General features: G+C 43.1%; 102 protein-coding genes and 2 tRNA genes (1 of these 104 running past the window's edge). 51 read left to right on the top strand and 53 right to left on the bottom strand.

Features of this window, described 5'->3' with window-relative positions; all coding sequences use genetic code 11:
- From G496_RS0104980 to G496_RS0104950, 7 genes are all read right to left on the bottom strand, one after another.
- On the bottom strand, positions 1 to 421 hold the 5' portion of the coding sequence (locus G496_RS0104980; RefSeq protein ID WP_027178314.1) for a motility protein A. 341 nt of this gene lie to the left of the window's left edge; 421 of the gene's 762 nt are visible here — the first part of the coding sequence; it begins with the start codon at positions 419 to 421; its stop codon lies off the left edge, out of view.
- Positions 422 to 462: 41 nt separating this feature from the next.
- Positions 463 to 1164: a YggS family pyridoxal phosphate-dependent enzyme gene (locus G496_RS0104975; protein ID WP_027178313.1), complete on the bottom strand. Its 702-nt coding sequence runs from the start codon at positions 1162 to 1164 to the stop codon at positions 463 to 465.
- A gap of 94 nt (positions 1165 to 1258) precedes the next feature.
- Entirely contained in the window at positions 1259 to 2179 is a 921-nt protein-coding gene (era, locus tag G496_RS0104970; protein WP_425411664.1) for a GTPase Era, read from the bottom strand.
- 171 nt (positions 2180 to 2350) lie between these two features.
- Complete coding sequence (gene topA, locus G496_RS0104965) at positions 2351 to 4747, bottom strand: type I DNA topoisomerase (protein WP_027178311.1); 2397 nt, start codon at positions 4745 to 4747, stop codon at positions 2351 to 2353.
- Between the two features lie 113 nt (positions 4748 to 4860).
- Positions 4861 to 5163, bottom strand: a complete 303-nt coding sequence (locus tag G496_RS0104960) for an Hpt domain-containing protein (RefSeq protein WP_027178310.1) — start codon at positions 5161 to 5163, stop codon at positions 4861 to 4863.
- A 244-nt stretch (positions 5164 to 5407) separates the two neighbouring features.
- Positions 5408 to 7057 (bottom strand): AMP-binding protein, encoded by a 1650-nt coding sequence (locus G496_RS0104955; RefSeq protein ID WP_027178309.1) that lies wholly within the window; start codon positions 7055 to 7057, stop codon positions 5408 to 5410.
- A gap of 126 nt (positions 7058 to 7183) precedes the next feature.
- On the bottom strand, positions 7184 to 7744 hold the full coding sequence (locus tag G496_RS0104950) for a helix-turn-helix domain-containing protein (protein ID WP_027178308.1): 561 nt from the start codon (positions 7742 to 7744) through the stop codon (positions 7184 to 7186).
- 480 nt (positions 7745 to 8224) lie between these two features.
- Here G496_RS0104950 and G496_RS18870 point away from each other — a divergent pair, with 480 nt between their 5' ends.
- On the top strand, positions 8225 to 8989 hold the full coding sequence (locus G496_RS18870; protein WP_034632423.1) for a tetratricopeptide repeat protein: 765 nt from the start codon (positions 8225 to 8227) through the stop codon (positions 8987 to 8989).
- Here the strand turns inward: G496_RS18870 and G496_RS0104940 are convergent, their stop codons facing one another.
- The 7 genes from G496_RS0104940 to hisS form a co-directional block, all read right to left on the bottom strand.
- Positions 8990 to 10279: a transcription antitermination factor NusB gene (locus G496_RS0104940; protein WP_027178307.1), complete on the bottom strand. Its 1290-nt coding sequence runs from the start codon at positions 10277 to 10279 to the stop codon at positions 8990 to 8992.
- Positions 10280 to 10302: 23 nt separating this feature from the next.
- Positions 10303 to 11124 carry a DUF116 domain-containing protein gene (locus G496_RS18865; RefSeq protein WP_034632421.1) on the bottom strand — a complete coding sequence of 274 codons (822 nt, stop codon included), beginning with the start codon at positions 11122 to 11124 and terminating at the stop codon, positions 10303 to 10305.
- A 77-nt stretch (positions 11125 to 11201) separates the two neighbouring features.
- Entirely contained in the window at positions 11202 to 12185 is a 984-nt protein-coding gene (gene fmt, locus G496_RS0104930; protein ID WP_027178306.1) for a methionyl-tRNA formyltransferase, read from the bottom strand.
- A complete protein-coding gene (def, locus tag G496_RS0104925; protein WP_027178305.1) occupies positions 12167 to 12670 on the bottom strand; it encodes a peptide deformylase in 504 nt (167 codons plus the stop codon). The genes fmt and def overlap by 19 nt, the downstream gene beginning before the upstream one ends.
- Positions 12671 to 12833: 163 nt before the next feature.
- Positions 12834 to 14654, bottom strand: coding sequence for an aspartate--tRNA ligase (gene aspS, locus G496_RS0104920; RefSeq protein ID WP_027178304.1), 1821 nt, complete (start codon positions 14652 to 14654; stop codon positions 12834 to 12836).
- Positions 14655 to 14880: 226 nt separating this feature from the next.
- Positions 14881 to 14957: transfer RNA gene (locus tag G496_RS0104915), tRNA-Trp, on the bottom strand.
- Between the two features lie 9 nt (positions 14958 to 14966).
- A complete protein-coding gene (gene hisS, locus G496_RS0104910; protein ID WP_027178303.1) occupies positions 14967 to 16193 on the bottom strand; it encodes a histidine--tRNA ligase in 1227 nt (408 codons plus the stop codon).
- A gap of 268 nt (positions 16194 to 16461) precedes the next feature.
- Here hisS and G496_RS0104905 point away from each other — a divergent pair, with 268 nt between their 5' ends.
- The 5 genes from G496_RS0104905 (at position 16462) to G496_RS0104885 (ending at position 22581) form a co-directional block, all read left to right on the top strand.
- Complete coding sequence (locus G496_RS0104905) at positions 16462 to 16932, top strand: DUF2628 domain-containing protein (protein ID WP_027178302.1); 471 nt, start codon at positions 16462 to 16464, stop codon at positions 16930 to 16932.
- 15 nt (positions 16933 to 16947) lie between these two features.
- Positions 16948 to 17496 carry a DUF2628 domain-containing protein gene (locus G496_RS20445; RefSeq protein ID WP_027178301.1) on the top strand — a complete coding sequence of 183 codons (549 nt, stop codon included), beginning with the start codon at positions 16948 to 16950 and terminating at the stop codon, positions 17494 to 17496.
- Between the two features lie 173 nt (positions 17497 to 17669).
- A complete protein-coding gene (locus tag G496_RS0104895) occupies positions 17670 to 20360 on the top strand; it encodes a bifunctional acetate--CoA ligase family protein/GNAT family N-acetyltransferase (protein WP_027178300.1) in 2691 nt (896 codons plus the stop codon).
- Positions 20361 to 20479: 119 nt separating this feature from the next.
- Positions 20480 to 21859, top strand: a complete 1380-nt coding sequence (locus tag G496_RS0104890; protein ID WP_027178299.1) for an SLC13 family permease — start codon at positions 20480 to 20482, stop codon at positions 21857 to 21859.
- A 53-nt stretch (positions 21860 to 21912) separates the two neighbouring features.
- Entirely contained in the window at positions 21913 to 22581 is a 669-nt protein-coding gene (locus G496_RS0104885; RefSeq protein WP_027178298.1) for a metalloregulator ArsR/SmtB family transcription factor, read from the top strand.
- On the opposite strand, the gene G496_RS20440 is transcribed toward G496_RS0104885, so the two are convergent.
- From G496_RS20440 to G496_RS0104870, 3 genes are all read right to left on the bottom strand, one after another.
- Entirely contained in the window at positions 22578 to 23690 is a 1113-nt protein-coding gene (locus G496_RS20440; protein WP_051294838.1) for a sensor histidine kinase, read from the bottom strand. The genes G496_RS0104885 and G496_RS20440 overlap by 4 nt on opposite strands.
- 41 nt (positions 23691 to 23731) lie before the next feature.
- On the bottom strand, positions 23732 to 25102 hold the full coding sequence (gene nhaA, locus G496_RS0104875; RefSeq protein ID WP_027178297.1) for a Na+/H+ antiporter NhaA: 1371 nt from the start codon (positions 25100 to 25102) through the stop codon (positions 23732 to 23734).
- Between the two features lie 219 nt (positions 25103 to 25321).
- Positions 25322 to 25708: a hypothetical protein gene (locus G496_RS0104870; RefSeq protein ID WP_027178296.1), complete on the bottom strand. Its 387-nt coding sequence runs from the start codon at positions 25706 to 25708 to the stop codon at positions 25322 to 25324.
- 169 nt (positions 25709 to 25877) lie between these two features.
- Here G496_RS0104870 and G496_RS0104865 point away from each other — a divergent pair, with 169 nt between their 5' ends.
- The 3 genes from G496_RS0104865 (at position 25878) to hisG (ending at position 27841) form a co-directional block, all read left to right on the top strand.
- Positions 25878 to 26315, top strand: coding sequence for a Fur family transcriptional regulator (locus G496_RS0104865; RefSeq protein WP_027178295.1), 438 nt, complete (start codon positions 25878 to 25880; stop codon positions 26313 to 26315).
- A 276-nt stretch (positions 26316 to 26591) separates the two neighbouring features.
- Positions 26592 to 26966, top strand: a complete 375-nt coding sequence (gene hisI, locus G496_RS0104860; RefSeq protein WP_027178294.1) for a phosphoribosyl-AMP cyclohydrolase — start codon at positions 26592 to 26594, stop codon at positions 26964 to 26966.
- Complete coding sequence (gene hisG / locus G496_RS0104855; protein WP_027178293.1) at positions 26966 to 27841, top strand: ATP phosphoribosyltransferase; 876 nt, start codon at positions 26966 to 26968, stop codon at positions 27839 to 27841. The genes hisI and hisG overlap by 1 nt, the downstream gene beginning before the upstream one ends.
- A gap of 23 nt (positions 27842 to 27864) precedes the next feature.
- Here the strand turns inward: hisG and G496_RS21060 are convergent, their stop codons facing one another.
- The 3 genes from G496_RS21060 to G496_RS0104840 all read right to left on the bottom strand — a co-directional run bounded on the left by G496_RS21060 (position 27865) and on the right by G496_RS0104840 (position 30941).
- On the bottom strand, positions 27865 to 28056 hold the full coding sequence (locus tag G496_RS21060; RefSeq protein ID WP_027178292.1) for a hypothetical protein: 192 nt from the start codon (positions 28054 to 28056) through the stop codon (positions 27865 to 27867).
- A gap of 196 nt (positions 28057 to 28252) precedes the next feature.
- Positions 28253 to 29596 carry a glutamine synthetase family protein gene (locus G496_RS0104845; protein WP_027178291.1) on the bottom strand — a complete coding sequence of 448 codons (1344 nt, stop codon included), beginning with the start codon at positions 29594 to 29596 and terminating at the stop codon, positions 28253 to 28255.
- 406 nt (positions 29597 to 30002) lie between these two features.
- Positions 30003 to 30941 carry a MerR family transcriptional regulator gene (locus G496_RS0104840; protein WP_027178290.1) on the bottom strand — a complete coding sequence of 313 codons (939 nt, stop codon included), beginning with the start codon at positions 30939 to 30941 and terminating at the stop codon, positions 30003 to 30005.
- 396 nt (positions 30942 to 31337) lie between these two features.
- Between G496_RS0104840 and hpnA the strand changes: the two genes are divergently transcribed.
- Positions 31338 to 32327, top strand: coding sequence for a hopanoid-associated sugar epimerase (hpnA, locus tag G496_RS0104835; protein WP_027178289.1), 990 nt, complete (start codon positions 31338 to 31340; stop codon positions 32325 to 32327).
- A 148-nt stretch (positions 32328 to 32475) separates the two neighbouring features.
- Positions 32476 to 33546 carry an ion channel gene (locus G496_RS0104830; RefSeq protein WP_027178288.1) on the top strand — a complete coding sequence of 357 codons (1071 nt, stop codon included), beginning with the start codon at positions 32476 to 32478 and terminating at the stop codon, positions 33544 to 33546.
- 83 nt (positions 33547 to 33629) lie between these two features.
- On the opposite strand, the gene G496_RS0104825 is transcribed toward G496_RS0104830, so the two are convergent.
- On the bottom strand, positions 33630 to 34772 hold the full coding sequence (locus tag G496_RS0104825; RefSeq protein ID WP_027178287.1) for a geranylgeranyl reductase family protein: 1143 nt from the start codon (positions 34770 to 34772) through the stop codon (positions 33630 to 33632).
- Positions 34773 to 34888: 116 nt separating this feature from the next.
- Here G496_RS0104825 and G496_RS0104820 point away from each other — a divergent pair, with 116 nt between their 5' ends.
- Together G496_RS0104820 and G496_RS0104815 are read left to right on the top strand one after the other, a co-directional pair.
- Positions 34889 to 35563 (top strand): HAD family hydrolase, encoded by a 675-nt coding sequence (locus G496_RS0104820; RefSeq protein ID WP_027178286.1) that lies wholly within the window; start codon positions 34889 to 34891, stop codon positions 35561 to 35563.
- A gap of 137 nt (positions 35564 to 35700) precedes the next feature.
- Positions 35701 to 36654, top strand: a complete 954-nt coding sequence (locus G496_RS0104815; protein ID WP_027178285.1) for a cation diffusion facilitator family transporter — start codon at positions 35701 to 35703, stop codon at positions 36652 to 36654.
- A gap of 61 nt (positions 36655 to 36715) precedes the next feature.
- On the opposite strand, the gene G496_RS0104810 is transcribed toward G496_RS0104815, so the two are convergent.
- A complete protein-coding gene (locus tag G496_RS0104810; protein ID WP_027178284.1) occupies positions 36716 to 37228 on the bottom strand; it encodes a nitroreductase family protein in 513 nt (170 codons plus the stop codon).
- Positions 37229 to 37512: 284 nt separating this feature from the next.
- Here G496_RS0104810 and G496_RS0104805 point away from each other — a divergent pair, with 284 nt between their 5' ends.
- The 3 genes from G496_RS0104805 (at position 37513) to G496_RS0104795 (ending at position 42912) form a co-directional block, all read left to right on the top strand.
- Positions 37513 to 37782: a hypothetical protein gene (locus tag G496_RS0104805; protein WP_027178283.1), complete on the top strand. Its 270-nt coding sequence runs from the start codon at positions 37513 to 37515 to the stop codon at positions 37780 to 37782.
- Between the two features lie 219 nt (positions 37783 to 38001).
- Positions 38002 to 40815 (top strand): DEAD/DEAH box helicase, encoded by a 2814-nt coding sequence (locus tag G496_RS0104800; protein WP_084407490.1) that lies wholly within the window; start codon positions 38002 to 38004, stop codon positions 40813 to 40815.
- A gap of 285 nt (positions 40816 to 41100) precedes the next feature.
- Positions 41101 to 42912, top strand: a complete 1812-nt coding sequence (locus tag G496_RS0104795) for a methyl-accepting chemotaxis protein (protein ID WP_027178281.1) — start codon at positions 41101 to 41103, stop codon at positions 42910 to 42912.
- An 85-nt stretch (positions 42913 to 42997) separates the two neighbouring features.
- Here the strand turns inward: G496_RS0104795 and G496_RS0104790 are convergent, their stop codons facing one another.
- On the bottom strand, positions 42998 to 44170 hold the full coding sequence (locus G496_RS0104790) for a homocysteine biosynthesis protein (RefSeq protein WP_027178280.1): 1173 nt from the start codon (positions 44168 to 44170) through the stop codon (positions 42998 to 43000).
- A 239-nt stretch (positions 44171 to 44409) separates the two neighbouring features.
- On the opposite strand from G496_RS0104790, the gene G496_RS0104785 reads away from it, so the two are divergent.
- The 5 genes from G496_RS0104785 (at position 44410) to G496_RS0104765 (ending at position 52873) form a co-directional block, all read left to right on the top strand.
- Positions 44410 to 45720, top strand: a complete 1311-nt coding sequence (locus G496_RS0104785; protein WP_027178279.1) for a DnaA ATPase domain-containing protein — start codon at positions 44410 to 44412, stop codon at positions 45718 to 45720.
- 134 nt (positions 45721 to 45854) lie between these two features.
- A complete protein-coding gene (gene dnaN, locus G496_RS0104780; protein ID WP_027178278.1) occupies positions 45855 to 47018 on the top strand; it encodes a DNA polymerase III subunit beta in 1164 nt (387 codons plus the stop codon).
- Entirely contained in the window at positions 47018 to 49405 is a 2388-nt protein-coding gene (gyrB, locus tag G496_RS0104775) for a DNA topoisomerase (ATP-hydrolyzing) subunit B (RefSeq protein WP_027178277.1), read from the top strand. Before dnaN ends, gyrB begins: the two co-directional genes overlap by 1 nt.
- A gap of 223 nt (positions 49406 to 49628) precedes the next feature.
- Positions 49629 to 52076, top strand: a complete 2448-nt coding sequence (gene gyrA / locus G496_RS0104770; RefSeq protein ID WP_027178276.1) for a DNA gyrase subunit A — start codon at positions 49629 to 49631, stop codon at positions 52074 to 52076.
- A 2-nt stretch (positions 52077 to 52078) separates the two neighbouring features.
- Positions 52079 to 52873 (top strand): tetratricopeptide repeat protein, encoded by a 795-nt coding sequence (locus tag G496_RS0104765; protein WP_027178275.1) that lies wholly within the window; start codon positions 52079 to 52081, stop codon positions 52871 to 52873.
- 95 nt (positions 52874 to 52968) lie between these two features.
- On the opposite strand, the gene G496_RS0104760 is transcribed toward G496_RS0104765, so the two are convergent.
- The 4 genes from G496_RS0104760 to G496_RS0104745 all read right to left on the bottom strand — a co-directional run bounded on the left by G496_RS0104760 (position 52969) and on the right by G496_RS0104745 (position 58413).
- On the bottom strand, positions 52969 to 54342 hold the full coding sequence (locus G496_RS0104760) for a sigma-54-dependent transcriptional regulator (protein ID WP_027178274.1): 1374 nt from the start codon (positions 54340 to 54342) through the stop codon (positions 52969 to 52971).
- 18 nt (positions 54343 to 54360) lie between these two features.
- Entirely contained in the window at positions 54361 to 55794 is a 1434-nt protein-coding gene (locus tag G496_RS0104755) for a sensor histidine kinase (RefSeq protein ID WP_027178273.1), read from the bottom strand.
- Between the two features lie 3 nt (positions 55795 to 55797).
- A complete protein-coding gene (locus G496_RS0104750) occupies positions 55798 to 57141 on the bottom strand; it encodes a hypothetical protein (protein ID WP_027178272.1) in 1344 nt (447 codons plus the stop codon).
- Positions 57142 to 57237: 96 nt separating this feature from the next.
- Entirely contained in the window at positions 57238 to 58413 is a 1176-nt protein-coding gene (locus tag G496_RS0104745; protein ID WP_027178271.1) for a pyridoxal phosphate-dependent aminotransferase, read from the bottom strand.
- A gap of 468 nt (positions 58414 to 58881) precedes the next feature.
- On the opposite strand from G496_RS0104745, the gene G496_RS0104740 reads away from it, so the two are divergent.
- From G496_RS0104740 to ilvD, 4 genes are all read left to right on the top strand, one after another.
- Positions 58882 to 59229, top strand: coding sequence for a hypothetical protein (locus G496_RS0104740; protein ID WP_034632415.1), 348 nt, complete (start codon positions 58882 to 58884; stop codon positions 59227 to 59229).
- Between the two features lie 23 nt (positions 59230 to 59252).
- The gene (ftsE, locus tag G496_RS0104735; protein ID WP_027178269.1) at positions 59253 to 59936 is read left to right on the top strand and encodes a cell division ATP-binding protein FtsE; all 684 of its coding nucleotides are present in this window, start codon (positions 59253 to 59255) and stop codon (positions 59934 to 59936) included.
- Positions 59937 to 60812: a cell division protein FtsX gene (locus tag G496_RS0104730; RefSeq protein WP_027178268.1), complete on the top strand. Its 876-nt coding sequence runs from the start codon at positions 59937 to 59939 to the stop codon at positions 60810 to 60812. It begins immediately after the preceding gene.
- Between the two features lie 262 nt (positions 60813 to 61074).
- Positions 61075 to 62742, top strand: coding sequence for a dihydroxy-acid dehydratase (gene ilvD / locus G496_RS0104725; RefSeq protein ID WP_027178267.1), 1668 nt, complete (start codon positions 61075 to 61077; stop codon positions 62740 to 62742).
- Between the two features lie 64 nt (positions 62743 to 62806).
- On the opposite strand, the gene G496_RS20435 is transcribed toward ilvD, so the two are convergent.
- From G496_RS20435 to G496_RS0104705, 3 genes are all read right to left on the bottom strand, one after another.
- A complete protein-coding gene (locus G496_RS20435; protein WP_051294837.1) occupies positions 62807 to 64999 on the bottom strand; it encodes a response regulator in 2193 nt (730 codons plus the stop codon).
- A 776-nt stretch (positions 65000 to 65775) separates the two neighbouring features.
- Positions 65776 to 65871, bottom strand: coding sequence for a MetS family NSS transporter small subunit (locus tag G496_RS21055; RefSeq protein WP_156900593.1), 96 nt, complete (start codon positions 65869 to 65871; stop codon positions 65776 to 65778).
- A 3-nt stretch (positions 65872 to 65874) separates the two neighbouring features.
- Positions 65875 to 67377, bottom strand: a complete 1503-nt coding sequence (locus tag G496_RS0104705; protein ID WP_027178266.1) for a sodium-dependent transporter — start codon at positions 67375 to 67377, stop codon at positions 65875 to 65877.
- Between the two features lie 931 nt (positions 67378 to 68308).
- Here G496_RS0104705 and hmcA point away from each other — a divergent pair.
- The 13 genes from hmcA (at position 68309) to G496_RS0104640 (ending at position 81845) form a co-directional block, all read left to right on the top strand.
- Complete coding sequence (gene hmcA / locus G496_RS0104700; protein WP_027178265.1) at positions 68309 to 69967, top strand: sulfate respiration complex hexadecaheme cytochrome HmcA; 1659 nt, start codon at positions 68309 to 68311, stop codon at positions 69965 to 69967.
- A 26-nt stretch (positions 69968 to 69993) separates the two neighbouring features.
- The gene (gene hmcB / locus G496_RS0104695; protein ID WP_027178264.1) at positions 69994 to 71064 is read left to right on the top strand and encodes a sulfate respiration complex iron-sulfur protein HmcB; all 1071 of its coding nucleotides are present in this window, start codon (positions 69994 to 69996) and stop codon (positions 71062 to 71064) included.
- Positions 71064 to 72236 (top strand): sulfate respiration complex protein HmcC, encoded by a 1173-nt coding sequence (hmcC, locus tag G496_RS0104690; protein ID WP_027178263.1) that lies wholly within the window; start codon positions 71064 to 71066, stop codon positions 72234 to 72236. The genes hmcB and hmcC overlap by 1 nt, the downstream gene beginning before the upstream one ends.
- A 21-nt stretch (positions 72237 to 72257) precedes the next feature.
- Positions 72258 to 72389: a sulfate respiration complex protein HmcD gene (gene hmcD / locus G496_RS0104685; RefSeq protein ID WP_027178262.1), complete on the top strand. Its 132-nt coding sequence runs from the start codon at positions 72258 to 72260 to the stop codon at positions 72387 to 72389.
- Positions 72390 to 72421: 32 nt separating this feature from the next.
- Complete coding sequence (hmcE, locus tag G496_RS0104680; RefSeq protein ID WP_027178261.1) at positions 72422 to 73099, top strand: sulfate respiration complex protein HmcE; 678 nt, start codon at positions 72422 to 72424, stop codon at positions 73097 to 73099.
- 38 nt (positions 73100 to 73137) lie between these two features.
- On the top strand, positions 73138 to 74532 hold the full coding sequence (hmcF, locus tag G496_RS0104675) for a sulfate respiration complex iron-sulfur protein HmcF (RefSeq protein WP_027178260.1): 1395 nt from the start codon (positions 73138 to 73140) through the stop codon (positions 74530 to 74532).
- A 51-nt stretch (positions 74533 to 74583) separates the two neighbouring features.
- On the top strand, positions 74584 to 75477 hold the full coding sequence (locus G496_RS0104670) for a universal stress protein (protein WP_027178259.1): 894 nt from the start codon (positions 74584 to 74586) through the stop codon (positions 75475 to 75477).
- Between the two features lie 90 nt (positions 75478 to 75567).
- Positions 75568 to 75921: a DVU0259 family response regulator domain-containing protein gene (gene divK, locus G496_RS0104665; RefSeq protein WP_027178258.1), complete on the top strand. Its 354-nt coding sequence runs from the start codon at positions 75568 to 75570 to the stop codon at positions 75919 to 75921.
- Between the two features lie 140 nt (positions 75922 to 76061).
- Entirely contained in the window at positions 76062 to 76421 is a 360-nt protein-coding gene (gene divK, locus G496_RS0104660; RefSeq protein ID WP_027178257.1) for a DVU0259 family response regulator domain-containing protein, read from the top strand.
- A 57-nt stretch (positions 76422 to 76478) separates the two neighbouring features.
- Positions 76479 to 78392 carry a response regulator gene (locus G496_RS0104655; protein WP_027178256.1) on the top strand — a complete coding sequence of 638 codons (1914 nt, stop codon included), beginning with the start codon at positions 76479 to 76481 and terminating at the stop codon, positions 78390 to 78392.
- Positions 78393 to 78518: 126 nt separating this feature from the next.
- Positions 78519 to 78962 carry an RrF2 family transcriptional regulator gene (locus tag G496_RS0104650; RefSeq protein WP_027178255.1) on the top strand — a complete coding sequence of 148 codons (444 nt, stop codon included), beginning with the start codon at positions 78519 to 78521 and terminating at the stop codon, positions 78960 to 78962.
- 41 nt (positions 78963 to 79003) lie between these two features.
- Positions 79004 to 81271: a PAS domain S-box protein gene (locus G496_RS0104645; RefSeq protein WP_027178254.1), complete on the top strand. Its 2268-nt coding sequence runs from the start codon at positions 79004 to 79006 to the stop codon at positions 81269 to 81271.
- A gap of 193 nt (positions 81272 to 81464) precedes the next feature.
- Positions 81465 to 81845 carry a hypothetical protein gene (locus G496_RS0104640; RefSeq protein WP_027178253.1) on the top strand — a complete coding sequence of 127 codons (381 nt, stop codon included), beginning with the start codon at positions 81465 to 81467 and terminating at the stop codon, positions 81843 to 81845.
- A gap of 134 nt (positions 81846 to 81979) precedes the next feature.
- Here G496_RS0104640 and G496_RS0104635 read toward each other — a convergent pair whose 3' ends face one another.
- On the bottom strand, positions 81980 to 82330 hold the full coding sequence (locus tag G496_RS0104635; RefSeq protein ID WP_027178252.1) for a DUF805 domain-containing protein: 351 nt from the start codon (positions 82328 to 82330) through the stop codon (positions 81980 to 81982).
- Between the two features lie 160 nt (positions 82331 to 82490).
- On the opposite strand from G496_RS0104635, the gene G496_RS0104630 reads away from it, so the two are divergent.
- Positions 82491 to 82832: a hypothetical protein gene (locus tag G496_RS0104630; RefSeq protein WP_027178251.1), complete on the top strand. Its 342-nt coding sequence runs from the start codon at positions 82491 to 82493 to the stop codon at positions 82830 to 82832.
- A 44-nt stretch (positions 82833 to 82876) separates the two neighbouring features.
- Complete coding sequence (locus G496_RS0104625; RefSeq protein ID WP_027178250.1) at positions 82877 to 83302, top strand: PaaI family thioesterase; 426 nt, start codon at positions 82877 to 82879, stop codon at positions 83300 to 83302.
- A gap of 15 nt (positions 83303 to 83317) precedes the next feature.
- On the opposite strand, the gene G496_RS0104620 is transcribed toward G496_RS0104625, so the two are convergent.
- The 9 genes from G496_RS0104620 to G496_RS0104580 form a co-directional block, all read right to left on the bottom strand.
- The gene (locus G496_RS0104620; RefSeq protein ID WP_425411663.1) at positions 83318 to 83854 is read right to left on the bottom strand and encodes an ABC transporter ATP-binding protein; all 537 of its coding nucleotides are present in this window, start codon (positions 83852 to 83854) and stop codon (positions 83318 to 83320) included.
- Positions 83855 to 83909: 55 nt separating this feature from the next.
- Complete coding sequence (locus tag G496_RS0104615) at positions 83910 to 84833, bottom strand: ATP-binding cassette domain-containing protein (RefSeq protein ID WP_027178248.1); 924 nt, start codon at positions 84831 to 84833, stop codon at positions 83910 to 83912.
- A 12-nt stretch (positions 84834 to 84845) separates the two neighbouring features.
- On the bottom strand, positions 84846 to 85676 hold the full coding sequence (locus G496_RS0104610) for an ABC transporter permease (protein WP_027178247.1): 831 nt from the start codon (positions 85674 to 85676) through the stop codon (positions 84846 to 84848).
- Complete coding sequence (locus G496_RS0104605) at positions 85676 to 86752, bottom strand: ABC transporter permease (protein WP_084407489.1); 1077 nt, start codon at positions 86750 to 86752, stop codon at positions 85676 to 85678. The genes G496_RS0104610 and G496_RS0104605 overlap by 1 nt, the downstream gene beginning before the upstream one ends.
- A complete protein-coding gene (locus G496_RS0104600; protein WP_027178245.1) occupies positions 86743 to 88338 on the bottom strand; it encodes an ABC transporter substrate-binding protein in 1596 nt (531 codons plus the stop codon). The genes G496_RS0104605 and G496_RS0104600 overlap by 10 nt, the downstream gene beginning before the upstream one ends.
- A gap of 602 nt (positions 88339 to 88940) precedes the next feature.
- Positions 88941 to 89016 (bottom strand) — tRNA-Phe (locus G496_RS0104595).
- A 57-nt stretch (positions 89017 to 89073) separates the two neighbouring features.
- Entirely contained in the window at positions 89074 to 90852 is a 1779-nt protein-coding gene (locus tag G496_RS0104590) for an aldehyde ferredoxin oxidoreductase N-terminal domain-containing protein (protein ID WP_027178244.1), read from the bottom strand.
- Entirely contained in the window at positions 90849 to 91283 is a 435-nt protein-coding gene (locus G496_RS0104585; RefSeq protein ID WP_027178243.1) for a 4Fe-4S dicluster domain-containing protein, read from the bottom strand. The genes G496_RS0104590 and G496_RS0104585 overlap by 4 nt, the downstream gene beginning before the upstream one ends.
- A 204-nt stretch (positions 91284 to 91487) precedes the next feature.
- Positions 91488 to 92411, bottom strand: a complete 924-nt coding sequence (locus G496_RS0104580) for an ACP S-malonyltransferase (RefSeq protein ID WP_027178242.1) — start codon at positions 92409 to 92411, stop codon at positions 91488 to 91490.
- A gap of 348 nt (positions 92412 to 92759) precedes the next feature.
- On the opposite strand from G496_RS0104580, the gene G496_RS0104575 reads away from it, so the two are divergent.
- From G496_RS0104575 to G496_RS0104560, 4 genes are all read left to right on the top strand, one after another.
- Entirely contained in the window at positions 92760 to 93317 is a 558-nt protein-coding gene (locus tag G496_RS0104575) for a GAF domain-containing protein (RefSeq protein WP_027178241.1), read from the top strand.
- 20 nt (positions 93318 to 93337) lie between these two features.
- Positions 93338 to 94357 (top strand): type I glyceraldehyde-3-phosphate dehydrogenase, encoded by a 1020-nt coding sequence (gene gap / locus G496_RS0104570; RefSeq protein ID WP_027178240.1) that lies wholly within the window; start codon positions 93338 to 93340, stop codon positions 94355 to 94357.
- Between the two features lie 232 nt (positions 94358 to 94589).
- The gene (locus G496_RS0104565; protein WP_051294836.1) at positions 94590 to 95039 is read left to right on the top strand and encodes a MarR family winged helix-turn-helix transcriptional regulator; all 450 of its coding nucleotides are present in this window, start codon (positions 94590 to 94592) and stop codon (positions 95037 to 95039) included.
- A 2-nt stretch (positions 95040 to 95041) separates the two neighbouring features.
- The gene (locus tag G496_RS0104560) at positions 95042 to 96451 is read left to right on the top strand and encodes an MFS transporter (RefSeq protein ID WP_027178238.1); all 1410 of its coding nucleotides are present in this window, start codon (positions 95042 to 95044) and stop codon (positions 96449 to 96451) included.
- 93 nt (positions 96452 to 96544) lie between these two features.
- On the opposite strand, the gene G496_RS0104555 is transcribed toward G496_RS0104560, so the two are convergent.
- Together G496_RS0104555 and G496_RS0104550 are read right to left on the bottom strand one after the other, a co-directional pair.
- Positions 96545 to 97033 carry a YchJ family protein gene (locus tag G496_RS0104555; protein ID WP_027178237.1) on the bottom strand — a complete coding sequence of 163 codons (489 nt, stop codon included), beginning with the start codon at positions 97031 to 97033 and terminating at the stop codon, positions 96545 to 96547.
- A 17-nt stretch (positions 97034 to 97050) separates the two neighbouring features.
- Positions 97051 to 97410: a NifB/NifX family molybdenum-iron cluster-binding protein gene (locus G496_RS0104550; RefSeq protein ID WP_027178236.1), complete on the bottom strand. Its 360-nt coding sequence runs from the start codon at positions 97408 to 97410 to the stop codon at positions 97051 to 97053.
- 76 nt (positions 97411 to 97486) lie between these two features.
- Here G496_RS0104550 and arfB point away from each other — a divergent pair, with 76 nt between their 5' ends.
- Positions 97487 to 97903, top strand: coding sequence for an alternative ribosome rescue aminoacyl-tRNA hydrolase ArfB (gene arfB / locus G496_RS0104545; RefSeq protein ID WP_027178235.1), 417 nt, complete (start codon positions 97487 to 97489; stop codon positions 97901 to 97903).
- Between the two features lie 87 nt (positions 97904 to 97990).
- On the opposite strand, the gene G496_RS0104540 is transcribed toward arfB, so the two are convergent.
- The 4 genes from G496_RS0104540 to G496_RS0104525 form a co-directional block, all read right to left on the bottom strand.
- Positions 97991 to 98356, bottom strand: a complete 366-nt coding sequence (locus G496_RS0104540) for an Hsp20/alpha crystallin family protein (protein WP_027178234.1) — start codon at positions 98354 to 98356, stop codon at positions 97991 to 97993.
- A gap of 12 nt (positions 98357 to 98368) precedes the next feature.
- Positions 98369 to 98782, bottom strand: a complete 414-nt coding sequence (locus G496_RS0104535) for an Hsp20/alpha crystallin family protein (protein WP_027178233.1) — start codon at positions 98780 to 98782, stop codon at positions 98369 to 98371.
- 176 nt (positions 98783 to 98958) lie between these two features.
- Positions 98959 to 99387 (bottom strand): FKBP-type peptidyl-prolyl cis-trans isomerase, encoded by a 429-nt coding sequence (locus tag G496_RS0104530; protein ID WP_027178232.1) that lies wholly within the window; start codon positions 99385 to 99387, stop codon positions 98959 to 98961.
- A 58-nt stretch (positions 99388 to 99445) separates the two neighbouring features.
- Positions 99446 to 99637 (bottom strand): Trm112 family protein, encoded by a 192-nt coding sequence (locus G496_RS0104525; RefSeq protein ID WP_027178231.1) that lies wholly within the window; start codon positions 99635 to 99637, stop codon positions 99446 to 99448.
- A gap of 130 nt (positions 99638 to 99767) precedes the next feature.
- Between G496_RS0104525 and G496_RS0104520 the strand changes: the two genes are divergently transcribed.
- The 3 genes from G496_RS0104520 to G496_RS0104510 all read left to right on the top strand — a co-directional run bounded on the left by G496_RS0104520 (position 99768) and on the right by G496_RS0104510 (position 102724).
- Complete coding sequence (locus G496_RS0104520; RefSeq protein WP_027178230.1) at positions 99768 to 100631, top strand: PHP domain-containing protein; 864 nt, start codon at positions 99768 to 99770, stop codon at positions 100629 to 100631.
- A 14-nt stretch (positions 100632 to 100645) separates the two neighbouring features.
- Complete coding sequence (locus G496_RS0104515) at positions 100646 to 101881, top strand: peptidase U32 family protein (RefSeq protein ID WP_027178229.1); 1236 nt, start codon at positions 100646 to 100648, stop codon at positions 101879 to 101881.
- Positions 101882 to 102046: 165 nt separating this feature from the next.
- Positions 102047 to 102724, top strand: a complete 678-nt coding sequence (locus G496_RS0104510) for a CBS and ACT domain-containing protein (protein ID WP_027178228.1) — start codon at positions 102047 to 102049, stop codon at positions 102722 to 102724.
- Between the two features lie 81 nt (positions 102725 to 102805).
- Here G496_RS0104510 and G496_RS0104505 read toward each other — a convergent pair whose 3' ends face one another.
- The 3 genes from G496_RS0104505 to G496_RS0104495 are packed head-to-tail and all read right to left on the bottom strand — an operon-like array spanning position 102806 to position 106552.
- On the bottom strand, positions 102806 to 103483 hold the full coding sequence (locus G496_RS0104505) for a DUF47 domain-containing protein (RefSeq protein WP_027178227.1): 678 nt from the start codon (positions 103481 to 103483) through the stop codon (positions 102806 to 102808).
- Between the two features lie 29 nt (positions 103484 to 103512).
- Positions 103513 to 104751 (bottom strand): inorganic phosphate transporter, encoded by a 1239-nt coding sequence (locus G496_RS0104500; RefSeq protein ID WP_027178226.1) that lies wholly within the window; start codon positions 104749 to 104751, stop codon positions 103513 to 103515.
- Between the two features lie 31 nt (positions 104752 to 104782).
- A complete protein-coding gene (locus tag G496_RS0104495; protein WP_027178225.1) occupies positions 104783 to 106552 on the bottom strand; it encodes an ATP-binding protein in 1770 nt (589 codons plus the stop codon).
- Between the two features lie 428 nt (positions 106553 to 106980).
- On the opposite strand from G496_RS0104495, the gene G496_RS0104490 reads away from it, so the two are divergent.
- Positions 106981 to 107229, top strand: coding sequence for a phage regulatory CII family protein (locus tag G496_RS0104490; protein WP_027178224.1), 249 nt, complete (start codon positions 106981 to 106983; stop codon positions 107227 to 107229).
- 98 nt (positions 107230 to 107327) lie between these two features.
- On the opposite strand, the gene G496_RS0104485 is transcribed toward G496_RS0104490, so the two are convergent.
- The gene (locus G496_RS0104485) at positions 107328 to 110006 is read right to left on the bottom strand and encodes a tetratricopeptide repeat protein (protein WP_027178223.1); all 2679 of its coding nucleotides are present in this window, start codon (positions 110004 to 110006) and stop codon (positions 107328 to 107330) included.
- Positions 110007 to 110563: 557 nt separating this feature from the next.
- On the opposite strand from G496_RS0104485, the gene rlmN reads away from it, so the two are divergent.
- Complete coding sequence (rlmN, locus tag G496_RS0104480; protein WP_027178222.1) at positions 110564 to 111601, top strand: dual-specificity RNA methyltransferase RlmN; 1038 nt, start codon at positions 110564 to 110566, stop codon at positions 111599 to 111601.
- A gap of 100 nt (positions 111602 to 111701) precedes the next feature.
- Here rlmN and rnhA read toward each other — a convergent pair whose 3' ends face one another.
- From rnhA to G496_RS0104465, 3 genes are read right to left on the bottom strand one after another with little or no spacing between them, the layout of a single operon-like run.
- On the bottom strand, positions 111702 to 112166 hold the full coding sequence (rnhA, locus tag G496_RS0104475) for a ribonuclease HI (RefSeq protein ID WP_027178221.1): 465 nt from the start codon (positions 112164 to 112166) through the stop codon (positions 111702 to 111704).
- Positions 112167 to 112745 (bottom strand): hypothetical protein, encoded by a 579-nt coding sequence (locus G496_RS18845; protein ID WP_051294835.1) that lies wholly within the window; start codon positions 112743 to 112745, stop codon positions 112167 to 112169.
- A gap of 51 nt (positions 112746 to 112796) precedes the next feature.
- Positions 112797 to 114167, bottom strand: coding sequence for a phosphomannomutase/phosphoglucomutase (locus tag G496_RS0104465; RefSeq protein WP_027178220.1), 1371 nt, complete (start codon positions 114165 to 114167; stop codon positions 112797 to 112799).
- A gap of 217 nt (positions 114168 to 114384) precedes the next feature.
- Between G496_RS0104465 and G496_RS0104460 the strand changes: the two genes are divergently transcribed.
- Positions 114385 to 115332 carry a tyrosine-type recombinase/integrase gene (locus G496_RS0104460; protein ID WP_027178219.1) on the top strand — a complete coding sequence of 316 codons (948 nt, stop codon included), beginning with the start codon at positions 114385 to 114387 and terminating at the stop codon, positions 115330 to 115332.
- The last annotated feature ends 11 nt before the right edge of the window (positions 115333 to 115343 follow it).

Below are 115343 nucleotides of genomic sequence, written 5' to 3'. Positions count from 1 at the left end.
CGGTTTCATGCCTGCTTTCAAGATACTGAATTTCTGTTTCCAGAATCTCCTGAATAACCTGCGGTTCTAGACCGTCAACTGTCAGTTGAAGCCCTTTACGCAGGAAATCGTCTTCAATGCTTTTTAAAAGAGGCTCAAGGGAAAGGATACCTTCACGGCGGGCTCTATTTGCAAAATCCATGAATTTAGCAATGATATCGGCCGGGGACTCAAGGCTTGAAAACAGAGTCTTTTTAATAACCCCGACAACACCAAGCACATGTCCAAGTGGATAGTTTACCAGAGAGGCACCGATAGTACCCCCGATAACAATCAATGCCGAAGGGACCGATATAAAAATACCGAGGGGGCTACCTACAAGAATAGCGGCAAGAACGAGTCCGAAAGAAAGTATAGTTCCTATTATGGTCGCAAGATCCATACCGCGGTCCTTCCATTGCTTTTATTCATTACACGGCTTGATTAAACCGGCCGCTTACCGAAAATCCTTGTTCCTATTCTGACCATTGTTGCGCCTTCTTCGATAGCCGACACATAATCATCAGTCATACCCATGGACAAATGGGGGAGCGAAATACCGAGATCTTTCTCAAGTTTTTCCTTAAGCTCCCTCAGCCTGCGGAAATACGGTCTGGACGACTCTGAATCTCCAAAAAAAGGTGGCAGACACATCAGCCCTTGGAGTTCCAGACCTTCAAATTCCATGACTTCTTCAGCCAAATTCTGAAGCATCTTTTCACTGACACCGCTTTTCTGTTCCTCTCCAGCAGAATTAACCTGTAAAAGAATATTCTGCTTTACTCCGAGTGCAACAGCTTTTTTATTTAACAGGCCTGCAAGTTTGGAAGAATCCACACTATGCACCAGAGAAAAATTACCTGCTACATATTTAGCCTTTTTACTTTGAAGGCCGCCGATAAAATGCCACTCGATATCAAGAGCCGAAAGTTCTTCACTTTTGGCAACTGCTTCCTGAACATAAGATTCTCCGAACACTCTATGCCCGGCTTTAAAAAGAATCTCCACATCACTTGCCGGGTGAAACTTTGATACAGCAACAAGCTGTATTTCATCAGGTTTCCGTCCGGCTTTTTCCGCAGCCCTGTCTATCTCACTCTTAACTTCACCATAATTGCGAAGCAGTTCCTTTTCTCTGTTCTCCATTGCAGTGCCATAAAACCTTATAAGGTCTGTTTATATAAATTCGGTAGATTATATTAAAATCTTTAATAAAAATAAAAAAAATAACTAAATATGTTTATTCCCCAAGACCGATGGTCCTCAAAAATCCGCTGTCTTCAGTCCAGCCCTCTCTGACTTTTACCCAGAGTTCGAGCATAACCTTCATATCAAGAAGCTCTTCAAGTTCCTTGCGGGCTGAAGTTCCGATTTTTTTCAGATTCTGTCCCTGACGGCCTATGATCATACCCTTATGGTTCTTTTTGGAAGTATAAATCACAGCCCCGATATGGACCAGATTACGTTCCGGCTCTTCCTGCCAGTTTTCAATTTCAACTGCGGTTGTATAAGGAAGTTCCTGCTGGAGACTTAAAAACAGTTTTTCACGGACTGTTTCCGAAGCCATGAAACGTAGCGGAACTGTTGAAACCTGATCATCAGGAAACATTGGAGCACCCTCAGGAAGAACCTCTTCGAGACGGTTCAGAAGGACATCAGTGCCATCACCCTTTAAAGCTGAAACAGGGAAAAATTCAGCCTCGGGAAACATCTCCTGAGCTTTTTGCATTACCGGCAGAAGATTGGCTTTATCCTTGACCTTATCAACCTTGTTCACTGCCACAAAAAGATTCCGTCCCGGACCTGAAACAGGTTTCACCAGCGGACTTAAATCCTTTTCCATGAGGTGTGGTTTCGAAGCATAGAGTGAAGCATCGAACAACACGACCACGGCATCGGAATTATTCAGAGCCTGCCATGCGGAATCAAGAAGGAAGCGGTTCATTCTTCCTCTGAGCCTGTGGATTCCCGGTGTATCAAGAAAGACTATCTGCGAATGATCAGTACTTAATATTCCGTTGATTCTATTACGGGTAGTCTGGGGTTTGGGTGATACAATGGCAATCTTCTGACCCATGTAATGATTCATAAGAGTGCTTTTACCGGCATTCGGCGGTCCAAGCAGGGCCACCCATCCAAATTTAAATTCTGACATTATTATTCCCTGAGCAGTTTAATTCCGCTCTATTTATTAATTTATAATGAAAAACCAGCCGGCTATACAAACTGCCACCTGCTGCCAGTTCAAAATAAACCGCTGCAGGCATGAAAGCAATTGTTACTATTGATAACGGCCGACCGTTGTTATTGTCTGAAATCAGAACAGCAAAAACTATTCTTCGCCCTCATCGGTGTAGCCGCAGCCTTTTTCCGGACAGGCTATGTGCTCACCCTTGGCGCGGGTAACTTTTTTAACCAGCACGGGATGTCCGCATTTTGGACAGGGACCGTCAATAGGTTCATACCATACTGCGTAATCACAGTCTGGATATTTGCTGCATGAATAAAAAATCTTACCGCGCCTTGAACTCTTTTCCACCAGCTCGCCTTCGCATCCTTCCCTCGGGCATTTAACTCCCGTGGAATATGGCTCTGCATGCTTGCAGTCCGGATAATTGGAGCAGGCTATAAAGCGGCTTCCGGTTCTGGCTCGCTTGATTATCAGATCACCACCACAGTCAGGGCACTTGCCTACGACTTCCGGTTCATCTGTTTTAACGAGTTCGATTTTACCGTCATCATCACGTTTGAAATTCTTAATATTTCTGCACTCAGGATAACCTGAACAACCCAGAAATTCACCGCGGCTTGAGCGTTTGACGACCATAGGCTTGCCGCATTTATCACAGGTAATTCCGGTTTCTTCAGGGGCCTGATCTTCCAGAACAACTATTTTACCCTTTTCATCACGGGTGAAATTAGTGATGTTTTTACAATCAGGATATGCTGAACAACCGAGGAACTCACCGGTACGGCCAAATTTAATGACCATGGGTTCTCCGCATTTATCGCAGGTTATCCCGGTATCCTCTCCGCCGCGTTTCATTTCTTTTTTGGCAGTCTCGAGAGTGGGATAAAAACCTTCGGCAAAGTGCTTCATGAGTTCAGTCCACTGAACTTTACCCTCAGCCACATCATCAAGCTGCCCTTCCATGGAGGCGGTAAAACCTACATCCATAAGTTCCTTGAAATGATTACTGAGCTGATCACTTACAACTGATCCGAGTTCTGTCGGAACAAATTTCTTTTCTTCAAGATTAACGTATCCACGGTCCTGAATAGTGGAAATAATCGCAGCATAAGTTGAAGGACGGCCTATGCCTTTTTCCTCCAGCTCTCTGACCAGGGAAGCTTCGGAATATCTTGCGGGCGGCTGCGTGAATTTCTGTTCCTTGTTGATGCTTTCAACTTTCAGCTCTTCACCTTTTTCCAGCTTAGGAAGCTCTACCAGCTTATCATCAGCTGTTTTGCCCATAACTCTCATAAAACCCGGAAAAAGGAGACGCTCGCCTTTAGCACGCCAGAGAGTATTTTCAGCTTCAACTTTAACAAGTGTATCCCAGAAACGGGCAGATTCCATCTGTGAAGCAGTAAATCTTTTCCAGATCAATTCATAAAGTCTGAACTGGTCTGCAGGGAGAAACGGTTTCACCTGTTCCGGCTGTATGGTTACATCAACCGGTCTGATGGCTTCATGAGCGTCCTGAGCACTGCCCTTGGTTTTATATACTCTGGCCTTGGAAGGATAAAATTCTTTGCCGTATTTTTCGAGAATAAGCTTTTTGGCGGCATCACGGGCTTCATCCGCAATACGCACAGAGTCGGTACGCATGTAGGTGATAAGCGCAGTAGTACCTTTTTCGCCAAGCTCGACACCTTCATAAAGACGCTGAGCAATCGTCATAGTCCTTTTGGCGGAATATCCCAGTCTGCGGTTTGCTTCCTGCTGTAGGGTAGAAGTAATATAGGGAGGCTGTGGACTGCGTTTACGCTCTTTTTCCGTCAGGCTTTCAATTTTAAAGGTAGCTTTGGAAAGGACTTTTTCAAGGGCTTCTGCTTCCTCGCCGGAACCTATGGAAACCGGTTTTCCGTCAACTTTCCAGAGATCTATTCCGAAAGGAGGAGGATTTACACCTGCAACAGTAGCCTTGAAGAGCCAGTATTCCTCAGGCACGAATGCACGTCTTTCCTTCTCACGCTCGACAACAAGCTTCAAAGCTACAGACTGTACACGCCCTGCGGAAATGCCACGCTTGACCTTCTTCCAGAGAATAGGAGAAATTTTATATCCGACAAGCCTGTCGAGAATACGGCGCGCCTGCTGGGAATCAAAGAGCTTCTCATTCAGAGGACGGGGATGTTCCAGAGCTTCCCTTACAGCTTTGGCTGTAATTTCGTTAAACTGAATTCGACTGATATTATCGTTAACATCCTTCAATATGTTTGCAACGTGCCAGCCTATGGCCTCCCCCTCGCGGTCGGGGTCAGGCGCCAGAAAAACATGGTCGGCTTTGGCGGCGGCCTTCTTCAGTTTATTAACAACATCTTCCTTTCCGGGAATGATCTGGTACTCGGGGGTAAAATCGCCTCCTTCATCAACTCCCAGTGAACTTTTAGGCAAATCACGCACATGGCCGACTGATGCGGCTACCTGGTAATTCTTACCCAGAAATTTGCTGATAGTTTTTACCTTTGCCGGGGACTCAACAATAATCAGGTCTTTGCTCATAAGTTGGAGCCTATAACCATCCAAAGCCCACTATGCAACCTCTAATCTTGCAGAGAAGGCATCTTAAACCATGTAAAAAAAGACCTAACGGTCCGTTTTACATTGATTAATAATCAGGATGGTATGAGTTTTTTCAATTCATCCATCAGAGGCAAAAGCTTTTCCACCCCATGTGCATTTTCCACAGTTCTAGCCTCAAGCTCAAGCTTTTTGGCCGTAACACTCATTTCCGGAAGCCCGAATGTCTTTGCAGTCCCGGCAAGGGCATGAGCCTTGCGATACAGTGCTTCAAGATCTGTATCAGAAGAGCCTGCAATGTATGCTTCAAGACACGCTTCAATCTCAGCCACCCGACTTCCGGCGTTGGCTGCATATTTCTTATTCAGCGCATCAAGTTTATCTTTAAGACTAGGCATAAAAGCCTTCCACTACAATTTAATGTAATTTAAATAACACTTTCAAATAAAGGGACGATAATCCTTTCCGCAACACTGTGCAAACCAATACAACAGCACGCAATCAGACCATATAAAATATGTTGATGAATTAATTCACTATAACATCACCATAAACCTGAAACCTTAAGTAACATATAACCCCCTGCTGGAAAACCTTTCCACAGGGGGTTATTATATCGTAACTTATTTTTAGGAAATTATTCTATTTCGAAGATTTTTCCTCATCACGCGATCTTATTTCAGCTCTTTTAATCTTGCCGCTTATTGTTTTCGGAAGTTCAGCCACATATTCTATAACACGAGGATATTTATATGGAGCTGTTTCCTTTTTCACATGATTCTGAAGTTCTTTTGTCAGTGCTTCAGTTCCTTCGAATCCGTCAGCAAGGACAATTGTCGCTTTGACAGCCTGCCCCCTTACGGGATCAGGAACACCTGTGATAGCTGCTTCAACAACCGCTTCATGGGTAATCAAAGCACTCTCGACCTCAAAGGGTCCGATTCTGTAGCCGGAACTTTTGATAAGGTCATCGGTACGTCCGAGAAACCACAGATACCCGTTTTCATCCTTCCAGGCTTTGTCTCCAGTATGATACCAGCCATCAACAATGGCTCTGGCGGTTTTATGGGGTTCATCAAGATACCCGGTAAAAAGGCCTACAGGACGCTCGGGGTCAACTCTGATGCAGATCTCGCCTTCTTCACCGTCAGGGCAGGGTTTTCCTTCGGAATCACGAAGCACAATATCCCATCCGGGAACAGGCTTTCCTATGGAACCGGGTTTAGGCTCCATAAACGGAAATGTTGCTATCTGGAGAGTGGTTTCAGTCTGGCCGTAGCCTTCGTAAATACTCAGCCCGGTAGCTTCCTTCCACTGTTCAAAAACAGAATAGTTAAGAAGTTCACCGGCTGTGGTGCAGTGACGCAAGGAGGAAAGATCATACTGTGAAAGGTCTTCCCTGACCATAAATCTGAAAACTGTAGGCGGAGCGCAGAAAGTTGTGATCTTGTGCTCGGACATAATGCTCAGCAGCTTGGCAGGATCGAATTTTCCACGAAAATCCCAGACAAATGCAGTTGCACCGGCCATCCACTGACCGTAAAATTTACCCCAGACGGCTTTTCCCCATCCGGTGTCAGCAACAGTCAGATGCAGGTCTCCGGGTTCAAGGTCATGCCAGTAAACACCGGTAAGGTAATGGCCCATTGCATATTTATGGGTATGCTCAACCATTTTCGGATGCCCTGTTGTTCCGGAAGAGAAAAATATCAATAGCGGATCGTCATCACAGGCAGCATCTTCCGGGCGCGGAAAGCTGTCATCTACTCCTTTGCAGATTTCAGTTAATGACAGCCATCCGTTTTCAGCCGTATCACTTCCGGCCTCTATCAGAACATCAAGACTGGGGCAATTTTTACGGGCTTCCTCAATACGGTCTGAAACAGAATTCTCAACAATAACTGCTTTAATTTTTGCAAAATTAACTCTGAATTCAATATCATGCGGGGTCAGCAGATTAGGAGATGGTACAGGCACAGCTCCAAGCTTATGGCAGGCCAGCATTGAAACCCACCAGTCTATGCGGCGGTAAAGGATAATCATAACCCGGTCGCCTTTACGCAGCCCTGTTGCAGCCAGAGCATTGGCCAGCCGTGAAGATTCCCTGCTGAAATATTCAAAATCAAGATCGGTACGCTTACCGTTGTCATCAACATGTACCATTGCCAGCCGGTCAGGCTCATTTGCGGCAACGTCATCTACAAAATCAAATGCAAAGTTGTATTTTTCCGGAATCTCAACTTTGTATTCCTTACAAAACTCCTCGTAGGAGCTGTATTTCTTTTTCTGCATCTTTATTACATTCTCCTCGAACGAAAAACATCCGAAACTAATCAGTTAAACAGCAACTAATAAATGAAACCGGTTGGTACCGCTGCCATTTTTAAACCAAAACAAAATCTTGTTAAAATGATTATGCTAAAGGATAACATCCAGCATACGCGCAGTTACGCCATTCAAACCGCGCAGCGCATGAGGTGTTTTCGAATCAAAATAGAGGGAATCACCTTCATTCAGAATAATAATATTTTCATCAAGCCTTAGCTCAAGAGAACCATCAAGAACGTAAATAAATTCCTGACCCTGATGTGAAGTAAAATTCAAAGCTGAAGAGTCCTTAGGCGGCACATCAATTAAAAACGGTTCCATTCTGCGCCCGACAAACGCAGGTGCAAGATTTTTGTAATCGTAGTCTTTACGGCGGTCAACACTAAGACCTTCGCCATTTCTGACAACAGTATAATTGGTCAGGTGGGCCTCCATGCCTGAAATGAGAACTGTAAGTCCAACTCCGCACACTCTGGCAACGTTCATTAAATAACTGACCGGAATTTCTTCCTTACCTGATTCATAGAGACTCACTTCATCAGGAGTGACCCCTGTTTTTACAGCAAGCTCATCAACACTCATTTCAACAGCATTTCGAAGCTCCCTTAATCTTGGGGCTATTTCTTCATAAGCATGATTTTCCGCAGTCATCTAAAAACTCCGAGTAAGCTAGAATTACAAAACGATAATCCGGTATTCTTAACCGAAAATCCTCACTTCACGCATCGGAAACATCGTCCAAAACACAGCGGTGTCTACCTGAAAAGTAAAATCAGCCCGGCTTGGAACAACTTATAAAAAGCATCTACCTGAAATAATGCACCCTTGAAAATACCCTGCACAGCAATAAAACAATAAATTTACATAAGTATGACCGTTTATGCCGGTAGGACTGAATCAGTAATAATTTATAATATATATTTTATAAATTAGAGAGAGTACTTACATTAGATAAATTGGAAAGTCATCACCATAAAAATAAGTGACTAGACCTTAAAAATGGCTCTAAAAAGAGTACTCCCAGTGAATGAGCCCATCAAGGCTAGCCTAATCTTAATACTTTATGTTAATTAAAGTTTCCGAATGTGGGTACATTCGCATCATGTAAGTTGATTTTAAGAGGTATAAAAAGTGTCCACTCCTTCTACAAACATTGAACGAGAAAAAATCAAAGGTATTTTTTCAAGTCAGACTGTACAGAAAATAGGTACAGGTACCACGGTCCGTAGAACGATCAGTAAAATGTACTGGCAGGCAGAAGAGCTGGACTCCGGTGCAATCGAAATACAGGCCTTGAACACCAGCTACATACCTGCCGGACCGAAGAAGGAAATAAGCAAAGAAGAATTTCTGTCTAAATATTCACCTGAACCGGAATTCTATGTCTCAACAGTCTACCCCAAAATGCAGGAGCTGAATTCGACCATCCAGCGTGGTGAAAAAGCACGTCAGGCCGGGGCGACATATTCAGCTGAATTTGAATTTCAAAAGGCTATCGGAGTTGATGCGGACAATGTAAAAGCAAACTTCGGGCTTGGTCTTACATACATGGAGCGTGGAGAAACCCACAAAGCAAATGATATTTTTGAAAGACTGGTGAAACTTGATGCAGCTTTCAAACAGGAACACAAACACCTGTTTAATGAATTTGGAATTAACTTAAGAAAGACAGGTATGCAGGATCAGGCTATAGATTATTATAACCGAGCCCTTGAAATGTCCTCAAGGGATGAAAACCTGCATTATAATATGGCCAGAGCTTACTATGAAAAAGGCGAATTAAAATCATGCATAGAACATCTGGAAAAAGCTCTGGAAATCAATCCTGAACATGAAGAAGCCCAGAAATTTCTGGACTACGCTAAAAAAATGCAGAGCCAGAACGCTCAGAGATAATTATTTTTTTTCAAGAAGGGCAGAATACAGAAACTCGTTTAATCCTGAATCTTCCGGTGTCGACCACTCATTTACAACTTCGGCATCAGGTGTACGCGCAATAAATTTGCTGATCTGACTTTCATTCTCGTCCGGGTTCAGCGTGCAGGTGATATAAGCCAGCTTACCGCCCTTTCTTACGGCCTTCCAGCAATTGTCGAGAATTTTAGACTGTAGAACAACCAGAGAATCGGTATCCTCAAGGCTGCGCTTAAATTTTGTATCCGGTCTACGGCTTAAGCCCCCCAGTCCTGAACAGGGAACATCAAGCAAAACAGTACCGAGGCTTTCATCAGCAAGAGGTGGTGCAATTGCCGAAGCCCTGAACTTGGCAAGATCAGGAAGCTCGCTATCAAGCATTGCCAGCCTTCCCTGATGGGGATCACTTGCCAGAACATTCTTAATTCCGGAACGAACAAGATATCTGGACTTTCCGCCACGTCCAGCGCAGGCATCCCAGACCGGAGTATCCCAGGTTAAAGGATCAAGACTTGCCAGAGCCTGTCTTGCTGCATAGCTCTGCCTCACGCACAAATGTCCGGGAAGATCACTGAAACTTTCAGGACGATATCCTGAAGGAAAGGCAAAACCAGCTCCGTCACCTTCGATAAGTTCGGAATCATTAGTGACTGCGTCAGCAACAGAAGCGGCATTTTTGTCACGAACATCCAGCACAAAGCCTGCTGCCGGAGCCTTTATCTGTGCTTTAAGATAATTGTGCGCGGTATCCCGGCCATAGCTTTTAAGCCAGAGATCAACAATCCATTCAGGACAGGAATAGCATGCGGACAACTCTTCCAGCTCGGAATGACTGTTCCTTTTGAAAAAATCTTCATCCAGCCCATCTTCTGAAACTCTGGCCACTTTACGCAGAACAGCATTGGCCAGACCGCCGAGCTTTCCTTTGGAAAAGGCTTTGGCCGCATCAACACCCCAGTCAACCGAGGCATAAGCAGGAACACGGTCCATATGCAGTATTTCATGGGAAGCAAGGCCCAGTATCTGCATAATTTTTACAGGAAGACCCTCAGGGCGCGAAAGAAAACAACCCAGAACTCTGTTGATACGAATCCTCATCCGAAGATAACCGTAAAAAAGTTCCGTAACAAAGCCCCGGTCACGGGAGTCAATATCAGCCGAGCTGAGCACGACATCAAGAGCCGCCTGGGCATCCAGACCGCCGTCAACGGTTTTGGACACACATTCTAATGCCAGCCCACGGGGGCCGGCTATGGAAAATTTTTTACCCATGGCTGCAAGCTCTTTTTGATCTGTTAAAGACCGGTAATAGGAGTAAGTACGGTATTGTTTTCAAGGTCGTCAGGAAGCATGTCAGATTTTATAAACCTGCGTAAAGCTTTTTCAACATCACTCAAAGCCACCTGAGTATCAAGACATGGTCCGTTGGGACGCTCATTAAGCACACCATAGACCGGCAGAGGATATGTATCCTGAATCCCGCTCGAAAGATCACGTTCACAGGCTATGGCGATTATGAGTTTGGGTCTGGTATTAACAACAATGCGTCTTGCAATCGTTCCGCCGGTTGCCACGGCAAAATTAGCACCATACCTGTCACGCAGCTCAAGCAATCCCTTTATGCAGCATTTACCACAACGTTTACAGTTATCAACGTCATAAGTAAGGCGCATATTGCAATGACTGTTCTGAAGACAGTGCGGAGTCAGCATCAGGATCTTATCAGGAGCATAGGTCCCGGCTTCAGTCAGTACCAGCTCGTTGTTAACTTTAATAAATGAAGCCCTGATCCTACGCTTTGAAAGTCCGAAAATTCTTCCAAGCATTGTCATGAGGGGCAAAAAAAGTTTTATAGTCAGCCCTCGTGACCTTTTGGAAAACAAAAAAGTTTTATGAAGAACAATATTGACCAGCAGGCCGGCATAAGCCCAGCAGATCACTAATATAATTAAACCGACCACCAGTCCAAGAATCCACGATGCCCATGACCCGAAAAAGGATATTCCCATAAAAGGAACATACCAGAGCATTCCCAGAAACAGACACAGCAGAAAACTGCACGCAGTTATAAGGCCGATGAAAAGACGTTTTTTAGTATTATCTTTTTCCTGATTCACAGTTCCTTCCCGGTCCGACAGGCCATAGGCCAGAACGAGGTTTTGCCTTTAAAATTAGAGGCGTTTAGACGTGTGAGCTAATCTTTATGCTCAATTATACAGCAGCGTCCAAGATAGCCACAGAGAAAACCCTGAGAATCCATAGCTTTTTTACCAGCCGGCTTGATCTTATCAACAAGATAAATTTTATCGGCGCAGGCTATGCCAAGTATTCCGCCGGGCTGCTCCAGAAGAGTTCCGGGTTTTATTCCCTCGGCACTTTCATCAGAAACCCTGCCGGGATAAATATTAAGACGAAGTTCGTCATTTCCGTCTTCATTTTTCCAGAAAAAATAAGCACCGGGCCATGGATGCATAGCCCTGATCTGATCATGAACTTTACCGGCAGGACGGTTCCAGTCTATCAGGCCATCCTCTTTGCTCAGTTTTGCGGCATAGGTGGCAAGTTCATCATCCTGTTTGAAAACACTCATAGTGCCATCGTCGTACCTCTGCATGGTTTCAATAACCATAGGTCCGCCCATCGCCGCAAGCTCATCATGAATCTTTCCGGCATAATCATCCCAGGCAATTCCTAAAGCATGCTGCAGAAGCATGGGGCCGGTATCAAGTCCGGCTTCCATTTTCATTATGGTTATACCGGTAGCGGCTTCGCCATTTTCAATAGCGCGCTGGATGGGAGCAGCTCCACGGTATTTCGGCAGAAGTGAAGCATGAACATTGATCGGCATGATCTTAGCGCAATCAAGTACATCCTGAGGCAGAATAAGACCGTAAGCGGCAACAACAAGGTAATCAGGCTCAAGAGATCTTAAGGTCTCTATATCAGCTTTATCCTTGAAGTTAACCGGCTGGTACACCGGAAGATTCCACTCAAGTGCGGTTTCCTTGACAGGAGACTGACGCAGCTTTTGCCCTCTTCCACCCGGACGGTCAGGCTGTGTATAAACACCAATAATATCACAGCCGCCCCACTCAAGGAGATCCTTGAGTATTACAGCCGCGAAATCCGGGGTGCCCATAAACACTACACGTTTTTTCATTACTGATTCTTCAGCCATTTTTTTATCTTCTTGTCATACATGGCCTTTTTCAAACGGCCGACTTTATTCACAAGAGTTATACCTTCAAGATGATCAATTTCATGCTGTAAAACAATAGCTTTCATCTGATCAGCTTCAATGCGCACATCATTACCGTTTTCATCCATACCGGTAACTGTGACCTTTTCACTGCGTTTAACAACGCAGCTGAATCCCGGGCAGGAAAGACAACCTTCTTCCGAGTCGACCTCTCCTTCCCTTTCAATAATCACCGGATTAACAATAACATGCAAATCTTCGCGGCTTTTGGGGCCTGACGGATCAATGACAATCAGCCTGATCGCCTTACCGACCTGCGGTGCGGCAAGACCTATTCCGTCATCCTCGTACATGGTCTCCACCATGTTATCAATCAGCTCTTTAAGTTCCGGGGTAATCTCTTTCACCTCGGAGCATTTTTCAGCCAATACCGCTTCGGGATACTTTACTATATCAAGTTTCATAATATTTCATCCTTCCCGTATCCGGGGTGAGTTGAGCATGGCTGCAAACCATCACCCACTTTACGGAAAAAAACAGAATAGTTTCAAATAAATTTTATAAAAAAAACTGCGCCGCGAGCAGACCGCCCCGGCGCAGTATTTTATACAGTTATGGGAAAGCCCGCTATGCTTCTTTCTTTTCGCGCAGCCTGATTCCAAGTTCACGAAGCTGGCGGCTTGAAACAGTGCCGGGTGCTTCGGTCATAAGACATGTAGCTTTCTGAGTTTTGGGGAAAGCTATAACGTCACGGATGGATTTTGCTCCGCACATTATCATAATAAGTCTGTCCAGACCAAAGGCAATGCCTCCATGAGGCGGTGCACCGAATTTCAAAGCATCCATAAGGAAACCGAATTTGGAGCGGGCTTCTTCTTCACTTATACCGAGAGCCTTGAACATTTTCTCCTGCATTTCAGGAGTATGGATACGGATGGAACCGCCACCGATCTCATTACCGTTCAAAACAAGGTCATAAGCTCTTGCAAGAGCTTCATCCGGCTTTTCACTTACTGTATCCAGCTGTCCCGGCTGCGGTGAAGTGAAAGGATGATGTCTGGCAACATATCTTTTTTCATCAGGATTGTACTCAAGCAGCGGAAAGTCTGTAACCCACATCGGAGCGAAAGCCTTTTCATCAATAAGTCCGAAGCGTTCGCCGAGTTTGATTCTGAGTGAACCAAGAGCGGTGTTTGCTATATCAGCCTGTCCGGCCTGGAAGAAAAGAATATCTCCGGGCTTTACTCCGGTAATTTCAGCAAGCTTTGCTTTTTCATCTTCACTGAAGAATTTAACGATTGGTGACTGCCAGGCATCCTCTTTAACTTTGATCCAGGCTAGTCCCTTGGAACCGTAGATTTCAACGAACTTGGTATATTCGTCAATTTCCTTGCGGCTCAGTTCTCCGCCATTGGGAACACGCAGAACTTTAACAACTTCAGCTTTACCGAAGACCTTGAAATCTGATCCGCGGAAGATTTCAGTCACATCCTGAAGCTTAAGATCAAAACGGACATCAGGCTTATCCACACCGTAATCACGGATGGCTTCAGCAAAAGTCATTCTCGGAAATTCAGAAGGAAGCTCAACGTCTATGGTTTCCTTGAAAAGGGTACGAACCATATTTTCAGCAAGGTCCATCACCTGCTCTTCGTCAGTGAAGCTCATTTCAATATCAATCTGAGTAAATTCAGGCTGACGATCGGCGCGCAAATCTTCATCGCGGAAACATTTGACGATCTGGAAATAACGATCAAGACCGGAAACCATCAGCATCTGTTTAAAAAGCTGAGGAGACTGCGGCAGAGCGTAGAATTCGCCGTTATTGAGGCGGCTTGGTACCAGAAAATCTCTTGCACCTTCAGGTGTGCTTTTAGTCAGCACAGGAGTCTCGACTTCAAGAAATCCCCTTCCGTCAAGATAGCGGCGAACTGACTGGGCAGCTTTGTTGCGCAGAATAAAATTTTTAGCGAGGACAGGGCGGCGCAGGTCAAGAAAACGGTACTTGAGACGCAGCATTTCTGAAGCATCTGTTCTGTCTTCAATGGCAAACGGCGGAGTATCGGAAGTATTAAGCAGCTTCCATTCATCTACGACAATTTCAACTTCACCGGTTTTCATACCGGTATTGATCATGCCGTCAGGACGGGCGCGCACAACACCTTTTACAGCAACAACATACTCGGAACGGATGGCATGGGCGCGTTCATGTGCGTCGGTATTATGCTCGGGGCTGAAAACAACCTGAGTAAGACCTTCGCGGTCACGCAGGTCGATAAAAATAAGACCGCCATGGTCGCGGCGAAACTGAACCCAGCCCATAAGAAGGACTTCATCACCGATATTAGCGGCGGTCAGCTCATTACATGAGTGGGTGCGCTTCCAGCCTCCCAGGTCTTCAATAACCCGGTATTCATCGTAACTGCGTTCATCCATCTGTTCTGACATTTTGTCTTATCCTCTTAAAATTTATAGAATAATTTTATTAAAAGTCTTTATTAAACACCGCAGCCCATTTAAGCGGAAGCAACGGCTTTTTTCAGGAAATTTCAAAATCTCTTTAAAAATAACCTGAATTTTAAGTTCGTAGCTGAAACAATCAGATTAAACAAAGCATAAAAATATGCCCCGGCTGACTATGTCTCAAAAACAATCTATTTTAAAACCTTAAAAATGGCAGGGCAGGAGGGATTCGAACCCCCAGCATCCGGTTTTGGAGACCGGCGCTCTAGCCGTTAGAGCTACTGCCCTGCATAAAATTTATATATCAAGCGGAATTGTTGTCTGCTCTCCGCCTTCAGCCATATCTTTAACCGTTACAGTCCTGTTCTCAAACTCTTCAGAGCCGAAAATATAACACTTTCCGACTTCAAGCTTATTTGCATATCTAAGCTGCGCTTTCATGCTTTTAGCAGCAAAGCCGACTTCCCCGCACTGACCTTCGCGACGAAGCTTTTCTGCAAACAAAAGAGCATCGTTGGAGCTTCTTTCATCAACAACCGCAACATAGAAATCCATCTTGCGGTCATAATTACCATCAAGAAGCATGGCAAGCCTTTCCATGCCGCAGGCAAATCCGATACCGGGAACTTTAGCTCCACCAAGGGAGTGAATAAGCCCGTCATAACGGCCACCACCTGCAACAGCAGTCTGCGAGCCTATATCTCCGGATGTAACTTCAAAAGTCGTACGCTGATAATAATCAAGTCCCCTTACCAGACGGGGATTCAAAGTATAGCTCAGTCCGGCCTTTTGAAGAACTTCAAGCACGGCGTCAAAATGATCCCGGCAGTCCTGACAGAGATGGTCGGGAATGGAAGGAGCATCAGCGGTCAGTTCCTTGCATTTACCGACCTTGCAGTCAAGCACGCGCAGAGGGTTTGTGTCGACCCGGCGCCGGCAGTCATCACAGAGCTGCTCTTTATCAATGGTATTGAAAAAATCATCAAGAGCTTTTTTATAAACAGGGCGACATTCAGGACATCCGAGAGAATTAAGCTCAATTGAAAGCTTCTCAAGGCCTATTTCACTAAGGAAAGCAGAAAGCATCAGCAGAATTTCAGCATCAGCCTGAGGTTCTGGAGATCCGAAAGCTTCAGCGTTTATCTGATGAAACTGGCGCATGCGTCCGGCCTGAGGACGCTCATAGCGGAACATAGGTCCGATAGTAAAATATTTGCTTACCTTGCCGGGCTGATAAATCTTGTTTTCAACGTATGAACGAACAACCCCTGCTGTAGCTTCAGGACGCATGGTAAGTGAACGTCCTTTGCGGTCCGGGAAGGTATACATTTCTTTTTGCACAACATCGGTTTCTTCACCAATGGAGCGACAGAAAAGTTCTGTTTTTTCTAATATAGGGGTCCGGAGTTCTCCGAAGCCGTAACCACCAAAGATTTTTCTTGCTGTTGCTTCCATGAAAGCATATTTGGCGCTTTCTTCAGGATAAAGGTCTGCAACACCTTTTATTTTCTGAACTTTGGACATATCTGATCTCTTAAAATATACTGAAAAATTTCTATTTAAATGAAGTTTAATTCCAGTCCGTATGCAACACTGGCCGTGGAACCAAATTTCGTTAGACTATAACCCGGGCAATGTCAAAAAACAGTCAACTTCATGGATATGTAAAAATTGATGCATAAGAGTCTTTACTGTATGCTGAAAGAGCAGCACAGTCAGACAGATTGCATGTCTGCCTTAAATAATTAAGTTAATCAACCAAACTTTAGAACCTAGCAGCATGCCGGAAAATATGTTTATCACAACTACAGAAGACTACGAGGCCTATATAGGCCCTAATTCATATAAATATCTGTATAACTTTTCCAAGTTTCAGGCTCTTAGGGAAAGTTTTACCGTAACATGGCACTGGCCGGCCTTTTTCTTTGGATTCTGGTGGTTTTTGTACCGTAAAATGTATTTCTGGGCAGTCATATCACTTTTGGTGACATTCCTGCCTTTCGGAAATTTCATTGCCCAGATAGGTTATGGCCTCAGTGCTTACTATCTGTATTATCGCGACTGCTCCACAAAAATAAACATGATTACAGAGGGCTGCAATCCGCAAAATGTCAGGCATGTCCTGCAGGATGCGGGTGGCGTTCACAGCTGGGTCAAAATAGTCGGAATAATATGTTTCTTCCTTCAACCGGTCTGGATCTTCTTTGTCACAATATTCTTCGGCGGTGCGATGATGCTCAGCATGCACCAGTTCATGATGTAAAAGCGAAACGGAAATATGCAGGAAAATACTAATCAAGTAACGGAAGAGGATCTTTCAGAATTTGTAGGTAAAAATAAAATAAAATACTTATACAAATTTTCGAAATTCAGAATAAGAAACAACAGATTTGCTCTCACATGGCACTGGCCGGCATTTTTCTTCGGACCATTCTGGTTTTTATACCGCAAACTTTATTTATGGGCTGCCCTGTCTCTTGTTTTTGTCTCAATTGGAGGATTCCTTGTCCAGCTCGCCTGCGGCATCTGTGCAAATTACATTTATTATCTGGATTGCCGGAAAAAAATACAGCATATAAAATCATGCAATCCTGAACACAGCACAGCCGAGGCACTTAGGGAAGCCGGGGGAGTTCACCGCTGGGTACTATGGAACAGTATCGCACTGGTGCTTATTTTCACTGCAGCAGGATTCTATTTCCATGACTCATTTTTAAAGAATACAAAAATATATCATCAGGAAATAATTATAAAAGAAAAACCTGAACATCATAATCCACCGCAAACAATACCAAAAAACCAGCAACCAGCACCAAAAGAAATATAGCCGGTATATTTTCGACCGGGTTTAAATCAGAGATTTAAACCCGGCTTTTTATTATTTATGATAAACCATAAATAATAAAAAGCGGTTATAACCAATTTCAATCCCGATATTTTTTTGCTACCATTCAGTGTCAGTCGATTCTGTCCGAAAACCGTCTTTTAAAAGAGGTCTGAATGAGCGTCATAAACCTGAAGTCACTTTTCCAGCCCAGTTCTGTAGCTGTTATCGGCGCAACCAATGACGCCGGGAATGCCGGGAATATTCTCATGCGGAACCTGATGGGAGGAGGCTTTCTGGGACCGGTAATGCCGGTTGCAGCAGATGACGAAGCCATCTCCGGTGTTCTCACCTACAAAAGCGTATCCGAACTCCCCAAAATACCTGATCTGGCCATAATATGCAGACCTCTTGAAGAATGCCCTGAAATAATAATCCAGTTACGCAAACGCGGAGTAAAGGCCGCAGCCATCATAGGACCCGGATATACAACTCAGGATGAAGACGAACGCAAAAAAATCCGCAAAAATCTGGTTATAGCAGCCCAACCGCCAAAGATGCGGCTTCTCGGCCCCAAAAGTCTGGGGCTTATTATCCCCCACATGAATCTCAACGCCAGCATTGCCCCGCTGGTGGCCAAACAGGGCAAAATTGCCTTTGTTTCACAGTCGGACAGCTTTATCACCACCGTTCTAGACTGGGCTGATTCCAATGAAATAGGATTTTCGCATGTAATTTCCCTTGGCAGCAGAGTAGATCTTTCGTTCAGTGATGTGCTTGATTATCTTGGCTCTGATCCAATGACCAGATCCATATTATTATATGTCGAGTCGATAAGAAATGCCCGGGAATTCATGTCCGCCGCAAGAGCTGCATCCCGCAATAAACCGGTACTGACAATCAGGCCGGGGCAGGCACTTGAAAGAATTAAAAACGGTCTGGTCAGACTGGACCGTCCACTCGACCCGCTTTCCGATGAAATATATGATGTTGCTTTTAAACGCGCCGGTATGCTTAGAGTGCAGACCATTGATGAACTTTTTGATGCAGCACAGACCATCGCCACCCTGCGCCAGCCCGTAAGAGGAAATAAGCTGGCAATTATAGTCAACGGATCAAGCGCGGGACTAACCGCCGCCGACAGTCTCATCAGACGAGGCGGAACAATTGCTTCATTCAGTGAAGAAACAAAAGAAAAGCTGGATGGAATCCTTAATGGCAGCTGGAATAGATCCAATCCTGTTAAGCTGTCATTTAATGCTGATGGAAAAACATGCGCCGAGGTTGTCAAAATTCTGTTTAAAGACAAAGGCGTTGACGCTGTGCTTATCGTACATGTTCCCTTTGCCGGAATTTCAAGCCTCCAGATAGCTGAAGATCTTTCCAGCGGCCTTAAAAAAATTAAAAGAATGGTTCTCACGGCCTGGCTTGGATCAGGAATGGCCCGAAAAGGCAGGCAGGTCTTTTCTGCTGCCGGAATCCCGACTTATGTCAGCGAAGACCATGCTGTCAGGGCTTTTATGTATATGGCCCAATACCAGCGCAGTCAGGAGCTGCTGACAGAGACACCGGACTCACTGCCGACAGACTTTTTCCCGGATACTGAAAGAGCAAGAAAAATAGTTTCCAAAGCCCTGAAAGACGGCCGGGAAACTCTAAGTGAAAGTGAAGCAAGAAAAGTAATGGCGGCTTACGGTATTCCTGTTGTTGAAACAAGATTTGCCCTTTCGGCGAAAGAAGCCGTCATAGCCGCGGATGAAATGGGATGTCCGGTGGCACTGAAGCTTCGTTCACCGCAGATCAGCCATCCCTTTGATGTCGGTGGTGTCGCTCTGGACCTTGAAAGCCCCGATAAGGTCTGGGATGCCGCGGCACACATACTGACAAGGGTCAACAAACAGCGTCCAGATGCATATATAGACGGCTTTACGGTCCAGAAAATGGGACGCAGACCGGGAGCATTCGAACTTTTCATTTCCGGCTCAATTGACGAAAAATTCGGCCCCATAGTTCACTTTGGTCATGGCGGAATGACCAGAGAACTTGTACTTGATCAGGCTGTTTCCATAGTTCCCCTTAACATGAGTCTGGCGAGGGAACTTATTGGCCGTACGAATATTTCAAGACTCCTTTCAGGTACCCCAACACAGCCGGCAGTTGATATTGAAGACCTCTGCCTTACACTTATTCAGGTCTCACAGCTTTTTATAGACCTTCCACAGATAACCCATCTGGATATCAATCCCCTGTATGCCGATGAATCCGGAGTTCTGGCCCTCGGCGCAAAAATTGAAGTTACCGGATGCGGCGAAAAATGTCCTCAACTCGCTATTCGCCCATACCCCAGAGAACTTGAGGAAAGTGTGACCCTGAAAGACGGAAGGCATGTAACCTTGAGACCGATAAGACCGGAAGACGAGCCAGCACATTACAGCTTTTTAACGCAGATTTCCGATGAAGATATGCGGATGCGCTTCTTCGGGGTAGTGCGCCGTGAATTCGACCATAAAGACATGTCACGCTTTACCCAGATTGATTACGACCGGGAAATGGCTTTTATTGCTACAACACAAAGCGATGACGGTATCCCTGAAACTCTTGGAGTTGTCAGGACCTCAACCATACCTGACAACTCGGAAGCCGAGTTCGCTATTCTGGTTCGCTCCGATATGCAGGGATCAGGACTCGGAAGCATTCTTTTCAAAAAAATTATTGGCTATACCAAAGAAAGGCGGACAGAATTTCTTGTCGGCCAGACTCTTTTTGAAAACAAGGCCATGCAGGGATTAGCTAAAAAATTCGGTTTTGAAATAACAGAAAATGAAGATGAAGACATTGTCGACCTCAAGCTAGACTGCTCAAAATAAATAATAATTATAAACTATTACGCCTAAAAAATAGCATAAATCAGTCCAGACACCGGGCATTGACAATAATACTCTGGCATATTATTCAAATATTCATTTGAATATTTAAAGAGGATAAAATGCATAATAAATTACGCTCGGCAGGGCTGATCATTGCTGCATGTCTCATTTTAGCTATTGAAATATATATGAGCGGCTATTCATGGCAGTCCAGAGTTGTCGCAGGATCAGTTGTTTTTCTGATCTGCTGCTGGGGATTTCAAATTATTTCCGAAGGCACTGCGGCAATACTATTTTTTCTGACTCTTGCAGCCAGTAATGCGGTTGAACCTGCGGTAATATTCAGCGGTTTCACCACTCCTGCATTCTGGCTGGTATTTTCAGGACTGATAATAGGCAAAGCTATCCGTGAATCAGGGCTTAGTCGGAGACTTGCTTCAATTTTTCCAGTTACGGACAAAACAACATACCGCTCACTGCTGGCAAAAATTATCTGCGGCGGACTTATATTTTCATTCTTCATCCCGTCGGCAATGGGAAGAATTGTAATACTCACCCCAATTCTTATTGGTCTGGCAAAAGACTGCGGTTTCACGGCAAGGGACAAAGGATACGCAGGCATAGTCCTTGCCGGGATTCTGGGGACATACATGCCTCCATTTGCCATACTTCCGGCAAATCTGCCTAATATCGTTTTTGCGGGATCAGCCAAAGCCATTTATGATTATGACATAGGCTATATGCACTATCTGCTGGTAAACTTTCCTGTTCTGGGACTTCTGAAAGGCATCTGCATCTGGGCTGTGTTATGCTTTTTCTTTCCTTCAAATCTCGATTGTCAGGATATCAAAATAAAAAATGACAACTGGAGCATCCGCGAAAAAGGGACCATTGCCGTCCTGCTCGCTGCACTGGCATTATGGATGCTTGATTCAATCCATGGAATATCACCGGGCTGGATCAGCATGGGTGCGGCTATCATTCTGCTGCTGCCTCTGCGGGGCTGGTTCGGCAGAGAACTGCTGGGGGGATTAAAAATTGAGACCCTGCTGTTTGTGGCCTGTGCTATCGGGTTGGGGAATATAATAAAATCAGTTGATTTAAGCTCGATACTCATCAAGCACCTTTTGCAGGTAATGCCATTCAATCAGGACGGCGGAATTATTAACCTGCCACCCCTGCTGGCCCTGTTCATGTCCACAGGACTGTTCACCTCCATGCCGAGCATCCCTTCTATCATGGTGCCTCTGATCAAAGATCTGGCTGTAGCCGGAAATATGCCCCTCCATACTGTTCTAATGCTGCTGGTTCCGGCATTTTCCACGATTATTTTTCCTTATCAGGCTCCGCCTCTAGTTGTGGGAAACCAGACAGCAGAGCTTCCTTACCGTTCAATTTTAATTACATGTCTTACTCTGGCGCTGATAACTGTTTTTATTCTCTTTCCGCTCGATCTGTTATGGTGGAAAGTTATTGGAATTAATATTACTGCCAGCTGACCGCAGCGGCAACAGACTGCTTTTCCTGCTTTAAACATGGGGTAAATATAAAAATGCCAAGAACTGTAGCTAAATCACAACTTAATGAAGTCTTTGCAACCGTGGCCAAAGGACTTGCCCACGCGAACCGGGTGGAGCTGGTGGAACTGCTTTCACAGGGAGAAAGAGATGTTGATTCACTGGCACAGGCCAGCAATATGTCTGTAGCCAATACCTCCCATCATCTTAAAATATTACGGCAGTGCGGACTTATTTACAGCAGGCAGGAAGGTCAGCGGGTTATTTATTTTCTTTCAGACAACAAGGTAATTTCACTCATGATTCATTTACACCATGTTGCTATAAAAAATCTTCCTGAACTTAACCGGCTGCTGTCTGAAACTCTCCCTTCCAATGCGCCACTTGAAAATATTGCTGCTGAAAAATTTGATGAACTTGTTTCTTCAGAAAATATTTTAATTTTCGACCTGCGCCCGCAGACGGAATATGATTCAGGACATATTCCCGGAGCGGTTTCAGCAACAACAGATTCTATTAAAGATATCCCGGACTGCTCAGATAAAAAAATGTGTGCTGTTTACTGCCGCAGCACCTTCTGCCCTTCTCCTTATATTGCTGCGGGAATACTCGCAGAAAAAGGCTACAGGGTCTTCAATCTTGAAGGCGGTTTTCCGGCATGGAGACTGGCAGGAAATGAAATAACCGTCACCTTGAAAAATTAATCCTCTGTTCGCGGCAGGGTAACTGAAACCAGTGTAAATCCGGGAACAGAAGAATTAAGGCTGATCTTTCCCCCGTGAACTTCTGCGGCCATGGAGGCCATATAAGTACCTATTCCTGTTCCCTTTTTCTTGCCAGAGGTCACATATTTATCAAAAAAGGTCTCCCTGACTTCAGGCGGAACTTCCCCTCTGTTCAAAATATCTACAATCACTTCTTTTTCATTACAATTAATACGGACTTTCACCGGTTCTTTATCCGGAAGTGATTCCGAGGCCTCAAAAGCATTGGTAACCAGATTATAAAATAAAGACTCTATGAGATTCTCATCCGCCCTGATAATCAGGCAATCTCCATTTTCTAAAACGCAGGATGAGCTATCAATACTCATATTCATGGTCACTTCATAAAAAACCCTTTTTAACAAATCGATAAGATTAAATTCTTTAAGATCAGGAGCATAAGCCCCCTCTTCCATCTTAAACAGCTCCATCGACATACTCAGCATGTTGAGCATCCTTTTGCCTGATAGCCTGACAAGTTCCATCAGATCACTCTGTTCAGCTGTGAGCGGTCCCAAATCTCTCATCAGCTCAGGCAGATGAATCAATGAAGAAAGAGGGCTTCGCAGATCGTGCCGTGTCATACGCTCAACGTCTTTTCTGAGTTCTTCAATTCTGCGCCTGCTGGTGATATCAACAATGAAGGTTGCTTTATATTTTTTCCCGTCACCATCAGTAAGCATTGATGCATCGGCAATAATATTTTTTATCTGCCCCTTCGAATCAACAACTTCCCATTCACCCTGAACTTCTTCTTCCCCGTCAATATATTTCCGGTGAAGTTCTTCCATAAAATGTCTATTCTTTTCAGGAACAATCATCAAAAATGACTTGCCTAAAAGGTCGTTAGCCTCATAGCCGTAAATCTTGCAGTAAGCAGGGTTAACATATTCAAAAATACCATTTTCATCAGTAATACACACCCCGCTCGGGGTATGCTCAACTATTTTACGAAAACGCCTTTCGCAGAAATCAAGATCCTCGCTTTTTCGGGCAAGCTTATTTTTGAGGGACTCTATTTCTTCAAGCAAATCTAAGCATTCAGACATTATCCACCCCGTTTATAAAACAGGAAAGCAACCTGATTTTCTTAATTATCAATAGAACATCCAACTGACAGCCTGCATGTTCTTAATACAAGAAATCCGGCAAGACCCGCTATTGCAGAGGCAAGCAAAATACTAAGTTTTGCGGTTGCTATAAATTCAGAACTGTCATCCCACGCCAGTGTGGTTATAAAAATCGACATGGTAAAACCGATTCCAGCGAGCAGACTGGCTCCGAAAAAGTGCCCCGGAACCATTCCCGAAGGCATCTCGGCCGCTCCGCTTTTAACGGCAATAAAACTGGCGAGGCATATTCCGACAACTTTACCCAGAATAAGGCCGCAGATAATACCAAAACTGACAGGATGAAAAAGATTAATTGCTGTTCCATTATCCGGGGTAAAATCAATCCCCGCATTGGCAAGAGCAAAGATCGGCATAATGCCGAAAGCCACCCAGTAATGTAGGTTGTGTTCAATTCTTTTCAGTGGAGGCGATGCCAGCAGAACAGTGTTATGCAGATCACCGAGAGCAGACAGCATTCTTTTATTGGAAAGGACAGTATCTCCTGAACCACCGGACATTTCATACTCACCCAGTGAATCACGCGCTGAAACCAGAAAATTATTACAGCATATTTCAGAACGTGCAGGAATAGCCATAGCAGCAAGAACACCTGCTACAGTCGCATGGATACCGCTTTTCAGAAAAGCGAGCCACATCAGGCCGCCCAGAATGACATACGGAATTGGGGAACGAACACCCAGCTTGTTCATTACGAACATCACTACCAGCAGAAATATCGCAAAACCAATGAGATACAACGAAATACCTGATGAATAAAAAATAGCAATTACCAGAATTGCACCAATATCATCGACAATAGCCACAGCTGTCAGAAAAATTTTAAGGCTGAGCGGAGCACGTTTTCCAAGAAGAGATAAAATACCAAGACTGAAAGCGATATCAGTGGCCATGGGGATTCCCCAGCCGCCAGCGGATGAAGTTCCATGATTGAAAAGCGCATAAAAAAGTGCTGGAGCTACCATTCCACCGACAGCAGCAAATATAGGCAGCATCGCATGCTTCAGTGAATTGAGTTCGCCGACAAGGACTTCACGCTTGATCTCAAGCCCTACCAGAAAAAAGAAAATAGCCATCAAACCGTCATTTATCCACAACACAGCTGGTTTGCTGAGGACAAAATCACCGGCTCCGATTGTTACAGTCATATTCTTGAATGACTCGTAAAGACCTCCCCAGGGGGAATTAGCCCAGACAAGAGCCAGAATAGTACTCAAAATAAGCACGATTCCACCTGAGGATTCGATTCTTATAAAATCATTAAACGGCTGAAGAATTTTTTCAATCGGCAAAACAGGTTCAAGATTTTTGGAATTTGTATCTTCACTCATGTCATACTCTCCACAATTACATCTTGAATATTAAATAGTTCTATAAACTTTATAGACCAACAACTCAGAAGTAGGCATAAAACAGCTTCTGCAATTTATGAATAGCACAAATTAAATGCTTAAAACAAATTAAATTTCGTACATATATAATAATAAAATCCGAAATTGATATTTATAATACCAATTTCGGATTTTATTATTATCTCTGCTCTATAAAAGCTAAACAGCTTTAGAATGAGCTTCTTTAACTCTGTCGCAAATATATTCCTTATGTTCAGGTTCCACATCAAAGCAGAAACCGTCTTCACCCAGAAGACCTTCGGGAACAAAATCACCAACCTCATCCGGGTCAGTGACTGAGTCGCCGTAAAAGCAGACTGAAAGCCAGCGGTTATCAGGATCATCATCAATAACATCAACCATGACGAAAAGCGGACGTTTCTGAGATCCCTTAACCCCGCGCATTGAATAGCTGACACCGGGACGGGCTTTAAAAGCGATCGTGGTGTCATCAAGTTCTTCCAAAAGATTTTTAAGAGTGATAAAAATGTCTTTGGCACCGCCGGGATCTTTGTCCCAGCCCTGTATGAATTCCTGAATTTCCATTGAAACTCCTTAAATTATGATTAACTCAAAAAACAGCTCCGCCATCCTGCAGCCTTGTTATTTTCATACCTCTACATTACTTGAACAGCAATGACCATTTGACATTTATAGTTAGGCCAATGTAAGACAGTGTTCTGCTTATATGCGACTAAACAAAACGGATAAACTTATGAAGCCTGCACAGATAGTATTTACAGATTTTCTGGCAAAGCAGAAACTTAAAATGACCCCTCAGAGAAAACTCATTCTTGAGATTTTTCTGCGTGAGGAAGGTCATTTGTCATCTGAAGAGCTATACAACATAATCCGTGAAGAAGATCCTTCCATCGGACAGGCTACTGTTTACCGTACCCTCAAACTTCTTGCTGAATCAGGCATTGCCAAAGCTGTTGATTTCAACGACGGCGTGCTTCGTTACGAGCATAAATACGGCCATGAGCATCACGATCATCTGGTCTGTGAGCATTGCGGCAAAACCATTGAAGCTCTTGATCCTGAAATTGAACATCTTCAGGAAAAACTGGCTAACAAGCATGGTTTCGCTCTCACACATCATGAAATGTATCTCTTCGGCGTATGCAAGGAGTGTAAGGAAAAAGGAGAATAATTCTCCCGCAACTTTCCAACAGAACTTCTACAAAGCGCCGCCTGAACTCAGGAGGCGCTTTTTTTGTCCTGAGGGAATAAGCTTGATTTTTTAAAGGCTCATGTATCGGAATTAATACTTCCGCAATAAAAACTTAACATTGACAATGTATGTCAGTCCTTCAATATTGCAGTCTATATATAACTGAAATACACAAGGACTACGAATGCGTGAAAGGCATGCCTGACCGTGTGCCGGCCAAGCAGGGCGTATTCGTAAAAACACGCAGAGGAAGGTATGATCAAGCCGGATTTTGAAAAAATGAAAGGACTTGTCCCGGCAATCGCGCAGGATGCCGAAACTGGAGAAGTACTGATGATGGCCTACATGAACGAAGAGTCATGGAATAAAACCATTGAAACCGGTGAAGCCCATTATTGGAGCAGAAGCAGGCAGACTCTCTGGCATAAAGGCGGAACTTCAGGTCATGTCCAGAAGATAAAATCCATCCGCATTGACTGCGATGATGATACATTGGTTCTGCTCATTGAGCAGATCGGCGGAGCCGCTTGCCACAAAGGTTACAGAAGCTGCTTTTATCGTGAACTTAAAGACGGCAAAGTAACTGAATGTTCCCCAGTCGTTTTTGATCCCAAGGAGGTCTACAAATAATGTCTCAGAAATTAAAACTCGGTGTACCCAAAGGCTCGCTTCAGGATGCTACAATCAAACTTTTTGCAAAATCAGGCTGGAAGATCGGTCTGCACCACCGCAATTATTTTCCTGATATCAATGACGAAGACATCAACTGCTCCATGTGCCGCGCACAGGAAATGTCCGCTTACGTTGCCAGCGGAACCCTTGATGTAGGTCTGACAGGAAAAGACTGGATTCTTGAAAATGATTCCGATGTTGTAGAAGTCTCAAGCCTTGTTTATTCAAAAGTCAGCAACCGCCCCGCACGCTGGGTTCTCGCTGTAGCAGGAGACTCTCCTTACAAAAGGCCTGAAGATCTCGCCGGCAAAAAAATTGCCACCGAACTTGTTAACGTAACCAAAAATTATTTCAAATCACAGAATATCCCTGTTGATGTTGACTTCTCATGGGGCGCAACAGAAGCAAAGGTTGTTGAAGGACTCTGTGACGGTATTGTTGAAGTTACCGAAACAGGTACCACTATCAAAGCCCACGGCCTGCGCATTATTGCCGAGGTCATGCAGACCAACACAAGACTCATTGCCAACAAAAAAGCATGGGAAGATCCGTGGAAGCGTAAAAAGATTGAAAAAATCAATCTTCTCCTTCAGGGAGCGCTGAAAGCTGAAAAGATGGTCGGTCTTAAAATGAACCTTCCCAAAGATAATCTTGATTCAGCTATGAAGATTCTCCCGAGTCTGAACTCCCCGACTGTTGCCGAACTTTCCGACAACAAATGGATTTCTGTTGAAATCATGGTTGACGAAACAGTTGTTCGTGATCTCATCCCCGAACTCAAAGAGCTCGGAGCTGAAGGCATAATCGAATATCCCCTTAACAAAGTTATCTAAATCGCATAAGACCCGGGGGAAGCTTACTCAAACTTCCCCCGGATATAAGCATGTTTAAAATAATTCTGCTCGTCATAGTACTGTTCCTTATCTTCGGCTTCGGCAAAAAGATAAAGCGAAGAAGTACCGTCAATATAAATACCATCCTGCTCGCTGCTCTGGTGGTCCTTTTCCTTATTTCCATAGTCAGCAGATTTCAGCACTGAACACGACATCGGCAACCAGCCGCTCTGTTGACATGTAATACTTTTATTTAAAAAGTTTACATGCAACATCATACCCACTGCCATATTCAATTAAACATCTTTTAAGCATACAAAAAAAGACCTGACCAACAAAAACGAGTTTATGTCGTCATGCAGATCAGGTCTTAACTTTAGAATTTAATTAAAATTCAGAATATATCTTGGATTATAGAACAGGCAGATAATTTTCAATTTCGTATTCAGTTACCTGAGTACGGTATTGATCCCATTCTTTTATCTTATTATTATAAAAGTTTGTGTGGATATGATCACCAAGGCATTCACGCACCATTTCACTATTGCGCATTTCAATGGCGGCCTCATAAAGACTTCCGGGAAGAGCGGTAATGCCATGTTCGGAAAGTGTCGGAGCATCCATAGCGAAGATATTCTCTTCAACAGGATCCGGCAGTTCATATCCCTCTTCAATTCCTTTGAGCCCTGCAGCAAGCATTACGGCAAAGCTTAAGTATGGATTTGCTGCCGGATCAGGTGAGCGCAGTTCCATTCTGGTAGCGGCTTCCTTTCCGGGCTTATACATGGGAACCCTTACCAGAGCGGAACGGTTTCTCCGTGCCCAGGCAACGTAAACCGGGGCTTCGTATCCCGGAACAAGACGCTTGTATGAATTGACCCACTGATTTGTTATGCAGGTGAATTCAGGAGCATGTTTCAGGATACCGGCTATGTAGCTCTTGCCTTCAGCTGTCAGGTGGTACTCGTCATTGGCATCAAAAAATACATTTTTGCCGTTTTTAAAGAGTGACTGGTGAACATGCATTCCCGAACCGTTTTCGCCAAAAATAGGCTTGGGCATAAAGGTGGCATATATACCGTGCTTACGGGCAATTTCCTTGACCACAACGCGGTAGGTCATGGCAGTATCAGCCATTTTCATACCCTCAGCATAACGCAGATCTATCTCATGCTGGCTGGGGGCAACCTCGTGATGACTGTATTCTATGGGATAACCCATCTGCTCCAGTGAGAATATGATATCGCGGCGGACATCATTACCAAGATCAAGCGGTGGAGCATCAAAGTATCCGCCACGATCGATTATTTTTGTTCCCTTCTCATCTTCAAAAAGGAAAAATTCCAGCTCAGGTCCTACATAATAGGTGTAACCGCGTTCAGCTGCTTTTTCCAAAGCACGTTTAAGAACCCAGCGGCTGTCACCTTCATAGGCACTTCCATCAGGCTTCTGAATGTCGCAGAACATGCGTGCTACAGGCCTGTCTGTAGGTCTCCACGAGCAGAGCTGAAAGGTTGTCGGGTCAGGGTAGGCAATCATGTCAGACTCTTCAATTCTGGTAAAACCAAGAATTGAAGATCCGTCAAAGCCCATTCCTTCCTCAAAGGCACCTTCAAGCTCTTTGGGAGTAATCTGAAAACTTTTAAGGGTTCCTAAAATATCAACAAACCAGAATTGGACAAAACTGATATTGTAATCCCTGACAGCTTTTAAAACATCATCCGCGTTTTTGCAGTTAAAAACAGGAGCAGCCATCTAATTAAACCTCCTAGATTCAATTAACCGACCTCAAACCGGCACAGGGAAGCCATTTTAATGAACCACCCTTATTCATCGGTCGGCATATTTAAAATTCCCTTGTTGAAATGAAACACTTCAAGTGCGGGGAGTATACCTGATTGTTTTCGTTCTTTGCAATTTTAAAATGACTTCTCAAATATCCGAATAGGGCATGCAAAAAACATAAAACCTTTAAAATTAGCTTATGATAGTAACATCTAATTATTTTAATAAATAATTACGGATAATTATCAAGAGTGCCGCTTTTAGATAAAGATAAAGGATAAAGCAAGGCAAAATATTTAATTAATCAGCACGGCATAAAAAAAGTGCCGAACTCAAAAGAGAATCCGGCACTTTAAAATATTTTCAACAACTCGGCCTACTGCCCGTAATAAGAATCCCTTGCATCACGGAAAAACTTCAAAAGAAAATCCCTGTTCTGCTGAACTGAGTTGATATCCAGACGTTCAAAAAAGGCTACCAGATTTCCTTTCGGAGTTTTGGTCTTTTTGAAGTGCAGTTCATGAATTTCAGCATTGCTCTTGCTTGATGTCAGCACCCAGTTTTCCGAATCACGCCTCCAGACATGTGAAGCAGAATCAGCCGCTTCGGTTGAAGAAACGAAAGTCAGCAGGCCACGCAGATTGAAAGGGTTGCCCTTCGCACCCGGCATACCCAGAAAATCACCTTCATCGGATCTTATAACCACGGGAAGCTCCAGAAGATCCTGATCAGGAACGAGAACTTCATTTTCCCTTTCTATTCTGTAACTTTTATCGTCACCATCATTTCCGCGTATGGTGACCAGCTTGGCTTTAACCTTCCCAGACTGCGGGGTAACTGGAGCTGATTCATTCTTTTCGAGAAGATCATTTAAAATACTCGAATTGCGATCCTGTATCTCAAGAAGCTCGCTAAGTTTTTTCTCAACTCTTTCCACACGCTTTTCAGCTTTTGCCTGCGCTGTTACCAATGCAGCCATTCCATTCATCATCTGTGAGCTGAGCTTTAAAAGCTGCTCCATATCCTTGGGTCCGAGGCCCTGATCCTTTTTAATTGTCGATAAGCGATGATTATCATCAACTACATTAAATTCATGACTAAGTTTTTCAGAAATCTGTTTTACCGATAAGCCATCACCAAAGAGTTCACGGATTCTCAAACACACATCCGCAGCCTTTTTTTCAAAACGAAGAGGCTTTCCGTGTCCGGCAACAGGAATGTATTCTCCGAATTTTTTGCGGTAACTTTTGATAGTTGTAACCGAAACTCCAACAATTTCTGAGAGATTTTTATGGGTGAGTGTTTCAATCTTCATAGTGACTATCCAATGTTAAAATTTTGTCTTTCGCACAAGCTGGCTGGAAAATTTAGTGACACGATAAAACCTGATCGGGGAAAATATATATTCAGTACTTAATTGAAATATAGATATTTAAGATTTGATACTTATCGATAATCGATAATCGTCACTCCGGTCAAGAATATTGATTTACTCTTTTAAAAAAAACAATGACAAAACTTAAGAACGTGTTAATAAGACAGTAATTTTAGGTAAAGATGATTCGTATGTTAATCTATTGACTTGACACACATCTCCATACGCGGGAAAAGTGCCGCACGCCAAATTCCGGCTATCAGCCATATTTATGCACCGGTATGAATCACTAATTTAATAATCCATTAATTCAACTTTTCAAAAACAGGCAATAAATTGAAAACTCTCGTTACCGGTTCAACCGGTTTGATAGGTTCAAACCTCATACCCATACTTTCAAAAAGAAATCATAAAATTAAAGTTATAGTCAGAAAGCGTTCAAAAGCACTCCACTTAAAAAAATATGGTGTTGAAATAGTTGAAGGCGATATCTGCGACAAAAAATCAATAGAAACAGCTATGCAGGATTGCGGCTACCTCTTCCATCTTGCAGCTGATTACAGGCTCTGGGTTCCTGATCCCGCTGAGATGTATCGCGTCAATGTGGAAGGAACACGAATGCTGATGCAGAAGGCACTAGAATTAGGCCTTAAAAAAATAGTTTATACATCAAGTGTCTGCACTCTTGGATGCTCTGATGACTACAGCCAGATTGATGAAAATTTTCCTTCTTCAATAAAGGAAATGATCAGCCCCTATAAAAAGTCCAAATTTATGGCTGAAAGTGTAGTCAAAAAAATGATTACAGAGCAGAATCTTCCTGCTGTGATTGTAAACCCGTCAACCCCTGTTGGTCCGGGTGATTCACGTCCTACTCCCACAGGAGCCATGATTCTTGATACAGCCAGAAAAGGCGGCAGGTTTTATGCCAGAACAGGGCTGAATATTGCCCATGTGGAAGATATCGCAATGGGTCATTTGCTGGCCCTTGAAAAGGGGCAGCCCGGTAAACGCTATATTCTCGGTGGAGACAACCTGACACTTAAAGAACTTTTCCTCCTCACCAGCAGGATAGCTGGTAAACCGGAACCGCTTATAAAGATACCCTCGGCAATACTCTATCCTATTGCTTTTATATCAGAAATTCTGGCAAGAATCGGGTTCATTAAAGAACCGGCAGCTACTCTTGACAGCATCCGCATGGCCCAGAAAACCATGTTTTACAACTGCAAAATGGCCGAAGAAGAGCTTGGATACAAACACAGACCTGCTGCGGAAGCGGTACTTGATTCAATCAACTGGTTCAGGGCGAATGGAATGTTGTAATTTTCAATAATCATAACCGAATTAATCTGACTATTTTTTTCAAACTGTCAGTGTTTCGCAAGTTGCATTTCATTCATTATTATTGCAAAAAAAAGTATGATTGATATATGAAATCAATTCAAAAGGATAATTCAGCACAGAAGGGTGAATGAAAAAACGACTACTGCTCACTATCTCAGCCATTTCAGGGTATATTATTATCCTGCTGCTGATTTACCATTTTGAATCAGGTGGTGATAACCCGAGCATTAATTCTTTTTTTGATGCAGCGTGGTACTCCCTTGTGACCCTGACCACTGTCGGTTACGGGGATATGTATCCCGTAACCATTCCCGGAAAAATTTTATCATCAATTCTGATACTCTCCAGTCTTGGAATACTCGGTTATCTCATAGGAAAAATTACTGAACACTTTCAAATATTAAGCGAGAGGCGAAAAATGGGGCTCGATGGGACTAAATTCACCAACCATGCGGTTATACTGGGATGGAATGAATTCTCCGAAGGAGTAATCACACAGCTTGCAAATGCCAAAAAGAAGACCTGCATAATTACAGACTCTAAAGATGATATTGATATAATCCGCGAAAGATTCCCGGAAGAGATGGTCTTTCCTATTTTTTCAGACCCGGGCGGCAGAGAATGTCTTGTAAAAGCCAATGCCACCAAGGCCGCAAGCATTATGCCCTGCCTTGGAGATGACACCAAGAATCTGGTTTTCATCTTAAACGCACGCAAAGATTTTCCCAACCTTTCTTACATCGTCATGCTCGACAATGCCGAACTCAAAGAAACTTTCATAAGTGCCGGAGTTACCTACACCATATCAAGAAACGAGGTTTCTTCAAAAATAGTTGCCAGCTATACATTTGAACCGATTGTAGCCAAGTTCAGTGAGGAGCTTATATCCACTGAAGCAGCAGAAGATGACTGCGGGATACAACAATATTTCATAAAAAAGGATTGCAGATTTGTCGGTAAGGATTTTCAGGAAATCTTTACTTATCTTAAATCAAACATGAATGTAATCGCCATAGCCGTTAATAAAAAGACAGAGTCAGGATACCAACTGATAAAACTCCCCGAAGAGTCACTCACGTTGAGCTACGGGGATTATATTGTAGTTATGACCTCTGCCAGATCAGTAAAAAATCTGGAAGCCACTATGGGATGCAGAGAAGGTTTGTATTATTCTGAAAGTTTTATCGATAACAACTAAGAACTTGATTTATAAAAAAATATTATAATATAACTTATCGATAATCTTTCATTTCACAAAAGAAAATGTCAGTAGAATAAATATTAATCCCAATTTTTTTTAAGCAGAAATTTATAAGATCTTATACCGTGAACCATTTCAGCCAGCTTGGATGGAAGCGATTTAAAAAATATTTTAAATGACAAATGCTTTAAAAGCCTCTGAGCATAGAAAAGAGCCCAGCGCAGTCTGTTTGAGTAAACAAGCTCGGGTATTACAAATTTTTCAAGACGCTCACGGTACTGCTTTTTAGGATCAAGACCACTAAGCATACTTCCGGCCAGAGACTCGGCAACATATCTTCCTGTCTGGATGGCATAAAAAATTCCCTCGCCAAACAATGGTTCGACAAGACCTGCGGCATCTCCAACAAGAAAAGTTTTTCCGTAGTAAGGATTTTTTATGTAATTTCCGTATGGAAGCGGAAAACCGGATAATTTTATTGACTCAGGGTCATTTATTCCCTGTGAACGCAAAAAATCCATAAATTCAGCCTTAAAATTACAAGTGTGGCTATTTAACCCACCAATACCCGCAACAACTTTTCCTTTTCCCGGAAACACCCATCCATATCCGGCTCTTAAACAGCCGATATATATTTCAGGAGCTTTAACTTCACGGGGATATTTATCAGTATCTATGGATACTTCTATTGTTGAAGCCAGATTACTTCGCCATTTTTTTTTATCAAAAGGAAGCAATCTTCTGATGGTGGAATTAACACCATCGGCAGCAATCAGATATTCTCCACGGAAAATTCTCCGTGAAGCTGTTTTAACTTCGGCATCGAACGCATTGCACTCCACAACCTGCTCACCGGGGAAAAAAACAGCGCCGGCTTCTATGGCCCTGTCCAGCAGAACTTTATCCATGACCATGCGGTCCACAAACCTGAACGGAACAGGACTTTTTCCATCTCTTATTTTTTTATCACGGTAGTTTACGGAGTAATCAGAAGATTCACTAAAAACAATGCCGAGCTTAAATAGATCTTCCACTTCATAACCGTATAACCGCTTGAAAAGATCAACCGATTTAACGGTCAGCAATCCGCCGCAGAGCTTCTTTCTTGGAAAGGAACACTTATCCAGAAGTGCAACCCTGTATCCCCTGTCAGCCAGAATAAATGCAGCTGTAGATCCGGAAGGTCCGGCCCCAGCTATAACTACATCAAATTTACCTGACACTGACTCTCCCTTAATAATTATTATTGACTGTACTCAATTGGAGTCTTACGACCAAAACAGCTCCAACTTAATAACCTTGGTATGCGAACTTGTGCAAGACGCATAATACGAAGAGAATGAAAAATAGACAAATTGAAGCAATAGTATTCGACTTTGACGGAACTCTGGCCCACCTGACCATTGATTTCGAAAAAATGAAAAGCAGGCTCAACGATCTTGCCAATGTCTTCGTTGACGACATGCCTGATGCACAGGACTATCCGGCTCTGGAATGGATAGAAAAAGTTTCAGGTTATATCAAGGAATCTGATCCGGAAACCGGAAAACAGTTCAATACACGGTGTCGCTTTCTAGTGACTTCCATGGAAATTGAGGCTGCCCAGAATGGTGGTATGTTTTCCTACTCTGTACCACTGCTTAAAATGCTGAAGAATGAAGGTATAAAAACCGCTGTAATCAGCAGAAACAGTGCTTCGGCAATAAAAACAGTGTGCCCCGAAATAACAAAACTCAATGAATGCGTTCTAGCCCGCGAAGATGTTAAGCTTGTAAAACCAAATCCTTACCATCTCAATAAAGCACTTGAACTGCTGGGCGTATCAAAAGAAAATACGATCATGGTCGGCGACCATCACATGGACATTCAAACCGCTAAAAATGCCGGAACAATGAGTGCCGGAGTTGCCAGCGGAAGAATAAGCATTGAAGAACTTAAAAAATCAGAGCCCGATTTTGTAGCCGAAACTTGTGAAGACCTTGTGCTACTGCTGCGTGAAAATAATCTTTTATAAATTATTAGCAAGACAGATATAAAAAAGCCTGAGGCCGAAGATTTTTTCTTCGGTCTTTTTTTTAACATTATGAAGCTATTGCCGGGTGGATATGGCAATGGTATTAATAAAATAAAATTTTAACGGCGGTCACGATTTTGGAAGATTCACCACGCAGATTTGCTTTCTATTCAATAGCAGCATCAATAATCACATTGGTTATGAAATTCGGTGCTTATTTCATAACGGATTCTGTCGGAATACTTTCAGACGCTCTGGAATCCACCGTTAATCTTGTTGCGGCATTATTTGCGCTTGCCGCAATAACCATCGCCATGCATCCTGCGGATAATGCCCATGCCTACGGACACGGAAAAGCCGAATATTTTTCAAGCGGTGCAGAAGGAATGCTGATTTTATTCGCCGCAATAGGAATTATATACGCTTCGGTTGAAAGATTCATTTCTCCAATGCCCCCCAAAAATCTTGAAGCAGGTCTGCTTGTCGCTCTGGTGGCTGGCGGTGTAAATTACATTACAGCGAAGGTCATGCTTAACGGAGCCAGAAAGTATGACTCAATTACCCTTGAAGCTGATGCTAAACACCTTATGACCGATGTCTGGACTTCAGCAGGTCTTATCGCAGGAATGGCGATTATGCTTTTCACTCCCCCGGAGTGGTCAATTTTAGACCCTGTAATTGCCATCATTATGGCTGCCAACGTAATTTTTACCGGATTTCAGCTGCTCACAAAATCCTATTCAGGACTAATGGATAAATCACTGCCTATTGAAGAGCTTAAAATTATTGATGACTGCATTCGCAAATCAGTCACCGGAAAAGCTCTTTACCACGGGCTTAGAACACGGAAATCAGGATCAGCCAGATTTATTGATTTCCATTTTCTGCTTCCGGGAAAAACATCAATCTCCGAATCTCACTACATCTGTAATGAAATAGAAAAGTATATCAAAGAAGAGCTTGGAAAAGAGACTCTTGTAACTATTCATGTCGAACCAATGGAAAATGAAGAGTCCTATGACTGTGAGGAAACAGGTGGGTTATGCAGCACCAAAATACGTTTTGATATTGACTACAAGTGTGAAAAATAAAACCGGAAGCAGATGCCTTAAAGACCTGATTCCGGTTTTTTAAAAAATCATATTTTCAGGACTACCACTTGTTTAAATGAATCCTTTCCTCTTTAAACCTGTCCTTGGGTTTAGATTCCTGTGCAGGCCAGCCGACAACAAGAAAAGCATGGGGAATTACATTTTCAGGAAGGTTGAATTTTTCGGTAAATCCTTTCACCCGGGCATCATTGTTATAAACTCCGGTCCACACGGCTCCCAAACCTTTAGCATGGATTGCAAGAAGAATATTCTGCACAGCGGCAGCACAATCCTGAACCCAGAATCCGGGATATTTTTCAAGGCTGAGATCACCGCAGACCAGAATGCCTAAAGGAGCCTGACCGGCCATGGCTGCATAAGGATTTATATCCTTAACGGAATCAAGAATTTCACGGTCGTCAACAACGATGAACTGCCAGGGCTGTGCATTTCCAGCACTTGGAGCCATCATTCCGGCACCTATAATCTCTTTTATTAATTCAGGTGAGATATCCTTTCCCTGTTCATATTTACGAATACTACGCCTGTTATAGATAGCTTCAAAAACATCCATTTCTATTCTCCCTGTATTTTTTATTAATACAAAATTTATTTTAGATAATAATTTCTGCTGTTATCCTAAAATTAAATTTTTTTTACAAGCAGGCACTAAAAAGTAACCTTGATAGAATATAAGTAACACTTCCATTAAAAATTATAATATTTAAAATATAAACCGATATTTTCCATTTTCCTTGACCGAACTCTTTTTTTTGATACTATTTAAGTACTAATTCATTTTTTATAAACGCATAATCAAGTTGAAAATCATCTTCTTTAATTAAACACGGAGGTTATATGAGTCTTAACGATCAAGAAATAAAAAACAAAATTATAGAGTTATATCCCGAAATTAAAAAATTCGGTTTAGAAATTAAAGCTGAATTCAGTACCGATAAAAACGCATGGCTTGTTACCTTAAAAAAAGGTGAAAAAACTCTGTACACGCATATAGAAAGTGAAGATGCAAGAAGATGCGTTGACGGTGAAAAATGTGTTTATTTCGGAAACCAGCTCATGGGATTCATAGATGCGTACTGCACTGGAAGCAGCGCATGCAGCATCTGATATTAAATAGCACACTCCCTCATCCGCACTGTCGTAAGTGCCTACCAACTTACTGACAGTGATCCATCTCCCGGCCTGCCGGTATATACTGGCGGGCCGGATTTTTTTGGGTTACACCTGACCCTGTATCCATCCACAAATTACTCGCATAAATAAAATCTATTAAGAATCTTGGACAACATTAAAGAATATATCCAGTCACTTCTTGCATCCCCGACCATGGGTGATCAGGTTGTAGACCACCGTAAAATATCAGGGAATAAAGCAACTTTTTCAGACCCGCGCCGACCATGGCCGGCGGGGATTTCCAATATGCTGGCTTTAAAAGGAATAGATAAACTCTATTCACACCAGAGCATAGCTGCGGACTATGTGCGCGCCGGAAGAAATGTTGTTGTAGCCACCCCTACGGCCAGCGGCAAAACCATGACTTACAATCTTCCGGTTATGGAACAGCTTTTACGCGACCCGGAAAGTCATGCGCTTTACCTTTTCCCTTTAAAAGCTCTAGCTCAGGACCAGCTGAAAACTTTTAATGAACTTGCCGCGTATCTTCCTGAAGACAGACGCCCGCATGCCGCTATTTATGATGGGGATACAACACCTTACAAGCGCAAAAAAATGCGCGACAATCCCCCGAATGTAATTTTAACAAATCCGGAAATGCTCCATTTATCCATGCTTCCATACCATGAACGCTGGATGAAATTTCTTGCCGGACTCACCCATATAGTTGTCGATGAAGTCCACACCTACAGAGGCATAATGGGTTCGAATATGGCAATGCTTTTCAGAAGACTGCTTAGAGTTTGCAGCTACTACGGAGCTGAGCCATCATTTGTATTTTCTTCCGCAACTGTTGGAAACCCTGCGGAGCTCTGCAAGAGTCTTACAGGCCTTGAAGTCACGGCAATAACTGAAAGCGGAGCAGCATCCGGAGACAGAAATTTTGTTTTTTTCAATCCTCAGGTAAGCCCATACAGTGCCGCAATACAGCTCCTTAAAGCAGCTCTGGCCAGAGGCCTGAGAACAATTGTCTATACCCAGTCAAGAAAGATGACTGAGCTGATTTCAATGTGGGTAAACGAGAAAGCCGGTGATTATAAAGACAGGATAAGTGCTTACAGAGCTGGTTTTCTGCCGGAGGAAAGGCGTGAAATAGAAGCCAGAATGTCCTCTGGAGAACTGCTGGCTGTAATATCAACAAGTGCTCTTGAACTCGGAATTGACATCGGCGGACTCGATCTGTGCATAATGGTCGGTTACCCCGGATCAGTCATGGCTACATTGCAGCGTGGCGGCCGAGTAGGCAGAAGCAACCGTGAGTCGGCTGTTGTTCTTATCGGACAGGAAGATGCCCTTGATCAGTATTTCATGAGAAACCCGGATGACTTTTTTTCAAGACCACCGGAATGTGCGGTGTTGAATCCCTATAATCCGGTTATAATGGAACGTCACCTTATCTGCGCCGCAGCGGAAATGACGATGCGAGAGGATGACCGTCTGCTGCGGGAAGCCCAGGTAAGAAAAAGGGTTGAAGAAATGGAGCAGGATGGAACTCTGCTTAGAAATGGCCGCGGTGACGAAATATATTCCAAAAGAAAAAGACCTCACCGGGAAGTTTCACTGCGCGGTTCAGGCGGCACCATACATATTGAGGATGCTGACAGTTCACAGCCTATCGGCACAATTGACGAAATAAGGTCTTACAGCGAAGCCCATGAAGGAGCGGTGTATATTCACAGGGGTAATACATACCGCATTACAGAAATGGATCTGGCCTCCAGAACCATAAAAGCTAAAAAAGAAAGAGTCGGTTATTACACCCGCGCAAGAAAAAATAAATCTACCGAAATAATAGAAATATACTCCCAAAAAGCAGTTTTCGGATGTGTCATGCGTTTCGGAAAACTACGGGTAACGGAAAAAATAACAGGATACGAAAAACGTGCTTCCAAGGGAGGACAGCTTCTTGGAATTGTTCCACTCGATCTTCCTCCTGTAATATTTGATACTCAGGGCTTGTGGATAGAAATTTCTCCGGACCTTAAAAGAAAAGCCGAAGATGAATTTATACATTTCATGGGTGGCATTCATGCCGTTGAACATGCTGCTATAGGAATTATGCCGCTGATGGTTCTGGCCGACCGTAATGACCTTGGTGGAATATCCACCCCGATGCATGAACAGGTCGGCGGTCCGGCTGTATTTATTTATGACGGAATGCCCGGAGGGGCCGGACTGACTATGCAGGCGTTCGATGAATCCGAACAATTATTGAAAAAAACATTGCAGACTATCAGTGAATGCGAATGTGAACTGGGCTGCCCTTCTTGTGTTCATTCACCAAAATGCGGTTCCGGCAACAGGCCTATTGACAAAGCAGCATCCATATTCATACTCGAAAATATCATAAATGCAGATTCACCAGCAGCCTCGGAGGTCAATAAATTGGATCTTAAACCTTTTGGCGAAAAAATAGAAAAGCCTGTCCCTGAACCCGAAAATTTCGGAGTTCTTGACGTTGAAACAAGGAGATCCGCTCAGGATGTAGGAGGCTGGAACAGAGCTGACCGCATGGGAATTTCAATAGCCGTTCTTTATGACTCAAGAACAGATCAGTTTTATGATTACACTCAGGATATGATTGGCGAGCTGGCTAAAAGGCTTGAAGAACTGGATCTTGTGATAGGCTTTAATATAATAGGTTTTGACTACAAGGTATTAACCGGAGTTTACCCTTATAAATTTAAGGAAGTACCCACTCTTGATCTTTTAAAAACAGTACACGAACGTCTTGGATACAGACTTAAACTTGATAATATTGCCAAGGCAACTTTGAATTCTGCTAAAAGTGCAGACGGACTGAAAGCTCTTGAATGGTGGAAAGAAGGAAAACTTGATCTCATAACCAAATATTGCCGTCAGGACGTTACGGTTACAAGAGATGTATATCTATTTGGGAAAGAAAACGGATATATCTTATTTACTAACAAAGAAAAGAAAAAAGTACGTCTACCTGTCAACTGGTAATTTTAATAATAATATATTTTTATATTCCTCCAATGCTTATTATAATTTTTAAATAATGTCTTATAATCATAAATTTATAATTCCATAATCATCCTCTTTTTTGAAACAATATTGTTTCATTTCATTTTTACTATTGATTTTATTATATAAATAAAAATAAAATATAATTTGATTATATTTTTTTCCTACTATCAAGGAATGAATTTCCATCTTGCTACAAGATATTTTTATTTAGTATAATAATATTAAATATTTATGTAAAAATACATTTTTTCCGGAGGACAAATGTTTCGTAACGTTAAAATAGGCACCAGAATACAATTAATATTTATACTGATGCTGCTTTCATTTGCTGTAGGGCTTGCTGAATACTGGCATTCCTCAAAAAATCTGACAGAGACAGGAACGGACATAATCGGACAGGTTACCCTCAATGAAGAAAAACAGAAAATATCAGTAGCCACTGATGTTCTTGCTGAATCTTTAAAGCTGGCTCTGAAAGGGGTAACAGATAAGACTGAGCAGGCAGCTATCGTCCAGCAGGCTCTGGACAGTATTCGTTTTGAAGACGACAATTCCGGATATTTTTATGCCTATAGAAAAACCGTATGTATTGCCCACGCCACCCTTCCTAAACTTATTGGCAAAGACTTGGCTGATCTCAAAGACGCCGGCGGTAATTACATGGTTCGTAATCTGTATCAGACCGCCCGTGCAGGCGGTGGTGTTATGCCTTTTGAATGGGAAAAACCCGGTGAAGGGGTTCAACCCAAAATAGGTACGGCAAAATTTATACCCGGTACTGACATCTGGATTGGAACAGGTGTCTATTTAAGCCATGTAAAAAAAGCACAGGATAAAATTCAAAGCAAACTTGAAAACATTGTTGATCAGAGAATAATCATCGCCATAGCTGTAATCCTGGTAATACTCCTGCTCATAATCCTCCCTATCTGCCTGCTCATTGCCAGAAGCATCAGAATTCCACTCAAAGAAGCGGTAAATGGTGCCAAAAGGATAACTGACGGCAGACTTGACGAAAAACTTGATGAAAGCGGAGCAGACGAACTTTCCGAGCTTTCGCGTGAAATGAACAAAATGTCATCTCAAATTTCGGTCAGCAGAAATGAAACCGAGAAAGCTGTCAGAGAATCACGCAAAGAAGCTCAGGAAGCAGCAGAAGCCCGAAATGAAGCTGAAAAAAATAAACAGGAAGTAGAACACTCCATTGCCGAAATAGGAAGAACAGTAAAAATACTGGAAGAAGCTGTCACTAAAAGTGGAGAGGTAATGGATACCGTGAAAAACCACATGCGTGAAATTCATGGTAAGGCAGACGATCAGCAGTATCAGATGGGACAATCTGAAAGTTCCATGGATAATTTAAGCAGAGCTGTTGAGATAATAACTTCTCTTTCAAGCGAATCCATGAATCAGGCCAAGGAAGAACTGAACTCCACAAGAGATGGAGCCAGAATGGTGGAAGAATCAGTCCAGTCAATCAGAGAAATTCATTTAAAGGCTGACGAATTAGAAAAACAGATGGCTGAACTTGATGATCAGGCTGAATCAATCGGTAATGTTATGACCGTTATTTCAGATATTGCGGATCAGACAAATCTTCTGGCTCTGAACGCAGCCATTGAAGCGGCCAGAGCCGGAGAAGCCGGTCGCGGATTTGCTGTTGTTGCGGATGAAATACGCAAGCTCGCAGAAAAGACAATGAATGCGACCAAAGAAGTTGGTAATATAATTCTCGGAATCCAGAGCAGTGCTCAGGCCAACGCACAATCCATGAGTAAAATTGCTGATGATATAACTGAAGCTGCCGACATCTCTGAAAAATCAGGAGAAATGCTTGAGGTAATTTCAGAGGGGGCAGAAGAAGCCTATAAGCGTTCATCCTCGATTTCCGAATCAACTGAAGATCAGGCTCAGGCTAATATGCAGGTCAGCAACTCAATTGAAGAAATGAAAAAGCTGGTTGAAGAATCAAAAGATAACGTTCAGGGATCTCAAAATGCAGTCACCAATCTGGACAGCATAATGGGCGACATCAAAAAAGTTATCAACAATCTCAAAAAGCGTATCGATTAAATATAAATACAGAACATTCGGTCAAGAACCTAAAAAAGCCCCTGTAATCAGATTACAGGGGCTTTTTATAAACAGTGTAAAGCAACTAATAAGATTCAATTTTTTCCACAGGCTCAGTAAGCAGGAAATCACCGTCACTGATCCATTTTTTAAGCTTATCAGCAATTTCAAGCGAGATAGAGTAACTGGTCATGGGAATTGTCGGAATGGTTTTACCATTCAGATTTATTTCTCCTGATCTCAGCTCCTCATAAGTAACATGACCGAGAATACGTGAGATTCCATTAGGATAATCATATCCGTAGTCTCTTACAGGTACCTGAATATCCGCATCGGAAACACCGGCATACCATGCAACTTCCTCGTTCAAAACAGGGATAGGAATACCTACACCAACTGAAATTGTGCAGCCGTATCCGGGGAAACCAAGTCCGCGTACATACCTCTGTTCCATGCCTTTCATGTCACCCTTGAGCATAAGGGTACCGGAACCGGTAAGAGGGATACCACGTTCATTTCTTTTAGGATTCGGCACATGCTGGGTTCCGGCTCCGAGAACATGTCCTATTCCACCACCGAGGAATATCTTTGTTCCAAAACCTATGGTCATGAAATAAGGATCATTCAGAAGCGGTGAAATCTTTCCGGCAGTAGCATAGTTTGCGTTACGCTGATTGGGCTTTAGAGGTCCCATGTACGTGTAGACAGTTCTGCTGGTCATATTAACCGCGCAATTGTAATTCTGATAGCAGTTGCGGGGATTAAGCAGCCATGCGTTGGGAAGATCCTTAAGGGTTATATCCTTCTCCACTTCACGGCGCGGATAGCAGTCCGTTCCATAGGCCTTTGCCTTGAGATGGATAACCTTTCCGGCGATCAGATCTTCGATTACATGCCCTCCTCCGTAGGAGAAACGGCCGGGATGAACTTTATTAAGCGGATCATCAGCGGCAGGCTCTGTGGCTCCGAGATAGGAGTCAACAGCGGCAAGACCGGCATGACAGGGAACATTGTTCAGCCAGCACTGTGATGTTTTGATAACAGGTGCGGACTGTCCGATGTTGAAAAGCATTCCCGAAGAACACATCGGTGAAAAAGTTCCGGTAGTGACGACATCTATTTCTTTTGCCGCCTGAACCTTGCCTTTCGAACGGACTATATCGACCATCTCTTCGGCATTGACGACAACGGCTTTGCCTTTTTTGATGCGATCATTGATTTCTTTTATCGATTTATTGACTTCAAACGTATCTGCCATTGGAAAACTCCGTTTGCATGTTTCACAGGGGGATAGCAATTGTGGCTTAAAGACGATTTTAATGCAATTGTATTTTTAAGCAAGAATCAGTTTAATAAAGCCGTTTACCCTTGGCTTGAAGGGCAAAATCAGCTATAAGATTAAAAGAGTTGCGGGGTGGTTGAAAAGGTAGTTGCTGACATTTTTTTTTCTTTTAAATTCTAGATAGATAACCATATAAAAAACACCTATCCCATCAAGTGAAAAACGGACTAAGAAATCACCTCCTCCAGACCTGTTCCGAATCAGAGTTACAGCGATGGTACGATCCCATAAAAATCGATATTTCAGACGAAACCGGAGAGGTTGTCGTCACCTTTCCTCATGCTTTTTTCGGTAACTGGTTCAAAAACAGCATTCAAAGCAGATTCGAGGAACAACTTTCAACTTTTCTTGGTAAAGGTTTTAAAGTTTCATACTCAAACAACGGGCAGCAAAAATCATCAGAGCAACACTCTGCCATAAGTGAAACTCCAAGGAGAATTGACTTTCCTTTCGGTCACACTTTTACCTTTGATAATTTCATCATCAGTAAAAAAAACTTTTTCCCGCTAGCTTCAGCAAAAGAAGTCGCCAGACTTGAAACAGTTACTTTCAACCCATTTGTAATCTGTGGAAAAAACGGCAGCGGCAAAAGTCACATGATGAAAGCCATTGCCAATGAAATAAGCAAAAGAGTTGAAACCGATAAAATTTTTCTTGGAAACATGGATGATATAAAAACCATTTATTCCGTTAAATTTTCAGGTGATAACTTCAAAGCCAGAAATTACTTTTTCAGTATGGACTATATCTTTGTGGACGATTTTCAATCAATCCGCAAATACGAGGAACTACAGCAGGAAATGATATCTATTTTCAATAATTTTTATGAAAATGAAAAACAGATGGTCTTCTGCTGCAATGACAAGCTGGTCACTTATGACTTTTTAAACCAGAACCTTAAATCAAGACTGGAATGGGGACTCATTGTCACTCTTAAAAGGCCTGACCTTGAAATTAGAACATCGTTCATACAAAAGCAGTGCAAAATAAAAAAGCTCCAGCTTTCAAAAGAGCAGATACTGACCCTGTCCCAGAAATTTCAGGATTTCCGCTACCTTCAGGGCATTCTGATTAAACTTTCGGCATTCAAAGAGCTGGTAAGGAAAAACCTCGACCAGAAAGACTTCGAGCATATTTTAAACAATACCGAAGAAAAAACAGATCAGGAACTTACACCTGAATATATTCTTCAGGCTGTCTCTGAGCATTTCAATGTTTCAACTGAAGAGCTGAAAGGCAACAAGAGGCTGCAATCCATAGTGCGCCCGCGACAGATGGCCATGTATCTCTGCCGGCATCTGCTGGGAGTTTCTTTTCCTTCGCTAGGACGCATATTTGGGGGCAAGGATCATAGTACTGTTCTTTATTCTGTTAAAAAAATAGATAAATTACAGAAGGTTAATAAAGAAACGAAAGACCTGTTGATAACTTTGGAAAATAAATGCCGCGGGCGTGTTCCTAAGTAATTAAAAACAAAAAGAATGTTCATCTGTTCGGTATATCCGACAATGATTGTTCTTAAAAAATATTTATATTTTAAACACTTATTTAGATAAGTAACATACGAACCGAGTATACGAAAAAAACAAGGAGAATATATATGTTTTTAAAGGTGAACAGAGATGAAGTGATTGAAGGATTGCAGAAATCCGCCAGCATAATTCCAGCCAAAACAGGGGCTGCATATTTGAGGACCATCTGGCTGAAAAGCGAAGAAGGAAACCTCAGCATCATGTCCACCGATTCCAATCTGGAATTTTGCGGAACTTATCCGGCTGAGATAATCGAAGAAGGTCTGGCCGGAGTTCAAGGCAGAGCTTTTTATGATCTGGTACGCAAACTGCCTTCAGGGCAACTCGTAATTAAAACAGATCCTGACGGAGCAAATATCCTTGTGGAACAGGGATCACGTAAATACAAACTTCCTGTTAACGATCCTACCTGGTTTCAAAAATTTTCATCCTTTCCCGGTGAAGGAGCTGTTTTCTGGTCAGGAGACTTTCTTCTTGAGCTCATAGAACGCATTGCTTTCTGCATTAGCGATGAAGACTCAATGGAAGCCATTGCCTGCCTTAATATGGTGCCTTCAAACGGTGAGAAAGGAAATTTCGTCGAAGTCTGCGGTCTTAACGGTCATCAGTTTGCCATGCTCAGATTTTTCAATGATGATATCCATGCCCTTCTTCCTGAAGACGGAATTCTCATTCAGAAAAAATACATCATGGAACTGAAAAAATGGCTGACGGAAGACGAAATTGAATTGAGCTTAAGTGACAAGCGACTGTTTTTTAAAACAGCCGACGGGAAAGAAATATTCAGTCTGCCACTGAGTTACTATCAGTACCCCAACTATCAGAACTTTCTTTCCAAGTTGGATGAGGATAACGTATCCAAAATGAACGTTGAAAAAAGCGAACTCTCGAATGCTCTCGAGCGTATTTCAATTTTCAACACTGATTCCAACCGTTGCGCTTCATTCATGTTCAATCCCGGCGAACTTGTCCTTTTCAGTCAGGGACAGGAAGTCGGAACAGCGACAGAATCATTGGAAATAGAGTTCAGTGGTGAGATTGAAAGAATAGCTTTCCCTACCAAAAATCTTATTGAAGTTCTCAACCATTTCCAGTCACCGAATATCAACTTTACCCTGACCGGAACAGAAGCTCCCTGCGGAATGACAGGAGAGGACGATAATGAATATCTTGTTATTGTCATGCCCATGAAGGTTCAGGAAGAGACTTACTACAGCGAGGAAGATGTTTAATGTCCAATAAGGAATACTCAGCTGATTCCATTACCATACTTGAAGGACTTGCGGCCGTCCGCAAACGCCCGGCGATGTATATCGGTTCAACTGATGGCAGAGGGCTCCACCATCTCGTTTACGAGGTTGTGGATAACTCAATTGATGAAGCTATGGGCGGATACTGCGATAAGGTTAAAGTCACTCTGCACATGGACAACAGTGTCACCGTATCCGACAACGGACGCGGTATTCCTGTTGATATGCATCCCAAGGAAAAGAAACCGGCACTTGAAGTCGTTATGACCGTACTCCACGCCGGAGGTAAGTTTGACAATGATGCTTATAAAGTTTCAGGCGGACTGCATGGTGTTGGTGTATCCTGCGTAAACGCTTTGTCTGAGCAGCTTGAAGCTACAGTCAAAAGGGACGGGAAAATATACCGCCAGTCATATTCACGCGGTGTCCCGCAGGGACCTCTTGAGGAAATAGGCGATGCCGTAACACACGGTACAACCATAAGATTTCGTCCTGACGAAGAAATTTTTGAAACAAATGTGTTTGAATTCAATATCCTGAAAAAACGTTTTCAGGAGCTGGCCTACCTCAATAAGGGGCTTGAAATTGAGTTCAAAGACGAAAGAACCAATGAAAAAGCTACATTCAGAGCTGACGGAGGAATAAAGTCCTTTGTTGAAGATCTGAATAAAGGCGTTACCCCGATACATGATATTGTTTTTGCTGCCGGTGAAACAGATGCCGTTATTACAGAGCTGGCTATCCAGTATAACACCGGATACAAAGAAAATACCCATACCTTTGCAAATAATATCAGAACCGTTGAGGGTGGCACACATCTGGCCGGTTTCAAAGGTGCTTTAACAAGAGCAATCAACAACTATATCCAGAACTCCGACCTTCCCAAAAAGCTTAAAGTTAAACTTTCCGGTGAAGACGTGCGTGAAGGTCTGACCGCTGTAATCAGTGTTAAACTTCCTGATCCCCAGTTCGAAGGCCAGACAAAGACCAAACTCGGAAACTCGGAAATGGTCGGTATTGTCTCAGGTATCGTTTATGACCGTCTGTCAGCTTATTTTCAGGAAAATCCCAAGGATGCCAAAGCGATTATCGAAAAAGTCGTGGACGCTTCCAGAGCAAGGGAAGCTGCAAGAAAAGCGCGTGAACTTGTTCGCCGCAAAGGTGCTCTCTCCGATCACTCACTCCCGGGCAAACTTGCTGACTGCCAGAGCAAAGATCCTTCAGAATGTGAAATATTCATAGTTGAGGGTGACTCCGCTGGCGGATCTGCAAAACAGGGAAGAAATCCTAAATATCAGGCAATTCTTCCTCTGCGCGGTAAAATTCTGAACGTTGAAAAAACCAGATTCGATAAAATGCTCGGCAATAAAGAAGTCAGAGCACTTATCACCGCTATGGGCATCGGTATCGGAGATGAGGAAGGTCAGAAGGATTTTGACAAACTTCGCTATCACAAAGTTGTCATCATGACCGATGCTGATGTTGACGGATCACACATCAGAACCCTTTTGCTGACATTCTTTTTCAGACAGTATCAGGAGCTTATCGAGAGAGGCCATCTGTATATCGCTCAGCCTCCCCTGTACCGTGTCGCAAAAGGAAAGTTCGAAAAATTCATCAAGGATGATACTGAACTTTACACCCTGCTGATCGATAGAATCAGTAAAGACATGGTTATTAAAGCTGAAAGCGGAAAAGAATTTTCCGGTGCTGATTTTATTGCCATGCTTGATGAAATCAGATTCTTGAAAAATAAAGTTATCGAAGCTTTCAGCATGGGAATACAGGAAGATCTTTTCATGACCCTGATCGGTCTTGATGAAATGATTACTCCTGAAATGCTCAAAAATTCAGAGACATCTGAACTTGTAAAAACTCTCGATAACTTTGGTTACAATCTATGGATTGAACGTGAGCAGGAAGAAGAAGATGAACGTGTTTTCGCTCTTTTTGAAGACCGTAACGGACATCACACCAAGCTTGCTGTCGAGTTTTTCAATTCAAAATTGTTCAGGCACAGCTACCAGAAATATCATACTGCCCTTGATGAATGCGGAACACTTGATTTTGTAGCCGTTAGAGGAACAGATGAAATACCATGCAACGGTCTTTTCAAACTGCTGGACACCATTGTTGACGAATCATGGAAGGGACTAAATATCCAGCGCTATAAAGGTCTGGGTGAAATGAATCCCGAACAGTTATGGGAAACAACCATGGACCCGGATAAAAGAACCATGCTTCAGGTTACTATCGATGATGCTGCTGCCGCCCACGATATTTTTGTCGACCTTATGGGAGACAATGTCGAACCGCGCCGTGAGTTTATCGAGAAGAACGCATTGGCTGTTCAGGAACTTGATATTTAATATCTTGATTTGTTTTAGTTTTCCACGGCTTAAAAAGTTTTAAGGCTTTGCCGTGATTTTTGGAAATGAATAAGCCTTCAATCCAAAAGACTGTATGTTTTATTGGATTATAAAGATAAAGCTTCTTTTTATAACAATTGTATAAAAAGTTAAGTTAATCAGGTGACTTGATAATTTAAGACACCGGAGGCTGTAAAATAGTGCTTCCCAACCGGAGGTTGCAGTGACTCAGGTAACAATTGAAGATGAACTTAGAAAATCCTATCTGGAATATTCTCTCAGTGTCATTATAGGCCGAGCGATTCCTGATGCCAGAGACGGATTAAAACCGGTTCACAGGCGTATTTTATATGCCATGCATGAACTTGGTAACTATTATAACAGAGCTTATAAAAAATCGGCGCGTGTTGTCGGTGACGTAATCGGTAAATATCATCCCCACGGTGATTCTGCTGTTTATGACGCTCTTGTCCGTATGGCCCAGGAATTTTCCATGAGAGATCCTCTTGTGGACGGTCAGGGTAACTTCGGTTCCATTGATGGTGATGCGGCAGCGGCTATGCGTTACACCGAAGCCCGCATGTCCAGACTCAGTTCTGAATTTCTGGCCGACCTGGACAAAAATACTGTCGATTTCAGGGATAACTACGATAACTCCCTGCAGGAACCCTCAGTTCTGCCTACAAAAGTTCCAAACCTGCTGCTTAACGGTACATCCGGTATTGCAGTTGGTATGGCCACCAATATTCCACCGCACAACCTCGGTGAACTTATAGACGGAACAACCCATCTTCTGGATAATCCTGATTGTGAAATTTCAACCCTGATGAAGTTTATCAAGGGTCCTGATTTCCCGACATCCGCCATGTGTTTTGGTGGAAAGGGTCTTGAAGAAGCCTACCATACCGGACGCGGAAGTATTAAAATCCGCGGTGTTCTGAATATAGAAGAACGCAAGAACGGAATGGAGAGCGTGGTTATAACTGAAATTCCCTACGCTCTTAATAAATCCACGCTGGTAGAAAAAATTGCTCTACTGATAGGTGAGGGAAAAATTGAAGGTGTTTCAGACCTTCGTGACGAATCAGACCGTAACGGTATCAGAATCGTTATAGACCTCAAACGCGGTTCAATCGCTGATATCATAATTAATCAGCTCTATAAATTCACCCAGCTTGAAACCTCTTTCGGTATCAACATGATGGCTGTTGTAGATAACAGACCCGTCCTGCTGAACCTCAAGAGTGTTTTACAGTGCTTCCTTGATCATAGACGTGAAGTTGTTATCAGGCGGACAAGATATGATCTTGAAAAGTCTGAAAAACGCGCCCACATTCTTGAAGGGCTGCGTATCGCTCTTGATAACATTGATGAAGTTGTAAGAATTATCCGCGCTTCAAAGGCTGCGGAAGAAGCACGCATCGGACTCATGGAAAGATTTGAGCTGTCACAGCCGCAGGCTCAGGCCATTCTGGATATGAGACTTCATCGTCTGACCAACCTTGAGCATGAAAAACTTCTCGAAGAATATGCTGAACTTCTTAAAAGGATTGAATATTTCAAAAGTATTCTTGAACAGGAGGAAGTTCTCAAAGGCGTTATCAGAGATGAACTTGCGGAAGTTAAAAAGACTTACGCAACTGAACGCAAAACAAAGCTCATGGGTCATGATCCTAACGATATTGATATCGAAGATCTCATCCCTGATGATGAAGTTGTTATCACCCTTTCAAGGCGCGGATATATCAAGCGTACTCCGCTTTCAAACTACCAGCGTCAGAAACGTGGCGGAAAAGGTATTGCCGGTGTTTCAACAAGGGATGGAGACTTCATTCATACTTTCCTGACCACTTCGAATCATCAGCATCTGCTGCTCTTCACTTCCAAAGGAAAGATGTTCAAAATCAAGGTTCATCAGGTTCCGGAAGGAAGCAGAAACGCAAAAGGCGCACATATCGCCAACCTTCTGCCTCTTGAAAAGGATGAGTCAATTGCAACGGCTCTTTCCATGAGAGAATTTTCAGATGACTACTTCTTCCTTTTTGTAACCAAGAAGGGAATGGTCAAACGTTCTCTTATTTCGCTTTACAGCAACTGCCGTCAGTCCGGAATACGCGCCGTAAACATGCGTGAAGATGACGAGCTGATAACTGTTAAGCAGGTCGGAGCAGATGACGAGATTGTTCTGGTTACCAGAAAGGGAACATCAATCCGCTTCAGCTGCCATGATGTTCGTCCTATGGGCCGTGTAGCAAGCGGAGTAAAGGGTATTGCCCTGCGCAGTGGTGACGAAGTTGTTTCCGGTGTTGTAACCGGAGATGAATTCCGTACCCAGCTGCTCACCGTTTCAGAAGGCGGATTCGGAAAGAGAACCAATATTGATCAGCACAGAACTCAGACACGAGGCGGAAAAGGTATCATCAGTATGCGTGTTACCGATAAAACCGGCAGTGTTCTCGGTGCTATTATGGTTTCTCAGGATGATGAAGTTGTTCTTCTCACGTCAGGAAATAAAATTATCCGCATGTCCGTTGGTGAAGTAAGCCTTGTCGGCAGAGCCACTCAGGGCGTACGCCTTGTGAGAATGGATGAAAATGACTTTGTAGCAGGATTTGATCTGGTCATCGATGACGATGAACTGGATTCTGATCTGGAAACGGAAGAATCCTGATTATGAGGAAATTCCTGCTTATATTTATCGCAGCCCTGACAATATTCAGTGTTCAGGGCTGCGAAAATAACAGTAATCAGGTTAATCCTGAATTTGCGAAAGCCCGGAAATCCTTTTCAGACGGATATTACTTTGAAGCTGAAAAGGGTTTTGAAAGCTATCTGCAAAACAACCCGCAGGGAAAAAAACGTCTACAGGCGTGGAATAAGCTTGTTTCCATTGCTTCTGATGTGCGACAGGACCCGGAGCGTGGAGCAAGCATTTTAGAAGCCATGTATCTTGAATTCGGGCATGACTCCAAAAAAGCTCCTGTGCTTAAAAGACGTGTAGCAGCAATGTATATCCGCTGCGGTAAACTGAAAGCAGCAGTTGAAAATCTGGAAAAAAGTCTTGAATTTCCTGATCAGCCACAGGCTGAAATGGATAAAACAAGAATGATGCTCGCAAGAACTTATCGAGAGCTTAGAAGCTACGATCTGGCTATTCTTATTTTTGGTGAATGTGCCGATTACACTGACAATATTGAAACAAAATCAGAAGCTCTTTTTGAAAAAGCCCAGACTCTGACTTTGATTCAGGCCAGACAGAGAGCTATGGCAGAGCTTGAGAATCTTGTCAGCATGCATGAAGTTTCCGCGGAGATACACTCCGAGGCCGCTTTTCTGCTTGCAGACCTTTATGAGCAGCAGGATGACTATAAAAAAGCTCTGGACCTGCTTAAAGAGATAAAAGACACATACCCTAATCCGAATGCCATAGAACTGCGCATCAGCTATATTGAAAAAGAAATCAAATAGTTATTCGAGTTCATAAATATATCCATAATAAAGAAGGGTGTTCAAAATACTTTGAACACCCTTCTTTATTTATTACCTAAAATTTATATTTTTATCTATTTACCTGAAATATTATATTTTTTAAGTTTATACTGCAAAAGTGATTTAGAAATTCCAAGCATTTCAGCTGCATCAACTTTTACAAAATTACTATGAACAAGAGCCCTGCGCACAAGGTTTGCTTCAATTTTTTCAAGGGTATGTGCAAGATTGAGTTTTGAAGGAAGAAGATCAACTGCACTTTTGAACTGTGATTCCTCATCTTTTATTTCGGATGGCAGATCTTCCGATTTAATTTGCGGACCGGGGCTTAAAACCACGCAGCGTTCAATTACATTCTGTAACTGGCGCACATTTCCGGGCCACTCATAGGCAGAAAGATAATCCATTGCTGATGGTGAAAATCCTTCAAAAGACTTGTTATTGTCCTGAGAATATTTTTCAAGAAAATGATTTGTAAGAAAAGGTATATCTTCCCGGCGTTCACGAAGGGGAGGAACTTCAATGCTTACAACATTAAGGCGATAATACAGGTCTTCTCTGAATTCCCCGGCTTCAACGGCTTTTTTCAAATCTTTATTTGTTGCTGCAACTATCCTTATATCAACTTTGATGGGGTCCACCCCACCAACTCTTTCAATTGTCCTTTCCTGAATTACCCGCAGAAGTTTAACCTGCATGTCCTGTGAAAGTTCACCTATTTCATCTAGGAAAAGAGTTCCTTTATCAGCGGCTTCAAACCTTCCGCGTTTGCGGGCTACAGCTCCTGTGAAAGAACCTTTTTCATGTCCAAAAAGCTCACTTTCCAGAACTCCGGGATTAAGGGCCATACAATTGACTGAAATAAACGGGTTGTCACAGCGCGGTGAAGACTGGTGAATAGCTTTGGCTATGAGTTCTTTTCCAGTACCAGACTCACCAGTTACCAGAACAGTACTGTTTCCCGGTGCTGCTTTTTGTATCATATCAAAAACCGCAAGCATCGGGCGGGAACGTCCAATAATATTTGAAGGAGAGTAACGCTCTTTTATCTGTTCGCGGAGCAGTCTGTTTTCCCGCTGGGTATTTGAAAACTGGGCTGCTTTGGTAACTGAAAGCAATAATTCTTCATTGGCGAATGGTTTGGTTATGTAATCAAAAGCACCTATTTTCATTGCTTCGACAGCTGATTCAATACTACCGAATGCAGTCATGATAATAACCGGAATGTATGGAAAATTTTTCTTGATGTGCTCAAGAACTTCCTGCCCTGTCAGTTTAGGCATTTTCATATCGGTTATGACCATATCAACTTCAGATTCATCAAGATATGCAAGGCCTGTTTCCGGGTCTGAAAGAGCTGTGACATTGTAACCTTCGTCACTTAATATCGCTTCAAGAATAAGCAGATAGTTTGTCTCGTCATCAAGTACTAAAATATTGCTGGACATTGTAATTCCGTTGACTGGTTAACAGGTTTCTTTTTTCGGGAATATCAGAGTAATCATGGCCCCGCCCTCAGGGTTGTTATCTATTTCCATAGATCCCTCATGGCTTTCCACAATATTGCCGACTATGGCAAGACCAAGGCCTGTTCCGTTATCTTTAGTGGTAAAAAAGGGATCACATACTTTATCTATTATTTCCTGTGAAAATCCCGGACCATTATCCGAAAAAACTACTTCAATGCTTTCACCGTTATCATTGATAAACAGATCAATAACACTGTCTGACTCAATCGCCTGAATAGAGTTTCCGGTAAGATTGTAAAATGCTCTGTAAAGAAGATCGCTGTCACCGCAGATATAATTACCGGGAACGTAGTTCCGATTGATAATTATATTATTCTGCTCACAGCGCGCTTCCATAAAAAATACTATTTTATCCAGTATTTCAGCCGGATCAGTTTTTGTTTTGTTTACCTTTCGCGGCCGGGCATAATCAAGAAAATCACTTACAGTCCTGCTCAGACGTTTCGTTTCCTGATGGATAGCTTCCAGAATTCTGGTATTAACAGGATCTTTTTCTTTAATCCGTTTAAGGAGAAGCTCCGAGCTGGAGCTTATGATTCCAAGAGGATTTCTTATCTCATGGGCTACACCTGAAACCATTCGTCCTATACTGGCCAGCTTTTCACTCTGATTAAGCTCACGTTCAAACTGTTCACGGTCTTCAATACGCTGGGCGTTTATCATATCAGCCCTTTTGATAATCATCATGATAGTGGCAAAAAGTATCAGCGCGGAAAAACTGGAAGTAAAAAGAATCAACCTTTCAAAATTTATGACAGACTGATAATCCTCAGTAATATCCTGAGTTATTTCAAGAGCTCCCATAATAAAATTTTCATCAATATTAAGACTTCGCTCAGAGCGTAGCGGATAGGTCATCTTAAGCAGCATTGATCCCGGCTTCATATCAAAAGTAAAAATAGCTGCGAAGGTAGATATATTGCTTACAAATTCATAACTGGCAACGCCTTTATCAAGAGCTTTTTTAACAAACTGTCCAGCCAGTCCTTTTTTACCGATTATTGATTTATCAGTGGAGTAGGAAACAATGAAACTCGGATCTATAATACGTACTTCATTAATTTTAAAACTGTGAATGGTTGTGCGGACAACCTGATCCAGCCTTGTCATCTGCTCTTCGTTTTTCAGAGCAACTTTTCCATAACCAATGATAGTCGGGAGAATAAACCTTCTATATATCTGGTGGTTAAGGTTTTCAGCCTGTAACAGCGCAAATTCTTTCTGCTTTTCGAGCAGGGTATCATCGGCATGATTTGCCAGAAAAACCGACAGGCCCAGACTGCTGGCAACAATAACAGCTAGAAGTGTCCATGAAAGAAATTTTACAAGTTGAAATGAATGGACCTGTTCGGTTTGCTTATTTGAATCCAAAAATCAGAACTCCTGTTCTTTGCGCTCAGTGCTGAGAAATGCATCAAGGTCTTTTTTCTCAGCAGCAAGTCCACCGGCTCCCATCCTTGCCTTGGCAAGACGTTTTCCTAACTCTACGGCAGGCTGGTCTATCGGGTTGATGTTTAAAATCCATCCGGTGAAAATTGTTGCTGCCATCAAAAGTCCCATAAGTTTTCCGGCAGCTTTTTCATCAGCAAAGGCCAGCTGCATTTCAACCAGAGGAACTCCGGTTTTACATAAAGCCATTTTAGTTCCAAGACCTTCTGCCTGAAGAAGCTCACCGAATTTTCTGTTTTTGATGTAGGCGAACTTTTCAGGAATGTCATCGGGAAAAGCCATACCTTCCGGAAGATTGGGGCAGGTCAAAAATAAGCAGGCCTTGTTTCGTGGTCCATCAAGGAACATCTGGTTTACAGAATGCTGGTCAGTAACCCCTACTGCCGGAATGGGCTGACTTCCTTTTCCTTCCTTACCGATGCTTTCGGCCCAGAGCTGGGCAAACCACTGTCCGAAGCAGGCCCATTGGGGAATATACGAGAAGAAAATTAGCTCATTATAGCCCTTTTCCATGAGCGCAGCATTCCAGCAGGCCAGCTCGAATGAAGGATGCTCCACTATTTTCCAGGCATCAAGAGAAGGTGAAGCAAGTGGTGCTAAAATGTTGGCAGCCCCTTCCACTAGGGAGCTGTAATCAATTCCCATAAACATGGCAGGTAGAAGACCTACGGCAGACAGAATTGAATAACGCCCGCCAAGATAATCAGGAACTTCAAGACTGCGTATTGAAAGTTCGTCAGCCTGCTCCCGCAGAAATCCGTTATTTTTGTCAGTTACAAAGATGAAATTGTCATTCCAGCGTTCAGGACTGGCTTTACGCATCCATTCTTTGGTCAGAAAATACTGGCTGATAGTTTCAATTGTGCCGCCGGATTTGGAGACAACAACAACAATTGTTTTTTCAGGAGGAAGTTTTTCAAGATAGGCTTCAATTGAATTTACGCAGACATTATCTGCTATCCAGAGCCATGGACCGTTATGACCGGGCTGGTCCTGACTTTGAAAAAAAGCTTTCTGGAGTGCGCGGGCTCCAAGTGCTGAACCGCCGATTCCAAGCAGAAGCATGTGCTCGAAACCTTGAATAAAGGGCTTTAATCCTTCAAGCTCGTGAAGAAGTTCAGGCATGTAGCCCATAGAACAAAATGGTAGTTTACCCTGTTCTATTTCATTTTTTAATTTTTTTGAAATTAATTCAGCTTGTTGGCGAGGGGTCGAAATGTCCAGATTATCAAGAAAGCCGTTAGTCCAGTCTATTATGTTCGCAGCCATATCTGATTTCCCCCTGATGATTTTAGTGGCATTCCCTGTTTTTTATAACAGGGAATGCCTGTTTATTTTTCAAATATGGTTATTATTACGAACTTTTTATTTCTTCATCAACACTTTGCCGACTTTTTCAAGTGAAGATTTCAGAATTTCATCATCTACGGCATAGGAAAAGCGGATACAGCGGTCATCACCGAAAGCTGAACCGGGGACAAGAGCGATACCGGCTTCTTCAAGAATCTTGGTACACATGGAAGCTGAATCAGGTGTTTCTTCATCGTAAAATGCGTTGAGAACCGGGAAGAGATAAAAAGCTCCATCAGGTTTTGAACATTTTACGCCGGGCCATGATGTAATGATATCATAGGCAATATCTCTACGTCTCTGGAATGCTTCCCTCATAGTATCAACAAGATCCCACGGACCTTCATAAGCAGCGATAGCGGCTTTCTGGGTCATTGAATTGATATTTGATGTAGACTGTCCCTGAATCTTTACTATTGATTTAACGAGGTCGGCATGAGCCAGTGTTGTTCCTACACGCCAGCCGGTCATGCTGAAACTTTTTGAAAGAGCACCAACAACAGCAACATCTTCAGGATTCTTTTCCCAGAATGTTGAAAGTGTTGAAAATGTAGCCGGCTCGTAAACAAGCCTGTCATAAACTTCATCACAGATGATGAATATTCCGCGTTTTTTAGCCCACTGTGCAATTTCATCAAGATGAGCCTGCGGATAATGTCCACCAGTAGGGTTGGACGGGGTGTTTAAAATAAGAACTTTTGTTTTAGGTGTGCTGCTTGCTTCCAGATCTTCAACAGAAGCTAAAAAACCGTTGGAGGCTTTTGTTGGCACAATAACCGGTTTTCCATCGGCCAGTTCAACCATGGGAGGATAGCTTACCCAGTAAGGTGCAGGAATAAGTACTTCGTCACCCGGATCGACCAGAGCCATACACAGATTGTAAAGAGAGTGTTTTCCACCGTTGCTGATAATTGTATTTTCAGCTTCAGCTTTAACACCGTAAAATTTTCCGTAATATTCAGCTACGGCTTTGCGGAGAGCCGGCATTCCCGGAACCGGTGTGTAACGTGTGAATCCTTCATCTGCTGCTTTTTTCAAGGCTTCACATACATGCTTTGGTGTAGGAAAATCTGGTTCGCCCACGGCAAGGCTTACAATCTCCCTTCCCTGTGCGCGCAGTTCCTGTGCTTTAGCGTTCACCGCCAAAGTAGCTGACGGCTTTGCTCTCATAAGTCTTTCGGAAATTTTCATTTCAATCGATCCTGCTGCTATTGTTATCTTCATTACCCCAGCCGAATGTCTGAAAATTTTTACAGACTAACCCGGCAGTCCAATTTGTTACCCAAAGGACTAGATTTGAAATATTTCAACCTGCCGGAAAACTTTCTGCCTGAAAATTTTCATAAAATGTATTACACCGGAACAGAAATTTAGTTGAAAACAGTGTAAAGGTAAATCTTTGCTTCATCTAATTTTCAGGATAAATCAAGCTTAGTGAAAAACTGATCATGGATTTTTAATGCTGCCGGTTATCTGTTCATACCGTTTATAGTGAATGAACTTGACTGTTTTTATTATTTGGTTTGAGGTGGTTTATTAATTGTTTTCAAGGTAGCAATGCCCTCTGCTTTTTAAAAATATGACGGCCACTGCCGATGTTTTAACTAATAATTCAGCTACAGAGCTGTTCATATCAAAATGAATGTCGAAGGAGACAGAATGTTCAAGAGGATAGTAATCCCCGTTTTACTTATTACATTGTCGGCATGCGCGCCTAAAAATTTTAATGGAACCTTTACTGAGGGCCAAGAATCCCTGCCTGTTTCCATGACAGCTACAGCACACATGCTCTCAGGAACTGATTATTCTCTGGAAACAGAACTTCCCGATGGAAGTGTTTTCAAGGGTGAAATTGATACCAGACATCCCTCGGCAATACTTTACAATACTAAAGGTAAAAGCATGAAATGCGATTTTTCTTTTAAAAATAAGAAAAAATCGTTTAAAGCAGGTGGAAAAGCTGTCTGCACCACTTCTGAAGGACAGTCTCTTGATTTAACTTTCTGATCTATTGCAAATAATTATAATAAATGATTCTGCTAAACAGGCTTTCATATAATTTCGGCTCAAACTGGGCCCTTAAAGATATCAATCTTGAAGTAGGCAAAGGTGAGTTTGTATTTCTTACCGGTCATTCCGGGGCAGGAAAAACAACTCTTATGCGTCTTCTTTATGGAGCGTTGCCGGTTACCAGAGGTCAGGCCACCGTTGCCGGTTTCGATCTGCATTCTTTAAAGAAGAGAAAAATACCTGAACTGCGCAGAGAAGTCGGCGTTGTTTTTCAGGATTTTAAAATTCTCACCAACCGAACTGTTTTTGAAAATATCGCACTCGCGCTTATTGTCCGCAGAATGCCTAAATCAACAATTGATAAAAGGGTCAGAGCCATTATCAGAGCTTTAGGACTTGAAAAAAAGACATACACCTTATGCGAGCGCCTTTCAGGAGGGGAACAGCAAAGAGTTGCCATTGCACGTTCAATGGTGGTTAATCCCAAACTGATTCTTGCAGATGAACCTACCGGAAACCTTGATTTTGATCTTTCGATGCACCTTATGGATATTTTCAGACAATTTAATACTCATGGCACAACAGTCGTAATGGCCACCCACAGCCGTGAAGTTCTTCAAACCATACCGGAAGCAAGAATTGTTCACCTTGAAGACGGATGCATAGCCGAACCGCCTGCGCACCTCTTTATGGAGGACGAGTAAATGTTTATTCTTTTTTTCAGACTCGTAGGCCGGGGCATTCGTGATCTTGGTCTTCATCCATGGGCAAATATTTTTACCCTTATTGCAGTGACAATGGTTTCACTGCTTGCAGGTTTTTTTATGCTTGCCCTGCAGAACATCAATCAGGAACTCCTTAAAACACGCGGCGAAGTTCAGTTTCAGATATTCTGGAAGGCTTCAACACCTGAAGATGTTTATGTTTCGGAATGGGAAAAACTTTCAAATATTGAAGGATTGAAAGAAATTCATACTTTTACCCCGCAAAATGCACTGACACAGTTGTCTTCGGCTCTTGGTGGCGGAGAAAATTTTTCATATCTTGATAAGGATAACCCGCTTCCACCGACAGCTCTTCTTTCTTTTTCTGTAGAACCCGGTGCCGGTGACGAGAACTGGGCTTCAGATCTTCTTTCTGAACTCAAAGCTATGAACGGTGTGGATAAAGTCCACTATAATCCAATACAGATAGACCTTGCCAGAGGGTGGCTTAATCTGACAAAGACAATTGTCTGGCCGGTAATCATGTTCTTAGGTCTGGTTGTCGCGCTTGTTGTAGGTAATACGATGCGTCTGTCGCTTATGACCAGAAAAGACGAGATTGAGATACTTTATCTTGTCGGAGCCAAGCAATGGTTCATAAGAATACCTATTCTGACCGGCGGTGCTGTTCAGGGTTTTCTGGGTGGAACCTTAGCTGTAGGCATCCTTTACATGGCGCAGCAGTTTTTCAGGGATATATTGAATTTTCCACCTCTGTTTCTGAAAATAGGCTTCCTGCCTCTTGATCAATGCGCAATGCTGGTCGGCGTAGTTGCTGTTGTCGGAATTATCAGCAGTTATGTAGCCGTGCGTTGATAAAAAATATTAAAATAACCTGATCATGTTTGCAAAATACAACATCAGTCTTAGTTAATAAAAATGTCTCCGGAAATATTATGCCAACTGGATTCATTTCCATCAGTTATCCGGATTTTCGTGTTTGAAATCATAATATCAGGATTTTGAGCATCAGTAACAGTTTCCCGGGAAGTTAAACTTTTTTTGAGGTTTAAGCCTGTTATGGCATTCCCTGAATATATTTATCCGTAATATTAAAAAGAAGTTAATGAGGCCAATTATGAGAAGTAAAAAAATGACAGGTGGACTGGAGAAAGCCCCCCACCGTTCTTTGCTTTATGCTCTTGGAATGTGCAAGGAAGAAATGGACCGCCCCCTGATCGGTGTATGTAACGCCGCCAACGAGATTATTCCGGGCCATATGCACCTGCATAACATTGTTAAAGCCGTTAAAGACGGTGTACGCCTTGGCGGTGGTGTTCCCATGGAATTTCCCGCAATCGGTGTATGTGACGGACTTGCAATGAACCATGAAGGCATGAAGTTTTCTCTTCCGAGCCGTGAAGTTATTGCAGACTCAATTGAAATAATGGCAACAGCCCATCCGTTTGACGCTCTGGTTCTGGTTCCAAACTGTGACAAGATCGTTCCCGGCATGCTTATGGCTGCACTGCGTATAAATATCCCTACAGTCATCGTCAGCGGCGGTGCCATGCTCCCCGGATCAAAGAATGGTAAGAAGGTCGACCTTATTACTGTTTTTGAAGGCGTAGGCATGGTTAAAACAGGAAATATGACCGAAGATGAACTCTCAGGACTTGAGCAGTCAGCCTGTCCTACATGCGGTTCATGTTCAGGTATGTTCACCGCAAACTCCATGAACTGCCTTTCCGAAACTATCGGACTGGCACTGCCCGGCAACGGAACAATTCCGGCAGTAATGTCAGACCGTATCCGTCTTGCTAAAAATGCAGGACTTCAGGTTATGGAAGTTCTGAAAAAAGATATCAAGCCCAGAGATATCGTAACTGAAAAGAGCCTGAAAAATGCAGTAACCATGGATATGGCTCTCGGCTGTTCCACAAACACTGTTCTGCATCTTCCGGCAATCTTTAATGAAGCCGGAATAAAGCTTGATCTTTCAATCTTTGATGAAATCAGCCGTAAAACTCCTAATCTCTGCAAGCTGTCACCTGCCGGTCCCCACTACATCAGTGAGCTTAATGAAGCCGGCGGAATTCCCGGTGTTATGGCAGAGCTTGCCAAAGAAGGACGTCTTGAGCTTGATGCTATAACTGTCACAGGTAAAACTATCGGTGAAAACCTCAAGGATCTTAATGCAGGCATCACCAACCATGAAATAGTTAAGCCTATTGATAAACCTTACAGCAAGGAAGGCGGTATCGCAGTCCTTTATGGTAATATTGCCGAAGAAGGCTGCGTAGTTAAGCAGTCGGCTGTTGCACCGGAAATGATGCACAGAACCGGAGTCGCACAGGTATTTAATTCTGAAGAGGAATCTGTTGAAGCTATCCTTGGCGGAAAGATTAAAAAAGGCGATGTAGTCGTAATTCTCTATGAAGGACCGAAAGGCGGACCGGGAATGCGCGAAATGCTCACACCTACATCCGCTATATCCGGTATGGGACTCGGCTCTGATGTTGCCCTTATAACCGATGGACGCTTCAGTGGCGGTACCAGAGGTGCTGCTATCGGGCATATCTCACCTGAGGCTGCCTCAGGCGGCACTGTCGGCCTCATAAAAACAGGCGACAAGATAGAAATCAATATTCCTGAAAGAACAATCAATCTGCTTGTTGATGACGCAGAACTCAAAAAACGCAGAGCAGATTTTAAACCAATAAAGAAAGAAGTCACTTCTTCTTTCCTTAAACGCTACAGTGAAAATGTTACTTCGGCTTCAACCGGAGCAGTTTTCAAAAAATAAAAAATTAATCCGGAAGATGTGCTCACATCTTCCGGATTTTCCCTTCCCCTTTGATCCTTACGGATCAGTCCCTTTTCCTCACAGGATAATTTTTAAGCAAAGTAATAAGCTTTTCAGCATCAACTGGCTTGGGCAGATATTCGTTCATACCGCTTTGAATAAATTTCTCCCGGTCTCCTCTCATAGCATGTGCCGTAAGAGCTATGACAGGTATTCCGGAGACCTCTTTGAATTCAGGCGAGGTTCTGATGGCTACTGTAGTCTGTATGCCGTTTAGAACGGGCATCTGAATATCCATCAGCACAAAGTCAAACTGCTTTTTCAATATAACTTTGAGAGCCTCTTCCCCGTTATCAGCGCAGGTTACTTCATATCCGTTTTTTTCAAGAAGTTTGCTTATAGCAATCTGATTTATCTTTTCGTCTTCAACCAGAAGAATAGAATTGGCTTCGTTACTTACAGGCTCCTTAATCTCCACTTTAGCTTCACTTAATTTTTCATCAGGCATTTCAATAAGTCCAAGCTTGAGTGTTACATGGACTTCAGTTCCTGCACCCTGTTCACTGGAAAAGACCATGGAGCCATTCATGAGACTGATCAGTCTTTTAACCATGCTCAGCCCCAGTCCTGTGCCCCCGAAACGCCTTGTGTGGGAGCTGTCTGCCTGAGTAAAGCTGTCAAAAATATAAACCATGTCTTCATCTTTAATTCCGATACCTGAGTCAGTTATAACAAAATGGATATTGACTTCATTTTGTTCTGCTTCCCTGTTCAGAATATATATTTCAAGATTAACAAAACCCTTTTCAGTAAATTTGATGGCGTTACCAACAAGATTGTATAAAATCTGACGTATTCTGACCTGATCACCAACTACCGTTGCAGGAACTTCCGGATAAATTTTATATGTAAAATCAAGCTCTTTACGTGCTATTTCCTGAGAAAATGATTCAACAACAGGTAAAAGTGATTCTTCCAGCTGGAAAGGTTCTGATTCAATATCCAGTTTTCCAGATTCTATTTTGGAAAGATCAAGTATATCCGCCAGAATTCTGAGCAGACTCTTTGCCGAGGATATTCCGGTATCAACAAAATTTTTCTGCTCACTATCAAGATCAGTCATCTGAACCAGTTGAAGCATTCCCATAACCCCGTTTAGCGGAGTACGGATTTCATGACTCATATTGGCTAAAAATTCAGTCTTGGCCAGATTTGCTTCAACAGCTTTGTTTTTTGCAATACGCAGATTATCTTCTATCTCTTTTGATGCGGTCAGATCATGCATTGCCAGCAGGGTTTTATTGCCAAGATTTACAATAATCATTTCTACAGAGCGGTTTTCACCGTTCTTACAGATAAGCGTCCATTCTTGTGATTTCGTTTCCTGTCCGGTTTTTTTTACCTGAGTAATGGTTTTAATCAGACGCTCATTCTCAGGTTGCGGACAGGCCTTTTTCCACCAGCTTTCAAATTGTGAAACATCATCAATTGTATACCCAAAGCTTTCAGTAAATTTATCATTCAACAAACTTGCTTTGTAATCTTTTTCTATAAGACAAAGTGGGTATGGTGTTTTAACGACAATTTTCTGGAGTTGTCTTTCACGCTCAAGCAGTTTTTCCTCATTTTTCTTTATATCTGTAATGTCACTCCAGAGACTTAAAAAACAGACTTCCCCTCTTAATCTAATTGTTCTTATTTTTATAAGAAAATATCTTATTTCTCCGGCTTTAGTCTTTACTCTGGCCTCATACTTTTTTCCCCCGGATTTCAGTATGGAGGTCATGTTCCTTTTCATTTCAAGCTTGCTTCTGCCTATTTCAAAGTCAAAAATATTAAGCTTTGAAAATTCGTTGCGATCATACCCAAGATTTTCATAAGCCCTTCTGTTGAAATCCAGTATTTTACCGTTGGCGTTGGTCAGTAAAATTGCTTCAGCTGCCTGATCAAAAGTTATTTTATAACGGTCAAAATTCTCATTTTCCCTGTTTTCCGAAGCCTTACGCTCCTCTATTTCTTTGGATAGAGTTTCATTTGTCTTTGCCAACTCTTCGTTTCTTACTTTTATTCTCTGTTTGAGTTTAAGATTGAATAAAAGAATAAGAACTGAGCTCACGGCAATGACAGCGAGTATCAAGATAAGGAGAACAAAGTGCAGTTCACTGTTATCAAATGAATTTTCAGCAGCAAGACAGGTTGATGCCTTGAGCATTATCAATATTGATAAGAGTGAATTGATGACCAGTTTAATTTTCATAATTCGATAGTTACGTTTGGTTTAGCCATTAGGTATGAGGAATTTATATTTTAGGCTTATACCTATAATAAATCATAACTGAATAATTGTGTCGAGAAAGAATTAAATTAAATCGCTTAATATCAAATTTTATCTACTGTCCATTGCTGATCAGTCAAAATTTGAAAGTCCTAACTTTCTCACTGGCCTCTTCGCTTATCCCGTCATTTGAGCTTCCAAATAGTTTAAATTTTATATCTGCTGATATGCTGCTGATCCTTTCATTCTTTTTTCAAGGTGGATTTCATTTTAAAATGTTGAAACGGATTTAGAAAGTTTATCCGGTCCTTCAATCAATTCTTCTCTGTTCAGCTTTAAATATATATATTCTTCTTTTCGTTTTAGTAAGCTCGGTTCTTATGTTACTTAATTAGGTAAGGTATTAAAATATTAATATTTTTTAGGAACAATTATTGTAGGTCATAGTGAACAAACAAACATATTTTTTGTTCTTTTTACTTAGGAACACATCCACGGCACATATTATCAAAAGTTATCAACAGGCTTTTCGTTTCTGTCTTAACATATTGTAATTTAAGTATTTTTAAAAATTAATAAAGAACAGTACCATCATTTTTAACTTTAAATATGGGTATAACTGAATTTTAAAATATATATGAAATATGGTGTCTTAAGTTTCTGTTTAAAACTTTCCTACTCAGGTTTTGAACAGGAAATAAAAAACGGCCGCCTTTCAAAAAGAAAAGCGGCCGTTTGATATCTTATGGATATGGTAATTAATCTTTATTCATAGCGGTACGGATGCAGATAGTTGCCCCACCCCATGTAATACCAAGTCCGAGTACCATCATTATAATTGCTCCGGTAGTCATGATTTATCTCCTGAAACTTGTGTTTGTAGAAGCGTACTGGCCGAATGCTCCCTGACGGAAACTGAAAGCCAGTGCGAATATGGCACAACCGAAAAGAACAAACCATCCGCAAAGCATAATAGCTGTATCAGAGTAGTTTCCATAGTTTTTGGAAATATCAGTGATAAGGTTGCTGATGACCATTATGCCGAGCATGATCGGTGTGATAAATCTAAGGCAGATGTTCCAGGCTGAATTAATTTTAAAGTCTGAAACATTATTGATATGGCTGCGCATTTCTTCAAGGTCACAGAACCATCCGATGAGGATGATTTCAATAAGACCACCGAAAAGAATACCGAAGTTGTTGACAAAATGGTCAACAATATCAAGCAGCAGTAACCCACCGCCAGTTGTGAAAGCGGTACTTATAATGAATCCTATTCCGCATACAAGTATAGCGGCAGCTTTACGGGGCATTTCGAGCTTGTCGATAATAGCACAGGTTACAGCTTCAAGGATTGAAATCATGGATGAAATACCGGCAAAAGTAAGAGCAAGGAAGAACAGCACTCCGAAAAATGTCGGCATAGGCATAAGGTTGATGGCTGTAGGAAGGGTCACAAAAGCCAGACCTACTCCGCCACCGGCAACATCGCTTATCGGCACACCCTGCTTTGCAGACATATAACCGAGAACGCTGAAGATCATTATTCCTGCAAGCAGACTGAAACCACAGTTGATGAAAACAGTCATGCAGGCGTTGTTGCTGACGTCTGATTTTTTGGGAAGGTAACTTGAATAGGAAAGCATGATCGCAAAGCCGAGTGAGAGGCTGTAAAAAATCTGACCGAAAGCGGCTGACCATACTTTACCACTGGTAAGTGCGGAGAAATCAGGCTTGAAAAGCCAGTTGATTCCTTCAGAAGCACCATCAAGAGTAATAACGCGTCCGATAAAAATAAGAACCAGAATAAAGAGCAGCGGCATGAATATTTTGTTTGCTCTTTCAATTCCCCGGCGGACACCTGTGAATATAGAGATAAAAGCGACAATCCATGCAAAGCTGGACGCAGCGAAAATTTTCCACTGTATATCACCCATATTAAGTGGTGAATCTGTCAGTCCGAGAAACGCTCCGAAAAAGAATCCTTTAGGATCTGCAGTCCATCCCTGATTGAATGAAAGTATGAAGTAATCAATTGCCCAGGCAATAACCACTACATAATAACAAGCAATTACGAATGCTACCAGGACCTGCCACCAGCCGAGCCATTCCCAGCGTTTGGATATAGATGTAAAAATTTTGGGAGCTGATCCGCGAAATTTATGCCCGAGCCCGAATTCGAGCATCATGAAGGGGATACCGGCAATAAGCATAGCTACAAAATAAGGGATCAGGAATGCTCCGCCACCGTTATCGTAAGCCATGTATGGAAATCTCCAGATGTTACCAAGACCGATTGCTGAACCCACGGCGGCGAGAATAAATCCGGACCGTGATCCCCAGGTTTCTCTTTTTTGCATTTTAAAAAAACTCCTTTGAAACCAAAAACGATCCGCATAAATATTTTTAGCGGATTTGTTAAAAACGACTATATATAATCGCTAAAAGCGTAGAGCTGAACCAAATATGATACATTTTGATCATTGTCCACGCATAAAATACGAAAATGAATGGATACAAGGGCATCAGCAGTCTATTTATGTAATTTTAATATTAAACATCTTAATATAATTAATTAAAATATATTACCAACAATGTAATACAGTACAATTTAAAAAATGGAATAAAGTCTGTGTTTTACCAATAGTGTTTATTGCCTGATAAAAATTACAGATGCTGCTGCGATAACTGAAATTGAAACTGAAATAGATTAATTTTGCTGTTCAATAAGCTTATTTATTTTAAAAAAAGAGAATATTGCCGCATTAAATTTAAGAGGTTTAGGATTATAATCTGACCCCTTAAATTAAAATGAAAAAATCTGACATAAATTCCTAAGCGCTTATAATAGTGAAGATTTCATAATAGCCTATTTTATCAGTTTTTTAACTGCATCAGTGCCTTTTCTATAACAAATTCCCATACAAATTATATTTATCTGGTTGAAAAGAATGAACTGTTTTTAGCTTAATAAAACATACCTTGAAACCCTGAAATTATAAGGGTTGAACGCAGTGAATTAAGTCAAAAAGTCCTCTTGACGTAGCAGTGGATAATAACATACCTAACGGGCAGGTATAATAACCTATCGACTAGGGGGGTATTAATACCAACCTTATTAATAGGTTATTTAAAACGTCGAGTTTTGTTTAGCTTTTTCCTTTTATTTGGCTGGGTTTCATACTTGGAGGAGTGCCAGGCAGAGGAAGCTTAAACGTTGAAACGAGGCAACAAAGGGCCACAGATAGTCTCTGTAAACGCCCAATGCTTTGTAGAAAGGGGATCGATATCATGGCAAACGGAAGAAAGATTATGCGTTTTTCCGGTATCCTGATCGTCCTTTTGGGGGTGCTGGGATTCCAGATGGAAGTCTTCAGCAAGGTTGGTACCCCTGATGAGGACAGCAAGGTGCGTTCTGATCTGATTATGATCAACACCATTGCGAAACAGGAAAAACCGGAGCTCCCTGCAGTTGTTTTTCTGCACGGCACGCATACCAAGATGATGGCGGAGCAGAACAAAGACTGTACTACCTGTCATAAAGATGTGAACGGGAAGATGTCCTATAAGTTCATGAGACTTAAAGACGGTACTCCCGCTGAACTTAAAGAAATTTACCATAGTAACTGTATCAGCTGTCACGAAAGTGAAAACAAGGCCGGCCGCAAAAGCGGACCTCTTGCCGGTGAATGTCGCAGCTGTCACCAGAAAGAGCCTGAGCTTACAGCAAAGCGCGCAGATGCCGGAATGGATAACACTCTGCATTATCGCCACTGGAGTTCTAAGATTATTGCTCAGGATAAAGGTCAGGATACCAACTGTGGAAGCTGTCACCATGAATATGACAAGTACAGCAAAAAGCTTGTCTATAATAAGGGTAAGGAAGAAAGCTGCAGAGCATGCCATACTTCCAAACCTGAAGGTGATGTAAAAACAGACAAAATGGATGCTTTCCACAGTGAGTGCGTAACTTGTCATCTGGATCTTTCCAAAGCCGGAGTAGATAAGTACGGACCGGTTGAATGTGCCGGCTGTCACGGTGAAAAAGAACTCGCCAAAGTCAAAGCTGAAGATAAGAAACTTCTCAAAAAGCTGGGCGGAACTCTTCCCAGACTTCCGAGAAACCAGCCTGATGCTGTTCTTATGACTTCTTCCGTTAACGACAGAAAAGTCGATTCATCCAAAAAACAACTTGCCGGAATGATGCCTCCGGTTGCTTTTGATCACAAGAATCATGAAAGCAGCACTGAGTCCTGTCGTTCCTGTCACCATAAAACCCTTCAGGCTTGTTCGGAATGTCATACCGAACAGGGAACCAAGAAGGGTGGATACGTTACCCTGGAAAAGGCCATGCATAAGCCTGACAGCGATAGAAGCTGCACAGGATGCCACGCAAAAGAGCAGAAAAAGCCCGAATGCGCCGGTTGTCATGACCTTATACCTCAGAACAAGCAGTCTGAACGGACCTGTAGTGTATGTCACGAGAAGATCAAGGACGACTCTCAGGCCGACCTCACCACTCTGGCTGCCTCCGCCAAGGCAGCCAGAGCTAAAGAGATTATCTCCGAAAGGCCCGATTCACCGAATCTGCCAAGTATAGATGCAATTCCGGAATTCGTGACCATTAATGCTCTTGAAAATGAGTACAAGCCATGCAAGCTCCCCCATCGCAAGATAATTATGAGTCTTGTTAAGAAGATGAAGGGCGATAAGCTTGCTAATGCTTTCCATAGTACTCCGCTTGCAGTCTGCCAGAGCTGTCATCATAACAGCCCTGCTTCCGCAACTCCTCCGAGCTGCGCAAGCTGCCATGCCAAGCCTTTCCTCGGTAAGGACGGACGTCCCGGACTGAAAGCCGCTTATCATGGCCAGTGCATGACCTGCCACAAGAGCATGGGTATTGAAAAGCCCGTCTCAACTGACTGCACAGCCTGTCACGAAAAGAAATAACGGATAGCCTTAAGGAGTTACAATAAATGTTACGCAGAACATTCCTCGGAATGCTTGGTGCTGCCTGTGTCGGGGCTACAACTCCCGGCAAGGCCGGCGCCGCAGGGCACGAGTTTAAAGGTTATCCCGGAAGCAAGGGCGTTCTTTTTGACGAAACACGCTGTATCGGCTGCCGCAAATGTGAAGCAGCCTGCAACAAGGTCAACGACCTTCCTGCTCCGGAGAAAAAATTTGATGACCTTTCTGTTTTGGATACAAAACGCAGAACGGACTCGAAAACTTTTACAGTAGTCAACAAATACGAAATTGAGGGCAAAGGCTCTGTATTTCGTAAAAATCAGTGCAATCACTGTCTTGAACCTGCATGTGCTTCAGCATGTTTTGTAAAGGCTCTTACAAAGAGCCCCAGCGGAGCTGTTGTTTATGATGCTTCGGTTTGTGTGGGTTGCCGCTACTGCATGGTTGCCTGTCCTTTTGAGATTCCCACTTACGAATACGACGAGCCTCTTACTCCCAGAGTAAGAAAGTGCACCATGTGTGCTCCGCGTCTTGCCGAGGGCAAACTTCCCGGATGTGTTGAAGCATGTCCTAAAGAAGCTCTCACATTCGGAACAAGGGACGAACTTATCAAGATAGCCCGCCAGCGTATTGAACGCTACCCGGACCGTTATCTCGACCATATCTATGGTGAGCACGAAATGGGTGGAACCAGCTGGATGTATATATCAGGAGATCCTTTCTCCAAAACAGGACTTCGCGAAGATCTTGGAACTAAATCCGCACCTGAACTGACAGCCGGACCTCTGGCTGCTGTTCCCATGGTAGCAGGTCTCTGGCCTGTTCTTCTCGGCGGTATTTACGCTGTAAGCAAGCGCAAGGATAAAGTTGCCGATGAAGAGCGCAAGGATGCTGTTGACAACGCTATTGCAAAAGCAAGTGCCGAGGCTGAACAGACTCTTTCCGAAGCCTTGAGCAAGGCTGACGTAGCTAACAAGCGCAAGATCGAAGTCGAGGTAAAGAAAGCTGTAGAAGAAGCCCTTTCCGCTAAAGATGCGGATGAAGAAAATGGCGAAGAAAGCAGCGAGGAGGAATCCTAATGGCCACTCCCGGTAATAACGGACCTAAATCGGTCTTCAATACCTTTAATCTGGTAGCCGGAACCATTATTGTAATCGGTCTGATCATTACAGTGATCAGATTTTACAAAGGTATCGGTGCTGTAACCAACCTTGATGACAACAACCCCTGGGGAATCTGGATCGGTTTCGACCTTCTCTGCGGTGTTGCTCTGGCAGCCGGTGGATATACCACTTCGGCAGCATGTTATATATTCGGACTGAAGAGATACCACTCTGCTGTACGCCCGGCTCTTTTAACCGCTTTTCTCGGATACGCTCTGGTTGTTGTAGCTCTGCTTTATGACCTCGGTCGTCCGTGGCGTCTGCCTTATCCTATATTCTATCAGCACGGAACAACTTCGCTGCTGTTTGAAGTAGGTCTTTGCGTCTGCATTTATCTCACAGTCCTTTTTATTGAGTTCACTCCGGCTCTTTTTGAATGGCTCGGAATGAAAAAGCTGAGGAATTTTGTTGTTAAAGGAACTCTGGCACTGACAATTCTCGGTGTAGTCCTTTCAACCCTCCATCAGTCTTCACTTGGAGCACTTTATACAATTGCTCCATCAAAGCTGCATCCTCTGTGGTATTCACCGTATATGCCGCTGTACTTCTTTGTTTCCAGTATAGTTGCCGGACTTTCGATGGTTATATTCGAAAGCTCGATATCTCATAAGAAGCTTCACCGTATGATGGATGAGGAATACCTCAAGCATCATGACAGTGTTGTTCTCGGATTCGGTAAAGCCTGTTCACTGATTCTCTTCGGCTACTTCTTCATCAAAACGATGGGTGTGGCTTACGGTAACAACTGGCACTATCTCGCATCCGGATACGGTGTTGTATTCCTGATTGAGATGCTCGGTTTTGTCGCACTGCCCTGCTTCCTTTATGCTGTTGGCGTACGCGATAAAAATATCAAGCTTATTCAGAGAGCTGCTGTTCTGACTGTTATCGGAATCGTTTTCAACAGATTCAACGTTTCCATGATTGCTTTCAACTATCAGCTGCCTTCTTCCGAGAGATACTTCCCCACTATGATGGAAATCGGAATCTCCGTATTCATCGTGACAGTTGGTGTTGTTCTTTTCCGTTTCATCACTACCAGGATGCCTATTTTCTTCGAGCATCCGGACTACAAAGGCGAGCACTAGGCCGTCAGGGAGAAGAAGAAAATGGAAATACATACCCTTCAAGAATATTACACCTTTACCAAAGGTATCATGTACTTGTTGATGGGCGGCGCTCTTGTTGGCGTAACCCTGTTCTGGCAGTTCCTCATGGGTGGAAACAAAAAAGACGACTAGCCATGGGCTGTCGATAATTTAGGAGAGAAAAAATGTACGATTTTCTGACAGGTCCAATGCTCTGGCTGACTTTTATAGTCAGTTTCGGCGGACTGTTGGTGCGCGTCATTCTCTATATAAAGGGTCTGGACCAACAGCTTGACCGTGTAGCTTACCGAGCCCACCTTTCATACGGAATAAAAGGGGCTATCAGATCTATTCTCTGCTGGCTCAATCCGATTGGCGCCCGCGGCTGGAGAATCCGTCCCGGATTCACTTTCATGTTTTTCCTGTTTCACATCGGACTGCTGCTGACACCTGTGTTTCTGGCAGCCCACAATGTAATGCTTCAGGACGCTCTGGGCATAAGCCTCCCGGCTTTGCCGTCATTCTTAGCAGATACTCTGGCCTGGATTGTTGTTGTCGGCGGAGTATTCATGATTCTGCGTCGTATCGCATTCCCTGAAGTAAGAATTCTGACCACAGCTTACGATTATCTCGTTCTGGTTATTGCCGTAGCTCCTTTTGTTACCGGTCTTATAGCCCGTTATGCTGTAGGTGATTACCAGTTCTGGCTTCTGGCCCACATTATTTGTGGCGAAATCTGGCTGCTCAGCCTTCCCTTCACCAAACTCAGTCACTGCGTACTGTTCTTTATGTCCCGCGCTCAGCTTGGCATGGATTACGGTATCAAACGCGGCGGCATGAAGGGATCTTCAATGGCCTGGTAGGTCTGAAGATTTAAAAAGCCACATACAGGAGAAGCAAAATGCCTGAAGGAAAAATTTGTAATAAACAGCCTATTAATACTGTTGAGCAGCTTCAGCTGACACTCGCTGATAAGAGCGGCATAAAGTATTATGAAGAAATGGAACATCTGGATGTTGATACCGACAAGCTGTGGGCATCAATCCAGAAAACCATGAAATCAAGAACTAAAACCTGGCTTGAAATATGCGCCCACTGCGGCCTTTGCGCAGAAAGCTGCTTTCTTTATCAGGTTAACGGAAAGGTTCCCACACAGGTTCCTTCCTATAAAATTCAGTCCACCCTTGGCGAAATGGTCAAGAGAAAAGGTAAGGTGGACAATGCTTTCATGCGTCACGCCATGGAAGTTGCATGGTCACAGTGCACCTGCTGCAACCGCTGCGGAATGTACTGTCCTCACGGAATCGACGTAGGTGTTATGTTCTCATATCTCAGAGGACTTCTTTATTCTCAGGGTTTTGTACCGTGGGAACTTAAAATCGGTTCCGGTATGCACCGCATCTATCGCGCCCAGATGGACGTAACTCAGGAAGACTGGGTTGAAACATGCGAGTGGATGGCCGAGGAAACCGAAGAAGAATGGCCAGGACTTGAGATTCCGGTTGATAAAAAAGATGCGGATATCATGTATACCTGCAACGCCCGTGAACCCAAGCATTACCCTGAAGATATTGCAGAAGCTGCTATTTTGTTCCATGTTGCCGGTGAAAACTGGACAGTTCCTTCTGAGGGCTGGGAACAGACTTCGCTTTCCATGTTCGCAGGTGACTGGGAATGCTGTAAAGATAATGTTCAAAATGTTTATAATGCCATTGAAAGGCTGAATCCCAAAAGATGTATCGGCACCGAATGCGGTCATGCGCATCGCGCAACTGTCATCGAAGGCCCTTACTGGGTTGGTCGTGAAGACGGACTTCCGCCAAGACCTTACATTCACTATGTTGAATGGCTGGCAGAAGCCCTGCGTACCGGCAAGCTCAAAATTGATCCGGCAAAACGTATCAAAGAGCCTGTCACACTTCAGGATTCCTGCAACTATGTTCGTAACCACGGCCTCAAGATGATAACCAGAGAAATTATCGAATATATCGTTGAGCCCGGTTATTTTGTGGAAATGTCACCGAACCGTGAACATAACTACTGCTGCGGCGGTGGTGGCGGCTTCAACGGAATAGGAAAATTCCGTCCACAGCGTAACGTGGCTCTGCGTAAAAAAATGGAGCAGATTATTGATACAGGTGCAAAACTTGTCATAGCTCCATGTCATAACTGCTGGGATGCCATTCGTGACCTTGAGGAGGAATACCACATCGGAATCCGCTGGTCTTTCCTTAAGCCGCTTATAATCAGCATGCTCGAAGTGCCGGAACATCTTAAGCCCAAGGAAGAAGAGTAGTTTATCCGGCTGGTGTGCAGCTTTAATTGTCCGCAACAAAAGAGGTGTCACATGTTTAAGAAAATCCTTTTAGCGACAACAGGCTCTACCGCGAGCTTCGGTGCCGCCCGAGTCGCTTTCGATATGGCAAAGCGTTACGGCTCGGAAGTTACAGTCTTTCACGTTCTGGGAGTGCCTACAAAGGCCTACTCGCAGATTGTCAACGACGTTCGCACCGGCGAAGAAGTTGAAGTTGATGAAGATTACCGTTCATGGGTTGAAGAGGAAATCAGAACAACTTACGCAAAGCAGCTTGAAGGTCTTGATAATGTAAGAATTATTCTGACCACAGGCGTACCTTCGCGCGAAATTCTTCGTGAAGCACGTTCAATTGATGCAGACCTGATTGTTATGGGTGCAAGCTCAGGCAACAGTGCAAATTATTACAGGGGATATCCCGGCAGCACCTTCCAGAAGGTTGCCAAGGCCGCCGGTTGTCCCATCCTTACCGTACATCGTGAATCCGCATCCTACTGGGGTGGATTCTCGAAGATTCTTTTTGGAACCGACTTCTCCAAGCAGTCTTTGAGTGCGTTTCTCTTCGCGCTGAAAACAGCGCGCGAACTCGACTGCGAACTGACCATCTTCCACGCTCTTGATATCAGCGGAAAGGTTTTGGACCAGAATGAGATTGAGGAGAATCTCATAGCCGTACGCGAACGTATTCGCAGTACGTATTCACCTTTGATGGGTGATTTCAAGAACTATGACATTGAAGTCTGGGAAGGAGCTCCATACGTGGAGATTGTTAAACTCGCCCGTGAAAAGCAGGTCGACCTTGTCGTTCTTGCCCATCATACCCGCGAGCTTGATCCCGAAAAGGCTAGAATCGGCTCAACTGTTGAGCAGGTTATTGTCCGGGCCAACTGCCCGGTAGTCAGTGTCAGCAAGCCGGAAAAGGTCTGACCTGCCGGAGTGATGATAAAATAGGCCTCGGGTAATTCACCTTCGGAAAAGGCCAGAGGTGGATTTCCGGGTTTTATCAGGAGGAAAATTATGTCCAAAAAGATTCTTATAGTCGACGATGATAAAGAAATCCGTTCCTATATGAAGGATCTGTTCAGCGACAATGGTTACGAAGCTATTACTGCCGATGACGGTAAAGCTGCTTATGAAATTGCGGAAAATGAAAAACCGGACCTTATCACCCTTGATCTTGAAATGCCGGGTGAATGGGGACCAAGGTTTTATCGCAAGCTTACTCAAAATGATGAACTGAAGAGAACTCCGGTTATTGTTGTGAGCGGGCTTACTGCAAACAAGTACGCAATACCCAAAGCTGTAGCCAGTCTGAACAAGCCTTTTGATGCAGACGAGCTGTTGCTGCTGGTAAAGGAAAACATCGGATAACAGGTTGATATACCGAAAATCGGTCGGTGGGTCCGGGGGGGCCTGCCGGCCGATTTTACTTGAAAGGGCACGCTGCTAGGGTGTAGGGTTCGTCCGATTATGGACCGGCCGTTATAAAATAATATCCAAGGTGACGAGTAATGCCCAAAAAAATTATGGTTGTTGATGATGATCCGTACATTGTAGATTATCTGGTCAATGTATTTGAGGATCATGGATATGATACCTGCCGCGCTTTTGACGGTCTTGCAGCTTATGATGTGGCCATAGCTGAGAAACCCGATCTGATTACTCTTGATCTTGAAATGCCTAACGAATGGGGTCCGCAGTTTTATCACAGGCTGACGGAGCACGAAAATTTTCATGATCTGCCGGTTATAATAATCAGTGGTCTTCCGGGTATTCACATGGCCATCCAGAGCGCAGTCGCAACCATAAAAAAACCTTTTGATCCCAGTGATGTTATAAAGATTGTAAAGGATACCATAGGCGATCCATAAAGACTGACCTGGCCAGCTGTAATTCAGAGCCGGATTTTCGCTTATTCGGAGAACGGGATGGATGACGTAAAATTAATGCTGGTTGACGATGAGGAAGGCATCCGGCGTTTTCTGGGGCTTACTCTTGGAGATTTCGGATACGACGTTGTCACCGCAGCCAATGGCCTTGAGGCCATTGAAATGCTGGAACATACCAGAGTTGATATAATTCTTACCGATATAAAAATGCCGGTGATGGACGGCATTGAACTTCTTAAAAAAGTTAAATCAGAATATAGTGATATCGAAGTTGTCATGCTTACCGGGCATGGTGATCTCGATCTTGCCATCGAATCTCTTAAGGCCGATGCTGCCGATTTTATTACCAAACCGGTAAATGATGATGTTTTAGAACTTTCCATTGCCCGCATTGTTGAAAAAATTCAGATGAAGCGGGAACTCAAAGAATATACTGAAAATCTTGAGCGTCTTGTTGATGAAAAAACAAAACGTATAGTCGAGCTTGAACGCCAGAATGCGGCATGTCAGGTTATTGAAGGTTTCAGTTCCGCCCTTGCCGATGCTACCAGTGCTGTTGAATCTGACTCCGGTCTTTTTAATGAGCTGCCCTGCCTTGTTTCCATCCACAACCGTTATCTTGAAATTGTTTCAGCCAATACGCTCCTTAAAGAAAGGCTTGGCAATGTTGTAGGGCTCAACAGCTTTGATATTTATTCTGACCGCAACTCTCCCGGTAACGCCTGTCCTGTTCAAAAGACTTTTAATACCGGAAAAGGGCAGCACAGCAGGGAAACATTTATCGGCCGCAACGGTGAAGAAATTCCGGTAACTGTTTTTACCGCACCAATCCCCGGCAAAGACGGCAACATTGATCTTGTTCTAGACATTTCAGTTGATATGACTGAGCTCAAACGTCTCAGGGATGAACTTTTCACTACTCAGCTTAAATATCAGCGGCTTTTTGATGAAGCCCCATGCTACATTTCCGTTCAGAATCCTGATTACAGTATCGCTGAAGTAAACCGCAGGTTTAAGGATGACTTTACAAATCCTGACGGCAAAACCTGTTTTAAAACCTACAAGCACCGTGATGCTCCATGTAAAGACTGTCCTGTAAGGCAGACCTTTAAAGATGGCGAATCCCATCAGCTGGAAACAGTTATAAAGACTGAAAAGGGCGAGCATAAAAATGTACTGGTCTGGTCGGCACCTATCAGGGATGTTTATGGTGAAATCGTACAGGTTATGGAGATGTCCACTGACATAACCGAAATACGCAGGCTTCAGGATCACCTTACATCTCTGGGGATTATGCTCGGTTCCATGTCGCATGGCGTTAAAGGGATGCTTACCGCTCTTGATGGCGGTATTTACCGTCTGGAGTCCGGACTTCGTAAAAATGACCGTGAGCGTGTTGATGACGCTGCTGCCGTACTCAAAAATATGGTCGGCAGAGTCAGAAAGATGGTGCTCGATATCCTTTACTATGCAAAATCGCGCGAACTTGAGCTTGAGCTGGTTGAAGCTGCGCCGTTTTTAATTGATACCGCAAGGCTGATAAACCAGAAAGCCGAATCAGCCGGAGTTGATTACCGGCTTGATATTCCGGACAATCTGGGAACAATTAAAATTGACAGCAGTGCCATGTCCGCTGCTCTGGTTAATTTTCTGGAAAACGCCGTTGATGCCTGTGAAAGCTGTATTGGGAAGGAAGATAAATATATCGGTATGCAGGCCGCTGTTGATGGTTCCAGATTAAAAATATCTATTTTTGACAATGGAATGGGGATGGACCCTGAAACCAGAGATAAAATTTTCACCTTATTCTTTTCTTCAAAGGGTAAGAGAGGCACTGGAATAGGTCTTTTTATCTCCAGTCAGACTATCAGGGATCATGGTGGCGAAATAGAAGTTGAATCGGAACCGGGTACCGGGACAAAATTCACAGTATTTCTTCCACTTAAAGGTTAAAATAGTTCTTTTATTATAAAAAAACAGCGTCTTTAGTGATACTTTCCATACTGTTTGGAACCTGTTATCAGCCAGTTATAAATGGCTGTTTATCAGCTAATTAACTAAACAGGTATAATAAAACTTATGAAGCTCACTACCAGAAGCAGATACGGAACCCGTCTGTTGCTTGATATTGCAATGCATAGCGAAAAAGGTCCTGTTCCCAGCCATGATTCAGCGAGAAGGGAAGGTATTTCATTAAAATATCTGGAAAAGATATTAAAGCTCCTAAAAGAGGGCGGTTTTATTAAAGGCAAGAGAGGACCTAACGGCGGAAATATCCTGACTATGGCTCCCGAGGATATCTCTATTGGTGCCGTGGCACAGGTTCTTGATGGTGACGAGCAGATTCTTGATTGTGACGGTGATATGAGTACCTGTCCGCGGGCTGCAGTATGCCTGCGCAGATCAATCTGGGATGACGCCAACAAGGCCATGTATAAAATGCTTGATTCCTATTCGCTTGCAGATCTTATTAAAGACGCCAGACTTTGCCCCATGGACAGGAATATTCAAAAACCTGATTAGTTCAAAAGTTAAAAAATGCCGTGAGGCTGGGAATATCGGACTTGTTCAAAAGAATGCGCCAAAGCCTGATAATGAAGATGATTCTTTCCGGTGGAATAACACTTCTTGCGAGCGTAATTTTCTGGACATGGTTCAATGTTCATTTTTTCAAGGAAAACGTAACCGATAATATCCGTTCCGATACAGCTCTGCTTTCCGACACGGTCCTGCTTGGTTTGCATTATGCCATGATGCTTGATTCAAGGGATGATATTCGCGAGGATATCAATAACATAAGCAAGCAGCGTGAAATAAAGAGCATTAGAATTTATAATAAAAAAGGGTTGATTGTTTTTTCCAACAACCCGCAGGAAGTCGGTTCAAAGATCAGTATGTCCGCCAGTTCATGCTGGACCTGTCATAAGTTTGAAGAACCACCCGCCACCTTAAGTCTTCCAAAGCGCAGCAGAACATACGAAGAAAACGGACATGAGTTCATGTCCATCATTACTCCAATTCCTAATTCCGAAGGTTGCGCTCCCGGAGTATGCCATGTGCACTCAAAGGATGAGCAGGTGCTCGGGCTGCTTGAAATGGAAGTTTCAACTGAAGCTAAAAAGTCTATTCTCAGCACTTTTGAGCAGGTTAATATACTTATTTCTTTTATTGTTTTTGCCGCAACATTTATAGCTCTTTCCCTTTATACTTACAGATTTGTTTTCAGGCCCATCAATAAGCTTACAAAAGCCACCAAGGGTGTAGGTTCCGGCAATGGATTTAAGGAGATAAGCGAAAGCAGTCCTGATGAATTCGGCGCTCTTTATAAAGCTTTCAATATGATGGGGCTTCAGGTTCAGGATAAACAGCGGGAGCTTATTGCCCAGAAGGAAGAATACCGAAAACTGTTTGAAAATGTTCCCTGCCTGATCTGTGTTGTTGACAGAAATTTCAGAGTGATACGCCATAATATGGCCTATGAAATGCATTTTGGAAAACCGCTTGGCAGGCATTGTTTTCGGATAAACAAAGATAGAACGGAGAAATGTATTGAATGCCCGGTGGCTAAAACTTTCAATGACGGAATGGAACATATCAGCGAGGAATCTGGACTGTCCCAGAACGGGCACTCAATCCACTGGATTGTCTACACTTCTCCAATCAGGGATTATAACGGCAACATTGTTGCCGCAATGGAGATGATGGTTGATATTACGGACCGTAAAAATCTTGAAGTCCAGCTGGCGGCCTCTGAACAACGCTATCATGCTATCTTTGATTCCATACCTGAGGCAGTTTTTGTGCTGGATGTCGATACTCTGGAGATCGTTAATTGTAATGATCCTGTCCTGCATATTTATGGCTATGAACCAGCTGATCTTATCGGATCTTCTTTTCTCAATCTTTTCAGGGAAGAGGAGCGTCAGGATTATGATTTCATAGTAAAAAACAATAAAGAGATCGGACCATGCTCGCAGTTGACCGCATCGGGAAGACATATCTATGCATTGATGCGTGTTTCGCCTGCCGAGTTCAACCGTGGTGGTGTTCTCATTGTTACCTGTAGTGACGTTACCAAGAAGCTTAAGGCCGAACAGCAGCTTATTCAGGCCAGTAAAATGGCTACTCTCGGTGAAATGGCTTCGGGTGTTGCCCATGAACTCAATCAGCCTTTGGCCATTTTGAAAACAATCAGCAATCTTTTAAGTAGAAAGATTTCAAAGGGACGCATTCCTGAGCCTGAAATACTTGAAGAAATGGCTGAAGGTGTCAGCACCCATGTTGACAGGGCCAGTAAAATAATTTTGCACATGCGTGAATTTGGAAGAAAGTCGTCATTAAAGACAACACCTGTTCAGCTCAATAATGTCCTTAGACGCGGGTTTGAATTTTTCAGCCAGCAGCTGACCGTAAGGAACATAGATGTAATCTGGGATCTTGATGATAATCTTCCTGAAATAATGGCCGATGCCAATCGCCTTGAACAGGTTGTAATCAACCTTCTTATAAATGCCAGAGATGCTATTGAAGAACGCTGGTCCGGTGAATCTGCCAGAAAATCAGAGCGTAAAATTTTTATTTCCAGCAGTTTTAACGAGCATGAAATTGTTGTTGAAGTCTGCGATACAGGCTCAGGAATACCGGAACAGATTCAGGAAAGATTGTTTGAACCGTTCTTCACGACCAAGGATGTGGGAAAAGGTACCGGGCTTGGGCTTTCTATTTCGTATGAAATTATAAGAGATTATGGCGGTAATATTCATGCTGTCTCCGGCAATGGTCGCGGGGCATGTTTCAAAATTGTATTTCCCAATAAAGCTAAGACAAATTGACACATTTTAAATTAAGCCGGTTAAGATTCACTCTTAGGGCAGTTAAATTTTGTAACTAAATATATTTTGTGTGTAACTTTATTACTAACAAGATAATATGATTATCTATCATCTTAGTTTTCTTGAAAATATACCCTAATTAGGGCAGAATCAGGAAAGAATTAAAAATATAGGGAGATAGTGGAGCTGGTATATGAGTAACGCTTTAGAATTATTGACTGATGAAAAATTAAAGAGCCTTTTTCCATCCAGTAGAGCGGATGACTTTTTCGAAGCCCTTTTTGGCGGGGCTGAGGAAGGAAGTTATGATATTGACCTCGTTTTTACAGGTGAAAGCGGGGATGAGTTGAACTTTGAATTCAGGCTTAAACAGCGTCCCGGAAAATGTCTGGCATGTAACCTTACTTACGGTCTGCCGCAGGTTTTTTCCAGACACCCGGTAATCAATGTTAAAGGTGTGGTAGAAGATGTCTGCGAAATTCTTGGAAAGGATTCTCCGGCAGAATGGAATCTTGGTACAACCACCGAGCTTTCAAGACAACTTCATGCTATTCCGCTTGTTATCAGGTTTTAATTTTTGAATATCTGAAAACATAATTCTGATATTCGACTCTTAAATTGGTTCATATTAAAAACGGCAATCCTGTCTGAATTTATCAGACGGGATTGCCGTTAAAAATTAATTGGTCACTGTTTATAAAAATTTATTCAAACTGCTGTTGTCGGCTGTCCTTTAAGACAGATTACCAGCAGATACAAAATTCCTGCTACAGGAATGAAGGCCGTAAAGGCCAGTTTTTTTTTGCGTCCGAGATGGTGAAGCCTGCGGACTACAATGGCTGCGGAAGGCAGAATTGTGCAGACGAGATAGAGATTTAAAAGTGTTGTGGAAACTTTAATCAGAAATTCGTTCTTAAAAACAAGCATTAAGCATGACAGCACAGCAATTATCAAAAGGTGTACTATCAGGAAAATAAGGAATTCCCTGTGAGTCGATTTTCCTTCAAAATCGCTGAATTTTTTTATTGAATCGAAATATTCAATTAGATATTGCTTCATAATTACCTCCTTGATAGGGGGTATATTAACTGAATAAAGTCTGTATCTCTAATATATAGTTATAATAATATTAATTATAGTTACCTATTAATTCTCATAAGTTCGATTGTAATAGATAATTTCATACTATTGCAGGTTGGTTTTAAATTCGGAATTAGTAATGAAAAAGTTTTTTTTCTTTGGTTTAATGGTCAACATACTGGCCGAAACGCTACTTTATGCCGGTAAATACATTCAAAATTTTCAATCCAATGTCAGGATTTCAGAACTGGTTTATATTATCAATCCGTTTTCTTTTTATTACCTCAGCCTCAGTTGCGGTGAAGATAAAAGCACCATTGCAGTCAGTCACATTGTTGTTTCAATCATAAGTATTTTTTATATTTTTATAATTGGACTGATGTTCAAATCAGGCAGAAAGTATAGGGTGACAATTCTTGTCGGCTGGATACTTATCGCGGCGTATATTTTTATGGGTTTATGGATTTCTAAAAAAATATAATAAGTTATTTAAATATATTAAGCTGTCATCAGCGGAGAACCACAATGCTTGACTACAAAGTGTATCTGGACAGACTTGTTTCAGGGAAAGCTGTAGATAATCCTTATCTGGATTTTATGGGTATCAGGGCTGAGGAATTCAGAGCAGGGTATGCCCGTTTCAGTATGGAGATAAAGCCTGAATTTATTCAGGGAGCCGGTATTATGCAGGGCGGCCTGTCTGTCTCCCTGTGTGATGAAACTTCGGCCCATGCGGCAATTACAACCCTTTCCAATGATGAACAGGTCGCTACGATTGAGATTAAAAATGATTTTCTTTCAATGGCTTCAAAAGGGATATTAACTGCTGAAGCCACTGTATTTAAGCGGGGACGCACATTGATTGTGGTTGATTGCGTTGTGACAGATGAAAACAGTAAAAAAATATCCCGCAGTACAGCTACTTTTATGGTTATTAAAAATAAAAAATAACAACCCTGCGTATAGTTAAATAAAGGCTTCCACCTTGCGATGACATAAACGGTCGAGCAGGGCTGTGTCGTGGCTTATTATCAGCAGCCCCAGATTTCTTTCCGCGGCTGTTTCAAGCACGGTTTTCCAGATGGAGGCCTGCGTAAGCGGGTCGAGCATGGAAGTCATCTCGTCACACAGGAGATATCCTGTTCTTCCATCAAGAGCCCGGGCCAGACAGACTCTTTGCAATTCTCCGCCTGAAAGTTCATTGGGATACCTTTCGGCCCATGAACTGCTAATTTTAAGCGAATCAAGCAGATCAGCGGAAGGTGTGCCGGCCTCATTAAGAATGTTCTTAATTTTCCAGCGGGGGTTCACCGCAAGTTCCGGGTGTTGAAAGAGAATCTGTACCGGGTTGAAACTGCCATGCACAATCTGTTTTCCGTCAACGGTTATATCCCCTTCATCCGGTTTGAGATAACCAGCCAGAATTTTAGCAAGCGTTGATTTTCCGCGTCCGCTTGGTCCCGGCAGTCCGACTCTTTCTCCGGGGGCTATGGAAATGTCCAGATTTTGGAAAAGCCGCTGATGCTTTTTACTGTAGCGAAAAGAAAGATTTTTAGCTTCAAGCACGCCAGCACCTTACCTTTCCGTTATGGTACGGGCTTAGCGCAGGCAGCTCATGCGAACATTTTTCTATTGCGTTGGGGCATTGCATATAAAAAGGGCATCCCTCATTGTTTATACTTATTTCATCTCTGGTTACGGCTTTGGTGAACTGATTGCACGGAAGCGATGACCAGAGCTGTCTGGAATAGGGGTGGCGTAATGAGCCTTCATTGTAAAAATCAGCAGCATCTGCTTCTTCAAGAGTTACTCCACCATAAAAAACGGAAACTCTGTCAGCAACCTGTAGTGCGGATTCAATATCATGGGTGATAAGTACTACTGCTTTACCGGTATCTGCCAGCTGGCGCAGATGCATAAGTGTCTCATTGGCAACATTTTCATCAAGACCATTGGTCGGTTCATCAGCTATCAGCAGGTCAGCAGTCCCTATTGTTGCCGTGGCTGTCAGCACTCTTCTGGCCATTCCTCCTGAAAGCTGGAATGGAAACCAGTCATATATTTCAGCAGAAAGACCGTATTTTTTCAGTATCTCTTCAGATGACATTTTTGCCTGATGATGATTCATGCCACTTAGAACAGCGGATCGCGCAATCTGGGTTCCCACATGCAGCAGCGGGTTAAGGAAAGATACTGATTGAGGAATAAGGGAAATTCCTTTCCCGCGGAATTTTTTAGCCGTGCGATGCGTGATTTTTGTATTTTTAAAATACATATTCCCGGACACTGATGAATTTCCGGGGAGAATATCAAGCACAGCATGTGCCAGCAGGCTTTTTCCGGCTCCGGACTGTCCCACTATGGCTATAATCTGTCCGGCTTCAACATGCAGATCAAGACAGCGTATAGTACATACGGACTCCCTTTTCATGCCCCTAGTATAATTACTGAAGCTTACGGAAAGATTTTCTATTTCCAGCATGGTTGTTTCCTCTTATTCACGGCAGATATGAGGGTCTGAAAGTGAACGGATATTTGCTCCGAGCGTATCAAATGCTTTTACGGTTATGACCAGTGCTATTCCCGGTGCCACAGCCAGCCACCAGAGGTCCATTGAAAGGTAACGCATGGATTCCGCCAGCAGAACCCCGACTGCCGGGGTGTGCGGGGACATACCGAATCCCAGAAAAGTTAACGCTGCCGCATGCAGAATTGCATGTGGAAATAAGAGCAGAAGCCCAACCATAAACTGCGGTATGACATGGGGAAGCATGTGCCTTGTGGCTATGAAGAATTCACTTTTACCAAACTGTCTTGAAAGATTTACATAATCCATAGACTGCAACTGCATTACTTCTGCACGGATTACCCTTGTGAGTGGCGGCCAGTGGGATGCGGCAACAGCAATCACAACACCTTTTGCTCCTCCGCCACAGGCAAAGGAAATAAGGATAAGCAATACAAGGTGCGGGGTGGACATTGCCACATCAACCATCCAGGTTACAATTGAATCGACAGTACTGCCCATTGTCGCTGCGGCAAGTCCTAAAATAAGGGCGATGACCGCCGAACAGGTTGCCGCCGAAAGCCCGACACCAAGACTTATGCGCAGTCCTTTTACCGTTCTGGCAAGCATATCCCGCCCAAGCCAGTCGGTACCGAAGGGATGAAGTAAGCTCGGGGCCAGTTTACGCAAGGTGAGGTGGGTTACTTCCCCCTGATCTCCATAAAGCCATGCCGAGATAAAAACGGCACTGATAAGCACTAAACAGGCAATAATTGTAAACAGACTTTTTGTTCTGCCGTTGTATTGAAAGGTCGTCATCACGCTCCCCTTTTTCCACAGCTTCTTTTGCGCATACGGGGATCGACAATCATGTAGATGAAGTCCGCTGTTGTGTTTCCTGCAAAAACGAAGAAGGTACTGAATAAAACAATACCGAGTAGAAGAGGCACATCGCCGCGATAGCCTGCTTCAACAGTGGCTTTTCCCAGTCCGGGATAAGCAAAGACCTGTTCGGTTAGCACAGCTCCGCCAAATAGTTCTCCTAAGGAGGCGAATTGTAATGTGACAGCAGGAAGAGCCACGTTCCTTATAGCCCTATGGAATGCTGTTCCAAGGCGTGATTCACCCTGAGCTCTGGCGAATATCGCATACTCACTGCGCATGGCCTCAATTGTTTTTTCACGGGTATGCAGGGTTATCTGGGCCACTCCTATGAGTGACAGAGTGACAGCAGGAAGCAACAGGTGATGGATTCTTTCAAGGATTCCGACCTGATCAGCTTCCATCCCGATCGGCCATGCCCCGCAGACAGGAGTCCATCCCAGATGAATCGAAAATATTGTCAGCAGTATCATCCCTACCCAGAACGTGGGAGTGGAGGCCATGGTATAAGCGTAGATACTGATTACCTTGTCAATAAATCCTGATTCGTAGGCTCCTGCAAAAATCCCCATGATAAAGCCAAGTAATCCGGAAATTGTCCAGGCCATGAGCATCAGCCAGAAGGATGTGATAAAACGTTTACCTATGACTGAAAGTACAGATTCATTATAAATTGTTGATATGCCGAAATTGCCCTGAATAAGGTTTCCGGCCCACTTTTCGTATCTTTTGAGCGGTGGTTCATCCAGTCCCCAGCGATGGGCAATAACAGCTCTCTGTTCCGGTGAGACTTTCAGTACAGCAGGTCCAAGGTAGGCATCTATCGGATCGACGGGAGAAAAACTGACCAGAATAAATGAGAGTGTCGCGACTGAAGCAATAAGCAATACAAGGCGTGCGCCTTTTCTGCATATAAACTTGGCGGTTGCGTATAGTAATGCCGTAAGAAACGGCAGCCGGAGACATTTTAAATCTCCGGCTGCTGTGTCTTGTAACTCTGATTTTAGTTCCATTTCCACTCATTGATGTTGGATGTGATGGGCCATCCGTGTCCATGGGGTTCCATTTGGGATTTGCCGACATCAAGTCCTTTTCTGATGAAGTAGGTATGATCCAGATTCACCATCCAGGCCCATGCGGCATCACCGGCTGTGCAGAATCCGGTTTTTCCGTCCCATTGGGCTTTCTGCCAGTATGGTATGGACTCTTTGAATGATTTTGCGGCAACAGCTTCATCAAGATATTTATCCACTACAGGGTTGGAATAGAAACCGGCGTTCCAATATGAAGGTTCCGGAGATGATGGAGTGTGGTAAAGTTTATACATCTCAAGGGGACTGTGGTCGCCGAATCCGTAAACAACAACAAACTTGTGAGTCAGTTCAGTTTTGATGCGATCCCAGTTTTCGCCTTTGGGTATGGCATTTATGCCGATGGGCTTAAGCATGTCCGATACTGCAAGGGCCAGACCCTGACGCAGAGAATCTTTGGAGTTGTAGACTACTGTAAATTCTGCTTTCAGACCGTTCTCTTCACGGATTCCGTCTCCGTCAGTGTCAGTCCATCCGGCTTCTTCGAGTATTTTCTTTGCTTTTTCAGGATCGTTATCCTTGAATCTTATGGCCGGGTTATCCCATGGCAGATCATCAACAACGCCATAGGCGGGCCTGCCATATCCATCAAGAACTCCTGCCACAAGAGCGTTCCTGTCAATTGCATAGTTTACAGCCTTGCGGATAGCTATATCGGCTGTAACGTTGTTGCCTACTGGTACTCCTGCCGGGGTAGTTTTTCCTTCATCAGGAACTATCGGGAACATTAGTCCCCTGTTGTCTACGCTTTTAACTACATGCAGGGTCATTCCCGGTATTTTCTGGCTCGCAAGGTTTGATGGAACTCCGAGCACATCTATTTTTCCGGCCCGTGCAGCGGCAAGAGCTGTGTCTTCATCTGCAAAAAGGAAAACAAGTTTTTTGATTGCCGGTTTTTTTCCGTAATAAAGGTCGTTGACCTCAACAATCATCTGCTGTCCTTCATCCCAGTGTATGAGTTTGTATGGTCCTGATCCTATGGGGTTTCTGCCATAGCCGGGGCCGTATGTTTTTGCAGGAACAATACCGAGGGTTATTAAATGCTGAATAAAGGTAATGTCCGGTTTGTTAAGGGTGAGTTTGACAGTAGTCGGGTTTAGAGCTTCTGCTTTAGCAAGCGGAGTAAGATCAATTTTACCGCCGGATTCAAGCCCCTTATTGTAGGTGAAGGCAACGTCAGCTGCTGTGAGCGGAGTGCCGTCAGAGAACTTAACATCTTTGCGTATGGTTACGGTCCATTCTTTGCGGTCTGCTGATAATTCCCAGCTTGTGGCAAGGTCAGGCACAATTTTCAGGTCGGCATCTCTTTTAAGCAGTGTACTTTGAAATAGAGGGTTGCCATAGCTTCCCCAGCCAAGCAGGGGGTCGTAGCCTTCTGTATTTTCTCCGCCGACAGCAAGAATAAGGGTGTCTTTGTCTGCAAAAGCAGGGCAGACAGATAGAATAAAAATAAGCAGAACAGCTGCTAGGGAAAAAGAAAAATTAGCATATTTTTTTGAATAAATCATGGCACCTCCATGCTCATTTTTTAAGATAAGTGCCTCAATGTGATACTATAGTCAATAAGATGTTACTATTATCAATAAAAATTGAAAAAGATGTTAAAGGTGTTGAGCTGTTTAAAAGTCAGAGCTGTATGCAGTTAAGTTTAATCAGACTTATTTTTTTTAGAAATTTAAGATAATTATTTGTTTTTATTATGTAATAAAATTGTGTTGTGGTCTGTTGTGGATTGGAAAACAGCTATGGGGATAGGAGTTTTAAAATATTTCAAGCTGTTTGAAGGTGTGCGGTCTTTGCTCAGTTGAAAATTTTAAAAAAAGGAAGTTTGTGAGTTTTGATTATGGTTTGCTGTAATTGATGTAGTTCAGCTGTGTTTAGGGAGATTTTTTGGGGGAGAAGAATTGAGAGCTGAACGGATTTTCAGTGCTGCTGTATGCAAAGATTCTGGAAGATAAGATCGTGTTCAGGCTGGAATAGATTTTAACGGTTTTAGAATTTAAGCTGCATTCAACCGGGAGCAGCTCTTTTTTATGATGCATATTAATTTAGGGTGCATCATAAAAAAGGAAAAGCCCTCATGATTTTTTCATGAGGGCCTTTACTTACATGGTGCCGAGACACGGAATTGAACCGCGGACACGGGGATTTTCAGTCCCCTGCTCTACCGACTGAGCTATCTCGGCGTCGCGTGGAGAGAGTACTATCGAAACACGATGCTCTTGGCAAGTGTTTTTTTTGAATTATTTTGATTTTATGTCAATTTTTAAGTTTTTGAGCGATTCTGCGCTGACTAATTCCTTGATTCTACTTGCGTATTTTTCTTTAAGTCTGTCTAGAAATACAGGATCAGTCTTTCCTTTCCATGTTGTAACATTCAGATAACGTTTAGGAATTTTAATTTTATCAGGATTATATCCGGTATCGAAACGAGTTTTCCAGCGAAGAGCCTGAATTCTGTCCCCGGATTCCTGCATATTTTCAGCTATTTTGTCGTAACCAACGCTTTCAAGACATTCTGTCAGCTGTTCCAGAGTATATACTCCGCGTCCGAACAGGCAGGCGACCATGGATGTCACATAGGATCGTGCTGATTCTTCAGCAATAAGCACGTCACATATTTCGTTTTCGTCTTTGGTGTCATGCTTCTGATCCCATGAATACGCGCTTGAATCGAGGTGTGAATGTCTGAACCCCAGTGATTCGGCCACATAGAAAGTTTCACCTGTGGCATAACCGGCCATTTCCTGACCCAGAACACAGGCGAAATCTTCTCCGCCGTATTTAGAAGCGGCAACAAGGCTTCCACTGCCCAGCAGTTTGTAAAATTCATTCCGGGCTTCACCAAGATACATCACAGCTTTCTTATAGGAGTCTGAATTTCCGAAAGCCAGAGGCACAATTGTTTCCTTTTCGGAAATAAGGCCTTTCTCAAAAGCTTCAGTGGCCCATGCAAGGGCGACCCCGCCGGACATAACATCAAGACCGACTTTTTCGATTTCATCCATTATCCCGAGAACAGCAAAGGGGTCTGTAACTCCAAGCATGGATCCGGTTGAGAAAATAGGTTCGTAGTCGTAGGCAACCTGACGATATAAATACTGGTTCTGTTCCATGAATTTCTCACGGACGAATCCAATGTGAATACAGCCTACAGGACATCCGGCACAGGCTCCGTTTCTAAGCAGGGCTTCATCAGCAAATTTTTCACCGGTAATATTGTCTATTTTTTCATCAGCTGTTGCCTGTAAGTTACGCCACGGTAGAGACTTTAATTCGTTGAGAGTACTTAAATTGGCCGCTGTTCCCAGATTATGATATTTGCTCATCATATCCGTTGCGGTCATTTTTTCATAAACTTTGCGGTAAACTTCGGGATAACTTTTGTTTTCAGGCAGGGCAAAAGACCCGTCACCCTGTATCACTATAGCTTTCAGGTTCTTAGAGCCCATCACGCTGCCTGATCCGAGTCTTCCAAAGTGTCTGTAGGTATCAGCGTTAATACAGGCCATGGCGGACAGGTTTTCTCCTGCAGAACCGATGCGCAGTATGGATCGGTGTCCTGATCCGGGATACATTTTACGCAGGATTTTGCCTGTGGTGAAAACATCTTTCCCTGCTAGAAACTGAATGTCCCTTACTTCAAGATGACGCATTCCTATGCTCAGGCAGGAAAGCCTCCGGGCTTTTCCGGTAATGACGAGGGCGTCATAATCTGCAAATTTTAAAGCCAGTGCGGAGCGTCCTCCGGCATGACTTTCAGCAAACTGGTCGTGGTATGGTGATTTAAAAGAGCAAACAGTTTTGCTCATCAGTGGAAACAGACCAGTAAGAGGTCCGATGGAGAAAATTAAGGGCTGCTCCGGATTATCCCACGGGCGTTCTGGATATCCATACAGATTGAAAAGATGCGCTCCCAGTCCGCTTCCGCCTATATATATGTCCCGGCCTTCTATGTTTTCTACTTTGCCGGTTCCGGTTTCAAGGTCGACTACCAGAATTTTAAAATAGTCTCTGATCATGGCTTCCCTTCTCCGGCTGGATTTTTATCTTCGGAGTCACGTAATTCAAGGCATTCATGCGGGCAGAATTTAACACATCTTCCACAATGGATACAAACATAGGGCCTGCTTTTAAGATCGAGGTAAATTGCATCCACCGGGCAGGCTTCCGCACACTTGCCGCACCTTATGCAGAGGTCCCTTTTAAATCGTACTCCTCCCCCTTTTTTGCGCGCAACCATGGCTCCCGAGGGGCAGACTGCCGCACAGGGGGCGGGATCGCAGGCAAGACAGACTCTTGCTTCAAATCCTGTTGAAAGCCCGCCGGATGAAGCGATTCTTATTCCGGCGGTGTTCCATGAAAGTAATTTATGAACCAACCTGGCGCAGGCAAAAGAGCAGGAATGGCATCCTATGCAACGTTCCATTCGTGCGGCGGTCAGGATTTTCATTGTATCTCCGGATAAAATTTATGGCTGATGAATTTACGGATATGTAGTTGGAATATTCAGCCTTTTTCAATTTTTATTAAGTTATATCAGGTTATGCAGTAAAAAATATTTCCATTGAGGTTAAAAACAGCGTTACAATTTAAAAAATATTTTAAAGTTGGGGAACAGTACCGGGAATTTTTAAATTCCCGGTACTGAATGGATTTAGCTGAGTTCTTCGGCCTGATCAAGCTTGCCTATTGCGGCTGTTTTGAAATCCTTTCCCTTAAGGTTGGCACTAATAAGTTTTGCCAGCACTCCTTTGGGGCCGAGTTCAAAAAATGTGGAACATCCTGCCTCAAACTGGTTATTAACTATCTCTATCCAGCGGACAGAAGAAGTCATCTGGTTGCACATGATATCTTTAATTTTTTCAGCAGAAGATTCAGGTGCGGCACTGACATTGAAGTAGATGGAAAACTGCGGGGAATTCCAATCCAGTTTCTTCAGATAGGCCGCAAACTCATCGGCGGCATCCTGAATAAGGGGACTGTGAAAGGCACCGCTGACAGCCAGAGGAATAAGGCGTCCTTTATTTTCTTTTGCTTTTACAGCAGCAATATCAATTGCAGCTTTTTCACCGCTGATTACATATTGGGAGGGAGAGTTGTAGTTTGCTATGCGCAGTTCTTTTGCTGATTCAGTCTTGGATTCTTCGACTATTTTTTCAACCTGAGACTGCTTTAATTTCAAAATTGCAGCCATTCCATGGTCTTCATTGGAAATTTCAGACATAAGTTTTCCGCGCAGACAGACAGCTTTTATGGTATCCTCCGGGCTGAGAACCCCGGCGGCGGCAAGCGAGGCAAATTCACCAAGACTGTGTCCTGCTGTGGCGGACGGTTTGAGTTTGTCTTTAAGGTAAAGCCATACAGAGAGATTGACTACTGTCAGGGCTGGTTGCAGGGCTGCTGTTTCAGCCATGTCTTTTGCTTCTCCTTCCCAGTAGATATCTCTGAGCGGGAGTCCGCTTTCTTTCTCGGCAAGTTTCCAGAGATCCATTGCTGTAGACCATTTTTCAGCAAAATCGCGGCCCATGCCGGCTTCCTGAGATCCCTGTCCGGGAAAAACTATTGCAGTGTTGGACATTTTATTCTCCTTGAATGTGCCGTCAAAGATCGGCATGATTAATTACAGTTGAAGTCAGGCCCTTAAAAAAAGGCTTGGTATCATAAATTTTTAAGTTAGTGTAAAATTCAGATTTTATACTTCAGGTTGAAAAAAGTAACTAAAATGTTCATAAGTGAACTCTAAGGTTGCATCGAAACCAGACTATATTATACTGATATTTGACACAGCCGAAAAGGACTTAGTCCGGTACTTTATAGTATCATGTTTAACATATTGACATAAATAGAGTTTTTCCGCCGGCGGTAAGGGATTGTCCATGCCGCGGCGTTCCAGTCCAAGAATAGAAACATAAGGCAGGTGCATAAAATGAGTGAACCGAGACTTTACAAAACAATTTATGAGATCACCAGGGCTATCAACTCCAGCCTTGAACCGTGCAAGGTTTTATCCAACATTGTTGAAAAAGTAACCACCCAGATGGACCTTAAAGGAAGTTTTATCAGACTGTTAGCCAAAGACGGCAAAACGCTGCTTCCTGATGCTTCATACGGGCTCAGCGAGCGCTATGAGAAAAAAGGTCCGGTTGAAGTTTCTAAAAGCCGGTTGGATCAGGAGGTTCTTAACGGACAGATTGTCTTTATTCAGGATGTCCGCAAGGATGACCGTTTTCAGTATCCTGAAGAAGCATCCAAAGAAGGTCTTGTTTCTTTGGTTGTACTCCCGCTGACCGCCAAGGGCGGCAAAGTTGTTGGTGTTCTGAGAGCATACTCCGGCGTGGAGAGAGTTTTCAGTGAAGATGAACTTGAATTCTTAAAATGCGTAGCCGATCTTTCCGGCCTTGCCCTTGAAAATGCACGCATGTTCCATGCCCTAAAAAGGGCCAGCGAACTGGCTGCTGAATACACTTACAGAATGGACGATTGATCGCCAGAGCGGAGGAAAAAATGAGCAAAATTAAAGTAGGAATTAACGGTTTCGGCCGTATCGGCCGTCAGGTGGTTAAGACTATATGGGAACGTCATCGTGACACAATTGAAGTTGTTGCGGTTAATGACCTTTTTGATATTAAAACCAACGCACATCTGCTTTCATGCGACACCAACTATGGTAAGTTCGCTGCCGAAGTCAAAGTAGATGGCGATATTATTGAAGTTGGCGATGACTTCAATATTAAAAACTATGCTGAACGCGATCCCCGCCAGATTCCCTGGAGAGAGCGCGGAGTTGACGTTGTAATCGAATGCACCGGTATTTTCCGCACCGGACCCAAGGCTGCCCAGCATTTTGAGGGAGGAGCCAAAAAAGTAATTATCTCAGCTCCGGCCAAAGAAGAAGATATTACACTGGTAATGGGCGTTAACCATGAAAAGTATGATCCGGCAAACCATCATGTCATTTCAAACGCATCCTGCACAACCAACTGCCTTGCTCCGGTTGTAAAGGTTATGCACGATAAATATGGTATTTCAAAGGGTGTGATGACCACTGTTCACTCCTACACCAATGACCAGAGAATTCTTGACCAGCCCCATAAGGATCTCAGGCGTGCCCGTGCAGCTGCATGCAACATGATCCCCACAACAACTGGTGCAGCTAAAGCTGTTGCCCTTGTTATCCCTGAGATGAAGGGCCGTTTTGATGGTTATTCCGTGCGTGTTCCAACACCGACAGTTTCATTGGTGGACTTTGTTGCCATCCTTGAAAAAGAGACCACTACCGAAGAGCTTAAAGCTGTTCTTAAAGCTGCTTCTGAAAATGAGCTTAAAGGTATTCTGGGCTACTGCGAAACTCCTAAAGTTTCATCAGACTTTATTGGAGACAGCAACTCCAGCATCGTGGATGCTGATTTCACAGTTGTTCAGGGTGGTAACCTTGCAAAGGTTTATTCCTGGTATGACAACGAGTGGGGCTATTCCTGCCGTATTGCAGACCTTGTCGACTACGTCGCCAAACGTGGTCTCTAGAAATATTAGTTTTAAGGTTCTTATTAAAACCCGCCCGATTCTTCGGGCGGGTTTTTCTATTGCGACAGCCACGGAATCACGTTTTAAAAACAGACTTTTCGTCCTCACGGAAACGGGTCGAATTATGGCTACTTGCACTATGCTATAATTTTCATTTTATGATCACTTTTTTTCAAAATCGAAAATATTATTATGTTGACAAGTCAACAGTTGATATGTCAACTGTGCGTCTATGAAGAGTGAGCAAAAGATAAATTCACCCGGTTACTACCTTTCAAAATTAATGCGTATTCATAGGCAGCAGCTTGGTAAAAAAGTTGCGCATATGGGTATAAGTATCGGTCAGGTCAGCACAATTATGGAAATTCTGGACTGCCCCGGATGCAGTCAGGATGAAATTTCCAATAGTCTTGCAATTGATAAAGCTGCTACGGCAAGAAGCCTTGCTGCCTTAGAGAAGTCAGGGTTTATCACCAGACTGGAGAATGAAAAAAACAGGCGGCAGAAATTAGTTTATCCTACTGAAAAAGCATTAAAAATTGAAAGTAGTCTTCGCGGCATTCTTGCAGAGAGCAAACAATATTTTTTCAAAAATTTTACAGAAAATGAACAGGAGCAGGCCCTGCTTCTTCTTGAGCGCATGGTTGAATCTTATGCGCAGTCAGTGAGCGGGAATGAATAGTTATGGATGATGAGTCAAGAAAAAGGTCTATTGTTTTTGTAGTCACTGTGCTGCAGTTTGTGATGCCTTTCATGTTTTCAAGTATAGGAGTCTCCCTGCCGGCTATAGGTAGAGAATTCGGAGCCAGCGGAACCCAGCTCAGTCTGGTTGAAGCGGCTTATATCGGAACCTGTGCGGCCCTGCTGCTTCCCTTTGGGAGGGTTGCGGATATCGGTGGTCGTGAACCGGTCTTCAAAATCAGTATTCTGCTTAACACCATTATTATGATTTTTCTGGGGTTCAGCTTCAATATTGAATCTTTTATCGGCATGCGGGTTATTCAGGGAACCATTATGGCGATGTCCATATCAACCAATATGGCTCTGCTGACAGATGCCATTCCAAGAGAAGAGCGTGGAAGGGCAATGGGCATAGCCGTTGCCGCTGTTTATGCGGGGCTGGCAGCAGGTCCTTTTGTCGGTGGAATTATTACCACTCATGCTGGCTGGAGATGGATATTTCATGGCGGGGCTGTTCTGCTTGGTTTATGCTATCTTGTAAGCCTCAAGAGGCTGGATTCACATTTTAATTTCAGACAGGGGCAGTCCTTCGACTGGATCGGTGCGATTCTGGTTTCCGTTTCCATTCTGCTGCTTATCGTGGGTGGAACGCATCTTGATTCCGGATTACCAGGAATACTTATGCTTTCAGGTGGGGTGATCTGTTTTATTCTGTTTATTGTTGTTGAGATGCGTACAGCTGAACCGATTCTCAATATGGATATGTTCACCCGTAACAAAGTTTTCGCAAGAGCAGCCGCAGTGCAGTATATCAACTATGCCGGAACATTCGGCATAACATTTCTGTTCAGTCTGTATCTACAGACGGCCAAAGCCATGACTCCGCAGCAGGCCGGGGTTGTCTTAATTATTCAACCTATTGTTCAGGCCCTGCTTTCGCCTGTTTTCGGAAGGCTTGCGGATAAATATTCAGCAAGGCTCATAGCCAATCTTGGGCTCTTGTGCTGTACCATTGGCACGGCGATGGGGATATTTGTTCAAGGCGAAACTTCAATGCATTTTATTTACGGGATGTTTGTTGTGCTCGGAGTCGGTTTTTCAATGTTTGCATCTCCGAATATGTCCATCCTCATGGGAAGTGTCTGTCCTTCCAGACTGGGCATTGCCTCAGCTATTTCAGGCGGATTGCGCAATATTGGCATGGTTTCAAGCATGGTGATCATAACAATATGTTTCTCGCTTTTTATGGGTGATTCCCCGGTGAAGCTTGAAACACTGCCCGAATATATGCAGTCCATGAATTCAGCTTTGTTTATTCTGGCCTGTCTTGGTGCTTTAGGTGTTTTTCTTTCCTTCCTGCCCATTGCTAAAGCAGAACAGAATGGATTCTCTGATGGGACTCCTGATTGTTAAAATAGAAATTCCCGGCCATTTGAAATGACCGGGAATTTTTTATATTTTCCACAGCTGATCCGAAACTTTAATCAGTTTCGGCAGTTGATATTTTTATCCGCGTCCGCAGCATTTTTTATATTTTTTGCCGCTACCGCAAGGGCAGGGTTCGTTTCTGCCGACTTTCTTTTCTTTCACAATCGGCTGAGGGCGGACGATATCTCCATCAGTGTAGAACCATTGGCCATCTCTTTTTTCAAAATGGCTGAGCTCATGATGTTTATGAGTGGCACCGCTCTGTTTGAATGTGGCGATAAACTCTACATCTCCGGTGCTGTCTTCAGCCTGTCCCTTATCGGTGGAAACAATTTCAAGACCGAGCCATTCGGATGATTCAGCCCAGCTTTTTACATGTGCCGGATCGTAATCCTGCTTGCTTTCCGGTGTGAGGGTGTTTTCAAGGTAATCATAATCCTTAATGGCAAATGAAGAGTAGCGGGCGCGCATCACAGCTTCTGCTGTGGGAGCATTTTCCTTTCCTTCAATGTAAAGCTGGCAACAGTCAGCGTAGTCGCGGCCTGAACCGCAAGGGCAAGCACTCATTAACGGGCTCCATAATTTTAGTGGTTATCGCATGATCCATGATCTTCGCAGATGATTTCGGTGTCGGTGATTTTACCGGCAGCCCAGTCTGCTACTACAGACTTGAGTTCGCCTTCACAACCGCGAATAACTTCAATGTTTTGTTTCTTTAAAAGATTAACAGCACCCTGACCCATATTACCGGCCAGAAGCAGTGTAACACCTTTGTCTACAAGAGTCGGCACAATATTGGATTTGCAGCCGCATCCCGGGGGAGGTGTCAGGACTTCTTCATCGGTGATGTTTTTGTTATCGTCAAGAGTGTAAACAGTGAATGCTTCACAATGTCCGAAATGGCCGTCAACTTCGCCGCCTTTTGAAGGGAGTGCGATTTTCATACTCAAATCTCCTTGCATTTTGGTTCCATTTGGGGAAAACCCGTGGCTTTACCTATAAGACATCCGACCGAGAGCTATGATAATAATCAACAGCACATTGTCCATACCCGAAAGTGAAATTTCGTTCAGCACCAGTCGCAGTTCAGGACCCGGAGGGCAGCATGTAAATACTGCTTCTACAAAGGTTACCCTGATCTTTAATGTTGATGACTCTGCGACACTCAGCCCGAATCAGAAATACAGAATCAAGTCTGTTCTTTCAGGAAGAATAAACTTGTCCGGTGAATTACGTCTTTCCGCCGAAGAACATCGAAGTCAGTACCGGAACAGGCAGGAGGTTGTCGAGCGTTTCCGTAAAATGATTACGGAAGCAGTCAAGCCTCCCAAAAAGAGGAAAAAGACTCGTATTCCTCATGGTTCAAAATTGAGAAGACTTGATTCGAAGAAGAAAAAGGCTGAGAAGAAAAAAAATCGCAGCAGGCCTGATTATTAAATTTTATGCTTTAGAAAAACAAAAAGCCCTCAAATGAGGGCTTTTTGTTTTTAAGGGGGGAGCAAGGTGTTGTGAAGGTATATTCAATTAAGCAGAGGTAATTTCAATCCGTTTCGGCTGAACTTCCGGAACCTTGGGCAGAAACAGCTCAAGTACTCCGTTTTTAAGAGATGCTTTTATGTTTTCGCGGTCAACCACATCAGCAACTGTAAAACTTCTTACATATTCACCGTCTGCAAATTCTCTGTCGATAAACTTTTCATTTTCTTCCTTGGGAGAATAAGCCTTTCCGCTTACTGTCAGTGAATTTTCGTCAAGGTCAATATTGAGATTCTCTTTAGTGACTCCCGGCATATCCATCAGGATGAAAAGTCCTTCTTCTTTTTCAATGATGTCGGTAGCGGGACGAAACTTTTCAAGCTGTTCTTCATTATTCTTGATTTCGTTTGTCATAAGTAAACCTCCTTATCCTACATCAATACTAATCTTTTTGGGTTTTGAAGAAACTGTTTTAGGCAGTGTTACAGTAAGTATTCCATTTGTAAGATCTGCTTTTACACTGTCTCTTTCAACCGGAACGTTCAATGAAATAATTCTCTGGAAGCTTCCGTAAGGTCTTTCATTGCGGAAAAATCTTCCTTCTTTGTTTTTGCGCTCACCTGTTATTACAATACTCTTATCTGTAAGAGTTAAATCAATATCTTCTATTGCAACTCCAGGTATCTCTGCTCTTATGTAGATGTTGTTATCATCTTCACCAATATTAATTGGAGGGTATGATACTCTTCTACGACTGTACCTTCCGGGTACAAAGAAGTCCTGAAACAATTTATCAAATTCCTGCGGAAAATTATTAAAAGAGCTGAAGTCTATTACCATAGTCTTACCTCCTCATTTTTTTGCGTTGATTGTAAAATATGTCCAGAATATCATTTGTCAACATTTCAAATTAAAAAAATGTGGAAGTTTTACAGACAAAAAATAAACCCCGCTTGAAAAAGCGGGGTTTTCAGACCTTTTACAAATATAAAAGGCTTTGATTTCGTTATCTTTTTTTACATGATTTCAACAAGCTCAATGTCGAAAAGCATGGTCTGGCCAGCCAGAGGGTGGTTACCGTCGAGAATAACTTTTTCATCGGTGACGGATTTGATGGTTACGTTGGTCACACCCTGATCAGTGTTTACCTGAAGCATCATACCTACTTCCGGGGTGATATCCGGCGGAATCTGTCCTCTTTCCACCTCGAAGGTGTATTCGTCGTGGTAGTCGCCGTAACCCTCTGCAGGGGCGATTGTAGCGCTTACTTTTTCTCCGGCCTGAAGTCCAACTACAGCCTTTTCAAAACCGGGAATGAGCATTCCCTGTCCGAGAGTAATTTCAAGAGGTTCATTTCTTTCGTAGGAAGAGTCGAAAACAGTTCCATCTTCGAGAGAACCTTTGTAGTGGACGCGGACCTTATCGCCGTCTTTGGCCTGAGACATGTGTACTCCTTGTACTTCTTACGGAAAACGTTAGGCATGTTTTCCGCCTTTGGTTGCACTATTTTTTTTCTTGTTTCCATCTGTCCGAAGGAATGGCCTCATCAATAAGCATGATGGGGATTTCATCCTTAACCGGATAGACAACCTTGCATTTTTCACACTCAAAGCCGGATTCGTCTTCGAAGAGGGAAAGGTCGCCCTTGCATTTAGGGCAGACCAGAATTTCAATCAATTCTTTATTGAGTGCCATTGTCTTGGTCTCCTTGAACAGTTTCGTCTGTGTCTCCTATAAACATAGATGAGGAAATCCTCAAGGTACATTTACCCTGTAAAGCCATAAGGAAAACTGGTAATCATACTCCATCAAACAGGAGTGTATCATGCCCGGAGTAGATTTGCATACTCATTCAACTGCGTCTGATGGAACTCTGACCCCTTCCGAACTTGTTAAAGCCGCCAAGGATGCCGGACTTGCTGCTGTAGCTCTTACTGATCATGATACTGTTTCAGGGCTGCCTGAAGCGCTGGAGGCCGGTAAAAAGTATGGCATTGAGGTTATACCCGGCTGTGAACTCAGTGTAAGCTATGACAGGGGAATAATGCATATTGTCGGATTATGGATTGACCCTTATGCACCCTGCCTGTCCGAGGCTTTCAGCAGACTTGTAAACTCAAGAGAGATCCGTAATAGAGAACTGGTTGAAAAGCTGACGGCTGTTGGTTATCCGGTCACTTATGAAGAAGTTGAGGCCCTTGCTACCGGAACTCTGGGGCGACCTCATTTTGCCAGAGCACTTGTACATCATGGATATGTGCACAGTATTGAGGAAGCTTTTCAAAAGCTGCTGGGCAAAGATGGCAAAGCCTATGTTCCTAAAATTAAGATTACTGCTGAAGATGGGATAGCTCTTCTCAACAGTGCCGGGGCAACTGCTGTGTTAGCTCATCCCTGCCTTCTCGGAGTTGATGACGCCCAGCTTGATGTTGAGCTTGAAAGGTTGAAAGGATACGGCCTTGAAGCCATTGAAGTTTATTACACATCCCATACTCTTGAGATGACCTCTGCATACAAAAAAGCAGCCCGGAAGTTCGGCCTTCTCCCAAGCGGGGGGTCTGACTTTCACGGGTCAGTTAAACCCGAGATAAGAATCGGTAAAGGTACCGGAAAACTTTTTGTTCATCACAGTGTGCTTGACGACCTTAAAGCTCTGAGGCAATCCAAGGGGCTTTCAGTCAATTTTTAAAAAAGTGGTTTAGAATGATAAAAACAAAAAAGCCCGAGCTTCTCTGTCCTGCAGGAAATATGGAGAAGCTGGAAACAGCTTTAATATACGGAGCTGATGCTGTTTATTTTGGTGCAGGTAATCTTAATCTGCGTTCACAGGGAGCCGGATTCGGCTGGGAAGAGTTGCCGGAAGCTCTCAAAAAAATTTCCGATGCCGGAGCAAGCTCGTATTTCTGTCTGAATGCTTATCCGCGGGAGAAGGATCTTGATTCTGTTCGCGCCGATCTTGATAAACTGGCGGAATCAACTCCGGATGGCTTAATTGTAGCTGACCCCGGTGTCGCTCTGCTGGCCCGAAAGACCCTGCCTGAAGTTCCGCTTCACATCAGCACTCAGGCCAACACCGGAAACAGCGAGTCTGTACGCTTCTGGAAAGAATTCGGAGCGACAAGGGTCAATCTTGCCCGTGAATTAAGTGCTCTTGATATTCGCGATATTGCTGAGAAGTGTCCTGATACGGAGCTTGAAATATTTGTACACGGGGCCATGTGCATGGCTTTGTCAGGCCGCTGCTTCATGAGTGCGTGGATGAATAACCGCAGTGCCAATATGGGCAGGTGTACCCATCCATGCCGATTTGAGTACAAGGCCACAGGGATAAGGGTTGAAGAAAAGACCAGACCCGGAGAAGTTTTCTGGGAATCGGTTGAAGATGAGGACTTCACTACCATCTATGCTGCTGAAGATTTGTGCCTGATTAGGTATATTAAATTTTTTACTGATCTCGGCATCGCAGCTTTGAAGATTGAAGGCAGAACTAAAAGTTCGTCCTATCTGGCACAGGCTGTGGATGTCTACAGAACTTCCATTGATGCTGTTTCAGGTGGCGGACATCTGCCAAAGGAAGCTGTTCCTGAGTTGCGCAATGTTTCAACCAGACCTTTGAGCACGGGATTTTTAAGAAAAAATAATCCGTCGAGAGTGGCCCTGCCGCCTGAGTCCGGAGAGAAAAGACCTGTTCTGGCTCGCCTTCTGGAAAAACGCGGTGATGACAGCTGGCTTGTTTCCGTAAAAAGCCGTTGGGAAGAAAGTAGAAATGTGACTGTAATAGCCCCTGCTTTGAGCAGACCTTCTATAGCAACGGGTTCGTATTCCTTTGAAAAATTAAATGGCGAAAAAGTCGATACAGTACATTCCGGTACGGAAGCTCTGCTGCGTTGTGATTCTGCTGAATTGCAGCAGGGATATTTTATTCGTCTCGGTGAATAGATAGTCGCATACTTTTATTGACCATGGTGTTCATATTATATAATCAGAACAGTAGAATAGACGCTTTTTAGCGCAGTGGCAGAATATATTGCCGATAATGCCGGATTTTTGAGATAGAGTGACACTTGAATTGTTGTTTCAGCTTAATATGAAGGAGGAAAGATCATGCTTGTAAAACATTGGATGACTCGTGAAGTGGTTACCCTGACACCTGAGCGTTCCATGATGAAGGCCGCAAAGCTGTTGAAAGAAAAGAATATAGGCCGTCTGCCGATCGTTAACGATGATGGAGAACTGGTTGGCCTTGTTTCCGACAGGGATGTTAAAGAAGCATCTCCTTCCAAAGCTACTACTCTTGATATGCACGAGCTTTATTATCTTCTTTCTGAAATTAAGCTTAAAGATATCATGACCCGCAAGGTTCTTACTGTTTCTGAGGATGACACTATTGAAAAAGCCGCAGTAATTCTTCAGGAAAAGAAAATAGGTGGTTTACCGGTTGTTGATTCCGAAAACAAATGCATCGGAATTATTACCAATACTGATGTTTTCAAAGTGCTGATTGAAATTACCGGAGTGCGGCATGGCGGAGTTCAGATGGGGCTCAGGCTCTCAAATGATCCCGGATTTTTAAGTCCGGTTCTTGATTACCTCAAGGACAACAAAGCCCGGGTAATGTCCGTGCTGACTTCTTTTGAACCGATACAGGAAAACATGCGTGATGTTTTTATCCGTATCAGAGATATGGATAAGGCTGACCTGAACAGACTGCGTGAAGGAATCGCGGAACGTTTCGAACTCATGTACTGGGTTCGTGATTCTGTAAACAGCCTTACCAAGTAGAGTACTATAAAATTATATCTGCGTTCGCAGTTATCAGAAATAAAAAACCCCGGTGTATTTACGCCGGGGTTTTTTATTTACTTATCTTGCGATCATTGAGCGGAGGATGTCCGCGCAGCTTTCAGCAGCATGGGCCATTTCATCAATGCAGTCGACGAAATGAATCAGCTGGTAGATATCTTTAAAATTCATTTTGGAAGTAAAAATTTTGTGTGAAAGGGATCTTTCAAGGTCTTTCACTTTTTCACGCTGTCCACGGACTTTGCGGAAGGCGTTTTTTGTTCCCTCACGGTCAATGGACTTACCGTTTATCAGGGAAATAGTAGTTTTAAGGGCAGGTCCGAGGCTTGTTGCTACTTCATTTATTTCAGAAACGAGTCCGATAATATCTTTTTGAAATTCAACTGGAATTTCAACTCTGCGCATTGCAAGCCAGTGCAATGCATCCTGAGCGTAATCAAGAACATTATCCTGAGAGCTTGTGTAGTTAAGGAACAGAGTTTTATCGACAGTCATAAAGAGGCTGCGGGGAAGATGGTTTCTGATGCTGCGTTTTATTTTATCAGCCTGAGCTTCAACGGTATCAATCTGTTCTGTAAGTTCTTTGAACTCTTTGCAGGTATTTCCGTTGGTTACATAGCATTCAACTGAATCGTTAATGATCTGAATGCATTCGGCAATTTTATCATAGTGTTTTACCAGACCTTCCATCGGGTCGTTTGTGGAAAGAAGGCCGAGGAACGGGATGTGAAAACTCATATATATCCTCCTGTTCAGGTTAATTGTCGTTAAGAAAGAAAAGTCCACTTAAGGATAGTATAAATAATAATACTTGTCAGTGCCGCAATCGGTACTGTGAGCAGCCAGTATATAACTATTTTCCAGAGTACTTTGAAATTGACGGCGCTGAATCCTCTGGCCAGACCGACACCCACAACCGCACCGACAGAGGCATGGGTTGTTGATACCGGGAGTCCCATGTTTGAGGCGGCAAGAACTGTTGTTGCTGCTCCGAAGTCAACTGCAAAACCTCTGGTATTTGTAAGTACTGTGATTTTGTTACCCACTGTTCCCATAACCTTGTGTCCGAGCAGTGCGATACCGATGGCAATACCGAGTCCGCCGAGGATAAGAATTCCTATGGGAACCTGAGCTGTAGAAAGAAGCTGATGTTCTTTGGAAATAAGGTAGATTGCCGCAACAGGACCGATGGCATTGGCTACATCGTTGGCTCCCTGAGACAGGGCCACATAGCATGACGTGCCGACCTGCAGTTTGCGGAATGTTCTCTCTACGGCTTCAGCACCTTCTTCCGGGTCGCCAATAAGCTTGCTGACCATTAATTTGCCTATGAACCACATGACAAAAGCAACAGCAAGAGCAAGCAGGAGTGAACCGGAGAAAGGCAGGTTCAATTTTTTTCCAACAGGTGTTTTATAGAGAAAAGAAAGGGCGATTAAAAGAACGGTTAAAGCCATCCATATCGGGGCCCATTTTTTAGCCTGATGGATAAAGTTTCGTTTAAATAAAATTGTTTTTCTGATGTGACTGAAAATGAAATAGGATATAGCTGCTGCAAAAAACGGTGAAATAATCCATGACATGACAATGCCCACCATTTTCAGCCAGTTGACTACATCCGGTCCGCCGGCCACGAGCCCGAAACCGAGAATTGCTCCGACGATTGAATGTGTTGATGATACCGGGAGTGCTGTCAGGGTAGATATAAGAACCCACCCCGCCGCCGCAATGAGCGAGGCAAACATCCCTATCATTATCAGTTTAGGATCAGAAATGGCCTCGGGATTGATAATTCCTTTACTTACCGTAGCCGTAACATGTGAACCGAGAATAACGGCTCCGGCAAAGTTAAGCACTCCGGCAATAAGTACGGCCTGTTTTACGGTTATAGCCTTTGCCCCCACTGCGGAAGCCATTGAGTTGGCTACATCGTTCGCCCCGAGGTTGAATGCCATCATAAAACCTGCAAAAAGGGCCAGATAGAAAAAAAGATCGTAAATATCCATTAAATACCCCTTGAGTGAGGAAAAAGAAAAGCTAGGCTGTTTTTTTCAGCTTTACGCAGAAAGCCGAGCCTTCCTTTGTTGTCGTGTCTACCGGGCTTTCAACCCAGATATCACCATTGAAGTTGCGGACCAGACTGCGGCAGATTGCAAGACCAAGACCTGAGCTGCCATTATCAATGGCATTTTCATCGAGCTTGAAAAATTTCTCGAAGATACGATCCTGTTCGGCGTGCGGTATTCCTGGACCCTTATCGATAACTTTTACAAATACATCATTTTCATGAGTTGTCGTCTCAATTGATATATCCGTGTTTTCAGGCGCATACTTAACTGCATTCTCAAGCAGGTTGTCGAAGATTTGAACTAAACCTTCGTGGGAACCGAGAACATCTACGTCCGGTATATTGGAGCAGTTGATGACAATTCCCTTTTCAGCGGCCTGATGGGCGACATCGCCTATGCTCTGATTAAGAGTGGAAACAAGCGATGTGGGTTCATTTTTCAGTTTCTTTCCAGAGTATTCGCTTCTTGCAAGAGCAAACATACCGGTAATAACTTTGGACATATGGTCGGCATTATTACGGATAATACTCAGAAAATTTTTAAGAACAGCTTCATCCTGAGGAGGATTGTCGATCAGTGTCTCAGAATACCCTTTTATACTTGTTAAAGGTGTTCTGAGCTGGTGGGAGGCATTGGAAACAAAGTCGCGGAGCACTTTCTCAACTTTGCGGATTTCGCTTATGTCATGGAAGACCAGAAGAACTTTGCGGCGGTCCTTGTAGTCGGTGAAAGCGACAATTGAGGCACTTATTGATCTGCCATCAGGCAGTTCAATGATCAGGCTTCTTTTTTCCCCGTCAATGTCAGCCAGAATGCTGTCCACAGCGTCCTGAATTTCATGGCGCATAAGAACTTCCAGCGGATTGCGGCCCTCGCATTTGCGGGCGGAAGGAAACATATCCACCAGAGATTGATTGACTGATTCAATCTGTCCTTTGTAGTTCAGGACCATGACCCCCTCGTGCATATTTTCAAAAATAGCATCAAGTTGTCCTTTCTGGTCCTCTATGATTTTTATATGTTTTTTAATTCTGTGGGCCATAGTGTTTATGGATTGGGCAAGGGGATAGAATTCACCTCCGGGAATGACCCGGATGCGCTTGCTGTAATCGCCATTGCCTATGGCCTGTGCAGTTTCGGAAAGAGATTGTACCGCACGGGTGGTTCTGCGGCCGAGAATGAAAGTCACAAGGGCTGAGCCGAGCGCAATGAAAATAAAAATTATGAAGAAACTTGTTTTCACCCTGCTGAGCCGCTGCCCTATTTTGGAGTAAGGCATTGCAAGGCGAAGTATGTTTCCCTTGCCGGGCATCTGTGCGGCGACATAAAGCATTTTGGTATCCAGTGTCGCACTGTGCCGTATATTTTCACCTTTACCGGAACGGACAGCTTCTATAACTTCAGGCCGTGAAGAATGGTCATCTAAAGTTCTCAGCCGTTCATCCGAAACCTTGGAATCGGCAACAACTTTGCCGTTTATTATATAAGTTATCCTGATTCCGAGTCTGGAACCAAGTCTGGTCATTTCATCCTGAAAGGCTGCGGATCCTTTTTGGGAGTCGCTTTTATTAATTCGCCACTTAACGTATTCCAGCAGCCTCTCTGTGGATTGCTCCTGCGAGGAGGTCAGCTCGGACGCAACAGTTCCATAGTAAAACCACAAAGTGAGAAGCAGGGCACATATAAGAATGGCCCATCCCCAGAGCATAATTCTCATGTGTAATGAATTTTTTAGCATCCAGACCTCTGTTTTTGGTTTCAGCTGCGTTTTACCGAACCACCCGAAGTGTTACACCGAGGTAACAATCACGTTACGACGATCGGGTCAAGGGGTGTTTTGGATGACCCTTCGGAGGTTATGCCGATAATTATAATTTTTACAGCTTTCGAAAGTTTGATACCCCTGTTCTACAGATTAGGTAATAAAATTAATTATATTTTTTAACATTCTGTAATACCGGGGATAATTTTGCAGATGACTTTTCATTCGTGGAAAAGTCTGTCTTGCTTTTTTGAGTTGAGAGGTTGTACCCGAATATTGTTACATTATTGTGACGATTTTAAAAATAGATTTGGTGAGAATACCCATGCGTTGCACTTGAGGCTTTCAGGAAGATGGGGTAAAAATAAAAATACCTGTATTCTAGATCGTATATGGAGATACAAATGGCTAGTAAGATTGATGAAGTTATACAGCAGATTGTTTTGAACGGCCCGATTCCTTCAACTGAATTGGCTGAAATTTGCGGGAAGAGTCATAAAACTCTGCTCAGAGAAGTTAATCCTGAAGATAAGAAAGCCAAACTCGGGGCTGAAACGCTGATGAAAATAATGGAAGTTACGGGTATAATTGAGCCTTTAAAAATTATGGCTCAGGAGCTTAATTTTGATCTGGTTCCCGAGGAAGACAAATAACCTAGTTTTTTGGGTAATCGGGAAAACTTGAGTTTTCCCGATTACAATCATCTACGGAGTCAGAATAATACATTTGTTTATTTTGTGGCCGATATTTGTCAGTCAGCATTATTTTTTTGGATTTTATTTCCTTCCAGCAATAATACCTTTTTCCCGGACTTGATTTTATCAAGGTCAAGCCATGGTGAAGACTTGTAATCAAAAATAAGATTAAGCTTTCCAAATTTGCTGTACACCGGGGTTAAAGAAGCCCTGTCTTTTAGAACAGCAAAAAATCCATTTATTTTAGAATGTTCAGAGGTAGTCTCTATTTTTTCAGCTGTGGAGTTGGTCACAGGCTGATTATGGATGAAACTTTTATTATCTGAAGCGATAACTGAGCATCTGTGATTTGCATCCATAGATTCGTTGAAGAGATCGTCAGCCTCATCCTTATGTCCGATCAGGGCTGAAATTACGCCTAAATTATTTAGTACACGAACTTTTTCACAGCCGTTTAATTCTTCTGCCACCATGTAATAAAGCGATTTAGCCTTATTTATGGTTGCATTGTTGTTCATATATAATCCGGCCATTACAAGGCCATCGGCCTGCGTTGTTATGGCAGTTCTACGGTTTGTGTATCCCGGCGCTATGGATTGAACCGAAGATACGACAGCTTCGGAAAGTTTTTTATCCGGATTGTTGTTCATGTTGTTTATCAGGACATTCAGGCGCAGCAGTTTTAGAATCTGGGTTGCATTCTGCGGTGTATTTTTGATTGAGGCCATATTGATATCTTCTGACTCAATTGACTGTGTTCCGTTGCGGGAAGCAAATATGGAGTTGAAAATTTCAGCAGCGGCACAATCGTTTGATTGTGGATATTCATCTCTCAATTCCCCGGCCCGCAGGAATAAATTATCAAAGGCATTGGAAGCTGTGTTCTCTGGAGAATTAATCCAGTCTTTAAAAATTCTTAATGCGGATTCTATAATTGCGGATTGTCCCGGATTAAATTTTCCGTATCCCTTTGCATAGTTAAAGGCATCAGGCAGCAGGAAGAGAATTGCTGAAGCCTGATCGGATGTTTTTCCGGATTCTTCAAAGTCGGGCAGAGCTTCATTGATAATACGGTCCAGCACATATCCCAGACCAAGTTCATAATACATGCTGTCTTTATTTTTAAGATCCCGGCTTTTTTCCAGATATGTTTTTGCGGAAGACATTTTTCCTGAACGTTGGATAGCCAGACGGGCAAAACCTGTAAAAGGTCTGGCATCGTCAGGATGAAGGCCGTGAAGCTGATGAAAAAGCGGTTCAGCCAGATCAGCCCGGCGTAATGAGATCAGGGCATGCCCTTTTGCAAGCAGGGCCTCAAATTTACTGTTGTCAGCTACGTTTTCGACCTGCATACATAATTTTGAAAGTAAATTAAGTTCCTTGATTCTTGCCTTGGTGCTGTTTTTTATGCTGACCTGCGGCGCAAGCTGCGGTTCAAGCATTTCTAAAATTTTATCTCCTGAGCTACGGTTGAGGCTTCTGTATCTGCATTCAGCAAGATTTATAAGCAGACGGGCGGGTACCGGAAGGCCGGAAGAGTTTATAGCCATCTGGTACAAAGATTCAGCCTTATCATTTTCTCCCTGCATTGAGGCCAGATTACCGAGAAACTCCAGAATCATAGGGGAGGCCGGTGAGTGCGGTTTTTCCAGAAAGAGCCTGCTGCCGATAATTTCTTCAATCCGGGAAGCGGTTTCAATTGATCGGTCTATCAGTGCTGTGAGGTTCACAACATGTTCAACTTTTTCTTCGGTATCAGCCTTGCGGAGCAGCGTGCGAAAATATCTGTCGAGTTTCTTAACTTTATCGGAGTTGAGCAGGGAACAAAGCTTAACCAGAATGATGCTTTCACTTCGCCTTTCATTTGAATATTCAGCTACATCCTGACGTATTTTTTCAGAAACATTGATGATTTTTTCTAAAATGGAAACCAGTTCTTTCTGGTCTGATACCTGCTCAAAATCAGTTATAAGCTCTCCGGCTTTAAAGGCCGGTAATCCAGAAAGACAGGTGGCGTTTACATTTTCAGGGAATATTCTGAAAGACGGTAGAGAATTTCTGGAACTTTTAAGCAGTGATTCTTTTGTCTTTTCAGAACCTGTTCCTTCAATATTTCTAGCTGAGAGCATCGGCCCTTCATTTATAAGGAAATGAAGAATTTTTCCTTTGTTACCGGATTCAAGAAAAATCCTTGCGGAACGGAAAAGTCCGCAGTTTTCAAGAATTATTCTTGCCGCTATTATATTTGCGACATCAGCTTTTTCTCCGGGAAGTATTTCGGAAATCGCTATGACTGCACCGGGGGTAAGACGTAATTCTCCTGAAACATCAATTGCTGTGATCACGTTTTGATTGATTTTGGAGGCAATGGAAGAAGACAGCTTGTCCGCAGCAGGTTGCAGACTTGAACCACCCTTTTGGACTCCTTTAAAAAAGAGGTCCGGCTCAAGGTTGAATCTATCACTTAATATTGCGGAATAAGAAGCGTTACTGTCTCCGGTTTCAATTATTCCATTTACAGAATATCTGGCTTTATCCGGCGTGGTTCCATTCACAACACAGTTAAGGCCTTGTTTCATCATGGAATCTTTAAGCAGTGATGAAAAAAGATATCCCGTTGCGTTATCCTGAGATTCAAAGTTTCCGATAAAAACTGATTTTGAAGCAGATACGTTTACAGTTGTCAGTATTGTCAGCAGGATAAGGAAATGTACGATACGAAAAAAAAATTTCATGGCCGGCTCCACATGGAGTTACTTAATTTTTGCCGTGCAGCATTTTTGCGATATAATGGTTGCAATATAAGATGCAGTGAATATCTCATATCTTACCCTATTAATCCAGAAAGGATGGTGTTGTCTTCATCTTCTTTAAATCAGCCCTGATTTATTAAAATTTGTTTAACTACGCTTATTTGTTTTATAAAGATATTTCATAAGCAGATGCTGTGTACCATAAATAGTAAGTGCAAAGTAAGCCCGTTATTTCTTTTGGAAGAATATTTTTGTAATAATTAAGCTGGTTTTTAGTTGGAATACTCAGAATATGAGCGCATTGCAGGCTGATTTTAAAACTTTGGAAGCGGGCCGGGGGAATAGTATTAAAAAGCTTGATATGGGTGGATACTGCATGTACTCGCTTGGCTGAAGAGAGTAGAAGCTGTTGCCTGCGGTGGATTTAATCATAATATCTTACCGTAATAACTGTTTTCTGTTTGCAGCTGATGTTTAGACAGTGAGAAGCAGACAGGTTTTGAAGCTGCTGATATGAAATATTAAAATTCGGAATAAAGATGATTGATATATTAGATTATAATCGTGAAGAGCTGGAAAATTTTGTCGTAAACGAGCTTGGCGAGCCTAAATTCAGGGCTGCTCAGCTTTGGCAATGGCTCTGGAAGAAAATGGCGCGAGATTTTGATTCCATGACAAATCTTGCCAAAGTACTGCGCGGCAAGCTTGCAGAAACTGCTGAAATTCTGTGGCCTGAAATTGAAGTTGTCAGCACCAGTAAAGATGGAACTATAAAGTTTTTACTGAAATTACGCGATGGTGCACAGATTGAAACTGTTCTCATACCTGGTGACGGACGCTATACACAGTGTCTTTCAACTCAGGTTGGTTGTGCTATGGGCTGTACTTTTTGCAGTACCGGGCAGATGGGATTTGAACGCAATATGACCATGTCCGAAATTCTGGGGCAGATTCTTGTGGGACGCCACTATTTGAGTGAGCACAATCTCAACGAGCTTAAAAACGTGGTTTTTATGGGAATGGGTGAGCCGCTTATGAATTTAAAGACGATGCTCAAAACCATGCGCGCTATGAACGATGACAACGGCCTGAGTTTTTCACCAAGGCGTATAACCCTTTCCACTGTAGGCTTTCCCAAGCAGTTGCAGACTCTTGGTGAAAGCGACCTTTGTTTTCCGGCTATTTCTCTTCATGCTCCGACACAGGAGTTGCGGGCCAAAATTATGCCCAAGGCCGCGGAAGTCCACCTCGATGATCTGATGGCAGCTCTTGACCGTTATCCGTTGAAACCACGCGGGCGCATAACATACGAATACCTGCTTCTGGGCGGAGTAAATGATTCTATTGAACATGCTAAACAGCTTGTTAAACTGCTGGGACAGAGAAAGTGTAAGGTTAATCTTATTGCCTACAATCCCGGCGATAAACCACTTTATAAAAAGCCCAGTGAAAAGGATATTCTTGCTTTTGAGAAATACCTCTGGAGTAAAAATATCACTACAATCCTGAGAAAATCCATGGGGCAGGATATTCAAGCCGCATGTGGCCAGCTTAAAGCTGAAAATCAGAAAAAGTAATTTTCGTAAGTATTTATAAATAAATGTATAAAAAAATCCGGCCCTGATAACTGGGTCGGATTTTTTATTTTAATGCTATACTGTAGTGCCGTTTTTCTGTTTAATCTTCAGTATCTTCAAGCTTATCGCCTGAAGAAGCGGCTGTTCGGGCCAGCTCATCGCAGCGTTCATTTTCAGGGTGACCCGCATGACCTTTAACCCATCTGAAATCCACATTGTGTTTTTTTATCAGTGGCAGGAACTGAATCCATAAGTCTTTATTCTTAACCGGCTTTTTGGCTGCTGTTTTCCAGCCGTTTTTCTGCCAGTTTTCCAGCCATTTTTTAGTTATCGCGTTTTTTACATATTGCGAATCTGTGTAGAGAGTCACATCACAGGGTTCTTTAAGGGATTCAAGGGCGGCTATAACAGCACGCATTTCCATCCTGTTGTTTGTTGTTTTCAGGTATCCCTGTGCGAGTTCCTTGCGGTTCTCATTGTATATAAGCACGGCACCGTATCCGCCGGGACCGGGATTTCCGAGACACGATCCGTCAGTATAAATCAAAACATTCTTCCGTGACATTTATTCCTGTTTCCTTTGTGGTTCTGCTTTTTTTAATTGAGGAACTTCAGTTCTGCTGTTGTCTTCAGTTGCACTCAGCTCTGATTCTGTTTCAACTTCAACAAGTTTTTCCCAGATCATGGCAACCGCAGTCTGCAAAGCCGTGACCCATTCCCTGCCGTTGAAGCTGTCTGCAAAATATCTGGTCTGCAATGAGTCAATAAAATCAGCCCCGAGCGCATGGCGGATCAGCCCCGGAAATTCGAGCACAACCTGTTTTTCAGCAGGACAGAGACCAATGAAGATTTCTTTCCCATCGTAGTCTTTAATTTCAATTGCTTTATTGCGTATATGGATAACAGTTTTTACGCCAAAACGGTCGTGCATGCTGTTGGAAAAGCCTTTGAAGTATTTCAGCTCCTGCTTGCTCATTACCCCGGTCTGGTCCCATATCGCGTTTTTGGTCTGTAGTTTATCCATTGTGCGCTGAGTGTTGAGCCAGAAGGCGTAAGCAACAGCAGCAAAGACAAGCACAAGGCCTATGGAACGCAAAAATTTTTCACCAGCAGTTCTTCCTCTGGGAGCGATATTCAAGCGCATAATGTTTTATCCCGATAAAAAGATTTAACGTGGTTCATATAAGTCTTTATTTCAGGCCGGTAGATTTTTACCGGAAATCCATTCTTTTAATGGAGTTTCCACAATCTTTCTTATTTTTTCAAGACCGGACTCTGTTTCGGACTCAAAGCGCAGAGTCAGCGCAGCCTGAGTGTTTGAGGCCCGTATTAATGCCCATCCTCCGGGAACAAGAATTCTAGCCCCATCTATGCTTATCACTTCATAATGTTTTTTAAAGTATGCAAGTGCAGCTTCGACCACTTTGAATTTCAATTCTTCGGGGCAGTCTATTCTTATTTCGGGGGTGTAAAATGTTTCCGGCCAGTCTGCAAGCATCTGCGAAATAGGTGTCTGCGTGGATGATAATATTTCAACAAGTCTTAAAGCAGCATAGATGCCATCATCAAAGCCGAAAAAACGATCTTTAAAAAAGATATGCCCACTAATCTCTCCCCCCAGTGGCGCACCTGTTTCAAGCATTTTGCTTTTCATAATTGAATGCCCGGTAACCGCCATTAAAGGTCTGCCGCCATGTTTTTTTATATCTTCAAATAAGAGATGACTGCATTTTACATCTGCGATTACAATCTCATCATTTCTCCTTGCGAGCATCTCACGGGCGTAAATTGCCAGCAGTCTGTCTCCGGGCATGAGGTGCCCTGTTTCATCAACAGCCCCAATTCTGTCTGCGTCACCATCAAGGCCAATTCCGGCTTCCGCTCCGTGGCTGACTACAGCTTTTTTCAGGTCAGTTATATTTTCTTCAACAACAGGGTCAGGATGGTGGTTTGGGAAATCTCCGTCCGGCTCGCAATAGAGAGGGATAACTTCGGCTCCGGCCTGTTTAAGCAGCTCACAGGCGATCAGTCCGCCAGCACCGTTTCCACCGTCCACAACGACTTTAACAGGTCTTTTGATTTTTAGTCCTGAGAGCAGAGTTTTTATGTATGTTGGAATTATGTCGTGGTGTGAGCATAATCCTGTTCCCTCGGAAAAGTTTCCGGATTTCATTATATTGTAGATTTCCTGAATATCTCCGGAATGAATTGTGGTTTCTCCGCCCCATATTTTAAAGCCGTTGAATTCAGGCGGGTTGTGGCTTGCGGTAATCATTATGCCCGCATGCATATTGAGATGTCCTACAGCAAAGTAAAATGTCGGTGTCGGTACAAGATCAAGATATACCACATCTATGCCGGAAGCATTCAGGCCTCTGGCTATGGCCGCCTGATACGCTGCGGAACTGTGGCGGCAGTCATGACCGATAACAGCTCTTTTCCAACCATGCTTAGTGAACCATGTCCCGCAGGCTTGGCCAAGTTTTTCAACCCAGTTCTCGTCAAAATCTTTATTTACAATTCCCCTGATATCGTAGGCCCTGAAAATTTCTTTATTAATTTCCATAAAATTCTCCGCAAAAAATGATGATCTGCAATAGTTTACACATCCTCACCAGCTACGTCATCAAAGTATTTTCATCATCCGTCAGCAAGTAATGCTTAAAGCATGATTATAAAAAAAATTATAATTGTAGATGTAAGTTGAATAAAAGCAATGCGTTATATAGTAAAAAGCTAATTTAAATTGAATTTATTAAAAATAGTTGAGCGAGAAATAATTAGTGAAGCTTATAACGTCTATAGATATTTTTATTCAGCATTGTGAATATGAAAGAGGCTTGGCAGAATACAGTTTAAAAGCTTATAAGTTAGATTTAAAACAATTCTGTATACATTGCTATAAAATTAAAAAAGATATTAGTATAAAAGAAATAGATAGGTCTGTAATACGCAGTTATTTAAAGTATCTTTATAGTTTGTATAAACCAAAGAGCATTAAAAGAAAAATAGCCAGCTTAAAAAGTTTTTTATCATTTAATGAACAGGAAGATTATATTGAAGTTAACCCGTTTAATAAACTGCGTTTGAAGCTTGAAAAAGAAAAATTGCTTCCAAGAGTAATTTCAAGAGAAGATTTAGAACTGATACTCAAGGCTGTTTACAATAATTATAGATTAAAATTGGAATCACATAAAAGCATAAGTGAATCAATAAGAGATATTGCTATATTAGAACTTCTATTTTCGAGTGGCATGAGAGTTTCAGAATTATGCAGCCTAAAATTTGAAGATGTCGATCTACCTTCCGGGCAAGTTAAGGTCTCAGGCAAGGGTAAGAGAGAGCGAGTGATACCTATCTGCGGTAAAGAAGTTTTAAATTCTCTCAGATTATACATCAAAGAATACAGTCCCTGGCTCGAACGGGACAAAAGCTTTTTTTTAAACCGGGACAAGCACGGAATGTCTACGCAATCCGTCAGGCTGTTAATAAAAAAATATTGCTACCTAGCTGGAATAACAACAAATATTACACCACATATGTTTCGCCATACCGTAGCAACACTGCTGCTAGAAAACGGAGTCGATATAAGAAATATACAATGCCTCCTAGGGCACAGCTCGCTCTCAGTCACAGAAATCTATACCCACGTCAGCCAGTCTTCACAGAGAGAAATACTAAAAAATAAGCATCCAAGAAAAGAATTCTTAAAGGGGGTGAATCGTCGATAACTACAAATTAT

The sequence above is a fragment of the Maridesulfovibrio bastinii DSM 16055 genome (genome assembly GCF_000429985.1).
Lineage (GTDB): Bacteria > Desulfobacterota > Desulfovibrionia > Desulfovibrionales > Desulfovibrionaceae > Maridesulfovibrio > Maridesulfovibrio bastinii.
Note: the sequence above shows the minus strand (reverse complement) of the source record. Positions and strands in the feature narration are given on the sequence as shown.

Excerpts from the sequence above, each read along its gene's own strand:
- G496_RS0104760 (WP_027178274.1), bottom strand. The coding sequence starts at position 54,342 with ATGTCCAGCAATATTTTAGTACTTGATGACGAGACAAACTATCTGCTT.
- G496_RS0104950 (WP_027178308.1), bottom strand. The coding sequence starts at position 7,744 with ATGACTGCGGAAAATCATGCTTATGAAGAAATAGCCCCAAGATTAAGG.
- G496_RS0104605 (WP_084407489.1), bottom strand. The coding sequence starts at position 86,752 with ATGGAACTAAAATCAGAGTTACAAGACACAGCAGCCGGAGATTTAAAA.
- G496_RS0104805 (WP_027178283.1), top strand. The coding sequence starts at position 37,513 with ATGAGTCTTAACGATCAAGAAATAAAAAACAAAATTATAGAGTTATAT.
- G496_RS0104670 (WP_027178259.1), top strand. The coding sequence starts at position 74,584 with ATGTTTAAGAAAATCCTTTTAGCGACAACAGGCTCTACCGCGAGCTTC.
- G496_RS0104505 (WP_027178227.1), bottom strand. The coding sequence starts at position 103,483 with ATGAGTTTTCACATCCCGTTCCTCGGCCTTCTTTCCACAAACGACCCG.
- G496_RS0104640 (WP_027178253.1), top strand. The coding sequence starts at position 81,465 with ATGAGTAACGCTTTAGAATTATTGACTGATGAAAAATTAAAGAGCCTT.
- hmcC (WP_027178263.1), top strand. The coding sequence starts at position 71,064 with ATGGCCACTCCCGGTAATAACGGACCTAAATCGGTCTTCAATACCTTT.
- G496_RS0104955 (WP_027178309.1), bottom strand. The coding sequence starts at position 7,057 with ATGCAGAAAAAGAAATACAGCTCCTACGAGGAGTTTTGTAAGGAATAC.
- G496_RS0104730 (WP_027178268.1), top strand. The coding sequence starts at position 59,937 with ATGTTTATTCTTTTTTTCAGACTCGTAGGCCGGGGCATTCGTGATCTT.
- hisI (WP_027178294.1), top strand. The coding sequence starts at position 26,592 with ATGATCAAGCCGGATTTTGAAAAAATGAAAGGACTTGTCCCGGCAATC.
- hmcB (WP_027178264.1), top strand. The coding sequence starts at position 69,994 with ATGTTACGCAGAACATTCCTCGGAATGCTTGGTGCTGCCTGTGTCGGG.
- G496_RS0104885 (WP_027178298.1), top strand. The coding sequence starts at position 21,913 with ATGCCAAGAACTGTAGCTAAATCACAACTTAATGAAGTCTTTGCAACC.
- G496_RS0104745 (WP_027178271.1), bottom strand. The coding sequence starts at position 58,413 with ATGAAAATTTCCGAAAGACTTATGAGAGCAAAGCCGTCAGCTACTTTG.
- G496_RS0104740 (WP_034632415.1), top strand. The coding sequence starts at position 58,882 with ATGTTCAAGAGGATAGTAATCCCCGTTTTACTTATTACATTGTCGGCA.
- fmt (WP_027178306.1), bottom strand. The coding sequence starts at position 12,185 with ATGGCTGAAGAATCAGTAATGAAAAAACGTGTAGTGTTTATGGGCACC.
- hmcE (WP_027178261.1), top strand. The coding sequence starts at position 72,422 with ATGTACGATTTTCTGACAGGTCCAATGCTCTGGCTGACTTTTATAGTC.
- G496_RS0104890 (WP_027178299.1), top strand. The coding sequence starts at position 20,480 with ATGCATAATAAATTACGCTCGGCAGGGCTGATCATTGCTGCATGTCTC.
- G496_RS0104520 (WP_027178230.1), top strand. The coding sequence starts at position 99,768 with ATGCCCGGAGTAGATTTGCATACTCATTCAACTGCGTCTGATGGAACT.
- G496_RS0104650 (WP_027178255.1), top strand. The coding sequence starts at position 78,519 with ATGAAGCTCACTACCAGAAGCAGATACGGAACCCGTCTGTTGCTTGAT.
- hmcF (WP_027178260.1), top strand. The coding sequence starts at position 73,138 with ATGCCTGAAGGAAAAATTTGTAATAAACAGCCTATTAATACTGTTGAG.
- G496_RS0104820 (WP_027178286.1), top strand. The coding sequence starts at position 34,889 with ATGAAAAATAGACAAATTGAAGCAATAGTATTCGACTTTGACGGAACT.
- G496_RS21055 (WP_156900593.1), bottom strand. The coding sequence starts at position 65,871 with ATGACTACCGGAGCAATTATAATGATGGTACTCGGACTTGGTATTACA.
- G496_RS0104590 (WP_027178244.1), bottom strand. The coding sequence starts at position 90,852 with ATGATCAGAGACTATTTTAAAATTCTGGTAGTCGACCTTGAAACCGGA.
- G496_RS0104795 (WP_027178281.1), top strand. The coding sequence starts at position 41,101 with ATGTTTCGTAACGTTAAAATAGGCACCAGAATACAATTAATATTTATA.
- G496_RS0104630 (WP_027178251.1), top strand. The coding sequence starts at position 82,491 with ATGAAAAAGTTTTTTTTCTTTGGTTTAATGGTCAACATACTGGCCGAA.
- G496_RS0104540 (WP_027178234.1), bottom strand. The coding sequence starts at position 98,356 with ATGACAAACGAAATCAAGAATAATGAAGAACAGCTTGAAAAGTTTCGT.
- rnhA (WP_027178221.1), bottom strand. The coding sequence starts at position 112,166 with ATGTCACGGAAGAATGTTTTGATTTATACTGACGGATCGTGTCTCGGA.
- hmcA (WP_027178265.1), top strand. The coding sequence starts at position 68,309 with ATGGCAAACGGAAGAAAGATTATGCGTTTTTCCGGTATCCTGATCGTC.
- G496_RS0104655 (WP_027178256.1), top strand. The coding sequence starts at position 76,479 with ATGGATGACGTAAAATTAATGCTGGTTGACGATGAGGAAGGCATCCGG.
- G496_RS0104940 (WP_027178307.1), bottom strand. The coding sequence starts at position 10,279 with ATGGGTAAAAAATTTTCCATAGCCGGCCCCCGTGGGCTGGCATTAGAA.
- aspS (WP_027178304.1), bottom strand. The coding sequence starts at position 14,654 with ATGTCAGAACAGATGGATGAACGCAGTTACGATGAATACCGGGTTATT.
- hisG (WP_027178293.1), top strand. The coding sequence starts at position 26,966 with ATGTCTCAGAAATTAAAACTCGGTGTACCCAAAGGCTCGCTTCAGGAT.
- G496_RS0104575 (WP_027178241.1), top strand. The coding sequence starts at position 92,760 with ATGAGTGAACCGAGACTTTACAAAACAATTTATGAGATCACCAGGGCT.
- G496_RS0104525 (WP_027178231.1), bottom strand. The coding sequence starts at position 99,637 with ATGGCACTCAATAAAGAATTGATTGAAATTCTGGTCTGCCCTAAATGC.
- G496_RS0104800 (WP_084407490.1), top strand. The coding sequence starts at position 38,002 with ATGGGTGATCAGGTTGTAGACCACCGTAAAATATCAGGGAATAAAGCA.
- nhaA (WP_027178297.1), bottom strand. The coding sequence starts at position 25,102 with ATGAGTGAAGATACAAATTCCAAAAATCTTGAACCTGTTTTGCCGATT.
- G496_RS0104615 (WP_027178248.1), bottom strand. The coding sequence starts at position 84,833 with ATGCTGGAAATAGAAAATCTTTCCGTAAGCTTCAGTAATTATACTAGG.
- G496_RS0104550 (WP_027178236.1), bottom strand. The coding sequence starts at position 97,410 with ATGAAAATCGCACTCCCTTCAAAAGGCGGCGAAGTTGACGGCCATTTC.
- G496_RS0104535 (WP_027178233.1), bottom strand. The coding sequence starts at position 98,782 with ATGGTAATAGACTTCAGCTCTTTTAATAATTTTCCGCAGGAATTTGAT.
- ilvD (WP_027178267.1), top strand. The coding sequence starts at position 61,075 with ATGAGAAGTAAAAAAATGACAGGTGGACTGGAGAAAGCCCCCCACCGT.
- G496_RS0104905 (WP_027178302.1), top strand. The coding sequence starts at position 16,462 with ATGTTTATCACAACTACAGAAGACTACGAGGCCTATATAGGCCCTAAT.
- G496_RS0104790 (WP_027178280.1), bottom strand. The coding sequence starts at position 44,170 with ATGGCAGATACGTTTGAAGTCAATAAATCGATAAAAGAAATCAATGAT.
- G496_RS0104500 (WP_027178226.1), bottom strand. The coding sequence starts at position 104,751 with ATGGATATTTACGATCTTTTTTTCTATCTGGCCCTTTTTGCAGGTTTT.
- hisS (WP_027178303.1), bottom strand. The coding sequence starts at position 16,193 with ATGTCCAAAGTTCAGAAAATAAAAGGTGTTGCAGACCTTTATCCTGAA.
- divK (WP_027178257.1), top strand. The coding sequence starts at position 76,062 with ATGCCCAAAAAAATTATGGTTGTTGATGATGATCCGTACATTGTAGAT.
- gyrB (WP_027178277.1), top strand. The coding sequence starts at position 47,018 with ATGTCCAATAAGGAATACTCAGCTGATTCCATTACCATACTTGAAGGA.
- G496_RS0104600 (WP_027178245.1), bottom strand. The coding sequence starts at position 88,338 with ATGATTTATTCAAAAAAATATGCTAATTTTTCTTTTTCCCTAGCAGCT.
- G496_RS20445 (WP_027178301.1), top strand. The coding sequence starts at position 16,948 with ATGCAGGAAAATACTAATCAAGTAACGGAAGAGGATCTTTCAGAATTT.
- G496_RS0104585 (WP_027178243.1), bottom strand. The coding sequence starts at position 91,283 with ATGAAAATCCTGACCGCCGCACGAATGGAACGTTGCATAGGATGCCAT.
- G496_RS18845 (WP_051294835.1), bottom strand. The coding sequence starts at position 112,745 with ATGCGCTTGAATATCGCTCCCAGAGGAAGAACTGCTGGTGAAAAATTT.
- G496_RS0104530 (WP_027178232.1), bottom strand. The coding sequence starts at position 99,387 with ATGTCTCAGGCCAAAGACGGCGATAAGGTCCGCGTCCACTACAAAGGT.
- G496_RS0104750 (WP_027178272.1), bottom strand. The coding sequence starts at position 57,141 with ATGGCTGCGAACATAATAGACTGGACTAACGGCTTTCTTGATAATCTG.
- def (WP_027178305.1), bottom strand. The coding sequence starts at position 12,670 with ATGAAACTTGATATAGTAAAGTATCCCGAAGCGGTATTGGCTGAAAAA.
- G496_RS0104555 (WP_027178237.1), bottom strand. The coding sequence starts at position 97,033 with ATGAGTGCTTGCCCTTGCGGTTCAGGCCGCGACTACGCTGACTGTTGC.
- G496_RS0104895 (WP_027178300.1), top strand. The coding sequence starts at position 17,670 with ATGAGCGTCATAAACCTGAAGTCACTTTTCCAGCCCAGTTCTGTAGCT.
- ftsE (WP_027178269.1), top strand. The coding sequence starts at position 59,253 with ATGATTCTGCTAAACAGGCTTTCATATAATTTCGGCTCAAACTGGGCC.
- G496_RS0104510 (WP_027178228.1), top strand. The coding sequence starts at position 102,047 with ATGCTTGTAAAACATTGGATGACTCGTGAAGTGGTTACCCTGACACCT.
- G496_RS0104845 (WP_027178291.1), bottom strand. The coding sequence starts at position 29,596 with ATGGCTGCTCCTGTTTTTAACTGCAAAAACGCGGATGATGTTTTAAAA.
- G496_RS0104495 (WP_027178225.1), bottom strand. The coding sequence starts at position 106,552 with ATGCTAAAAAATTCATTACACATGAGAATTATGCTCTGGGGATGGGCC.
- G496_RS21060 (WP_027178292.1), bottom strand. The coding sequence starts at position 28,056 with ATGTCGTGTTCAGTGCTGAAATCTGCTGACTATGGAAATAAGGAAAAG.
- rlmN (WP_027178222.1), top strand. The coding sequence starts at position 110,564 with ATGATTGATATATTAGATTATAATCGTGAAGAGCTGGAAAATTTTGTC.
- G496_RS0104765 (WP_027178275.1), top strand. The coding sequence starts at position 52,079 with ATGAGGAAATTCCTGCTTATATTTATCGCAGCCCTGACAATATTCAGT.
- divK (WP_027178258.1), top strand. The coding sequence starts at position 75,568 with ATGTCCAAAAAGATTCTTATAGTCGACGATGATAAAGAAATCCGTTCC.
- G496_RS0104830 (WP_027178288.1), top strand. The coding sequence starts at position 32,476 with ATGAAAAAACGACTACTGCTCACTATCTCAGCCATTTCAGGGTATATT.
- G496_RS0104610 (WP_027178247.1), bottom strand. The coding sequence starts at position 85,676 with ATGACGACCTTTCAATACAACGGCAGAACAAAAAGTCTGTTTACAATT.
- G496_RS0104490 (WP_027178224.1), top strand. The coding sequence starts at position 106,981 with ATGGCTAGTAAGATTGATGAAGTTATACAGCAGATTGTTTTGAACGGC.
- topA (WP_027178311.1), bottom strand. The coding sequence starts at position 4,747 with ATGAGCAAAGACCTGATTATTGTTGAGTCCCCGGCAAAGGTAAAAACT.
- G496_RS0104870 (WP_027178296.1), bottom strand. The coding sequence starts at position 25,708 with ATGGAAATTCAGGAATTCATACAGGGCTGGGACAAAGATCCCGGCGGT.
- G496_RS0104485 (WP_027178223.1), bottom strand. The coding sequence starts at position 110,006 with ATGAAATTTTTTTTTCGTATCGTACATTTCCTTATCCTGCTGACAATA.
- G496_RS0104865 (WP_027178295.1), top strand. The coding sequence starts at position 25,878 with ATGAAGCCTGCACAGATAGTATTTACAGATTTTCTGGCAAAGCAGAAA.
- G496_RS0104960 (WP_027178310.1), bottom strand. The coding sequence starts at position 5,163 with ATGCCTAGTCTTAAAGATAAACTTGATGCGCTGAATAAGAAATATGCA.
- G496_RS0104840 (WP_027178290.1), bottom strand. The coding sequence starts at position 30,941 with ATGAAGATTGAAACACTCACCCATAAAAATCTCTCAGAAATTGTTGGA.
- G496_RS0104705 (WP_027178266.1), bottom strand. The coding sequence starts at position 67,377 with ATGCAAAAAAGAGAAACCTGGGGATCACGGTCCGGATTTATTCTCGCC.
- arfB (WP_027178235.1), top strand. The coding sequence starts at position 97,487 with ATGATAATAATCAACAGCACATTGTCCATACCCGAAAGTGAAATTTCG.
- G496_RS0104580 (WP_027178242.1), bottom strand. The coding sequence starts at position 92,411 with ATGTCCAACACTGCAATAGTTTTTCCCGGACAGGGATCTCAGGAAGCC.
- G496_RS0104975 (WP_027178313.1), bottom strand. The coding sequence starts at position 1,164 with ATGGAGAACAGAGAAAAGGAACTGCTTCGCAATTATGGTGAAGTTAAG.
- G496_RS0104560 (WP_027178238.1), top strand. The coding sequence starts at position 95,042 with ATGGATGATGAGTCAAGAAAAAGGTCTATTGTTTTTGTAGTCACTGTG.
- gap (WP_027178240.1), top strand. The coding sequence starts at position 93,338 with ATGAGCAAAATTAAAGTAGGAATTAACGGTTTCGGCCGTATCGGCCGT.
- hmcD (WP_027178262.1), top strand. The coding sequence starts at position 72,258 with ATGGAAATACATACCCTTCAAGAATATTACACCTTTACCAAAGGTATC.
- G496_RS0104635 (WP_027178252.1), bottom strand. The coding sequence starts at position 82,330 with ATGAAGCAATATCTAATTGAATATTTCGATTCAATAAAAAAATTCAGC.
- G496_RS0104565 (WP_051294836.1), top strand. The coding sequence starts at position 94,590 with ATGAAGAGTGAGCAAAAGATAAATTCACCCGGTTACTACCTTTCAAAA.
- G496_RS0104810 (WP_027178284.1), bottom strand. The coding sequence starts at position 37,228 with ATGGATGTTTTTGAAGCTATCTATAACAGGCGTAGTATTCGTAAATAT.
- G496_RS0104515 (WP_027178229.1), top strand. The coding sequence starts at position 100,646 with ATGATAAAAACAAAAAAGCCCGAGCTTCTCTGTCCTGCAGGAAATATG.
- G496_RS0104465 (WP_027178220.1), bottom strand. The coding sequence starts at position 114,167 with ATGGAAATTAATAAAGAAATTTTCAGGGCCTACGATATCAGGGGAATT.
- G496_RS0104625 (WP_027178250.1), top strand. The coding sequence starts at position 82,877 with ATGCTTGACTACAAAGTGTATCTGGACAGACTTGTTTCAGGGAAAGCT.
- G496_RS20435 (WP_051294837.1), bottom strand. The coding sequence starts at position 64,999 with ATGAAAATTAAACTGGTCATCAATTCACTCTTATCAATATTGATAATG.
- dnaN (WP_027178278.1), top strand. The coding sequence starts at position 45,855 with ATGTTTTTAAAGGTGAACAGAGATGAAGTGATTGAAGGATTGCAGAAA.
- G496_RS20440 (WP_051294838.1), bottom strand. The coding sequence starts at position 23,690 with ATGTCTGAATGCTTAGATTTGCTTGAAGAAATAGAGTCCCTCAAAAAT.